Genomic DNA, 115,343 nt, shown 5'->3' with positions numbered 1-115,343 from the left:
TTGCTTCTGTTTTGAAAGACGGCGAACCATCTCTGAAAAACCCATGTTACGAGGATTACCCAAATCGTCCCTCAATTGTTTTTCGATTCGATTGAAACTACTCAAAAAAATATCTGCTCCGCTAGCCATTTGTTACCTCCTCAATTACATACGCTTGTTTGCTATAATAAAGACCTAAACATAGATAACCTGCTAAATAAAGAAAGATACCCGAAAGGATAATGGACAACTGTCCGCTGCGAGTTAAAAACGCGATCATTAGAAACAGACCAATATAAAACAGCACATAAAAAGAAATCAGTCGCGGATTCATTTTTATTTCTAATGGAGTTTCTGCGTGTAAATCAGCCAACGCAATTTCTTTGCTTTTTAGGATGGAAAATCGGACAGACAATCGGTTGTCAGAATTGAGATTCAGCTCGACGATCTCTTGATGATTGATTCTGGCGACTTTCTGACCATCCACTAGCAAATCCAGCGGACTCCCCATCGCGTAAAAGCCGGTATTTCGTATGATTTTACGTTTCATCGTTTTATACGCTCCAATTTTATCAGTATACTTTAATTTTCTTAGAAAGAAAACAGTCTTTTAAATGCACTACTGATTATATTATAACAAAAGACACGTCTCTTGCCTCTTGCTAATATTTAACTTTCAGTCTTTTAATAGATTGAAAATCCAAAAGCGGCAAATCATAAGATAAAAACGAGCGCCTTTTATAGCCCTCTTTTTAAAACCATTCTTTTTATAGTCTCTCGTTTAAAAGAGCTTGATAACAATTTCCCCTTCCCGTTTCCTACTTTCGTTTCTAATGTTTCTAAGAGCAACGGATAAATAGGAATGCTGGAGATAACTATGGGAGACTTTTAGAAAACTTCGCAAAAAATCAAATATCCTCGCAGCCTCTTCAATTATTTCTTCCAATTTTTGAAAGTCAGAAGAAAAAGGGAGGTTTTATTCTCTTCCGAATCTCGCAGCCTATGTACAGCGTCAACAAAAAACGAACCAAACAAAACCTACTGAAAGACGACGAATCGCTCGCAAACAACACACCACACTTACAGAATCAATAGTGATCTGTAAGTGTGGTGTATTGTAAGAAATTGACTGAACTATTACTGGAGCCTTCGAGAACCTATTTCTTCATCCAGTATTCGCAGATGCGGAGAGAAAATAAGATTAAAAAAGGCCAGATACATTGCCGTCTGCATCGACATCCATATTCAATGCTGCTGGTTTCTTAGGCAGTCCAGGCATTGTCATAACAGTACCGGTCAATGCAACAATAAAACCAGCGCCTAGTTTTGGTACAAATTCACGGATCGTAATCGAAAAATCAGCCGGTGCGCCCAAAAGCTGCGGATCATCACTAAAAGAGTACTGTGTTTTTGCCATACAAATCGGCAATTGATCCCAGCCATTTTTTTTGAAGACGTTCAATTGGCGCTGTGCCACACTTGAGAAGACCACATTTGATCCGCCATAAATCTCTTTGACGATCTTGGCAGCCTTATCAGGAAGGCTCTCTTCATTTTGGTAAAGCCTACGATAATTGCCGGGTTGTTCATCAATGGCAGTGACGACTTGCTGCGCCAAAAGTTCCCCCCCTGCGCCACCTTTCTCCCAAACTTGCGTCCGAGCGATTGGTACACCAATTTCCTTGCAGCATTGCTCCAACATTTGGATCTCAGCTTCGGTATCAGTGACAAATTCATTGATTGCAACAACAACTGGCAATTGATAGTTTTGCATGTTTCTCACGTGACGTTTCAAGTTGGCAAAACCCGCGACTAAAGCCGCTACATTTTCTTCTTTTAAATGTTCTTTATCTATCCCGCCGTGCATTTTTAAGGCGCGAATCGTTGCGACCACTACGACAGCGTCTGGTGCTTTAGAGAGATTGGGTGTTTTAATATCCAAAAACTTCTCTGCCCCGAGATCTGCGCCGAACCCCGCTTCAGTAACCGTGTATTCTCCTAAATGGAGAGCTGTTTCAGTGGCAATGACACTATTACAGCCATGGGCGATGTTGGCAAAAGGTCCCCCATGAATCAACGCAGGCGTTCCTTCGATGGTTTGAACCAAATTTGGTTTCAAGGCATCTTTCAACAATAAAGCTAATGCCCCCTGAACCTGCAAATCCTTGACGTAGATAGGTTGTTTATCATACGTATAACCAATCAAAATATTGCTCAAGCGCTCTTTCAAATTATCCAAATTCGTTGCTAGACACAAAATAGCCATAATCTCACTAGCAACGGTGATATCAAAGCCATCTTCTCTAGGTACTCCTTGCAGTGGTCCGCCTAGTCCGACGATCACTTGTCTTAATGCACGATCATTCAAATCCACGACACGTTTCCAAATGATCCGTCGCGGGTCGATCCCTAATTCATTTCCTTGTTGGATATGATTGTCCACCAACGCAGATAATGCATTATTCGCAGCAGTGATTGCGTGCATGTCCCCGGTAAAATGAAGATTGATGTCCTCCATCGGCAAGACTTGCGCTCTGCCTCCGCCAGTCGCACCACCCTTGATCCCCATGACTGGACCTAATGATGGTTCTCGTAAAGCAATCACGGTTTGTTTTCCAATACGGTTTAAGCCATCTGCCAATCCAATCGTGACTGTCGACTTTCCTTCTCCCGCAGGGGTTGGGTTAATCGCTGTGACTAAGATCAACTTGCCGGTGGGGCGTTCCGCGATTTCCTTGATTGCTGGCCAATCGATTTTTGCTTTATACTTCCCATATTGTTCTAGATCTTCTGCTCGTAATCCGATAGTTGCTGCAATATCAATAATCGGTTTAATTGTTGCTTCTTGTGCAATTTCGATATCTTTTTTCATCAGTAACCCTCTATTCCCGAACTATTATTCCTTATTCATTCATATTTGTTTGTCCTATTTCTATTATACCGTTTTTCATGAAGATTGAAACCCTGTTTTTCACTGGAATAAAAAAAGAGCCAGAATTATTTTTCTGACTCTTGTCTTTCAAGAATAGGCACTAGATTAACAAAGTGTGTCTGTAATACTTCAAGATCTTTTTTACGCATTACAAACGTATAGCTTCTTTCATTGGTCACGATTCTCAAATGATGATTCTCTATCCCAATGGCTTGGATTTTCTCGAGAGGAATAACTACTCGTTTCCAAAAGCGGGCATAGGTGATTTTGATGGTCTTCTCCGTCAAATAAAGGCGGCGCTGCAATCCTAACCAGACAAGAAATAGAAAAATCCCCAACACAAGATTGCTTTTCCAATAAGGGCGAGTATTTTCCAGTGCCAAAATCAAGCTGTAAAACAAAACGATCAGTGAACTGGACCAATAGATAATTGCGGTGGCTGGTTCTGGTTGCCAAAAATAGTTACGTTTCATAAATAATTTCCTCACGCGATCAATTTCTAGTATACTTATATCCATCATAACAGAAGGAGTCAACTCATGCTAAAAGTGTATCTCGATGCTTCAACCAAAGGAAACCCTGGACCTAGTGGCGGCGGTCTGTTGATTGTAGGGGAAGACCTGCATGAACAGCATGCCTTTGTACTACCCACGCTCACAAATCACCAAGCAGAATTTGCTGCGATGCATCATGCTCTTGAATTTCTCTTAACGAAAGAATGGCAAGACCAGACGATCATGCTTTATACAGACAGTAAAGTCGTCGCTCAAACAATCGACAAAAATTATACGAACAACCCCGATTTTCGGAAGTATTTAGAGGAAATCCAAGATTTGCTGCCCTATTTCACTTTACTGATTGTCCAATGGATTCCCGAATCTCAAAACAAAGGTGCCGACCATCTGGCCCGTCAAGGGTTAGCTAAGGCTTTAAAATTACAGGATCGGCGATAACAAACGAGAAAAGTTTTGCTTGAAACGCAACCAGTAAGATTGTTTAGCCAGCATTTCATCTGTCAATAAAGTGGACTGCAGCATATCCTCTTCAAAAATCGTTTTTAATTGCGCCGTGACTTCTTGATCATAAACGAATGCATTGACTTCAAAATTCAACGCATAACTGCGAATGTCCTGATTTGTCGTGCCAAACGAGCAGATGGTATCATCCATCATAACAGTTTTGGCATGTAAAAATCCATTCTCATAGATATAGATTTTCGCTCCCCGGCGATGTAAATAGTTGGCATAGTGTTGGGTCGCTCGATAGATAAATGGATGATCCGGCATGCAGGGAATCATGATTCGAACATCTACACCTGAGTGGATGGCGATCTCCAAGGCATTCATCATACTGTCGTCAGGAATCAGATAAGGGGTTTGGATCCAAATCGATTTTTCAGCCGCCAAAATCATCTTGACGAAGCCGCCTTTTAGAATCTGCGTTTCCGTCTCAGGTCCGTCGGCCACGATTTGCATATCGACATGACCTGCCTCTTCTTTAGGCGGTAAAATGAAATAGCGATCTTCATATTCCAGTTGATCTGCTTCATTTCGAATCGAGGCATTCCAATCGCGGATAAAGATTTCCTGTAAGGTAAAACTAGCAGTTCCAACGATTCGCGCATGTGTATCCCGCCAATAACCAAATTTTGCTTTTTTACCTAAATATTGATCCCCTACATTAAACCCGCCGGTCCAGCCAATTTGGCCATCAATCACCACGATTTTGCGATGCAAATGGTAATTCAAACGTGTATTGCGAATTAAATTTTTTGAAGTAATAAAGGGCACGACCTTTCCGCCAGCGTCCATTAATGGCTGAAAGAATTTACGATTTGCTTTGGGAGAACCCCATGGATCGAATATCAGTCGAACTTCTACTCCTTGCTTGGCTTTTTCAATTAGGACATCAAGAAACTGCCCACCAATTTCATCATTAAAAAAAGAATAGTATTCCACATGAATATTGTCTTCAGCATTTTGCATATCTGAAAATAAGGCAGCAAATTTTTCCTTGCCGTCCGTATAAAATTGTACCTGATTGCCTTTTGTCAAAGGGGATTCATCTAAATTTTTAAAATACCGTTCCAATAGATGGTTGTCATCTGAGTATGGATGCTCTGGAAAGGAATAATTGTGGACTTTGATGATTTGATTTAATTCATTGATTCTGCTTTGATGGTGCTCACTGAATTTATAAATGATTTCTCCGTCGATTCCTCGACCACAAAACAAATACAACAAAAACCCAAAACCCGGGATAAAGACTAATGTCATCATCCAGGCAAAAACACTTGCAATTGATCGCGGTTTACGAAAGACAGTAATAAATGCCGCAACTGTATTGACAAACAGCAACGCCAAAAAGACGGTCGAAACCACACTCATATCCATTTTTATCATATTTTCCTCCTACAACAAATAAGTATGATCAAACGTGATCGCCACCTCATACGTGCCGATTTCATGCGTAATCTTTTGATAAATTTTATCTTGCAGTTCACGATCTGTGTAATTTCTTTGCTTTGGGATCACCAAATCAAAAGCAAACTGTTTTTCGTGAATCCGAAAGTCGTGCATCCTTAACTCTGGATCAATCGTCTCAACGATTTGTCTGACTTTTTCCCGCAACTGCCGGTACTGTTTATTTTGGATAGGGACAGGATCAAGATGACAAACCAATTCAACTTGAAGGTTCCTTTGAAAATCATGTTCGATCGCATCAATTACTTCATGGGCTTGTGACAAACTCCAGCTTTCATTGACCTCAATATGAACACTAGCAAAACGATTCTTGGGACCATAGTTATGAACGAGCAGATCATGGTACCCCAATATTGTTGGATAACGATCTAGTCGATCCTCCATCTCACGGATTTCAGCTTCTGTCGGACGTGCACCTAGCAGTTCATTGATAAAGGTACGGATCATCATGATACCACTAAATAAAATGTATAGCGCGATCAGCAAGCCAATATACCCATCCACCCGCCAACCGGTTCCCCATTCAATCAATGCAGAGAGCAAGACCGCAACTGTTGTGAGTACATCATTAAAACTATCTTGTCCGCTAGCTTGTAAGGTTGCAGAGTCAATTTTCTTCGCCAATTGACGGTACATGAGACCTTGCCAAAGCTTTAATCCGATTGACAAGATCAGCACAATAAACAACCATGGTGATAAACGGATCGGTTCAGGAGCAATGATTTTTTCAAAGGCATTTTTTAGAAACTGAAAACCAACAAATGTGATCAGTAAAGAAACCACAAAACCGCTAATGTATTCAAACCGTTCATGGCCGTAGGGATGCTCCCTATCCGCCGGCTTGGCAGCAATCCGAAAACCGATCAATGTCAAAAAGGAGGAGGCGGTGTCAGACAGACTATTGATAGCATCTGCCATGATCGAGACCGATTGTGCCGACAGTCCAATCAGAAACTTTGCGACAAAAAGAAGTGCATTTGAGAGCAATCCCAGATAGCCCGCAAGTTTACCGATCATGGTGCGATCAGTTGCGTTTCCTTTCATTCGCTTTAAAAAGAAGCGCAGCATAACATTCCCTCCAAGCGTAAATTCGTCTTTCTTATTTTACCCCGAATGAAATCAGTAAAACAACTAAAAGCATGTAAAAAACGTATTTTTCTAAAAATGAATGCTTCAGCTATCCCAAAATTTCTCTTTAATAAAATCCAATTTCTGCAAAAACAGAAAAAATACCCGAAGGAATCGCGTTTCGATCCTCTACCGAACGTCTTATAAAAAGACGCGGCAGCTCTCTGACACACAATTCCAGTTCGGATATTTCTTGATGTTATACATTTTTTTATGATTTGCTGTTAAAGAATCAGTTTGCGGCTAACCAATTGGCTACTTCAGTCAATGCAGCGTCGATTCCTTCTGGTTGCTTCCCACCGGCTTGTGCCATATCTGGACGTCCGCCGCCACCGCCGCCGACTTTCGGTGCGATGTGCTTGATCAAATCTCCAGCTTTCAAGCCTTTCTCATTTGCCTGTGGCGTCATTGCAGCCAACAGATTAACTTTGCCATCGTTGGCTGTAGCAAGAACTAAAACATCCGATAATTCTTTTTGTTTCCATTGGTCTGCCAATTGGCGTAACTGATTCATATCTTTGACAGTTACTTTTGCAGCAATAAAACGAATCCCATTCACTTCTTTGACATCTTTGAAAACATCGCCAGCTTGTTGATTGGCTAGTTTGCTCGCCAGTGCTTGATTTTCTTTTTGCAGATCCCGCAGTTGTTGCTGTAATTGTTCTGTTTTGCTGACTACATCTTTGATTTGTGCCGATTTGACGATCCCTGCAATGGCTTTTAGCTGTGCTTCTCCTTCATGTAGCAATGCGTAAGCTTCTTGACTGGTCACTGCTTCAATCCGACGAACGCCAGCACCAATCCCGGATTCAGAAACAATTTTGAAAATACCGATATCTTCTGTATTGGCGACATGTGTGCCACCGCAAAGCTCGATAGACCAATCTGCGACATTGACTACGCGCACATCGTGGCCGTATTTTTCGCCAAAGAGAGCCATCGCCCCCATGCCTTTCGCTGTGTCGATGTCGGTTTCGATAGTTACGACTGGCAAAGCTTCCCAAATTTTCTGATTGACGATTTGTTCCATCTGACTTAATTCGTCTGCAGTCACTTGGCCAAAATGACTAAAGTCAAAACGCAAGTGTCCAGGTGCAACTAATGAGCCTGCTTGGTTTGCATGGCTACCTAGCACTTCTTTCAACGCTTTGTGCAATAAATGAGTGGCTGTGTGGTTTTTGATGATTTTGTTCCGACGGTGCTGATCAACTTGCAAGAAATAAGAAGCCCCTTCCGTCAAGTTACCAGTTACCTTCGCAGTATGCAGAAACTGGCCATTTGGTGCTTTTTTTACATCAGTGATCTCAGCAACGATAACACCAGATTGGTCAACAACAGTACCAGTGTCCGCTACTTGACCACCCATTTCTGCATAGAATGGTGTTTCTTTGAAGATCAGTTTGGCTTCACCAGTGGTTACTGTATCAAGCAATTGTTCCTCTTGAATGATCACTAACAATTCGCTGTTGACTTCAAGGCTTTCGTAGCCAACAAAACGGCTTTCGACTTTGATATCAGTCAAAAGAGCGGATTGAACACCCATAGAAAGCTCAGTCGATCGAGCAGAACGAGCCCGTGCCCGCTGTGCATCCATTTCTTTTTCAAAACCGGCATGATCAACTTTCAACCCTTCATCTTGAGCGACTTCTTCAGTCAATTCAACAGGGAATCCGTAAGTATCATACAACTTAAAGATATCGGCACCTGCTAATGTCTCTTGCCCATCTGCCTTCACTTTAGCAATGACTTGGTTCAAGATCTCTAATCCTTCATTGATCGTTTCATGGAACCGTTCTTCTTCATTACGGATTACTTTTTCGATAAACGCTTGTTGAGCCAATACTTCCGGATAATAACTCTCCATGATTTTTCCTACGATCGGAACAAGTTTATATAAAAAGGCTGAATCGATACCTAATTTCTTGCCATGCATGACGGCGCGGCGTAGCAAACGGCGCAACACGTATCCGCGTCCTTCGTTTGACGGTAGTGCACCATCGCCTATAGCAAAAGAAAGCGCGCGAATGTGGTCGGCGATCACTTTGAAGGAAATATCTGTTGCTTTGCTTTCGCCATATGCAAAATTGCCGCTCAATTCTTGAACCGCTTCGATGATCGGCATAAAGAGATCTGTTTCAAAGTTGGTTGGTGCATTTTGGATGATCGACACCATCCGTTCAAGCCCCATCCCCGTATCAATGTTTTTATGTGGTAATGGTTCATACGTGCCATCTGCTTGATGATTGAACTCTGAAAAGACCAAATTCCAAATTTCCAAATAGCGTTCATTTTCACCGCCAGGATAATTCTCCGGATCATCTTCTGCGACATCGTTGAACTCAGGTCCGCGGTCATAAAAAATCTCTGAATCTGGTCCACAAGGTCCAGCACCGATATCCCAGAAGTTGTCTTCGATCTCTACGATGTGTTCTGGAGTCAACCCGATTTCTTCGCGCCAAATTCGTTTTGCTTCTGTGTCTTTTGGATACACTGTGACATAAAGCTTTTCTGGATCAAAGGCCATCCATTCTGGAGAAGTCAAAAACTCCCACGCCCAATGGATTGCTTCATTTTTGAAGTAATCACCAATCGAAAAATTTCCTAACATTTCAAACATGGTGTGGTGACGTGCTGTCTTACCAACATTTTCGATATCGTTGGTCCGAATCGATTTTTGTGCATTGGTGATTCGCGGATTTTCTGGAACAACGGTACCGTCAAAATATTTTTTCAATGTTGCTACACCTGAGTTGATCCACAACAATGTTGGGTCATTTACAGGGACGAGTGATGCACTAGGCTCGATCGAATGTCCTTTTGATTGAAAGAAATCGAGAAACATTTGACGAACTTCGGCACTTGATAAGTGTTTCATATAGTTTTCCTACTTTCTAATGATAAAATCGCTTGGGATCAAGGAATGCTTTTGTTCTTTGGTGACCTTTCTCTCTGATATCTGTTCATTCGACGAACTCGCTTCTGGGCAGTCAAACAAAAAAACACCACTGCAGAGCAAGGACGTAGCTACGCGGTACCACCTTACTTGCAATGATGTTGATCATTACCTCTCAGACTCGATAACGCAGAGCAGGCGTCAGCATTTCTACTGAATCAGATACCAAAGGGAGCGATCAATTAGGATTCTTGTTTTTCTCTCAGCTTTGAAAAACTTTCTGTAAAGAATGAACAAATCAACCATGTCCTTCGTCTTTAAAAGTATAAGGAAATGTTCACAAAAAGTCAATCCTCAAATCCGTTCTCGATCAATAATAACTGCTTTTCGGTAGCGGTATTTTTCAGGGTCCAACTGCTGGTTTGCTTGCAACATTTTGCGTGACCGATAATAACTAGCATAGGGCAATGTATCCAGTAATGAATTGCCGCACTCTGGCCAATCTTCCATCTTTAGAAATGAACTGTCAGTTAGCTCCCATCCATTGGCATACGGATAAATCAAGCCAAACATGTTCGGCTCAGCCAATGCTTTTTTGGTCAATTTGACACCATCCTCACAGGGTTTTTCATTGCCCCAACGAAATAAACGACGGGTCCCGGCGCCCACTGCATATTCCCACTGTTCTTCATTCATCAAATCATATCCCTGCTGTCCCAGCCAGTGCTGCAATTCATTTTGGGTCATTCGTTGGTGGGTGTATACATGATAATTACCAGACACTGGATGCAGTTCCGCAAAGTACTGATTTTCGGCACTGACTGTTCTTGGCATTTCCCACTGCAAACTTTCTTCAAAACTTCGCGGCTGCTGAAATGCTTGCCGTATCTCGGAACCAAAAGCTTCAAATTGATCAACATGACCATGGAATTCTCCCGTGACTGTATCTAGTTCTCCAATCAAACGAGTACCCGCCGGCAGCGCCATTTTTTGCACCAACATAGGTGGAATGGCTGCTTTGCGTAATGGGCTCATTGATTCATTTACAAAATCTCCCCACTCCTCAGCGTTTGACAATCCGTAGCCTTCGATCAAGCGACGGAGCGGAGGGCTGAGAGGTTCTTGCCACATTTTGGACCAGCAGGTTATCGGCAATCCCTGAATGCCCAAGTCCCAGCCTAGAATTGTTTCATAATTTCCAGGCACAAAGACGAAGGGTTCCTCATCAATCGTTAATTCAAAGGTCTCACACTTGATTCCTGCATAGCTTGTTTTAATAAAATGAACATCTGTAATTTCTTTCAATGGGCTGACAAAGTACATGACTACTTGCTGAAACACTTGGCTTTTGACTTCAGCAGTCAAATTTTTCCAATTCGTCCATTGCAATGCTTCGAAAAAATCCACGAGCTTTCCCCTTTCATCTGCTACAATCAATATAGATTGAGTATACCATGAATTGGGAGGAAAAATGATGCAGCTTTATTTTGGGCGGGAGGACTGGATTCAGCAGGCTGTTTTTGCACTTAGAAGATCTGTCTTTGTCGACGAACAAGGAATCGCTCCTGAATTAGAATTTGATCAAAAAGATCAGTTCTGCCATTATTTTCTACTGGCAGAAGGCCAAGTACCAATTGCCACTATTCGCTATCAATCGTTGGATTCGCAAACGATTCAGCCCGATCGCTTTTGCGTGGTTAAAAACTATCGAAAGCAAGGGATAGGACGGCAGTTGTTAGCGGCCTATGAGAAAAAAGCGATCACCGATGGCTTTTGCTGGTCGGTTTTGTCTTCTGAAATTGCAGCAATCGGCTTTTATCAAAAATGCGGCTATGAGATCCTCTCTCCTCCTTTTGAAGAAGATGGAATCCTCTGTGTAAAAATGGGAAAAAATCTTTGCTAAAACGAAGGAACACCCAATAGCCATTGCTTGGCCGATGGGTGTTCCTTAAATTAGATACTGGAATTTTTTTTATTCTTGCGAGCAGAGCGATTCGACTGACGACGTTCGATCTTTCGTTTCTCTTTGTTTTTCTTATCAACAGCCCACTGAATTTTCTTCTTGTAGCCAGGCTTGATTTTTTTCTTTTTCTTCTTGACCAACCCAATCAATGTTGGGTCTAATTCGTCTCTTGATTTTTCACGTTTTTGTCGACGATTCCGATCATATGTTGCAACGATCTCCCCATTTTTGATTTCTTTTGGTTGGAATTTTACACCTAAATCTTCGATTGCTTGAATGGCTTGTTCGTCACTAGGATCATACAAAGTGATCGCTGTTCCAGCTAACTGATTACGACCAGTACGTCCCACACGATGAATAAAGAAATCCAAATCCGCCGGAATCTCAGCATTGATTACATGCGAAACCCCCTCGATGTCAATCCCGCGAGCAGCTAAATCAGTTGCGACTACATATTGATACTCTAAATTTTGAACCTGACGCATCACACGTTTGCGTTCTCGCGGTGTGATATCGCCATGGATCTTGGCTACTTTCAGCCCTTTTTCTTTCAGATAGTCGGTTAATTCATCCACTCGGGATTTGGTATTGGCAAAAACAATCGCCAAATAAGGATGTCCCGTCGTTAGTAGTTGATAAACCAATTGATTCTTATCTTTTCCTTTAGTTGAGATCAACCAATTTTCAATGGATTCAGAGATGACTGCTTTCGGACGAATTTCTTCGATCAATGGATTTTCGAGATATTTTTTCAAAAATGGACGCAGCTTTTCTGGAATCGTTGCAGAGAAAACTAACATTTGCAGTTTTTCCGGCAATCGACTAGCAATTTGGTCCACTTCTTCCAAAAAGCCCATATCTAATGTCATATCTGCTTCATCAATGACAAAGGCTTGTGCCGTATGCACAGCCAGTGCTTGTTCATTGATCATATCTAGAATTCGTCCCGGTGTCCCGATAACAAGCTGCGGCTGCTGGTTTTGCAAACGGTCCATTTGTCGTTGTTTATCCGTGCCGCCTACAAAGTTGGTCACACGAATCTCTGGTTGCTGAAATTCTGCTAGTTGTTTTGCCGCTTGATAAATCTGCGTGGCTAATTCACGACTCGGTGCAGTGATAACGACTTGCACTTCATCTTTTTGCGGATCGATTTGATCCATCAAAGGAAGCAAAAATGTATGCGTCTTCCCACTTCCAGTTTGGGATTGTCCCACGACACTGCGACCTTTTTGGATCACAGGAATTAATTTTTCTTGAACTTCTGTTGGTGAAGTAAATTTCTTCTCCGCTAACGCTTCGTAAATAAATGGTTGAAATTTAAATGACTCAAAAGACATTCAAACACCTTCTTTCTATTGACATCTTTTGGATTATAGCATATTTCCAGCTCAATTCCTAACCTTGTTTCGCTGGATCGTGCTTACTACATAAGTAGCCGTTCTTTTTTCGTAAAAGAATCGCGGTTGTTTTTTGAATGCTGCCCAAAGGATGTTGCAATAAAATCCAAGTTGGATCAAACCAAAAATCAACACAACCAACAAACTCACTAGGACGAGCATTTGATTAGTAGATTGAATAAAAGGCGTAAACAACACATTGATGCGCGTCGCACTAACATAGATCAGATAGAGCAATCCATAACGCTTAAAAATTGCTCTGAAACTGACACGGGAATGATTTTCCTCCATGACTCGAATGCGAACAAGTTTTTTTCCTAGCGTTTGTCCATTGAGAATATAATTCAAAAGAATAAAGTAAAGAGCTACTTCTAGTAAAAAATACCAATAATCATTCGTAAAGTCATCGATTTCTTTATTCACAGTCACTCTTAACAGAATCATAAGCATCCAAGCGAATAAATTCAATATTCCCCAATCGATCAGCCAAGCAACAAATCGGCGGGTAAACGTCACTCGATTATCTTTGGCATAAGATTCGGCATCCATCTCTTCACGGGTAGGCAACAGGAAGGTGAACAATGGCGTCACCAAAAAGCCAATGGTCCCGCCAAGGGTATTGACAAATAAATCATTGACGTCAAACAACCGATAAGGGCGCGGATAAATAAAGTATAATCCAGTTAACTGAGTCAATTCAAAGAACAGTGATAAGCCAAAGGTTGCCACAATCGTCTTCGGAAAAGACAATTTAAAGTAGTAGCGCATATAGACACCAAAAGGCAGTGTCAAAAAAAGATTGAATAATGGCTCTAAGACTACGTTTTGCTTCAAAGCCGGAAGATACGTAGTGGGATCATTGATTTGTAACACCGTTTGCTGCAAAAAATGCTGCCAGGAAGCACCTAACTGCCACTCCATTTTGGGACCGGTCATTTGAGCGACTTCTTCAATACTCGGCAACGGCAAAATGACCAAGAAATAGGCACAAAGCAGATAAAAAACAAATGAATAAAGTACAATTGCTCGTGAAAAAATAAATCGGCCAAATTTACGGTATTGGCGCACAAAAAATATCGACGAGATTGCAAGTGCCAAGAATGGAAATAACAGTAATGCAACCTTGATTGGCATAAGATAAGCTGACATAACATCCTCCTAAAAATCTATTTCCTTTTAATCTTACACTGTAATTCCCAAAACGTAAATTTTGGAGTATGATAAATAAAAGGAGGTTAAAAAACATGTTGAATCCTTATTTTGCTTTTGGTGTGCCATTTTTTCTTTTATTGCTCTATATCAGCTTTGCGCTTTTTCGCCGTTCTTCTCATATTCCTTATTTAGGGTTTGTACTCTTTATCATTGCTGGATTTATGAGTGTATTCAGTTTCCAAGTGATCCAACAGGCGCTGACAGAAGTAAATAAAACCAATGCTGCTGCGGTAGAGCAGGTCCATGGCTATTCCCTCTACTTATTAGCTATTCCGTTGCTGATCGGTCTCTTGTTAGTGATCCGCAATATTTTTCGGGGTTATGCTAAAATCAAAAAAGTACGTCTCCAATCCAAATGAAAAAGATACAGTTTCACTTTATTCAAATGTTGACTGACAGGCGCTCTGAAAAACAAATGAATCCGTCAAACAAAACAATTATCCGAACGATAGCTGAATGATCAAGCGTACTTACATGCATGCGGACTTAAGTTAAGCGCATCGCATTCTTCATCGACTATCGTTCGGATATTTTTTTGTTTTGTGTTCTTCTGTTTTTCTTTAACCTACATACATTCATTGGGCATTTGCCCCTCTATTCTTACTCCTCGTCTAGAAAATCAGTCTCGGCCTGTGCAAGAAATTGCTCCTTGACTTCATCATCCAGTTGTTCCAAAAGATATTGCCAGTCGCTATTTGACAAAACGACCACATCCAAATCTTTTTCTTCGTCAATCAATTCGAGGTTGCTGTACTTATCACCCAGATCAAGAAATAAATCAGCGAGTGCTGCATCCTCAATGGTTAGGTATTCCGTTTTTTTCATCACCCATCACCTCAAAAATCAAAGAATTCGTAAAACAATATTTCAAACGATTGAATGGTTGTCATTTTTTGTAGCGTCAATAAATCCAAGCGGATAAACTCTTTTTCCACTAGAAAATAGTGATTGTCTTCTAATGCTTCTTCGATGAATGGCAGAATCTGTTCTTCATCTCCTTGCCGTTCCCTGGAAATACTAGAGATCTGATTAAATAAACGTTCATCTTGCAATAAAAAATACTCATCATCGTACCGGTAAATGGCAACTTGATAATTCCGGATGGGTAATGCTGCTCGAATGATAAAAAAACATTCCCCAGAATCAGAAAGTGCAGGTAATAATTCATTCGGTTTCAGCGCTTGTTTGTAATACATATCCATCCCTCCCCTTATTTATAATTATAGATAAATACAGAGGAAACACAAAGGAATCGAACCGAAGATTAAAAATTACTAAACATCCCATTCTCTATAAAATTCAGTTAAAAAGGTTGTCATAAAGTCTTTACGCCGCAGCGCTTCTTGTTTGCCAAAGTGCGTGTGCATTTTTTCAGGCAATAAAAACAACTTTTCATAGAAATGATTGATCACGGTGGTCCCTTTTCGGTAGTCAGCGTGGTTTGTGAACGTTTTCGGCGCTCGCTCTGATTCATGGATCGGATGCTGATGTGCACCGCCAAAGTAACTAGTACGCAAAATACCAATTGCGCCCAATGCATCTAAGCGATCCGCATCTTTCACGATTTGTCCTTCTAAAGAGGAGACTTGTGCCCCTGCCAATAACTCTTTTGAGAAAGAGAGATTCTCAATGATTGTAAATATATGACTGATTTGTTCTGCTGTGGCTCCAGCAGCGAGAAGGCATTGCTGCACTTCTTCTTTGGCTTTCACCACATCTTTCACCACCTTATCATCAATGGTATCGTGCAAAAATGCCGCTGCTTCCACAACGTAATCATCTACTTGCAGTTGATCTTCGGCAATGATCTGTTTAGCCATTGCGGCTACTCTCTTGACATGATCAAAGCCATGCCCTGTGTGATCAGTTCCCAAAATCAATTTGGCATATTCATAAATTGGTGCTATATCAGCCATTTTTTGAAACTCCTGTCTTTTTTATCTTGTTTCTATTGCTAGCATTCTGATTCAATCGTCCGATTCCATCAAAGTATCAGAACCCAAAGTCAATGAAGACTATCGTCTAGCTAACTAGTTTCCCGTGCGGTTTTTTTAAAGATGAGAAGAAGCCTTTCGAGTGAACGAAAGGCTTGCTCATTAGCGGATTTGATAAACAGAAAAATAAACCTTCCGCAGATAATCCAATAAATATTGCGGATTTAACAGTTCTCCTGTCGCATCCAGAATCAATTGATTTGGTTTTTTAGAAGCCCCGTATTGATGAATGTGCGTGGTCAACCATTGGCGGATCTCTGAATAATCATCAGAAGCCAATACAGCATCGACATCGATCTCTTTTTCCATTGCATGAAAAAGCTGTGCCGCATACATGTATCCTAAAGCGTATGATGGGAAATAGCCAAAACTTGACCCTGACCAATGAACGTCTTGCAAGATACCTTCTAAATCATTTTGCGGACGTACGCCTAAGTATTCTTCATATTTATCATTCCAAATAGTTGGCAGATCTTCCACATTCACTTCTTCATTGAAAATCATCTTCTCAATCTCGTAACGGATAATGATATGCAAAACATACGTCAGGCTATCTGCTTCGATCCGAATCAAACTTGCTTGGGTAAATTTTAATGCATTGTAGAAAGTCTCAAAGGAAACATCATCGAAAGTTCCTTCTGCACACTCTTGAAAATAAGGGTATTGTTTCTCCCAAAAATTACGATTGCTACCGATAATGATCTCATTGAATAAGGATTGCGATTCATGGATTCCCATGGATGCTCCTTCGTGGACCGGCGTTCCTTCAAATTTTTCATCAATGTTTTGTTCATACATGCCGTGGCCTGCTTCATGAATCACGCCGAATATTCCCATCGAAAAATCTTCTTCATTCCAACGAGTCGTCAAGCGAACATCATTGTGGTTAATGCCGGTCGCAAAAGGATGCACCGTATTGTCCAACCGTCCGCGAGAAAAATCATACCCTAAGTCTGTAATGACTTTCGAGATGAATTTCCGCTGTTGCGCCTCTGTCATTTTACGAGATAAGATCGTTGTATCTGGTGGAGTACCTTTTTCTAACTGGCGACGAATATCCATGATTCCATCACGAACTTGTGAAAACACATTATCCAAGATTTCAACGGTCATGTTCGGTTCATACTGATTCAAAAGAACATCATAATTTGTCCGTTCCTCTTTTTTCCAATAAGGGATCAGCTCTTTTGTCAAACGGATATTCTCAGCTAATGCTTCCTTGAATAAAGAGAAATCTTTCGCTTTGCGGGCTTGCGTCCAAGCAGTATGAGCTCTAGAAGTAGCAGCAGAAGCTGCGATCGCTAATTCATTAGGAACATTTTTTTGGAGCTCATATTCTTCTTTCACCAGCTGATAAGCTGCTTGACCAACTTCAGATAATTCATCAGGGTGCTGACCAAAATAAGTAATGGCTTCTTGGATCGTTGGTCCGACTTTCTTTTCGAAATACAAGCCATACAAGTAGCTGTCAACTTCACTGCGATATTCGCTGGCCTTTTCAGGCATTCCCGTCTGAGTATCCCAACCAAGGATTCCCATTGCTTGTGACAGCAAATCGAGCTCTTTTAATTCTTTTAGAAATTCTTGTTCTTTCATTCAACCGTCTCCTTTTTACGCGGTGGGCGACTGCCCCAATACTGGAAGAAATCCGTACGCAACGCACCATTATATAGTTTGCGTTTCTTGGTTGCTTTTTCACCATAGTGGGTCTCAAATGTAAGGTCACTGGTCAAAATGTATTTGCTCCAAGTTTTTAATGGCCGAAAGACTTCGCCCATTTCACGGTACAAGCGCTGTACCGTCTCTTCTTCTCCTAAACGTTCCCCATATGGTGGGTTGGCAACGATCACGCCGTATTCTTTGTCTGTTTTAAAATCTTTGACTGCTTGTTGTTTGAAGATGATGGAATCACCTAGACCAATCTCTTCCGCGTTTGCTTTGGCGATTTCGATCATCCGTCCATTGATATCTGAGCCCATAATGTCCAGTTGGCTATCGTAATCGGCTGCTTCGTCTGCCTGAGCTCTTACAGTCTCAAATACTTCAGCTGGAACCCAATCCCATGTCTCACAGACAAAGGAGCGATTGAATCCAGGGGCAATATTATGTCCGATCAGTGCTGCTTCGATGCACAGTGTACCGGAACCGCATACAGGATCAACAAACGGTCGGTCTTTGCGCCAGTTGGTCAACATGACTAATGCTGCAGCCATATTTTCTTTTAAGGGTGCGCCCCCTTTTTCTAGTCGATAGCCACGTTTGAACAAACTCGGTCCTGTCGTATCGAGTGTGATCATGGCATGATCTTTCAACAAAGCAACTTCCAACTGAAAGAAAGCACCACTTTCAGTTAAAGGAACACTTGCAGGGCGATGATAAACTTCCCGTAATCGATTAACGATCGCTTTTTTTGTGATTGCCTGACAATCAGGCACACTGAATAACTTCGATTTGATCGATTTACCTGCCACAGGAAACTCTGCGTCTAGCGGCAGAAAGTCTTCCCAAGGTAATGCTTTGACTTGCTCAAATAATTCATCAAAGGTGTATACATCAAATTCCCCCACCACAATCTTAATGCGGTCAGCTGTGCGTAACCAGAGATTGGCGGTTGCAATGGTCTCCAACGTTCCTTTGAAACGAGCCCGTCCATTTTCTACTTGGCATTCAATGCCTAAATCTCGCAACTCCTTACCAACTAGCGCTTCTAACCCACTAGCAGCGGTTGCGACACAATCAAATACTTTTTCTGTCATAGATTTCTCCTTCTTGATATAAAAAAACCTTCCGTTGCTGGAAGGATTCCCTGATCTGCTGTGATTTTCTATAAGCCATGTTCTGTCCACGTCTTCCTCAGGGAGAAGAAAACGTTGGGTAATTATCTATCTGCAATTACTTGCCTTTTTGCTCCGTTCATTTCCGTGCAAAAAGCGCCCCTACCATTGTTTGGGTTGCTCGCTCGAGGGGTTTACCGCGTTCCACCAAGACGGTTTCCCGTCTTGCTTCGTCACTGTGGCACTTTCAAGGATACTTTGGCATAGCTCGCGCCTTAGCCATTTTTCCTGCCGTTACTCTTTCAAGTACCCTAGCTTATTGTTTCGCTAGGCACGATCACTACAAGCATCTCAGCTTGTGCGAGCATGGACTTTCCTCAGCATAATCAAAGTTATGCCGCAATTACCCGAAAACCACAGCAATCAAATTGATTAGAATTGACGTGTTTTTTCGTTATCGTCTTCAAAATCAGCATTTGTGTAGTTGCTGTTATATGAAGAGGAACGTGTAACTGGTTCTTCTTGATCCAATTTTTTGCCAAAAACTTCTTTTTCCAAATTAGACAAACGTTTCAAAATATCAAAATTTGTCACTGTTTGACTTTTTGGCGCTTCTTGTTGGACCCGTGATGCAATCGCTTGGTTCTTAGAAAGTTGATCGATTTTTGCATTCAAACGATCGTTTTCTTCTTGCAATGCTAAAATCTCTTTGTTGTAGCTCTCGTAGTCTTTGATGATATTGTCTAAAAATTCATCGACTTCCACTGGATCATAGCCGCGCATTTTTGTTTTAAATTCTTGTTGAAGAATATCCTTGGGACTAAAAATTAGATTTGCCATTATTTACACCTCATTGATTTTTCCAAATGATTTTCACTTTCTAGACCATTCTATCAAAAAACTCTCAGAAATCAAAGTAAATTACTATCAAATGTTGCGTTTTGCAGATCATCCATTGTAATTTGATCGATCTCGTAAGGATGATCCTCCCGATATTTCTTCGCATCTTTCAAAAAAAAGCTGGTTTTTCCAGGGAATTCTTCATCATAAAGCAGCAACGCACCATCTGTGTGTTCCAATAGAAACTGGGTATGATTTCTTAATTGGCTTGGTTCTTTGTAGGGTTGATGGCTAGTGGCATTCACATAATCAGCGCTCATTTGCACTCGTTGCAACATTTGCTGGTTCGCTTCATTCCAGTTTTCACCAAATCCTTGAAACGGATAAATGATCCCTAGTTTGATTTCTGGATAGTCTTTTTGCAAAAGCTCCACCACTTCTGCACACCACATTTCTGCTCCTAGATTGCCACTGATCAGCACCCATTCCAGTCCTTGTTCAATGTAAGAAAGCAAAGACATTTTTATTACTTTCTTAATAATTTTGATTTTGGGATCTTTTTCTTGAAATACACCAAGTTCAAAGCTGCGGTAGCCAGTAAAATATAAGGTTTTCATTGTTTAAGCAGTCATCTCTTTTCTTTCCAAACGTCTTTTTGGTATAATGATGCCTAGGAGTGTGAATAACATGGTCATTCGATACCCTAACGGTCAGTCTTCTGCTTATGATGGCGGTAAAAAACAAAAATTGCAAGAAAAAATAGCTCGGCCAAAAACTTTCGCGAACCGCGGAATGCGTTTTGAAGAAGCAATCAATCAAAGCAATGCCTATTATTTGAATCGTCAAGCAGCAGTCATTCATAAAAAACCTACACCTGTTCAGATCGTTAAGGTGGATTATCCCCGCCGCAGTGCAGCTGTGATTAAAGAAGCTTACTTCCGAGAAGCCTCTACCACGGACTATAATGGTGTTTATCGCGGATATTACTTGGATTTTGAAGCCAAAGAGACACAGAATAAAACTTCTTTCCCCTTCAAAAATTTTCATGAGCATCAGATTCAGCATATGGAAAACTGTCTGACGCAGCAAGGAGTCTGCTTTGTCTTGTTATGGTTCTCAAGCTTGCAACGCTGCTTTTTTTTGACGAGCAGCAACTTGATCACAGAGTGGCATCAACAAAAAACAACAGGTAAAAAATCGCTGCCTCTTGCCTATATAGAGAAAAACGGCATTGAGATCATCCCAGGAATCGCTCCGCGTATTCCCTATTTAAAAGCAGTAGATCAATTTTTGTCAATGAAGGAGAATGATTAGTATGGCGAAAGAATCGCAATCGAGAGCTTCTCGACATGATTCTAAGAAAGCGGCGGCTGCATATAAAGGCCCCAAACAAAAAAAGCCGAAAGGAAAACGAACGATTGGCAGTATTTTACTTCGTACCTTTATGGGGCTCTTCTTTTTAGGATGTCTCGGTCTCTTATCAGGGATGGGACTTTTTTGGTGGTACGCTAAAGATGCACCACCATTAGATGAGAAACAGCTCGATTCTGCTGCTTCTTCCAGGTTCTACGCCTCCAATGGAGATCTGATCCTCGATTTTGGTAGCGAGACCCGTGAAAAAATCACTGCGAATGAAATTCCGCAGCAATTGGAAGATGCGATTGTATCTGTAGAGGATCGTCGTTTCTATCAACATATTGGAGTAGACCCTATCCGTATCATTGGATCGGCATTGTCGAACGTGACGACTGGTGGCATGCAAGGTGGGAGCACCCTAACACAGCAATTGATCAAATTATCCTTCTTCTCTACCAGTGCAGAAGATCAGACGTTGCGAAGAAAAGCGCAAGAAGCTTGGATGGCCGTCAGACTGGAACAAACAAAATCCAAACAAGAAATCTTGACCTACTATATCAATAAAGTGTACATGTCTAACGGCGTCTATGGGATGCAGACAGCTGCCATGAAGTTCTATAACAAGACATTGGATCAACTAGATTTGGCTCAAACAGCATTAATCGCTGGATTACCAAACGCCCCTTCTGCTTATGATCCATATGCTCACCCAGACAAAGCTAAACAACGACGAGATCTTGTTCTGTTAACCATGTATGAGAATGAAAAAATCACTAAAGACGAATATGAAGCAGCCAAAGCCGAAGATATTTCAGAAGGATTGCAAAAAAATCCGCAACGAAATAACGAATGGAAATATTATGACAATTACTTTAAAGAAGTGATTGATGAAGTAAAAGCAAAAACCGGCAAAGATGTCTATACGGATGGATTGGACATCTATACGAATCTTGATGTCAATACCCAAAAAAGATTGTATGACATCGTTAATAGTGACGAATACATCAATTTCCCAGATGATAAAATGCAAGTAGCCGCTACTCTGGTAGATGTTAATAGTGGTAAAGTTGTCGCGCAAATCGGTGCTCGTCATGTGGAAGACGATGTTGTCTTAGGTAATAATTTAGCAGTCAACGTCACTCGTGACTTTGGCTCAACCGTTAAACCACTGACAGACTATGGTCCAGCCTTCCAATTTTTACAAAATTCAACAGGCCGCATGATTTTGGACGAACCCTATAATTATGTGGGGACGAACACACCAATCTACAACTGGGATCGACAATATATGGGAAATATCACTTTGCGGACAGCACTGGCTCAATCGAGAAATGTTCCAGCAGCAAAGCTTTTTGAAGAAGTAGGTGCTGACAATATTTCTTCCTTCTTGAAAGGCCTAGGTATTGAATACAAAAACATTGAACAGTCCAATGCAATTTCCAGCAACACGTCAGAAATCGATGGCACCAAGTATGGGATCTCTAGCTTGAAAATGGCTGCTGCTTATGCTGCCTTTTCAAATGGCGGAACCTATTACGAACCGCAATATGTCAATAAGATCGTTTCGCAAGATGGAACAGTTGATGAAGACTCCTTCAAAGTGGAAGGTCAAAAAGCGATGGATGATACGACAGCCTATATGGTCACCGATATTCTGAAAGACGTGATTTCTGTCGGAACAGGAACCAATGCCCAAATCGATGGACTTTACCAAGCTGGGAAAACCGGGACTTCCAATTATGATGACAATCAATTGGCTCAATTGGATACGTCAAACGGTGCTTACCCGGATATCACGTTTGCAGGTTATACCCCATCCTTTTCTTTAGCTGTTTGGACAGGATATAATGATAAAATGACGCCGATCACAGACAGCAGTACTCATGTTGCCTCAGATGTTTATCGGGAATTGATGCAATTTGTCTCAGCCTCTGTTGAGAACCGCGACTGGAAAATGCCCGCAGACTTGACCCGGATCGGCAATGAGCTTTACATCAAAGGGACTTACCAGCAACCAAGTTCTAGCACAAGATCAACGATCAGCTCTTCTTCGCTTCCTGAATCAACACCAGAAAGCAGTTCTGAAATCGTTGAATCTAGCAGTTCAACGGAAGAATCGATTCCACCAGTTGAATCTTCTTCTGAAAGCTCACAATCTACACCGCCACCGTCAGAAAGTGAAAGCACACCATCGTCTTCTTCAGAGTCAAGCTCGACGCCATCATCTTCGTCGACTACTCCAGGGACAAATGAAACAAATCCTGAATAAAAAAATGTTCAGCCGCCTCTCATTGAGGTGGCTGAACTTTTTTTGCGCGCATCCGCAGTTGTCCTTCTTGGCACATTGTCAATAATGGGCAAACTTCACATTTTGGCGCTCTAGCTGTGCAATGGTATCGTCCAAAGAAAATCAGTGTGTGATGTGTTTTGACCCAAAGATCTTCTGGCACTTTTTTCATCAATGTTTGTTCTACTTCTAAGACATTCGCATCTAATCGGCAAATCCGTAAGCGCTTGGTTACTCGTTCGACGTGGGTATCCACAGCGATTGCCGGAATACCAAACGCATCGCCTAAAACAACGTTGGCTGTTTTTCTTCCGACCCCCGGTAATGACACTAATTCCTCGCGGGTTCTAGGTACTTGGCCATTGAATCGTTCGATAAGCTGGGACGCACAAGCCTTGATATTTTTTGCTTTGTTGCGATAAAGACCGATCGTCCGTATTTTCTCAATGATTTCCTCAACAGGGGCTGCTGCCAAGGCCTCAGGTGTCGGATAGGCAGCAAATAGTGTGGGGGTCACTTTATTGACTGACACATCCGTAGCCTGAGCACTTAAAATCACAGCAATCAACAGTTCAAACGGATTTTTGGAAATCAGTTCTCCGTGAGCGTCGGGGAACATTTGGTACATTTGTTCCAATGCGATCATAGTTTTTGCTTTACTGATCATGACAACTCTCCTTTATTCCCCTTCTAACCAATTATGCATAGGAATCTTAGGAACCGGTCCATTCGTTTGTTCCAAATTTTCTTTCTGCATAAACTGTTTTTTACGGCGTTTTTGTTCTTCTTCTACTTGTTCTTTCGAGGTAATATTTTTTCGTTCCCAAGAAAGTAAAATGCGATCAATATAATTCAAACTGTAGGCTTGATTCAAAACCGCCTCACGTAACGCAAATTGAATCAAATCCGGCTGGTATTTATCTTCTTCCAGCCATTGTGATATTCGCTGGTATTCGATTGCTGAAAGCGGACGGCCAAATTCGGACTCAAACATTTGATAAAGCGAACGTACTTTTGAATCATAGCTCTGCTTTTCCTCCTGCTGATTTTTTTGCCGCAAACAAACTTCCAGTCGTTCATAGATTCCAGAAAACTCATAGTAATCCACCATCTTCCCTGCTGAATCTTTCTTGGATTCGATGGCGATGATCTGTTTATTCAATAGCTCATTCAACCATTTATAGATTTCTTTTTGCTCACTTCCCATCCCCTTAGCAATCATCGCTAAATCTGGAAAATCATTGCCTTGTTCGTGGTAACGATACAACTGAAGCCATAATACAAATTCATCATTGGTTAAACCAAGGCTATGATAGTTTTCCAAAAGCAGATTGGAGACAGTTGTTTGCCCCTGGGCTAAATATTCTTGTAAAGAAATCATCTTATTGTCCTCTTTTCCCATCGTTACATAAAAACCATTTTCAATTTTATTTTGGCATCATCAAGAATAAAATCCATTCTCAACAAAAATGGGACTGCGCATATATACGACCGTCCCATTGACTCCTTTATTGTGCCACCACAGCAATGATCTCTACTTCCACCAATACATCCTTTGGTAAACGGGCCACTTCAACTGCTGAACGTGCAGGCAAATGTTCATGAAAAAGTGTGCTGTATGTATTATTGAATGGAACAAAATCATCCATGTTTTTTAAGAAACATGTTGTTTTGACGATTTCATCTGGTGTAATACCGGCGGCAGTTAAAATTGCCTCGATATTTTTGAGAACTTGCTGTGTCTGAACTTCGATAGTTGCTCCCACAACTTCTCCTGTAACAGGATCTAACGGCACTTGTCCGGAAGCAAACAAGAAGCCATTAGCAATCCGTGCTTGTACATAAGGACCAATTGCTTGCGGTGCTTTATCCGTTGAAATAATTTTCATTCCTCTTCTCCTTTACACTCTGGACACAATCCATATACTTCTAAGCGATGGCTTTGGATTTTATATCCGGTCAGTTGGGAAGCGGCCATTTCGACATCTTCCAATCCAGGATAGTAAAAATCAGAAATCTTGCCGCAACGTTGACAAATTGCATGATAATGCGGCTCTGTCGTAAAGTCAAAGCGACTGGATGCATCGCCGTAGTTCATTTCTTTCACAAAACCGATCTCCGTAAACAGTCGCAGATTATTGTAGACTGTCGCTACACTAATACCGGGAAAGTGGACTTCGATCGCTCGGTAAATTTCTTCTGCGGTAGGATGTGATGCGTGGCTAGCCAAAAACTCAAGTATCGCAACCCTTTGTGGAGTGATACGGATATTTTCTTGTTTTAATTGTTTGATTGCCTCATCATATATCGTGTTCACAGGAGTTCCTCCAATTCTCTTATCTGTAATATCATACTATGTAGATGGTAAAAATTCAAACAGCTTTCTCTAAAAATTCTTAATCAACCACAAAACAAACACGAAAAATTCCACAGTCCTTAAGAAAAGGGGAGAAAAAGCAGGCATTCTGCCAATGCCCGCTTTCCTTGTTATTCTTCCACTTGATATAAAGCAGTCGATAGATAACGTTCTCCATTGTCCGGGACGATCGCTAAGACTTTTTTGCCTTTTCCCAGTTCTTTGGCAACTTTGAGTGCTGCATGGATCGCTGCTCCAGAAGAAATACCTACGAGCAAGCCCTCTTTACGGCCGACTTCTCTCGCTGTTGCCATCGCATCTTCACTTGATACGGCAATTGCTTGATCAAAGATCTCTGTATCAAGAACTTTAGGTACAAAGCCGGTTCCAATTCCTTGGATTTTGTGAGGACCAGGTTGTCCGCCTTCTAAGATAGCCGATTCTGCCGGTTCAACGCCATAGATTTTTAAGTCTGGATACACTCGTTTTAATTCTCGACCCGCACCAGTGATCGTGCCGCCTGTACCGATACCAGCGACAAAGGCATCTAATCCTTTTGATTCAAAGGCATTCTCTATTTCTTTCCCAGTTGTTTTCTCGTGAATCTCGGGATTTGCCGGATTTTCAAATTGCAGCGGCATAAAATAGCCCTCTTGTTCAGCCAATTCTTTGGCTTTATTGATTGAACCTGTGATTCCTTCTGAGCCTGGTGTCAAAATCAATTCAGCCCCATAGGCTTGCATCAGCTTGCGCCGTTCGATACTCATGGTCTCAGGCATCACGATGACCACTCGGTACCCTTTCGCTGCACCGATCATCGCCAAGCCGATCCCAGTATTACCGGAAGTTGGTTCCACGATCGTATTGCCTGCTTTCAAAGAGCCGTCTTTTTCGGCTTTTTCGATCATGGCCAAAGCGATCCGGTCCTTCACGCTGCTCCCTGGATTATAAAACTCAAGTTTAACGTAGACATCAGCGGAATCCTCTCCCACCACCTTGTTTAATTTGACGATGGGTGTATGCCCAACTAGCTCGGTAACAGATTGATAAATCTTTGTCATTTGCAATCCCTCCAGTTCATATTCCTATTCTACCCAAAAAACGGCAGACTTGCGAACAAAAAGTTAGCGTTTTCCAAACATTTATGTTTTTTTCACAAAGAAAAAAACTTTTGCTTTGCTTCTTTTAGTTACTAAAAGAGAACAAAAACAAAAGTTTTTGTGAAATTTCATTTGGCGTTTAGCTAATAAATAGCGAAAATCAAACGATCAATTCCTGTCCTACGACGATCAAGTCACTGCTTAATCCATTGGCAGCCATGATTTGATCCACCGTTGTTCCAAAACGTGAAGCAATATCCCAAAGACTGTCGCCAGATGCTACGACATAACTTTGTCCCGTACTTTTTGTCGTTGTTGTCGTCGATGTGGATTGCGTTGTCGTTGTCGTTACAGAAGTCGTTGTGGCACCAGTACTTGGTGTATCAAAACGAGTTAGTTGATACGTTTCAATCAGCCAGTTTAATTTTTGTGCGTAACCTGGATCAGTAGCATAGCGTCCTGTCAGATAGCTGGTCGCATCGTAAAAAGAAGTCGTTTGACTTTTCCAGACCCCACTATAATGTGCTTTACCTGAAGTGAAGCTTGTACTTCTTAAAACGTTGGCGTGATCTTGAAAAGACTCCCAGTAGGAATTATATTGGCGGAATGGTTCATTCATTACGACCCATTGTCCATTGATATACTCATCTGTAGGCAAATAGACAGATTGCCCGTTATATGATCCTTTGACCCCAAAAAGATTGTAGTAAGGCGCATTGGATAATGTAGATGAGCCATAGCCACTTTCCAAAATGGCTTGCGCGATCATCACCGATGCATAAAGATCATTATTGGCCGCAACGTCTTGTGCTGACCAACCAATCTGTTCGATAAAACTAGCGATTCCTTGACTAGTGGCCTGATATTCACTTGCTTGGACCTGTTCCGGAAGTAGCGTGACCACCGCTGGTGACAATGCTAATCCAGCCCCAATAAAAGAAACCACTGCTCGTTTACTTGGTCGTGGCATCACTGCTTTTTGTTGGCGGATATGTCTTTCACTGCGGGTTTGATAATTTTTCATTCTTTTCCTCCATCGTCCCAATACTATTCAACAATATAGACATTATACGGAAAAAATTTTTTCTGTGCAACTTAAGCAACTCAATAGTTTTTTAAAAGTCTTTTCGCAAAAACATCTTGTTCTACCTAAAAACGAAAAGACTTTAAAAAAAACAAGCGAAATCAGCTGCGATTTCGCTTGTTTCTTACGCTTATTTGATCGATTGGAAAGTGGCAACCACATTTTCGACTGTAAAGCCGAACTCTTCCAATACTTTGTTTCCTGGAGCAGAAGCGCCAAAATGATCAATGGCGATGACTTTGCCTTTGCAGCCTAGGTAACGATCCCAACCAAATGGGGAAGCTGCTTCGATGGCAACCCGTTTTTTCACGGCTTTCGGCAAGACACTCTCCTTGTACTCTTCTGACTGTGCTTCAAACAAATCAAAGCTTGGCAGTGATACGACAGACACATCCACCCCAGCTTCTGCTAGTTTGGCTTGCGCTTCTACCGCTAGATTCACTTCTGAACCAGTAGCGATCAAGATGCCTTCTGGTGTCTCACCGGTTTGTTTTGAAAGGACATAGCCACCTTTAGCCACGTTTTCTTCGACACCACTTAGCGTCCCTGCTAACACTGGCAGGTTTTGACGGCTCAACACTAAGACCGTTGGTTTATTCGTCGTTTGCAAGGCGATCTTCCAAGCTGCCCGAGTTTCGTTGCCATCTGCTGGTCGGATCACTTGCACGTTTGGCATGCAGCGTACACTCGCCAATTGTTCAATTGGTTCGTGGGTCGGTCCGTCTTCACCAACAGCCACAGAATCATGGGTCAGAACATAGATGACTGGCGCATGTTGGAGAGCCGACAAGCGAACTGCTGGACGCAAGTAATCAACAAAGACGAAGAATGTCCCGCCATACACGCGTGTACCGCCATGAAGTTGGATCCCGTTCATGGCTGCGGCCATCGCAAACTCCCGCACACCGAACCAAATGTTGCGGCCTTCATATTGACCAGGTTCAAAATCTTTTTCCGCTGCGACCATCGTATTATTGGATCCGGATAGATCGGCCGATCCTCCCCATAGGCTTGGGATAGCTTTTGAAAGGGCTTGGATCATTTCTTTACTGGAAACACGACTCGCTTGTGAGCTGCCTACTTCATAAGTTGGCAGTTCTGCATCCCAATCTGCTGGTAGTTCGCTAGCCACTGCTTGTTCGAACTGTGCAGCTAATTCTGGATAAGCCGCTTTGTAAGCAGCGAATTTCTCGTTCCACTCCGCTTCGGCTTTTTGGCCTTCATCGATCATCGTTTCTTTGAAACGAGCCGCTACTTCTTCTGGCACGGTGAATTCAGGATACTCCCAGCCATAGATTGCTTTAGCGGCTGAAATACCTTCCGCACCTAATGGAGCACCATGGACAGCAGAGGTTCCTTGATTTGGGGCACCGTAACCGATGACTGTTTTGATTTCGATCAATGTTGGTTTCTCTGTTTCAGCTTTAGCTGCTTCAATGGCTTGTGAGATTGCCTCTAAGTCATTGCCGTCTTTGACCAACAAATGTTGCCAACCGTAAGCTTCAAAACGGGCACCAACGTTTTCTGTGAATGCTTTTGAAGTAGGGCCATCTAATGAGATATCATTGGAATCATATAAAACGATCAATTTGTCCAGCTTCATATGACCAGCCATTGAAGCTGCCTCTTGAGACACACCTTCCATCAAGTCGCCGTCGCCACATAATGCATACGTATAGTGGTCGATTACATTGTATTCATCCCGGTTGTATGTCGCCGCTAGATGTTTTTCCGCCATCGCCATCCCGACGGCCATTGCGATTCCTTGTCCTAATGGACCAGTCGTTGCTTCCACACCATCCGTATGCCCAACTTCTGGGTGTCCTGGTGTGCGGCTGCCCCACTGACGGAAATTTTTCAAGTCTTCCGTGGTTACTTGATACCCTGAAACATGCAGTAAGCTGTAAAGCAAAGCAGAACCATGTCCAGCAGACAAGACGAACCGGTCGCGGTCGATCCAGTTTCTAGAAGTGGTCGGATTAACTTTCAAATGCTTGGTCCACAAGGCATACGCCATTGGCGCTGCCCCCATTGGCAGACCGGGATGACCTGAATTTGCTTTTTGTACGGCTTCGATACTCAATGTACGAAGGGTGTTGACACCTAATTGATCGATTTTATCAAACAATGGTAATTCCTCCTAATTTAGGTTTTTTTTACCTTTATTACATCTCATATTATACGGGATTTCTTTCAGGATTTCAATAGGAATGAAAAGGAATTCATCTTTATCTGCCATGCAATCCTTTTTTCTTTTGAATTTCTTTTAATTTGTCTGGAGTGACATCTTGTCCTTCAGGATCGACGATTTTCATTCCTTCAATGTGGTGTCGCATTCCTCCACGAAAAGCTTGTAAATATTCTTCGCGAAGCTTTTGCTGTTCGATCGTTTCATCAGCAGATAGACCTTGCACTTTTTTCTTTTTGGCTAGCTCATTAATGCGGGCTAATTTTTCTTTGGATAACATTTCGACACCTCCTTTTCACTACTTTATCTTATACAAAACCTGACAAAAAAACAATAGCAACAAAAAGCGAACATTTGTTTGAATTGTCGTTTCTCCTATGGTACACTAAGACTATCAAATGAAAGAAGGTGTCAGTTTTGGCAAAACGAACAGAAAATCGACAAATCGAGATTCTTAAGTTTATTCATACACGAGTCACTGAAAAAGGCTATCCGCCGACTGTTCGCGAAATTGGCGAAGCCGTTCAGCTATCCTCTACTTCTACCGTCCACGGACATTTATCCAGGCTTGAAAAAAAAGGCTTGATTTTACGCGACCCAACAAAACCAAGAGCGATTGAATTGACTTCCTCCGGATTAGAAAAAATCGATGTGCAGCCAAACTCGATCCCAATGCTAGGAGTCGTTACGGCTGGTGAACCGATCTTAGCTGTAGAAGACGCCTCCGATTTTTTCCCGATACCGCCTGATTTAGCAAATAGCACCGGCAGTTTGTTCATGTTGACGATTCGCGGTGAAAGTATGATCAACGCTGGAATCTTAGACGGTGATCAAGTCATCGTTCGCAAACAGCAAAGTGCTCAAAACGGGGACATTGTCATTGCAATGACCGATGAAGATGAAGCCACCTGTAAGAGATTTTTCAAAGAACAGGATCACATCCGTTTGCAACCGGAAAATGATTACCTAGAACCTATCATCTTGCCAGATGTAACGATTTTAGGCTTAGTCGTTGGTCTCTACCGTCACTTACTTTAATCTATTCCTTAAATCTTCGAACCTTCGAAGATTTTTTTTATTTCCTCTTTACAAACCGAACAAACATTCGTATAATAGTTTTACAAACATAAGTTCGCATTTTTATAAGGAGTGAAAATAATGAAAGCAGTTCGTCGATTTGGTTTTATTTTGTGGGTGTTGTTAACAGGGATCATTATTGGTTATTTTGGCGTACTCAGTGCAGTTCTGATTTTTTGCCCTTTGATGATGCTGTGGTTCATGCTATGGGATGAAAAGAAATTCCGCCAAGCAGAACGAAAGAGAAACCAAACTTATTACCACGACCATGATTTTTATCATTACGAACAGTAGGTCGATTATTTCGGTGTTGCTGCCAAACAAACAAAAAAGCCAGATCACTTTTGATCTGGCTTTTTTCGATTAATATTCCATCAATGTTTTAATTTCGTATCCAGTGATTTTGTCTCTGCCTTGCAAGTCCATCAACTCGATCAGAAAAGCACAGCCAACTACGATGCCGCCTAATTTTTCCACAAGTTCGATCGTTGCTTTAATCGTGCCGCCGGTTGCAAGTAAATCATCACAAATCAATACCCGTTGGCCAGGTTTAATCGCATCTTCGTGTAACGTCAAAATATCCACGCCATATTCTTTCTGGTATGTTGCTTCAATCGTTTTTCGAGGTAGCTTGCCTTTTTTACGTACTGGCGCAAAACCAACACCCAGTTGATACGCCACGGGACAACCAACAATAAATCCACGAGCTTCAGGTCCAACCACCATGTCGATCCCTTTTTCCTGAGCGTACTCGACGATTTGCTGTGTTGCATAACGATAAGCTTCTCCATCAGCCATCAATGGAGAGATGTCGCGAAAGACAATTCCTTCTTGCGGATAATCCGGAATGCTGGCAATATAGTCTTTTAAATTCATGTTTTTTCCTCCTAAGATATCAACCATTTGCGAATCGTTGATAAATCACTCATTAGTAAGTCTTCTTCTGTTTTGATTTTTGCAAGTCGCTGTTGATACAACACACTCTCATTAAGCGGCTTATTCTCTGGATCAGGGACTTTTTTCAAAACGCCATCTTTTATTGTAACAAATTTCAAATCAAAAAACACTTGAATCATAAAAATTAATAATTTTTCTGGAATCTGCAAGTAGTTAGCTACCATTGGCAGTTTATAGCGAATATCAATCCCATTCTGCTGATTGATCAGTTGAAACAAACGGCCGTATTGTTCTCTAGTCCCGACACCATCCAAATAAGCATCCTCTGTGGATACTAAAATCAAATAGATACGATTGACAGGTATTTCTTGAATGATTTTTCTCAAAAGCTCTTTCTCGCTAGGACAGTCTAGAAAAGCGAGTTGCGTATAATTTCCTGAACCAAAAAAAGCTGTCAAATCGTCTAACGTTTGATAAACATGAACGTTCGGACAAAATCGTTCTATCTCTGAAGGCAATTTATCCGAAAAAGCAATCCCTAATGTTTGGGCATCAAGGATCAACCCTTGCCGATTTTTCTTTGAACGCAAGTCGAACAGCTGTATGCCGTTGACTTCAAAATCTTCCAACATCAGCTGTGGTTTCTTCTTGCCGTTCCATTCATTGACAGATAATTGCCCCACAACGGCCAATCCTTCACTCTCAAATTCTACTAGCTGTGATCCAAAACCAAAACCGATCACATCTAATTGACCATTTTCTCCATCTGTAAGACTGACTTTTAAATGCTGATTCTCTGTACCAATTTGTCGGCCATTATCAGCAGAAATATTCGTAATCAAAAACTTTGGGATTGGGTTGTCTGTACCAAAGGGAGCTAAAATTTTCAGCGACTCGATAAAATTTGTCGTAATTTCTGCTAAAGACAATTCTTCATCAATCGGTAACGGAATCCCGCTAGAAAGGTCGATCCGATTATCGACCACGTATTGATTCATACGTTCTTGGAGCATCGAAAGGTGATCAATGGGCACACTGAGCCCTACTGCCGCATGGTGTCCACCAAAGCTGGTAAACATTTCACGCATTCCAGAGAGCATGTCAAATAGATTTAATGCTGCAACACTGCGCCCAGAGCCTTTAGCAATACCGTTGCTTTTTTTTGTTAAAACAAGGACCGGTCTGCCAGTCTGTTGCATCAATCGTCCAGCAACGATCCCTAAGACACCTTCATGCCAATCATCTCCCACAATTAAATGGACTTGATTTGAATCGGAAAGCATATTCTGAGCTTCTTTCAAAATCGTTTCCACATATTGCTTTCTTTGAAGATTGATCGTATCTAATTGATTGGCTAACGATTGGGCTTCTTCTGGATCAAATGTCGACATAAGTGTTACCGCAGGATTGGCATCTTCCAAGCGTCCAATCGCATTCAAACGAGGTCCGATGGCAAAACCAATATCCGTTTCATTGATTGCCCGTTTCTTCAGACCACTCACTTCGATCAGTGCCGAGAGCCCCGCACGTTCGGTTTGCTGGATCATTTTTAATCCGTTAGTGACCAGAATGCGATTCTCACCAGTGAGCGACACCATGTCGGCGATCGTACCAATTGCCACGAGATCTAATAATTCGACTGGCACTTCTTCTAATAACGCAGTAGCGACTTTGAATGCGACTCCGACCCCCGCCAAATCTGGAAAAGGATAATTTCCTAATGGATGGCGAGGATGAATGATGGCATACGCATCGGGTAATTCTGGTGGCAACTCATGGTGATCTGTAACGATAACATCTACCTGTGCTTCTTTGGCATAAGCCAATGCCTCATGACCAGATACACCATTATCAACAGTTATAATCAATTGCACACCAGCTGCGATTTTATCTTGATAAACGGAAAGATTGGGCCCGTAGCCATCGGTAAAGCGATTGGGCAGATAAAATTCAACATCCGCACCCAATAATTCCAGCGCTTCTTTTAAGACAGTCGTGCTCGTAATACCATCAGCATCGTAGTCTCCATAAATCAGAATACGCTCTTCATTCATGATCGCTGTCTGAATTCTATCGACGGCTTTTTCCATATCATAAAACAAAAATGGATCATGAAGTCCCTGCAAATCCGGTTCTAAAAAACTTTGCAAGTCTGCTGCTGTTCGAATATTCCGCTGCCATAATAATTGACCTATTAATGGTGACAAACCTCTTGCTTGGATCATTTCCTCGAAATCAGCTGATAATTCACTTTTTTGTGGTCTCAGCCAATGAAAGTTCGCGCGTTTCACACAATCACTCCTAACTTGGTAATTATAGCAAATATTTTGGAGAAAAGAAAAGCGTTGACCAAAAAAGCACTAGCAGCTTCTCTTCTTTTCTGTCCTATTTCTAGTACAATAAAAACGACATCCTTCGGTCGTTTATCGAAAGACCATCGAAGGATGTCGTTATTATTTCGCTCATTTGTTGCAAAAGAGTGGTGAGCCAATCTTTGCGCCTCACTTCAGAGATTTACCGTTCTGGTTGGAGTCCCAAAACCCTCTTTTGAAGAACAAGAGTGCAAGCTTACCATTACTCTGGAAACGTATCTTGACGATTTTCTATAATTGGTGGTTCACTAGGCACAACTGCCGCAGTTTTTGCTTCTGCTTCAGCAATTTGTTGTTCCCTCAAGGCGAGGTCTGCTTGCTTGTTTGCATATTCCCGTTCTAATACCTCACGCTGTTCTTGCAATTTTTCTTCATTATTTTGTTGAAAGTCAGCCAATTCTTTCCGTAATCTTTTTAATTCTTTCTTTTGTTGGAACATCGTACTAGTTGACACTAGTAAGATAATCAGTGCCCCCAACAAAGCCGCCCCAATGATAATCAAGATCAGAGGCGCTTTGATGCTAGTAAAGCCAAAATTGATTGGAACAGTCATATTATTGGCGACCGCAAAAAGGACGATCACTAAAACCAACAAAATACCTACGATTACTCGCCATTGATTTTTCATCAAAAACAACTCCTATTTTTTATTGAATAGACTTCCAGCCAAGTAGTCCCCAAAAGCTGGGAATAGTGTGTAGAATTTTGCAGCTACTCCCATCACTTGTGGGCGATTGATCTCTCGTTTTGGATGAATCATCGCTTTAACGATGGTCTTTGCCAGTTTTGTTGGTTCAAGAACAAATGTCCCTAAAGAAGCTAAATAATTGCCACTAGGATCTGCTTGGTCAAAGAAGGCTGTTTCGATAGGCCCCGGATTGACAGTTGTCACATGAATGCCGAAAGGTTTCAACTCCAAACGCAACGCATTTGAAAAACCTAATACAGCAAATTTGGTTGCCGAATACACTGCAGTTTTTGGTGTAGCAATTTTCCCAGCCATCGATGCCACATTGATGATATGACCAGAGCGCTGATCGACCATTTCTAAAGCAATTTGCTGTGTTAAGACCATCATCCCTAATACGTTCACTTCAAACATATTGCGGATCGTTTCTGGTTTCATTTCTGTAAATTCTTGAAAAATACCAAAACCAGCATTGTTGACAAGAATGTCCACTTTTCCGACCTTTTCACGAATCGAAGCAATGACATTTTCGACACTTTCAGGGTCTGCAATATCCAATTGAAAGGCATAAGCTGGTTTGCCACTCAATGTCATACAATGTTCTTTGACTTTGTTGATCAACTGACCTCTACGGGCACAAATCACCACGATCGCACCGCGACGCGCTGCTTCATAACAGATTTGTTCCCCTAAGCCAGCAGATCCGCCAGTTACGACAATTACTTTATTTTCTAACAACATCTTGATCTCCTTTTTCTGCAAATGGGACATCGATGACATCGAAGTCTTTCACGATCACCGTATTAGGAAATACAGCTTTTGCTTCATTTGCCAGATTTGTAATATCTTTCCCAACATAGCGTGCACTAATGTGCGTCAAAAGCAATCGTTTTACCTGCGCTTGTTTGGCTACTTCAGCCGCCTGCACTGTTGTAGAATGAAAATAGGCGCGAGCCATTTTAGCTTCATCTTTATTAAAGGTACTTTCGTGAACCAGTACATCTGCATTTTCAGCCAGTAAGATCGAATTGGCACAAAGGCGAGTATCTCCTAAAATCGTGACGGTACGTCCCTTTTTCGCTTCACCTACATAGTCGCCTCCGTTGATTTGTCGTCCATCTTCCAACGTGACAATTTCGCCTTTTTTCAGTCGACCAAAAACTGGACCCGGTTTGATTCCTAATGCAGTCAAAGCTTCTACCTGAAGCTCTCCTTGGTGACTCGCTTCTTCGACTCGATACCCAAAGCTTTCAATTCCGTGATCCAACCGACGGCAAGAAACGGTAAACTGTTTGTCCTTGAAGAGAATGCCTTCTTTTGTGATCTCATGAAAAACTAACGGGTAGCTCAATTTTGTTTGAGAAATTCTTAACACGGTCCGTACAAATTCTTCAATACCTATGGGCCCATAAATCTCTAACGGTGAAGCGCCCCCTTGAAAGGAGCGACTGCTGATCAATCCAGGCAATCCATAAATATGATCTCCATGTAAGTGAGTAATGAATATCTTTTCGATTTTCCGTGGGCGAATCGTAGAATGCAAAATCTGCATTTGTGTGCCTTCACCACAGTCAAACAACCAAACAGCATTGCGTTCATCAAGTAACCGCAGTGCTGTGCTTGTTACATTCCGATGTTTCGCTGGTACGCCTGCACCGGTACCTAAAAATTCTAATTCCATATACTTCTTTCCTTTCATCTTCCCCCAATTTTAGCGGAAACGAAGGTCAGATGCAATTTATAGTTTATTCCTGTTCTTCTTCAGATTGGGAATGAGACTTTTTCCAATCTTCTTGCGCTTGTGCTTTCGTTTTTTCTTCGACTTTTTTAGCCGTTTCAATTTCTGCTTCTACTTCATCATAGTCAAAGCGAGTAATTTCCCCACCTAATTGATTCATGATCAACTGATTTAGTGGACGATTGTCTTCCTCATCTGCAATCAACAATAAGCCAGTGTCGCCTACCCCAATTTGGGTGCTGACATGTTCAAACAGCAATTGTGCATTTTGGATCTCTTTGGCGTCTCGTGTCGCGCCAATCATACTACCACCGAACCAGCCTAACATGATTCCTAATGGTCCTCCCAGAATTCCTACTAGCATCCCAATCATTCCACCAGTCGATGCTTTGTTATTACCGGTAAAGTCTAGAAAATCTTCGATCTTGAACTGGTGCGCACCGGATTCTGTATGAGTGATCACAGCCATTTGTTCTCCTTTGATTTTTCGTTCCATATGCATGCGTTTTACTTCAGAAAATGCTTGGAATGCTTCCGAGTTTGCGTTGAAATTCATTACAATCACACGTTTTGCCATAATTTTCGCTCCCTTTCTTTTCTTTATTTTACCAGTATCTTGTCTATTTGAAAAAGAAAACAAATAAAAAAACGAAGTCATCTCATAACTCCGCTTTTTTTTAAAGATTCCCTAGTTGTATCAAGAGTTGTTCCTATTGATAGGATTAGGCGCTAACGCTTTAACTGTATCTAAAGCAGCAACTAAGCTTACTCAACTAATCTTATTCAACAAATTCAAACTCAAAATTACCGATGCGCACGATATCGCCATCTTTGGCTCCTCGCGCACGTAACGCTTCGTCTACTCCTAACCCGCGTAATTGACGGGCAAAACGCATGACTGTTTCATCATGATCAAAGTTAGTCATTTGGAAGAGTTTCTCAATCTTTTCACCACTCAAGATCCAAGTAGCATCTGGATCACGATCAATGGTAAATTCTGGTTCATCCGAATGGAACCCATATTGAACAACTTCTTCTTCGATTTCCTCATCATACAATAAGAATTCTGGTGTGACTTCTAATAAGTCTGCAGTTGCACTCAGTAAAGCATCAATTCCCTTACGAGTGACACCTGAAATTGGGAAAATCGGCAAAGGATCTGCGAATTCATCGGTTTGTTCTTTTGCTAATTGCTCTTTGAATTTCACCAGATTTTCTTCTGATTCTGGCATATCCATTTTATTCGCTACGATAATTTGCGGACGTTCAAGCAAGCGTAAGTTATGGGTTGCTAATTCTTGATTGATTGCTTGATAGTCTTCATACGGATCGCGCCCTTCCATCCCACTCATATCGATCACGTGCAAAATCACTCGTGTCCGTTCAATGTGTCGTAAAAACTGTGTACCTAATCCAACACCTTGCGAGGCCCCTTCAATCAATCCAGGAAGATCGGCCACAGCAAAACTACGACCATCTGAAGTCGTTACCATCCCTAGATTAGGGACTAGCGTTGTAAAGTGATAGGCACCAATCTTCGGTCTTGCAGAAGAAATGACAGAAAGTAATGTAGATTTTCCTACGGATGGGAAACCAACCAAGCCGACATCAGCTAGTACTTTCAATTCCAATTCAATTTTTCTTTCTTGGCCAGGTTCGCCATTTTCAGCTAGTTCTGGCGCTGGATTCTTTGGCGAAGCAAAACGGATATTGCCGCGACCGCCACGGCCGCCTTTGGCAATCGTCAACGTCTGTCCTTGCTCCAACAGATCTCCTAGCAAAGCACCTGTGTCTGCATCGCGGACAGTGGTTCCTTGGGGAACTTTGATATACGTATCTTCTGCTCCGCGGCCATGCATCCCTTTACTCATTCCGTTTTCACCTGGTTGTGCTTTAAAATGACGATTGAAACGGAAATCCATTAACGTACGCAAGCCTTCGTCGACAACTAAAATCACATCACCGCCGCGGCCGCCATCCCCACCGGCTGGTCCGCCATCGGGAACGTATTTTTCTCTTCTAAATGCAACCATCCCGTCTCCGCCTTTACCAGCTTTGACATCGATTGTTACCTGATCTAAAAACATGGACATGTTATTTGCCCTCCATTCTCTCTTCTTACCTTCTAATAAACCAATTTGAATACAATTCATGCCATTTGCAGGCCAAAGTTCACCTTTAAGAAAGTCTATTTAATTGTAACGACCGCAAGGCCATTTGTCTATCTTTTCTGCCTCTTTTCCCAAAGAACTAGATAAAAAATTAAGGGTTTTTCTTTGACAGAATCTTGGTTTCGTAGCAGAATTTTAATTGTAAGATCAAAAAAAGAGGAGGAACAATAGATTATGACAGTAAAAGTGGGAATAAATGGATTCGGACGTATCGGTCGCTTGGCCTTCCGTCGAATCAAAGAAGTATCAGATGATATCGAAGTCGTGGCGATCAATGATTTGACGAGCCCAGTCATGCTAGCCCAGTTACTCCAGTTTGATTCAACTCATGGTACCTATCCAGGCACAGTCACTGCCACAGATGATGCGATCGTCGTTGATGGAGAAGAAACAAAAGTCTACGCAGAACCTGATGCCAGCAAAATTCCTTGGGTGAAAGAAAATGGCGTGGATATCGTTTTAGAATGTACAGGCTTTTATACATCTGAAGAAAAAGCACAAGCACACTTAGATGCCGGTGTAAAACGTGTCGTTATCTCTGCACCAGCAGGAAAAATGAAAACGATCGTTTACAATGTCAATAGTGATACACTTACTGCAGAGGACAAAATCATTTCAGCTGGTTCTTGTACAACCAATTGTTTAGCTCCAATGGCTTATTTCCTAAATGAAGAATTTGGGATCGAAGTAGGAACTATGACGACTGTCCATGCCTACACTTCTACTCAAATGCTTTTGGATGGCCCGGTACGGGGAGGCAACCTGCGAGCTGCGCGTTCAGCCGCTGATAATACGATCCCTCATTCAACAGGAGCAGCGAAAGCGATTGGTTTGGTCATTCCAGAACTAAATGGCAAACTTCAAGGACACGCACAACGGGTACCTGTTGTCGATGGATCTTTAACAGAATTGGTATCGATTCTGAAACAAAAAGTAACCGCAGAAGAAGTCAATGAAGCCATCAAGAAACACACGATCGACAATCCTTCTTTTGGCTACGATGACCGTGAAATCGTCTCTGGCGATGTTATCGGTACGACGCAAGGATCAATCTTTGACCCGACACAAACAGAAGTAACTACTGCAGGAGACTTCCAATTGGTCAAAACTGTTGCATGGTATGACAATGAATATGGTTTTACTTGCCAAATGATTCGTTTGTTAGAAAAATTTGCTAATTTATAAGCTACTCATTACAAAAAGAGCGAAGATCCGTAGATCTTCGCTCTTTTTTTGCTATTCTGGCAAGTGATCATACTTTTCAAGGAATGCCGCAATTTTTTCCTGGTAACGTTTTGGATCTTTCGTGTAGCTTTGGGCATGTTCCGCCCCTTTGACTACCCATTTTTCTTTTGGCGCATCTGTAGCAGCATAAACTTCTGCCAACATTGAATAAGGAACGAAAGTATCCGAATCACCATGGATGAAGAACATTGGACGAGTGTTCTTGTGCAGCTGTTTCACGGCATCTGCTTCGCCAAAGAAGTAACCAGCTCTTAGCTTGGTAACCAGACTAGTGACATTGATCAAAGGAAATGCTGGCAAACCAAATAATTGATCCAACTGATAGCTCAATTCCTCATTTACAGAAGCATAACCGCAGTCCTCAATGATCGCTGTTACGTTGGCAGGCAACTTTTCGCCACTGGTCATCATCACGGTAGCAGCTCCCATACTTACACCGTATAAAACAATGGATTCTTCCTTGCCGCTTTCTTTTAAGATTTGATCGATCCATTGGACATAATCTTTCCGTTCTGGCCATCCAAATCCTATATAATCGCCTTGGCTTTCTCCATGACCGCGGGCATCAGGAACCAATACGTTATATCCTAGATCATGGAACATCTTCGCATAAACTCCCATCGTCTCTGCGTTTCCCATATAACCATGGGCGACAATCACTGTTTTGTGCTGTGATTTTTGGGCAGGCAAGTAAATTCCGGACAACATCAATCCATCTGAGGATTCAAGTTGCCACATTTGACGATTTTCCGGAACGGTAAACCACTCCTCCGCTTCAGGATTCACATTGCTTTTGTCCGTTCCAGAGGTATCACCTTTTAAAAAATCTTTTTCTGATGGGACAACTGCGTAATTATAAAAATAATTTCCGGCATAGCCCAAGCCTGCTATCAAAAGCACTCCCACTAAAATGGCGATCTTCCAGCGTAGTTTCATTTTGTTCCTCCTCGACAACTAGTTTACATAATATAATTATTGGTTGATTATTTCAAGAAACGCGCTTGAATCTGCTCTTTATTCAGGCGATATTTGAAATAAAGATGAAATCCGCCCGCCAACATCAACGTGATCCCATACACCCACATCTGATGCCAAAAATAAAATGTATTGATGACCGCAAAGACCCCTAAAACGGCAAAAAAACAGCCATATAAGCGCCAAAGAAAGCCATCAGTCCCTAATTTGGTAAAATATGTCTCCCATTCTTCACTGGTCATGTGTTGTCGTTTCCGCTTTTGCTGGAAAATAGCAATCAGTAAGAAAACCGACAAAAAACCAGCCAGACGAATGGTAACGATAAATAACAATAACGTTTCAATAATAAAAAACACCGTTCTGGTTGCTCCCTCCTAAAAAACATTCTAGTACAAAATACCCCTTTTACTTTTGATTTGTCAATAGGACCAAAACGAAAAACAGTCAAACTAACACTTCAACAAGCGCTACCAAGTGCTGCTATGTAAAGAGCAGAGAAGTAAAGAGTAAAGAAATTTTTGCTAGCAGGCGGCTCCTTTCAACAGTCCTCACCTTCTTACCATCAATCTCATCCACATGTAGAAACGCGCCTTTTTTCCCCACACTGCACGGACGAAAGCTATTAAACAAAAAGAACCGCTCAAAAAGAGCAGTTCTTTAGAAAAACAAAGCGTTTTATTCGTCTTTGCTGTCTTTTAGTTTAAAGCTTGACCATGGTTTCAAGAAATCCAGTAGAAACAGTTCATCTGCAGCAATTTTTCCTACGACATTGACACGGCCATCATTCTTCATTTCTTTCAATGCGATCTGAGTTTCACCTTTGTATTGCCCATAACCGACGTTATCGATCAAAATATCACCGCGAGTCATATCATGGGTATCATGTGCTGGGAATGGCTTATCTTTGTAGTAAATTCGAGTCATCGTCGACCGCAAAATATATTCTGAGCGATCCCCGCGATAACCATGAAGATTATCAAATAAACAGATGCGCTCGTCTTCTGTAATCCCTTCAGCAACATCTACTTTTAAGGTAGGATAATCCGCATTGAAGGCTTCTGCCATTGCAGCTAACTCTTTTTCTGATGCATAGGCATTTCCCACTGAAATATCATCGATTAATCCTGTCAAAACCAAATGTTTGACTTGAGTAGCGATTGGCAGATCACGATGATCTTCCAACGAACAAAGCCCATCTTGTGTTGGCCAAGGACCAAATGTTGCCTCGTGAGAATTCACAAAAGCCATTGTGTTCAAGTTGTAACGACGGAATTTTTCTGAGCAATACACAAAATGGTCATAACCCAAACCTGAATATCGATGAGGGTAAAAATTGTGAGAGCCTAATAAATTATTCGTATTTGGCGAATAACTCATGATATTGTCTACGTAGTTTGTCCCACTGCTCATATTGATCTCAATTTTGATGCCATAAGGATTACGCGTCATACGCGCTTCTTCGGCACCGGTAAAACCGATATCCAAACGGACACCATAAGCACCCATTTCATCAAAGAATGAAAGATCATCATATGAGATCTCTAATTGATCAAAGAGACCAGGATTGATGTCCACCATGACTTCCATTCCTAATTGATTGGCATAATCCACTACCTGCTTGAAATCTGCCAATACTTTTTCTTTATCATCTTCGATTTGCAGCAAACTTGTAAACACACGCTTAAAGCCGTATTTGTGTGCTAAATCAAGATAAGCCTTGTCTTTCTCAAACGTTGATCGTTCTGGATAAACTGAAATACCTAATTTTCCCATCCGTCAAACCTCCTAAAAATTCTATCCGTTTTTTGTTCATGAATCCTCTTTCATTATAGCAAACAACCGATAAGTGGTCTACACCTTTCCTATTGGTTTTAATAGATACCTGCTTTTCACTCCAGCTAAATTTTGATATGATAAAGACAGTCTAGTAATGAAAGGATCTTACTCAAATGAAAAAAATGATACTAACGTTGGCGGCAGCAACTAGCCTCTTTCTATTAACTGCCTGCAATGATACAACAACTACTTCTAGTTCTTCGGATAAAACAACCACATCAGAATCTGTAGACTTAAATTCTCTGGAACTGCCGCAGTTGTCCACTGAAGTAAAAGAAAATGAAGATCTTGTTGCACTTGAGACCACAGAAGGCACGATCAAAATCAAATTATTCCCAGAAATTGCACCAAAAGCTGTCGAAAACTTTATGACTCATGCCAAAAATGGCTACTACGATGGCTTGACTTTCCATCGAATCGTCGAAGATTTTATGATCCAAGGCGGTGACCCTAACGGTGACGGAACTGGTGGAGAAAGCATTTGGGGCAAAGGGTTTGGCGAGGAAATATCCAAACAGCTTTACCATATCCGCGGCGCGTTATCGATGGCAAAATCCAGCGCTCCCAACAGCCAAGGAAGTCAATTCTTTATTGTTCAAAACCATGATGATGTCTCTGATGGACGAGCAATCCAATTTTATCCTCAAAAAATCATTGACGCCTACAAAGATGGTGGTGCTCCGACACTAGATGGTAAGTACACAGTCTTTGGTCAGGTCATTGAAGGAATGGATGTCGTAGACAAAATTGCCAAAGCCGAAACGACCGGTGAGGCGAATAGCAACGGAGAAGACTCTACGCCAAAAGATCCTGTCAAAATCAAATCCATCAAGATTTTACAAGAAGCTAAGTAAGCAAAAAAAGACCAATGCCTTTGAAAATTTCCCTTAAAGGCACTGGTCTTTATTTTATTTTTGTTCTCCAACAATAAAGGTAAATTCACACTCCGCTGCTTTTTTTCCTTCCACAGTTGCCACAGCATTGGCTGTCCCTACAGAACCTTTGATTTTTGTAATCTCAAAAACAAGTTTCAAGGTATCGCCAGGAACAACTTTTTGACGGAATTTTGCTTTGTTGATCCCGCCAATATAAGCAGTTCTTCCCTGAAATTCATCCGATTTCAAAATCAAGATCGAACCTGCTTGTGCCAATGTTTCTAAAATCAACGCTCCTGGCATCACTGGATTTCCTGGAAAATGTCCTTGGAAAAAATCTTCATTGATCGTCACATTTTTCGTGGCAATGATCTTCTTCCCTGATTCAATCTCATCAACGTAATCGATATAAATGATCGGATAGCGATTTGGAATCAAGTCCATGACTTCTGTTTCTGTCAATAGTTTTTTCATGGGGTTCCCTTCCTTGCTTAAAAAAATATTATAGTTTGATTATCAAAGTATCATAGTTCTGATTTTTTCGCAACTAAATATTTATTAAGAAAAAAATAGTTTGACAATCAAACAATTATGAATAATAATTAGAAATCATGATAGTGGGACCCACTATCGATCGTCATTATTGATTATTATGCAAACTATTAAGGAGTGGAATTATGAGTTTCTTAACTGGAAAAAAAGTTGTCGTGATGGGCGTAGCCAACAAACGCAGTATCGCTTGGGGCTGTGCGCAAGCGCTAAAAGAACAGGGCGCTGAAGTCATCTATACGTATCAAAACGAACGCATGAAAAAACCTCTTGAACGACTACTAGAGGAAAATGAGTATACGGTTGAATGTGATGTTGCAAATGATGAGAGTATCGCGAAAGCTTTTGAAACCATCAAAGACTATGCAGGCGAAATCCATGGCGTCGTCCATGCTGTCGCTTACGCCAACAAAGATGATCTTTCAGGTGATATTTTAAATATATCAAGAGATGGCTATGCACTAGCACAAGATATCAGCAGCTATTCATTGATCGCTGTTACTAAATATGCCAAACCCCTCTTGGCAGAAAATGCCGGAATCGTTACCTTAACCTATTTAGGTTCAGAACGTGCTGTACCCAACTATAACATGATGGGGATTGCTAAGGCTGCTCTCGAATCAAGCGTTCGCTATTTAGCTGCAGAATTATCCCCGCAAAAAATCCGGGTCAACGCCATCTCTGCAGGAGCAATCAAAACACTGGCTGTGACAGGTGTAAAAGATTATCAAAAGCTGATCCAATTATCTGAAGATCGCACTCCTGATCATGTTGGTGTGACCATCGAAGAAGTCGGCAACACATGTGCCTTTCTGATTAGTCCATTGTCTAGCGGTATCATCGGAGAAGTGATTTTTGTCGATAAAGGTGTTCACTTATCGTAATTTTATGATCACATGTACTCGTGCTCGTCTCTTGACTAGTCTATGCCAAGAGACGAGTTTTTGCTGTTTCTTTGCTAACTAATGATATCCCCTTATTTGTTCATCTTTTTACAAAAATTTAACAAGTGAATTTTGCATTTCTGTTTCTTCTCCTATAAAATAGACCTATTGATAGATGGAGGGATTTTATGTTACGACTTTTGACAGATGCTACAACGGATTCGACAGGATCCAGCTTGACGGAGCCTGCCGCAAAACAATTGAATGCCTTGCAGAAATGGTGGCAAAACATTGATTGGGAGGCTATTGTTGGTATCTTGATCCAAAAAGTTCTGATGCTGCTTTTTTTGATTATTTTATTTGGTATTTTGCTGAAAATCAGCAATTATGTCATCGAACGAATTTATCGTTCCTACGAGAAAAAAGGAACCTATAATGCCAGTCGAATCAACACGATCCATGCGCTGATCCGCAATATCGTCCACTATACATTAGGTTTCTTCTTTGTATATGCGTTATTGTCAACGATTGGCGTGCCTGTTGGTTCACTCTTAGCGGGGGCTGGGATTGCTGGGGTGGCACTGGGACTAGGTGCTCAAGGCTTTATGAATGATCTGATCACTGGTTTTTTTATCATTACTGAGCAACAAATCAATGTCGGCGATTATATCCGTTTGACGAATTTGTCATTAGAAGGAACAGTTACAGCTGTCGGTATTCGAACGGTTCAGTTAAAATCCGTGGATGGGACTGTCCATTATATCCCGAATCGGAATATCACTACGATCAGCAACACTTCACGAGCCAATATGCAAGTCGTTGTAGATGTGCGTATCTTGCCATCAGAGGGCTTAGATGATATCCGGTCGATCATTGACGAAGTCAATCAAACAGTGGCTGCTGCTCACGAGGAAGAGATCCAAACGAAACCAGCAATTTTTGGTGTTGTCGACCTTGGCAACAATAATTTTGCGATCCGGACAACGATGTATGTTACCAACGGAACTCAGTGGAAACTAAAAGAAGAGTTTTTAGCGGCTTCAATCGATGCACTGACTGCTAAAGGCTACACCATTCCTAGTGCGCCAATCATTGGCGTCAATTGACCGCTTAAACGTTAAAAGCACCCCGATGATTTTTTCGGGGTGCTTTTTTATCCATTATTAGATGACTTGTAATTCGTCTGTAGGACTGGCCTCTTTTGAGATCAGCATATACCGTTTCTCTAATTCATGTGCTAGGTGATTGACAGATTTTAAGATTTCTTTTCGGGTAATGATTCCTACAAAGATATTTTCCTCATTGACGATGGGCAAAAATGCCTGATCCACTAAGAGATGAAGCATGTCTTCTAATTCGCCATCTTCTTTGATACAAGCCACATTGACTTCCATCACGTCTGCGGCCGTCAAGCCTTCTAAGTTGTCCATACTAAACCCAGTCAGGTCCATCATTCTTTCGACCACGTTCGATAAACTGATCAATCCAACAAGATGATCCTCACTATCTAGGACTGGAATCTTGGAATAGCCGACTTTCGATAAAACGAGTAACGCATGGTTTAATGGATGATTGTAAAGAACCGTTGCAACGTTTTCTGCAGGTACTAAAAAACTTTCTTGATTTTCTAATAATATTTTTTCTACTGTTTGACCAATCAATCTGAATGCCTCCATTTCACAGCTACTTTTCTATTTTACTAGAAAAATCAAAAAGATATCGTAAAACTGCTTATTTATAATGAATTTTTTACTTTTGATTTCGCTTTCTTAGCGCTCAAAAATAAAATGCAAATCAGCGATTTCATTAAACGTACGATCATAATATTGAACGATCCACTGCTTTTCAGTACTTTCTATGATGGCAAAACTTTTGATTTGAATAGGTCCCCGCGGTTGAGAAATGCTGCCCGGATTCAAGAATAGTCGATGCCCCACCTTCTCACAAGCAATCTGGTGGGTGTGACCAAATACAGCAATTGATGCATCAGCTTGTTGTGCTTGAAGTCCGAGTGTTGTCACGCCAAAACGAACATCTGCCAAATGACCATGGGTCACATAAATCGTATCGAGAGGCGTTTTGATAATTTTTGCATCCTCGTATTCCGGACTGTAATCACAATTTCCGCCAACCACTTGATAGGTTTGCCAAAGGGGATCGCTTGGTTGCAGTTCCGAATCTCCACAATGGATAAAGGTATCCACTTTCCCAGAAAATTCTGCTAGCAAATCAACGAGAATTTGACGATCGCCATGGTTATCGCTAACGATTAAATATTTCATGCTTGTTCTCCTTCCAACCACTCTTGCCATACATTGCGTAGTTTCGCGATGGCTTGACCACGATGACTCACTTGATTCTTTTCTTCTCCACTCATTTCAGCAGCCGTTTTATCTGAACCAACAGGGATAAACAATGGATCGTAGCCAAAACCGTTCTCCCCCCGAGGAATGCGGCCAATTCTGCCTGGCCAATCGGCAGCGACTACGAGACTTTCTTTGTCAGGAGCTGCAAAGACCAATGTACAATGAAATTGTGCTGTTCGTTGTTCATCTGGGATATCAGTTAGTTCATACAACAATTTGGCATTATTTGCAGCATCGCTTTTTTGTTCACCCGCGAAACGTGCCGAGTAAACACCGGGTCTACCACCTAATGCATCCACTTTTAAGCCCGAATCGTCCGCTAGAACAGGTCGCCCAAGAATTTTTGCAATCGTTTCTGCCTTCAGCCGAGCATTTTCTTCGAAAGTCGTTCCTGTTTCCTCAACATCAGGTAATGCGGGATAATCTTTCAATGTCCGAACGTCATAGCCAGCAGCACCAAAAACTGCGGTGAATTCTCGTGCTTTGCCAGGATTACCAGTGGCAATCACGATCGTCTTCTCAGGAATAACGTATTGGGGCTGTTCTTGGATCAGCAATGCTTCTTTTTGATAGGCAATCAGCTCTTCAATGGCTGTCTTGCCATAAATCAGCATTTCGTTCAATTGCTGACCATCAAATGTCGCTTCTTCCCCAGTTCCTTGAATCTCAATGAAACGGCCTGACTCTGTCATTACGAGATTCATATCTACAGCAGCCGCAGAATCTTCTTCGTAGTCTAAATCAGTGACACAAGTGTTATCAGGTAAAATTCCTACGCTGATGGCAGCAAGATGTTCTTTAATAGGATCTTCCGTTAGCTCATGGTTGGTCAATAATTGATCGATCGCCAATCGCAAAGCCACAAAAGCACCGGTGATACTAGCTGTTCGAGTGCCCCCATCCGCTTGGATGACATCACAATCGACTACAATGCTACGTTCACCTAACTTTTCCAAGTCTACCACTGCCCGTAACGAACGGGCGATTAGTCGCTGGATCTCCATTGTCCGACCAGACAGCTTTCCTTTTGCACTTTCTCGACGATTACGGGTATTCGTTGCTCGCGGCAGCATGCTGTATTCTGCCGTCACCCAGCCTTTCCCTGAGTCCCGTAAAAAAGGCGGCACTCGGTCTTCGATCGTTGCGGAACAAATAACTGTGGTATCACCAAATGAGATCACGACGGATCCTTCTGGATGTTTGAATACATTTGTTTTGATTTCTACTGGACGGATACTTCCCGCTTTTCTGCCATCATGGCGCATTTAATTTCCTCCTAATGTGATATGTTGCGAATGGACCGGTACATTCAACCATTCGTTCGCAATTTCATCAAATAATTTTGTTGAACCTGTCGTATAAAAAAAATATTCCGGTTCTTGGGTCATTTGGCTTGTATTGGCAATAGCAAAGTAGTCCAACAGCATGCTGACTTCACCCACTGTTTCTGCACCGGAATCAATCAGCTGGATCTGGCTCCCCATCTCGTTCTGGATCAAAGACCGCAACAAAGGATAATGAGTACAACCCAAAATCAACGTATCTAATTTCTTATTTTTGAGGGGGCGCAGTGTTTCGGCAACGATTTTTTTGGCAACCGATGATTGCGCTTGATTGCTTTCAACAATAGGCGCGAATTTGGGACAAGCCAAGCTAACTACCACAGAACGAGGTGATTTAAGCTTGATTGCTTCTTCATACGCATTGCTCTTAATAGTACCCGCAGTTCCAATGACACCGATCTGTTGGTTTTTTGTTGCTTTGACAGCAGCTCGAGAGCCAGGCAGTATGACTCCGATTACCGGAATCGATAATTTTTCTTTGATTTCTTCTAATGCGACAGCCGTAGCCGTATTACAAGCAATCACCAACATTTTGATGTTTTGCTGCAATAAAAATTCGGTCATCTGCCATGTATACTCGATGACTTGTTCTGCCGGACGCGGCCCATAGGGACAGCGTGCAGTATCACCAAGATAAATAATATGTTCATTGGGCAATTGCTTAATCGCTTCTTTAACAACGGTCAATCCGCCAACACCAGAATCGATAAAGCCAATGGGTTGTTTATTTGTCATAGTTGTCCATCCTTTTTAATGAAAGAAAGAAATTTGTCTAAGTTCCATTTTGGACTTTTTTTACTGATTTTTCAAGTATTGCTTTATCCAAGAAAGCAATGAACCTATTGCGGTCAAAAAAGATCCGAAAACCTCCGATGCTCTGGCTACTCTCGTCCAAGGAAAGCAACTGCATGACATCAAAGGTCATTCGGATCTAGTAATCACTGTTTCTATGCAGCCTCAAGAAATCAGTAATTATACTGACGTGCTTCCAAGAAGCGAGAAAGCAGCGATAAGGCATAGCAGACGATGAAGTACAGCACAGTCATCGCAAGAAACATTGGCAATACATAATTGGTATTTTGTCCATAAATAATTCGAGCATGGTGAGTCAGTTCTGGAAGTGAAATAATCACTGCCAATGACGTATCTTTGATCAATGAGATCAATTGACTAACGATCGCAGGCAGCATGGCTTTAAAAGCTTGCGGCATCACAATGCTTCGCAACACTTGGACATAACTCAAACCGGTAGACAAACCAGCCTCCATTTGCCCTTTTGGTACGGCATTAAGCCCCGCTCGAAAAATCTCTGAGAGCATGGCAGATTCAAAAATCGTCAATGCCACAACTGCAGACCAGAAAATATTGAAACGAATACCGATCTGCGGCAATGCAAAGTACGTGAAGAAAATAATCAGCAGCAACGGCAGGTTTCGAATCACATCGATCACTACACCTAAAATCTTTGAAAAGAACGGAATGTTAGTGAAACGCAAGACTCCTGCAAGGCCGCCAATCAGAAAACTAAAGATGATCGATAAGACGGAGACTTCGATCGTTACTCGGAGACCGTCGATCAAAAACCGAAGATTGATGGCAGAAAAAGCTTCGAAAAATTCCATTTAGTGTCTCCTTTCTATGAGCGTACAGCCCAACGTCTTTCAAGATAAACCATTAAATAGGATAATGGTAATGTGATAATCAAATAAAAGATTCCGACAATAATATAGGTGTCGAAAGTATTAAAGGTTTCACTGGCAATCAAGTCACCTTGATACATAATGTCAAGACCAGCTACCATTGCTAAAATCGATGAATTTTTGACCAAGTTGATAAACTGATTTCCTAGTGGCGGAACAACGATTTTAAAAGCCTGCGGTAAAATAATGTAGCGCATGGCCTGGCTGTACGTGAATCCAGAGGACAAAGAAGCCTCCATCTGCCCTTTAGGAACTGTCTGGATTCCAGAACGAATCGTTTCTGCAATAAACGCAGACGTATAGATGGTCAAGCCGATCGTTCCCGCTTGAAATCCGTCAAAAGTCACCCAATACATCGGCACCACGACATAAAAGAACATCACGATGATCAACAAAGGAATATTTCGGAAAAACTCGACATACGCTTTAGCGATCCCTTTGACCCATCGATTGGTAGACAGCTGAAATATCGCCATCAATGTACCAATCACTAAACTAAAGAATAAAGCCAGTAAACTGGAGAAAATCGTATATTTGAAACCAGAGAAAAACTGGTCGCCGTAAGTTTGAAACAATTCAAGCATGCAAATTTCCTCCTTTAATCAACTTTCCCAGATGCATCATCAGGGAACCATTTCTGATAAATTTCATCATACGTACCGTCTTCATGCATTTCTTTCAATGCCTGGTTGACGGCTTTCAAGAAAGGCTCTTGTCCTTTATCGATAGCTATTCCGTAAGGTTCATTTGTAAATGTACCGCCAACTAAATGATAGTTGGGATTTTCACTGGCCATCCCCAATAAGATCGCATTATCTGTCGTCATCGCATCGCCTTGTCCTGACTGTAATGCAGTAAAGGCTTCGGCATAATTTTCTAACTCCAAGATTTTTGCTTCCGGCGCTGCCTTGCGGATATTGATCGCTGATGTCGATCCTTTGACGACTAAAACCGTCGTATTGGCATTTAAATCTTCGATTCCCTGAATCGGGCTATCTTTGGCTACTAATAAAGATTGTCCAGCATCGAAATAAACATCAGAAAAATCTACTTGTTTCTTCCGTTCATCCGTGATGGTCATCGTAGCGATGATTGCATCGATATTGCCATTTTTTAATAGCGGAATTCGAGTTTTTGATGTGACTTCGACAAAAATAGCACTTCCGTCACGTCCTAAAATATGCTCAGTGATTGCTTTAGCGATATCGATATCAAATCCGCGGACTTCAGCTGTCGCAATATCCATCAATCCAAATAATCGGGTATCATTCTTGACTCCCCAGATGATTTGGTTGCTTTCTTTGCTGCTCGCTAACACATCACGTTCTGCAGCACTTTGGCCTTTACAAGCAGAAAAGGTCATGAGCGCGAATACAAGGAGCAGCACTGTACTGATTTTTTTGCTCATAGCTACTTTCCTCCTAATGATTGGTTACCTTGCTTAAGAATTGTTTGGCCCGTTCGTCTCTTGGGTTTTCAAAGAAGCCATCGACGTCGCGACGATCTTCTAATACTTGGCCTTCTGCCATGAAAACGATCCGGTCGGCTACTTCACGGGCAAAACTCATCTCATGAGTCACCACGATCATGGACATGCCTTCACTGGCGATTTTTTTCATCACGTCTAAAACATCACCGATCATTTCTGGATCCAGTGCAGAAGTTGGCTCATCGAAAAGCAACATTTCTGGTGTCATGGCTAATCCTCGGGCAATAGCCACCCGCTGTTGTTGTCCGCCAGACAACATGGATGGATAAGAATCTTTTTTGTCCAGCATGCCTACACAGTTCAACAGTTTTTCGGCTAAGGCAATCGCTTCTTGTTCATTTTGTTTTAATACTTTAATGGGAGCCAAAGTGATGTTTTCTAACACGGTTTTATTGGGGTAAAGATTGAAATGCTGGAAGACCATTCCGATGTTTTTTCTAATCTCTGTCAATTTGACATCTTTACTGAAAAGATCTTTGCCATTGATCAGTAAGTGACCAGAAGAAATCGTTTCTAATCCATTGATTGTGCGAAGCATCGTGCTTTTTCCGGATCCTGAAGGACCAATCACAACAACGACTTCACCTTTTTCAAATTCAATATTTATGTTTTTTAATGCATGGAATTTGCCGTAGTACTTTTCCACGTCTTTAAATTCTATCATTGCCATTCATTCACACTCCAAGTCTATATTTAAAAATAAATGAGTAATTGAAAAGATTTGATTCATATTATAGCTCAAAATTTTTCTATTTGTAAAGGTAGTTTTAATTTCCACATCATCCCCAAAGAAAAACCTTCATTATTTTAACCTCATGTTAGGTTTTTGTCCATCGTTTTTTTTTTCGACCCTTAGTAGAACAAGTTGTTTCTTTTGGAAAAACAAGGTAAGATGAACTATATATTGAATTTAGAGGTGGATGAAACGTGAACACAATATTAACCGGAGACCGGCCTACAGGGCAACTTCATTTAGGGCATTATGTCGGCTCATTAAAAAAACGAGTTGAGATGCAAGACGACCCTAACAATCAACTTTATATCATGATCGCTGATATGCAAGCATTGACAGACAATGCCAAAAATCCACAGAAAGTGTCAGAAAATATCTTGCAAGTGGCACTTGACTATTTAGCGATTGGTCTCGATCCGACCCGCTCGACTTTATTTATTCAATCACAAATCCCTCAGTTGTCGGAACTAACCATGTATTACTTGAATTTAGTCAGTGTGGCACGGGTTCGCCGCAATCCGACCGTCAAAGCCGAGATCGAACAAAAGAAATTTGGGGAAGGTGTCCCAACTGGATTCTTCATCTACCCTGTCTCACAAGCAGCAGATATCACTGCTTTCAAAGCCAACTTAGTTCCTGTCGGTGAAGATCAAAAACCAATGCTAGAACAAACACAAGAAATCGTTCATAGCTTTAATTCCATCTATAGTGACGTATTGGTGGAACCTAAAGCAGTTCTTCCGCCTAAAGGAATGGGACGTTTACCTGGTATCGATGGAAATGGTAAAATGAGCAAATCATTGAACAACGGAATCTATTTGGCAGACAATGCGGATATCGTTCAAAAGAAAGTCATGAGCATGTACACTGATCCAAATCATATCCATGTAGCAGATCCTGGCCAAGTCGAAGGCAATATGGTCTTTACTTATTTAGATGTCTTTGGCAAAGATTTAGAAAAAATTGCCGCATTGAAAGAGCACTATCGTCAAGGCGGTCTAGGCGATGTAAAAATCAAACGCTATCTGATCGATGTCTTAGAAGAAGAATTTGCTCCGATCCGTCAGCGACGAGAAGAATTTGCTAAGGACCCGGCTGAAGTCATGAACCTCTTAAAAAAAGGCAGCGAAAAAGCAGAACAAGTCGCAGCACAAACCTTGGCAGAAGTGAAAGAAGCAATGGGGATCAACTACTTTGCATAAATATGAACAACCAACAAACCCACCAGTATGCTTGGTGGGTTTGTTTTTAATTACTATCTTTTATTTAAAGATCCCTAAATAAAAAAGCGAACTGCTCAACTACCATTGACATGTGAGCAAACACCATTCGAGAACATTTTTCTCAATCACGACAGAATCGCTTTCTATCAAAAAGAAGCTACCATCACGAGTAAGAACTTAGACCGGAAAATAGTCCCCAGGATGACTTTGAAGCGAGAAAACGATCGGTGCATATAAGTAAGGAATAAATTTATACCCATTGATCAATGCGCGATACTCTTTTTCATTGACCCACTTTGCTGCAGCAACTTCTTCCCACTGCAAACAAAGTTCAGGGTTAGCGCCGGTCCATTGAACAAAATAGAGTTCATTCCAGCCTTCTTCAAATTTCACTGTTAAACGACTAGGGATTTTCTCTAAAGAAAGTGTCATCCCTAACTCTTCTAATAGTTCCCTTTCTGCCGCTTGATAACAGCTTTCACCAGCTTTGACGGTCCCGCCAGCAGGATAATCCCAATAACTAGGCCAGCCTTTTTTTGTGGATTGTCGTTTTTGAATCAGTAATTCTCCGGCTTCATTAAACAATAAAACGGACACCACAACTCGGTAGCCGTCATTAGGGACTGGCGTATCCCGCAACATCGTCGCAGCTGTTGGCTGCTTTTGTGCATCGTAAATCGTCAGTTGTTCCATCAATCGATCCTTTCTTCCATAAAATAAAACTGGAAAAGCAACTCTTAGAGCTGTGGTAATCCATGAGAATATTTACTCTATCCATTATAAAAAAAATGTAGCATAGCAAGGGAGAACCTCTTCCCCCTGCAAATGCTACAATCTTGCTGATTCCTCAAGATCACTCTTTTTTTATGTCACTGTTTCCTATCACAGCAATGGGACTAACGAATTTCTACTTGTAGTGATTCTTCTAGCACACGTGTGATCTTCGACATTGCTTGATTGATTTCTTCATCTGTCAATGTCGCTTCAGGATTAGCAAAAGTCAATCGATAGGCCATTGATTTTTTATTGCTATCGATGTTCTTTCCTTGGTACACATCAAATAGATGAATGTCCGTCAAGAAACGGCCTGCTGCTTGTTCAATGGTTTGCAGGATTGTTTGGTTCGACGTCTTCTCATCCACCAACAGTGCAATATCCCGGTTAACTGATGGGAATTTCGAAACTGCTTGATAAATGAGCGCTGCATTTTCAGTTGCTAACAAACGATCCAAGTCCAATTCAGCAACATATGTCTCAGTCAGATCATAAGCTTTTGCTGTACTTGGATGGACTTGCCCTAGGTAACCGATCACTTCATCCTGTAAGAGGATAGCAGCGGCTCTGCCTGGATGAAGTTCTTTGATTGCTGTTGTCTTTTCATAAGTAATCTGATCCGTAAGAGAAAGACCTGCAAACAAGTTTTCCAAGATCCCTTTAATATGATAGAAATCGACTTTTTGTTCAGCTTCTTGCCAATCTTTTTCGGTGATGGCGCCAGTGATGGCTAGTCCTAGATGATTGTTTTCTGTTGGTAGCTCCCGAGGGTCATCACTTGTTTTGTAAAAGACGCGCCCCACTTCGTACAACGCAACATTGGCATTTTTGCGGGCCAAGTTATAGGCAATGTCGTCCAGCAGTCCTGAAAGTAGATTCATTCTTAAGACACCACGCTCTTCTGTCATTGGCCAATCCAGACGGGTAACCTGACTCTCTAACCAACAAAATTGACGGGCTTTTTCTTCGGTTGTCAATGCATAGCTGATAGCTTCACTCACACCATTTCCTTCTAGGAGTGTTCGTACTTTGCGAGTCAAGCGTTGTTCTTTGGTTAAGCTCCCCGCAACTGTCTCACCACTTGGAAGTGTCGATGGCAGACGGTCATAGCCATAGATACGGGCGACTTCTTCAATGATGTCAGCTTCGATCTGAATATCCCAACGTCTAGGTGGGACCACAACTTGATAGGTACCTTCATTTTCTTGGTAGCCAAAACCTAAGGCGTCAAAAATCTCATTGGCTTCGCCAATCGTGATTTGTGTTCCTAAGTAGCGATTGATCCGATCTAATGTGATCGTGACTTGAACATCCTTAGGAGTCACTTCAGCGCCTTTGACAGCACCTTGTAGAACTGTACCGCCAGCTAGCTCCGCAATCATAGCAGCGGCTGCATCACAAGCCTCCGCGATCGCAGCCTGATTGATGCCTTTTTCGAAACGGGAAGATGACTCACTGCGCAAATTGAATTTTTTAGACGTCAAACGAATCGCTAGTGGGTCAAACAAGGCGGCTTCTAAAGCAACAGTTGTGGTATCTTGTGTGATTTCTGAATCTAACCCACCCATGACACCAGCTAAAGCGACTGGTTCTTTTCCATTAGTGATCACAATGTTCTTATCATCTAGCGTTCGTGTCTCTCCGTCCAAAGTGACCAACGTTTCTTGCGGTTTGCCACGGCGAACGACGATTTCTTGGCTGCCCAATTTTTGATAATCGAATGCATGAAGGGGTTGTCCAAACAGCAGCAAAATATAGTTGGTAATATCAACGACATTGTTGATTGGTCGAATGCCTTCATTCATCAAACGGTTTTGCAACCATTGCGGACTTGGTGCAATCGTTACGTTTTCAATGATCCGAATTTGATAGGCTGGCGCATCCTTTTGATTTTCTACGCTGACTTTGATCTTGTCTGCGGCTTTCACAGCACTTTCATTCAGTTGAATGGTCTCAAATTTTGGTGTTTGTCGATAAATGGCTCCTACCTCGTAAGCGACCCCCCGCATACTTAAGGCATCGGCCCGGTTTGGAGTGATCGACAACTCGATGATGGCATCATCCATATCGAGATAGGGAAAGACTTCCTTCCCCACTTCGGCATCGGTAGGCAAGTAATAAATACCCTCCGCATATTCTTTAGGGATCACACTATCAGAATAGCCTAATTCCTGCAGCGAACAGATCATCCCATTGGATTGTTGTCCGCGCATCTTGCCTTTCTTGATTTTGACATTGCCCGCGATCCGTGAACCTGGGAGTGCCACAATCACTTTGATGCCGCTTTTGATATTCGGCGCACCGCAAACGATTTGTGATAATTCAGATTCACCGATATCTACTTGGCAGATCGATAAGTGATCTGAATCTGGATGTGGCACACATTCTTTGACTTCCCCAACAACGATTTTCTTCAATCCCGCTGCTGGCACTTCGATTCCTTCGACTTCGATCCCTGTGACTGACATTTTATCTGCCAGCTCGTTTGGTGAGATCTCAGAAAGGTCAAGATAGTCATTTAACCATTTGTAAGATACTAACATATTTATTCCCCCTTGAACTGACTGATGAAACGTACATCATTTTGATAGAAATTCCGAATGTCGTTGACGCCATAGCGCAACATCGCAACCCGGTCAGGTCCTAAACCAAATGCAAAACCTGAGTATTCTTTGGGATCGATCCCGGACATTTCCAATACATTCGGATGTACCATTCCAGCGCCTAAAATCTCGATCCAACCGGTGTGTTTGCAGACATTACAGCCGGCTCCCCCACATTTGAAACAGCTGACATCTACTTCTACTGAAGGCTCTGTAAATGGGAAGTAGCTTGGACGCAAACGAATGCTGCGATCAGCCCCGAACATTTTTTGCATCATGACTTCTAGTGTCCCTTTAAGATCACCCATCGTCACATTCTTATCGATTACCAGTCCTTCGATCTGATGGAACTGATGACTGTGAGTCGCGTCGTCGGTGTCTCTCCGGAATACTTTTCCTGGTGAAATCATTCGCAATGGCCCTTTGCTGAAATCATGTTTTTCCATGGTACGAGCTTGCACCGGTGAGGTGTGTGTCCGAATCAAGACTTCATCTGAAATATAAAAAGTATCTTGCATGTCTCTTGCTGGATGGTCTTTTGGCAAGTTCATTCGTTCAAAATTGTAGTGATCTTTTTCGACTTCGAATCCTTCAACCACTTGATAGCCCATCCCCACAAAAATATCTTCGATTTCTTCCATGATTTGCGTCAAGACATGACGGGTCCCTTGTGGCATCTGCTTGCCAGGCAACGTCACATCAATCGATTCTTCAGCCAATGCCTTTTCTAGTGCGGCTGCTTCTAATGAAGTTTTTGCTTCCTCAATCGCTTGTGTAATCGCATCCCGGATCTCATTGGCATAGCTGCCGACTTTTGGACGCTCTTCTGCTGACAACTCTTTCATTCCCCGCAAAACTTCCGTGATGGGTCCCTTTTTACCAAGGACATCCACACGAATTTGATTCAATTCATTGATTGAACGGCTTTCTTTGATCTTTGAAAGCGTTATTTCTTTCAATGACTCTAGTTTCTCTTGTAAAGACATGTTTTTCCTCCTTATTCTTTGTGAATAGCTGATAAGTCAAGACGAAAAAAAGACCCCGTTCCTAAAAAAGGAACGACGTCTCGTGTTACCATCCTCATTCGTGGACAAAGTCCACGCACTCACTTCTACTAACGACAGTAGGACTGCCGACTGATTCTTGTTCAGTAAGCTCCAGAAATGAAATTCATTTTTCGAATACAGAACTTGCTTTCAGTCTATGACAAGTCTCCCTTTCCTGTTTCAGCCAAACTACTAGTTTCCATCAACGCTTTTTAACTATTCGATTGACCTTAGTGTACCTAATTATTTGCCAGAAATCAACTGCATTCTTCTTCTCTGACCCAAGTTTCTGCCCAGCGCTTCACACTCATCATACTTTTTTCAAGTGCGACCCCTCTTGGTGTTAAACAGTAAAGATTGTCTTCTTTGCAGACGATTTCTTCACGTTCTAATTCTTTCAAGCGCTCCACCAATACCCGATCGCTCACTTGGGGGATTTTTTTGGCAAGATCCACAAACCGTTGTTTGCCATCTTCAAGAAGCACATCAATGATCAAGCCATTCCACTTTTTCCCTAGAATCGAAAAAGCTTTTTCAAATTTAGGACAAAGGGCGTAATCTGTTTCCACTTTTATCATTTTCTATCACCTCTTTGCATCATTATAGCACATCGCTTACGAATTGTAAGGAATCCCGTTCGAGGGCCTACCATTCGATTATTTTCTTAGCGGCTAGTAAAACCAGATATGTCTCAGTCACAGGTTTCTGCAAAGCTTGTTCTAACGCTTGGCAATACAGTTTTAGCTGTCCATAATACCGATCCCGCATGCGCTTTTCAATCTGTGCTTCACTGCCAAATACAGCATCCGTCTTAAAATCATACAAAATGATTCGATCTGGCAACTCCACATAGCCATCAATAATCCCGTGGATCAATAATTCGGCATCTGGTTCATCAAATCCTTCAAAAATAGTGGCAGCTTCTTTTAGCATTGAAAATGGCTGCTCCCGTTTTACCTGTGTTGCATACTTGATCAAAGTTTGCCCCACGGCTGTTTGATAGAACCACACGATGCTCCCTTGATCAATTTTGTCGGCAACATCTTTCGTAAAGAGCTGACGTTCAACCAATTCATCGATAAAAGCTGCTAAGGATGCTTCCGTCGGTACTTCAGTCAGCGGCAGCATTTGCATAACTAGATGCGTAGCACTCCCGATCGAAGCAGCTTGCGGTTTTTGTTCTTGTAAAAAACGCGGTTTAGCTAATTCAGTCTCAACATAACGAAAGCGCTGAGGTGCCAATTTTTGATCCGCGGAATGCCATTCCAGTAAAGTAATATCTTGATCGTCCGGATCATTATATAGACGTTTTAACTCTGAGACCGACTGATAGCTGGTGGTTTGAGTCGCTTTGCTGTAAGGATACTGATAGTCTAAACGGTTCAGCAATCTTTCTGGGGCTGTAGTACTTGGTGTCGGAGCCACAACTGCCTCTGTTGGCGGCTGCACCTGCAATTGCTGATCAATCTGATCCTGATTCCACCAATGGATCTGGAATCTTGCAGGGTGATGGATCGTCATTTTTCGTTCACTGGCATCAGTAAAAACCTGCTCCATCTCTGGATGACGAATCAATGTCAAACCGACCCAATCCATTAGACTGCCTCTTGCAACTAAACGTAAAGCCGGGTCAAGGACTGTCTGACTTTGTGTCAACCCCGCTTGCCAAGCTTTAAAGGCTGCCTGCCGATCCTTATAAGAACCAACTAAATACAGTTTCTGCTCGGCCCGTGTCAATGCTACGTATAGTTTACGCATTTCTTCAGAGAGGGCTTTTTTCAAACGAACTTGTTTGATGGCTTGAAAAGGAATCGTTTCATATTTGATATTTTCCGAAGCATCGATATATTGGATACCTGCGCCAAGTTGTTCTTCAAAAATATAACGCTGTTGAAAGTCTTGGTAATTGAAAAATTTCGTTGTATCCAATAAGAAAACAACGGGAAACTCCAACCCTTTACTAGCATGGACAGTCATGACCCGCACAGCATTTTCAGCTGGCGTCGCCAACGGTTCTGCCAAATCTTTATCTTTTTCTTGCATTTTTTCAATAAACCGGATGAATTGATACAATCCTCGGAAACTGCTTTTCTCATATTTCTCTGCTCGGTGGATCAATGCAATCAAATTGGCATAGCGCTGTTGCCCTGCTGGCAAGCCAACCACGTAATCCAAGTAAGCCGTTGTATCATAAATATCCCATAATAAATCAGGGATCGGCAGTCTGCGAGCTGCTTCCCGCCAACGATTCAATTCGCTTAAAAAATCATCCACTCGTTTGCTTAAAGCGGAAACAGTCCCCTTTTGGTTGTCTTGATAAGTCAAGACCGCTTTGTAAAACTCACTGGTACGATCCGCTAGCCGAATCTCTGCTAGTTCGTCTTCCGTTAGCCCTACCATAGGTGAACGGAGAACAGCCACTAATGGAATGTCCTGATAAGGATTATCAATGATTTGCAACAATGCGATCATTGTTTGGATCTCTGTTGCTTGAAAATAGTTCTGGGCATCATTGACTTCCAGAGGAATCCCGAATTTTTTGAAAACATCTAAGATGACCAAATTATTTTTGCGGGTAGGAGTCAGTAAAACGATATCCTGATAAGTGACTGGACGTTCTTCCCGTCTTTTTTTATCATAGATCATAAATTGGGATTGGATCAGTTCTTGAATTTTGATTGCGGTGACGTGAAGTTCTCCTTCCGTTTTGTCTTCAATCAAATTCGTAGTACTTTCAGCTTCTTTTTCATAGAGCAAAAGTTCCGGAATGAATGCGTCGCTTTCAGGAAAACTCGGAAATCCCGGAACTAAAGCCGCTGCGTCATCATAAGGGATCTGTCCAACTTGTTCGTCCATCAATTGTTGAAAAACCAAGTTCGTAAAATCAAGCACTTCGCGGCGCGAACGGAAATTTTCTGCTAAAACGATTCTTCGTCCCCCGTTTTGATGTTCAAATGCCAAATATTTTTCTATAAACAAAGTGGGGTCTGCTAAGCGAAATGAATAGATCGATTGTTTGACATCCCCTACCATGAACATGTTTCCATGGTCTCCTGAAACTTGCCGAACCCAATACAGAATCGCTTCTTGCAGTCGATTGATATCCTGATACTCATCCACGAGCACTTCTTCAAATTTATCGCGGTAATAAACAGAAGCATCGCTGCCTGTGCCATCACCCAATAAGATTTTCAACGTGAAATGTTCTAAATCATTGAAATCCAACAACCCTTTTGCTAGCTTGCGGGCTTGAAAAGCAGTCAAAAACTCTTTGGTCATCTCTGCCATAGTCGCAACGATCGGTTCAGATAGTTGCAGCATTTGCAGCATGTCTGCTGGTGGATAAGGAAAATATCCCTTGAGTTGTTCTAATAGTTTTTTGGCATCATCCCGCAACGGTTTGATTTCCTGTGAAAGTTCTTTTTGTTCTTCTTTCCGATAGCTTGGGTAGCGATCAAAGGTCAAATGAGTCAAGCGATCATATAAGACGGATAGATCGTCTGTTGCCAGAACTCGTTGAATTTCTTGGACTTGAGAAATCTCTGCTTGAACGAGTGCTGCTGCTTTTTCCATTAATGGTGACTGATCTGCAAATTGTTTGGCCGCTGCCAGCAAATGCTCTGCCGTTGCGGCAATTTCTACCAACGTCGGTTTGATTTGAGCCTGATAGAGGTGATTCTCCCCTAAATTGTCCGCGGCTTCATAATTTACCGCTAAACCGTCCAGCCACTTTTCTGGATCAGGGTTGGCGCGGGCAAAATCATAGAGTGACAAAATCAAATCACCAACCGTCTCATCGGAACGATCACTGGCGAAGTTTTCGGTTAATCGAAAGAAGGCTTCATCATTTGCTTCGTAGTGTGCATCTCGTAATTGTGTCCAGATTTCCTCTTTCAGCAGCAAAATCTCCGTTTCATCTGTCAGCATCCGAAATCCAGGATCCAAATCGATCAGATAATAAAAACGCCGAATGACCGTTAAACAAAAGGCATGTAGTGTTGAGATATTTGCGGTAGGTAATAATTGCAACTGCCGAACGAAATGTTGTCTTTTTTGCTCTTGGCTTTCTTGATTAATGGCCGTTTGCAGAGCTACTTGGATCCGTTCTTTCATTTCTCTTGCTGCTGCTTCGGTAAAGGTCACGATCAGCAATTCGTCGATCTGACTTCCTGCTTTTAATTTCTCGATCACACGTCGCACAAGGACGGTGGTCTTTCCTGATCCAGCTGAGGCAGAAACAAGGAGATTGTCTCCTTTATCAAAGATCGCTTGCCACTGAGTATCAGTAAATGTTTCATTTTGTGGTTTTAGAGGGATCTTAGTCATTCTCTTCCTCCTTTAATCGCTGTAAAACCTCTTCTTTCGATAAATTCTCTAGACGATGATAATTATTTTCTTGCAGCATCACATCGAAATCGCAAATACTGCGAAATGGGCAAAACTCACAGGCGCGCTTTTTGTCTTTCAGCTTATAAGACGGATTCAAGGCAATTTCGCCACTGAGAAGTTTCTCCGCACCTTGCTGCATATTTTTGCGGTTGTGCTGCCTCAACAAGCGAATCTCTTCTTCGGTGTAAAACTTGTTTTTGGCTTGTGGTGTCTTTTGGTACGTCCCGCTTTTGTCTTTGCGAATCGGAAAAACTGCCGAATTGCTGCTGTCTGACAATTCATGATCCAAAAGTGGAAACAATGAGGGTTCATCCAGAAACAACCCATCATATTTGAATTGCTTCAACCGTTCCTCTTCAGAGGATTTTTGACCATCTAAGACTGGATCATGGACATGTAAATAATAAGCCCCAGCCGGGCGCACATTTTCTGTACCAACTAGCTGCACAGCATCATTCAGCGCAACGTCTAAATAAGTGATCAACTGCATTGCTAAGCCATAGTAAGCTTCTGTCAAATCAAATTCACGACTGCTTGATTTGTAATCTACGACTGAAAGCCACTGCTCTTCTTCGGTTTTTGCTGCATCTACCCGATCGATTTTTCCTCGCACATGCAGTTTGCCCCCACTGCTTAAAGGCAGCTCGATGCCATTGATCCCTTGAGCGCCAGCGATCTGTCCAAACAGTACTTCGGTTTTTTGCGGTGAGAAGTGCATTTTTTGTCCTTGCTTCGTTAATGCCCAAGCTACTCGCTGAATCGTCTTACCTAGTTGATAACGAATAAAATTCATTCTGGCCGAACTGGACAATAATGTATAGCGGACTTCTCCAAAAATCTCTTGCAACACTTTTTCAACAAATTGGAGCCGTTGATCCATGGTCAACTGCGTCAATGAGATGTTCTCACTGATCAATACTTTGACAAAGCGATCGAGTGCATCATGGAAAAATTCACCAGTCATCGCTGAGTTAAGTCCATAGATTTCCCGCTCTTTCAAGCGTAGTCCATAACTGACAAAATATTTGTATTCACACTGGTAGAATGTCTCCAGTTGCGAGATCGAACTGTAGATGGATGGCCCATATAAAGCAACGGCTTTATCTTGAGACAACGGGACTGGAATGTTTTGATGGGTCTGGCTTTCAAATACTCTAAGGGCTAATTGCTTTTCAGACGAATGCAATAAAGCCTGTTTGAATCGTTGCCACTGTGCCGGCAAATTCTGTCGTTCTTTTCTTGCCTGCTGACTTAGATTATTCAACTGATAGATTAATCCCCGATACGTGCCGACGTAGGCTTCTGGATCACTGGTTAAAGATAAGATGCCCCGGTCTTGTAAAGAAACATCTAACCATTCAAGCAGACGAGCCAGATATGGGGACAATTTGATATTTTGCTGGGTATCAAAATTGCATGCATAAGACAAATAGAGTTTATCCGTGGAAGACAATAAGATCGCATAAAAAAGAAACGGCTCTTTGGCGCTACTTTCGATAATCGTATCGCGTAGATATTTTTCTCCCGCAAACAATTGATTGAGATGTTGTCTTTCTTCGTTAGTCAACAATGTTTTATTTTCGATCCTTCTTGGCAACACCGTCTCATTCAATCCTGGTACGAAAGTGATTTTTGCTTGCCGAGGTCGTACTAGATCAAAACGATTAATATTGACTTGATCGATTGCTGTCGGAATTTTCCCGAAAGTCAGATTCTCCAAACCCGTCATCAATACTTCTTCAAAGAGAGACTGTTCGAAAGGATCATCGCCATAAATAGCCACAAATTCATCTAAAAGATCGATCAAAGCTTGCCATGTTTGTTCATGGTTGCGAGCTTGCTCTAGTTTCCCTTGTGAGATTGCTTGATCTCGCCAATGAATCAATTGCTGTTCAACACCTGCTGAAAGTAAAAATTGGTATAAAACACCTGCAGCTTCCCGGTTCGTCTTTGTCTCTTGAATGTTTTTCAAGGAGCCAAAAATATCTTGACGGAAATAGCGGCGCAATTGATTCGTATAATCTGTCAATTCAGCGATGCCAGATGCGTTTTCTCCTGTCAATGTATAGTCCACTAAGAGCCAGTCTCTCTCACGGGTCCAATCTTTTCCTTGGAAGTTATGAGCCAGTGCTTGGTTTTCTGTAATGTCTACTAATTGTCGAAATGCATCCCGGGCAGCTAGCCAGTCTTCTTGTTGTTGGAATGCTTGTGGCAAATAAAGTTCCGTACGCAACAGTCGAAAAATGTCATTTAAACGAAAGCCATAATCTGCACAAGCAAAGAAGGCATTCAAGAATTCAACGAGCGGATGCTGAGCCATGAGTTGCTCTTCGTCAATATAAAACGGAATCTCATATTCTTTAAAAATCGTTGGAATATATTGATGGTAGATCTCTGGTTGCAGTGTCAAGACTTGAATGTCTCGATAACGCAGTTTTGCTCCTTTTTGCTCGCTGATCAATGCGCGGATTTTCGCAGCTATCTGCCGAACTTCTTCTTCAGGATTGCCAACTTTCCACATTTCTAGATACGGTGAAACTGGTTGCTGCTGCTGATAATGGAGCTGATTCTGGGTTTTACGCCAAAAGGATTCCACTTCATTGTATGCGGCAGCTTTCTCTAGTGTCACTTGCTGTGCTTCAGAAGGTGAAAGCTTTTGATCCAAATAAATGGCGACATTTTCCGTTCTAGCGTCAAGAAATAATTGATGGTAACTGCGGCCCGATTCATAGAACAAATCTAATGGTGAAGGTAATTCTTGGGGATATCCATGATCTAAAAGCAAATCGACAACGACGTGCCCTTGTTTCATCAATTCTTTTAATACACTCTGTTCTTGAGTTGAAAATGCTGAAAACCCACTGATGATAAATAATGATTCCGAAAGATCAGGCCGATCGTTCATTAATTCATTGGGTTTAGACCCTTGCTGCAGAAAACGTGTTAGTAGTGCCAGCGGTTGTTCCACTTGCAGTTCCCGGGTCACCATTTCTAATTCGAAACGCTGAAAGATCAATGCGAGTTCGGAAAACTTTAACGCATCCTCTCCGTTGCTCCTATTCATCGTTCCACCGAGATGCAGATCTTCGGTTGCGATATTACTTGTCTGCATTTCTTGATAAAGAGACAACAGTTGTTGAATAAACCCAGGTTTATTGATTTCTCCTCGAAAAAGAATCAACTCCTCTTCCAAATCGAGAAGTATTTTGCGAAGGATCATGGTTGCACCGGTATCTGTAATGGCCGTTTTTGACAACCAGCCAGTTTGTTGAAGATAGAACCAGGCCAGACGGTGAAAACTATAGACTTGAGCTCGAATCGAGGCAAAATCTCCAGTGCCTTGTTTTAGCGCCTGCAGAATCTCTCTTTCTCGTTCAAACTTATTGTAGTTAGGGACAAGAAAAAAGACTTCTGTTTGTGGCTTTTCCAACCAAGCGTTAGCTGCGTCCAAAATCGCTTGTTCGTGATCGCAGCGTCCATCGCCTAGTATAAATCGTAAACTCATACGAAGACTCCTTTACTTTTATCGTCGCTTCTATCGTAAGTAAAGATCAACTCCTGCATCTACCAAACCTGCTCATGAAAAATAACAGTTTTGATGCTCTCTATTGATCCGTTGACAATTTTTCTTTCATTGTCTTCATAACAAATAGTATAACAAATTTTCTTTTAAAAAAAAGCTCTGAGCGAGTCGGACTTCCGCTTACTCAGAGTGTTGATTCGGAATGCTTCCGAAATCTTTAAGGGGCCAAAAAATAAATTTGACATCTCCTAATACGGCTGACTGATCAATCAAACCAATGGTCCGGCTGTCTTTAGAGATTCGGCGATTGTCCCCTAACACCAACAATTTTCCTTCTGGAATTTGTTCAACACCGAAATCAGCCATCGTAAAGTCAGAAGTCAGTGGATAACCATCGGTTAATTTTGAACGAAAAGCAGAAAGATAAGGCTCTTCATATGCTGCCCCATTGATGAATAAAGTGTCTTCACGGTATTCCACCACATCACCAGGTAATCCGATCACACGCTTAATGTAGTTTTTTCCCACCTCATCAGGGGCTTCAAATGTGATGATATCAAACCGGCTGATTTGGGTGTTTTTCATAGCGATCACACGCTCCCCATCATGCAATGTTGGATCCATAGAATCTCCTTTAACGATCACAGGGGTGAAGACGTATTGTCGCAACGAAAACAGTAACAGCCCAAACAGAGCAACGAACAAAACGGTTTTGAGGACCTCTTTTATTTGTACCAACAGCATCGTCCTCCTTTGTATGTAAACCTATTCAATTAAAACAATAAAGTTGATACTCAATTCTACCATATTCCCTTTATTTAAGGGTAAGACCCTGTTCTTCTTAAACAAAAAATAGCAAAACGTTCGGTCAAAAACCTAGCTTGCTTCCTGTATTCGGCGTACTCGAATTTTGCCAAAAAAATCAACTGGATAGTCCATTCAAGTGAAAAATTGACCGGGTCTCTTTGCTTTTGCAGTCAAAGGGGCCCGGCCAATTGATTCTCTCAATTTATATGATCGCTTAAAGAAATTTAATGCCCTTTTGGCTCTTGATCAACTAGAATATCGATCGGTGTTCCTTCATTTAGATGCTCCGTCAAAAACAGGACCAATTCTTCCATTGGACGCTCGAATTTCAACAGTGGTCCTCGCATCCCTCTTCGGAAGAAATTCATTTTGATCCATTGGTCCTTGCTCTCCTGATACAGTACCACCCGATCCACTTCCTGATACAAGATCCCGCGAATATTTAGTGGATGAATAATGAATCGATCTTCAGCTAACCCTCTGCTATCAAAAACAAAACTTAAGAAAAGCAATCCAGATACGACCCCTCGCAAGCGGTTCTCAAAGGTTTCTTCCATAAAAAACATTGCTATAATGACCACCAATGAAAAGAAAGCAATTGCTGCTTTTCCGCCTTTACGGCTGGCTGCAACAATTTGTATGTCTTTGCGGACGACAGCGAGAAACAAATACAAGACGACCGTGAACAGACACATTAAAAGCGTTAATACACTCATAGTTTTCTCCATTCTTTGTTGTTTCATCTATCTTACCAAATAATTTGCTGCTTCAAAAGCAGAATTATCCTACAACGCGTTTCTATTTTCTATTTTGAAAGAAATCCGCTACAATAGTAAAAAAAGGAGGAACTGAACTTATGAATACTTTTTTCGAGAAAATCCAACGATACGATTTATTACGAGCGATTTTATTTTTGATTGCTGGATTGATTATTTTGATTGCTCCTCGCAGTGTCTTTAATACGATTGTCTATTTAGTTGCCGGATATGTTGCCTGCCTTGGGGTGATCAATCTCTATTCCAGTTACAAAGAAAAACGGCAAACCGGCTATGTGAATATGCAGATGACAACGGGGATCCTGCTTTTGATTGCCGCCGCAGCTATTCTCGTTTTTGCAAAGGGACTATTATCGATCGTACCATTCTTTTTGGGAATCATGATCACGATCAGTGGCTGTACGCGTTTGATGGCAAGCTTTAATCAAAAACGCAATGGCTTACCATTTATCACTGGTTTGCTTTTCAGTTTATTCGTGATTGTGGCAGGTATCATTCTTGTTTTCAATCCGTTTCAAACGTGGCTTTTGTTCTTCCAAATTTTTGGCGGAGTCTTGATTTTTATGGGGATCTCGGATTTAATCAATCATTTTCAAAGAAAACGTAGTTATTAAGATGAGAATGCGCTAAAAGAACAATTCTTTTGACATCTTCATGTAGACTTTTTGTTGCTTTGCTTTTACAATAGACTGTATCAACGAGTAATGATCAGTAAAAACGGAGCAAAAAACGCAGGAGGTACGACATGAAAAAAATCAAACAAGAAACAAAACATCCCAATGACGTCCCTGTGATTTTTTTGTATGATGATTTGGGAAATATCCAAAAAAAAATTTCAATCAACGAATGGCGGGATTTAAAAGCAAATTCCCAAAAAATCGAAGAATTTGAAATCAAGTTATACCGGGAAGCGATCACTTATTATACGCAAGAAGCGTATATGCAGGCAGCAGATCTATTGAAGTTTTTGATCAGCCAGACGGACTACACCCATTATGAATATGTGGAACGCTTAGCCAATATCTATCGAATCCAAGAAGATTTGATGCAAGAAAAACAATTGTTGCTAGCGGCTCGCTCTTCTATCCGGAATCTCGAGTTTTCAGAAGGCATCATCAAACGAATCGATCAGCGCTTAGCAAAAATCGACCAATTTCCTCGCTCTTCTGCAGCGTACAATCAATGACATTGTTTAATAAAAAAGCGAACGCTTATGCTGGATGGCCATTAAATCAGCATAAGCGTTTTTTTGATTATTTTTTTGATGTATGGGCGACTGTCTCACTCATTGGTGCAAGCATGCGCAAGCTGTTGAATAAAACGAGTAATGTACTGCCTTCATGAGCAAAGACGCCTAACCCAATATTCATTTTGCCTAGCAAATTCAATACGATCAGTAATGCCACAATAAACATAGAGAAGAAAATATTTTGCCAAATAATCCGATCTAGTTTTTTTGCGGTCTTTAGTGCGTAGGTAAAGCGTGTTAGATCATTTTTCATGATCACCGCATCCCCCACTTCAATTGCAACATCCGATCCCTCTCCCATAGCAAAACCGATATCGGCCTGTACCAATGCAGGCGCATCATTGATACCATCTCCAACCATGACTGTCTGACCGTATTCACTTTGCAACTGCTGGATAATCTGAGCCTTATTTTCTGGCAGAACATTTGCAGCAACTTGATCTACTCCAAGCTGATCACCAATCGCTTGTCCAGCTGCTTGACTGTCTCCTGTGATCATGACTGTTCGAATACCAGATTGCTGCAGTTCATCTATGACCGCTTTAGATTGAGGATTCGGTAAGTCCATCAATGCGATCAGTCCAACTGGCTGATCATCCACCGAAAAAACAACCACCGTTTTGCCTGATTGTTCCAAGGTTTCTCGTTGCTCAGCAAATGATGAATGCGCAAACGTCGCCGCTGGCTTGCCAATTCGATAGGTTTTTCCCTCAACTACAGCCGTCAGACCGGAACCAATTTGGTTGTTAACGGAAAGTTCTAATGGTTGTGCCTTTTCTTGTTTCTCAAAATGCTCTACGATGGCAGCCGCTAATGGGTGATTCGCTTGCTTTTCCATGGCCAAGATCAGCGATACCCACTCTTGACGGTGCGCTTCAGTTGTTTCTTCAGCAAAGAAAACATCGGTCACTTGTGGTTGACCAATCGTTAATGTGCCAGTTTTGTCAAAGGCGGCTACTTTTGTTTGTCCCATATTTGCAAGATAAGAACTGCCTTTAAATAAGATGCCCCGTTTTGCTAAGTTTGAGATAGCAGACAAGCTAGCAGGTACTGCACTAGCGGCTAATGCACAGGGCGAAGCAGAGATCATCATCACTAGTCCCCGGTAAAAACTGGTTGACCAATCCCAACCAAAAAGAAAGGGTGCTGTCAAAATAAATAAGGGTACCAAAATCAAGACCGTTGTCACATAAAGCGGCTCGATTTTTTTGATGCGGGTTTCTGTTTTTGATTGATTGTTTTGTGCCGATTCCACAACAGAGAGTATTTTAGCAAAAACTGTCTCACTGCTGTCTTTTGTCACTTCCATCATAAAAGTGCCGTTACCGTTGATCGTACTTCCGAAAACTTCATCCCCAACAGTTTTTTCACGGGGAACACTTTCACCGTTGATGGAGGCTTCGTTGATGCTGCTGATTCCCGAGAGGATTTTACCGTCTGTTGCGATTTGGTCCCCTGGTAAAACTTGCAGCCTATCCCCTTTTTTGACTTGCTCTGCTGCAATTTTCTCAATGCTGCCATCTGCCTTAACCAGACGGGCTTCTGTCGGATTCAACTTCAAGAGATTCGTGATTTCTTTGCGGCTTTGGCCCTCTGCATACTCTTCCAAAAAGTGAGCCCCGGCAAAAATCAGAATCAGCAAGGCAGCTTCATTGAAGTTGCCGATCAATACTGAACCAAAGGCAGCCAATGTCATTAATAAATGAACATTCGGTTTAAAGTGTCTGCTTTTGCGGGTATCTTTGATGGTGTCTTCGATCCCTTCCCAAATAATATGATACCCTGCTAAAAGAATAGCGGCAGTGTATAATAAATCTTTAACGACCAATTGCGGTACCAATAAAGCAGCAATAAAAAGAATAACTCCTACTAAATAATTGCGTAACGGGGCGTTGCCATGGGAATGGCTTGCCTCTGCTGCATGGGTGTGTGGTGTTGAATGATTGCAAGAGTGGGTAGACATAAGAAAAGCCTCCTTCAAAGTTAGTGCATCATTTGCTTACAAATGAATATATGTTCATATCTACATTTTTATTATATATGAACGTACATTCATGTGTCAAGCATCAATTACTACTTTTGTCAGCGATCCCATCATTGCACACCGATCCTTCGTTCTTGTCGCTCTTCAGGTGACAGGATCATTGTTTTTGTTTGCAAAAAAAGCCACAAAAAAAAGACAGGCCCTCTGTGCCTGTCTCTCACTTCATCCTATTTTTGGTCGAATTTATCTTTGACATCTTGTGCCATTGACTCAGATTTGTCTTTAAGATCTGCAATGATTTCTTTAGAATGCCCTGCTGCTTGATCAACAAAGCCTTCTGCTTTTTTTGTCGGATCATCCGTGATATCGCCTGCTGCCTCTTTGGCTTTACCAGCCACCTTGTCTGGAGTTCCAACCCCAATGGCAGAGGTCACAGAATTTTTCAAGTCCATTAGTACTTCTTTAGAAGCACCGACAACTTGATCCAATGTTCCTTCTGCTTGCATTTTTTCGTTGCCAACGACATTTCCCGCAACTTCTTTTGCTTTGCCTTTAACAGAATCTTTGTTGACAGTCATCTTCTGCATTTTATTATAAACTGCCAGACCAAAAGCCGCGCCAATCAAACCTACTACGAATCCAGATTTTTTCATATGTGTCTCCTCCAATTCTTTTATAGTTATTATTTTAACAGAAATCTGCTGAAATGCCTGTTTTCAAGCTTGCAGTCCTCGTTCTTTTACAGGTGCCATTTCCTCTAGAAGAACGTATTTCTGCTTAACTCCCTTTCTCTAAGCTACTTCAAACAAAAAGTTGCCTTTTTTAAACGTTAAGAAATGATATGTTTTCGCACGCTTTCTCTTTAAGTGCCATCAAAAATCCTTGTTTATTCGTGTGCTTCTTATTTATTCATTCTTTGTGTTCATTCCTTTTGTCTCGCCGTTTCAGATCTCTTTATTCTGTCTTTTTTTCTGTATCTTTTTTTCTGTGTCTTTTTTCTGTAAAAACTTTCTGCCATTCAATCGTGTAGTGATTCCTCTTCACCAGTTGTTTTATTCCGTGATTTGCGTTGCTAGGTGTTTTCCAGAATTGCCTTTCCTAGATAAATCGGGTAACATAGAAAAGAAGAATATTCGAGAATTTATTTTTCTCAGAAAGGATCGAATAATGAATGAAACACATGTAGGATTGTTAGTCAACAGTCGTGTTTTTCAAGAAACTCCGATGATGCTGACTGGAATCCAATTATTAGAAGACCATAAAATCATCAACTGTATTATTAAAGACCGTTACCTTTCTAGTTACGTTTTACGCTTACCTCTCAACAAGTACCAGCTAGAAGTCGAAGGCAAATGGAACAAACGTGAACAGTTAGTGATCAAACATATGAAAATCAAAAATATCGATGAATACATCAAAATTGTGGGAACCCCAGAATAAACGAACGGATCAATCCGCCAGCTTGGCGTTTGATCCGTTTTTGATTTTTCCTCTAAAATAAGTAGTCAGCTCGCCATCCGGGTAAACGTATCGATCAACTGTTGCTGCTCTTCTTTGATTCCGATCGCCATCGGTTTAATCAAAACCTTGATAGTTTTAGAAGGCGTCTGGATCAACACTTTTTTGTTCATGACACCAGTAATTTTCAATGTGGTGATCTCATGGATCAGCACGGTTTCCATGGCTTTTTGTTCAAAGTTCAAATCCAATTGAATCAAACTAATTTTTTCTTCATCAACGATTACGATATAATACTTTGGCAAAGGAATCGCCATTACTTTAGCTTCTTCAGCATAGCCAGCCAGTTTCCCATTGAATCTCGTCCGATATGCTTCTAGATCTTCTTTTTTTACGATCCACTTCATTGAAACCGCTCCCTTTCCAGTATAGGTTAAGAATACCCGATTTTGTAAGAGAACAACACAATTATGCTTGTAGCAGTATCTACAAGGAGAATCTTGCCAGATATCGATATAAAAACCAGTGTCATTGATCATTCTTTGAGACAGATCAATGACACTGGCAATGAATGCAATAAAGCGCTGAATCAGCAGATTGCACTAATGAATGAGCTTTTTAGCTGGATAATAACGGTGAAAAAGTCGTCGAAATATTGGCGCAAGTAGTCCATAAAAGAAGCCATTTCCAACAGCATGCAGCGTATCAAAACTTATTCCTTGCAGATAATAGCCCCAAAAGCTTGGTAAGCCTAGCAGATACACGCTGAGTAAGGAAACCACAAACCCATAAAGGAACCCTGCTAAAATACTAAAAATCACTTGCAAGATCAAGGAACGTTTAACGATGGGAACATGTCTTAATCCGCTCATCATGAGGATCACAACTGTATAACTTACTGCCTGAGCAATCGTCCAAATTCCCATCCCCATGTAAAAATTCGTAATCAAAAGGGATAGCAATGCGACGATCAGTCCTCTGACACAGCCTAAATAAAGAGCCACCAATAAGAAAATAGCGGTCATTGGTTGTACATTTGGCAGTGGTTGAAACAATGTACGCCCCACCACTGATGCTGCTACTAGCAAAGCAAGATAAGCAATCTCTTGCACGGAAAAAGACATTTTTGTCGGTTTAAAATTTCTCATAGGTAAAAACGACTCGATCCTTTTCGGTAAGAGATGTATCTTTTGCGCCGGTATTGACCATCTCGTCATTGATCGTATAGGTCCAATAATAACCAGCCGCTTCATCTTGCGCCAATCCTTCAATACTGGAGATCATGCCTTTGTCTTCCACTAAATCAAAATTTTCCTTCATTATCTCCATTAAAGAGGTTCCTTCTTTGAATGACACCGTTTTGGCTGGTATTTGTTCAGGCTGCGCATCTGTCTTGTTCACAAATGAGATCTCAGCCGTTTGTTGCTTAACCACCGAGCTAGCTGTAGCTTGATTGCTGCCAGTCGTTGTTGTCTGGGTAGTAGCTTCAGAACAGCCGCTCAACCCAATCCCTGCCAGCCACAGCAAACTAAAAATAACGATTCGTTTCATTTTCTTCACTCCTTCTTTCCTATTTTACTAAAAGTCACACAGAAAGCGAACTAATTTTTAGTCGAAAGTTGATTGTCAATTTGTCTTTTACTCGCTATACTATGTTCAATTATCAACAAAATAATCTGAAGATCGGAGTTTTGTCAATGACACGCAAATCAGCTTCTTGTACAACCATGCTGGTAGGCAAAAACGCATCACTCGATGGCTCGACCCTCATTGCTCGCAATGAAGATGCCGGGGCAGTGTCCCTACCACAAAAATTTGTCGTAATCCAACCTGAACAACAGCCTGCTACGTTCCATGCTGTTTTAAGCGGGTGCAGTATTCCTTTACCGAAAGATCCCCTAAGGTATACTTCTACGCCTGAGGCAGATGAATCTCAAGGAGTCTGGGCTGCTTCAGGAATCAACAGCGCCAATGTCGCCATGACCGCCACAGAAACGATCACTACCAATGCGAGAGTTTTAGCTATCGATCCTTTGGTAAAAGAAGGCATTGGAGAAGCAGATTTTGTCAGTATCGTGCTTCCCTATATCCGTTCTGCTCGAGAAGGAGTCTTACGCTTAGGCGAGTTACTAGAAACTTATGGTACCTATGAGTCTAATGGTTTGGCTTTTGCCGATCGAGAAGAAATCTGGTATATGGAAACGATTGGCGGACATCATTGGGCAGCGATCCGAATTCCTGATGATGCTTATGTGATCGCCCCGAATCGAATGAATATCGCTACCTTCGATTTTGATTCTCAAGATACTTTATTTTCCGACGATTTACCTGATATGATTGTCAGCAATCACTTAAATCCAGACTTTGAAGGAATCAATTTACGTCATATTTTCGGCAGTGCAACAGAAAAAGATACTCGTTATAACAACCCTAGAGCTTGGTATATCCAAAAACAGTTCAGCGAAACCGCGTCGGATCCGCTTGACCAAGATCTACCTTTCATCTGTCTTCCGAAAAAGAAAATCAGCGTGATGGATGTAAAGTGGGCGTTGAGCAGTCATTTTCAAAATACCCCTTATGATCCGTACGGGAATGGAACGGCTAGTGAGAGAACTCGCTTTCGTTCGATTGCTCTCAATCGCAATCAGCAAGTGCATATTCTCCAAGTGCGCAGTCACGTACCAGATGAAATTGCAGGCGTTCACTGGTTAGCTTTTGGTCCCAATACCTTCAATGGAGTGGTCCCTTTTTACAGCAATGTGAATGAGACCCCGAAAGGTTATTGTGATACCACCACTACTTACGATCCGGGAAATAGCTATTGGTTGACTAAAACATTAGCACTGATCGGGGATCAAGACTATGATCTATACAGCGATCTAGCAGAACGGTTTGAACAAACAATCATGGCAAATTGTTTAGCGATTCAACAGAAGACCGATCAGACAATCCCATTAACAAATCAGTTATTGGAAGAAGCCAACCGTGAAATGGCCCAGCTTTACTTATCACATGCCACTCAATTACTAGGAGAAATGGTGGAAAGAGGCAATACCAAAATGAAACTGCGTTTTTCTTTGACAGATTGATTCTCCTTTAACCGATTATTTACATGAAATTGACTAGAACTCAATATCTTGCCTGTATACTATAGCTACCAATTAATTTTCTTTTTGCTTTGCAGCACGGCTTTTTCTCTACTGTCGTGCTGCCCCCTTCTGAAAATAATTGGAATCTACCTTGGAGGTATCGAAATGAATAAAGAAGAATTTCGCACAGTCACCAATGAGGTCGTACAAGGAATCGTCATCGTCAAGAATGACAATCAAAATGTCTGGATCATTCAAGACAAAGAAGGCTATTTCCACGTAGTAAGCAAAACGGCGTAAATCACTCACTGAATCCTATCAAAAAGAACCCGTGCTGCGAAAAGTTATCTTTTCGTTTACCACAGGTTCTTTTTAACTAGCAGTGTCTTTACTATGAAGAAGCATATCAGCGGTAATAGTTCCCATTGACCCAAGCCATGCTAGTATTTTTGCATCAAGTTTTCAGTACCCTCTTGCCCATCACCATACACTGTCGATTGAATCGATGCAGTCGTATCAGCATGCTCTTTCCAATGCCCGAAAAAATACGTTCCGCATACTAAACTTGTTAGGAGTCCGATCCAGCCGTTGCTGAGCCATTCAACCAAAATCAGCAGTAAATAGATCAACTGCTGCGATTTTCTTGAAAGTTTCCGTAACAAGTACAGCCATTCTAGTAAAAAAACGACTAGCAGCACGGTCACAAAAGTTTTTCCTACAAACCACAATTCCCACAAGCTCATGGTCTTCCCACCTTTGGATTGTCCTAGCAGCTCTAACGAAATGCTGCAACTGACTCATTTAGTTCTTAGGAAGATCTTAGACGAGAAACCTTAAACTAACCTAAAAGTCGGCAATATTTTTCGGGGATGATTTCCATTGATCCAAAACAACTATTAATAACAGATCTTAGCCAATCATGACCGTTTCATCCGGGAATTTGTATCCGGCTTCTCGGCGGTTGGCTTTTGTCATCAATGAAAAAGCAACCGTCATGATGCCTACACGACCAATAAACATCAATAAGATGATCAATAATTTACCAAATACAGAAAGATACGGAGTCAATCCCATTGTTAATCCAACTGTTCCAAAAGCCGAAAAAACTTCAAAAGCAATGTATTCCAGTCCAAACTGAGAATTCCCCGGCATCGATTCTGTGATGGATAATAAGAAGATGGCAATAAAGCAAAGACTCAGTGTTAAGAAAAAGAGCGTGAACGCCCGCGAAACAGCCGCCTCTTTGATCGTTCTGCCAAAAACTTCAGCTCGTTTGCGCCCTTTCAACAAACTGCGAATCTTAATGATCAACACTGAGACCGTCGTGGTTTTCAGCCCTCCGGCAGTCGATCCAGAAGTACCGCCGATATACATGAGAATCATCGTCAACATTAACCCAGCCTGACTCATCTGGCCATAATCGATACTATAAAATCCAGCCGTTCGAGGGGTCACAGCAAGAAAAAATAACTGGAAAAAGCGACTAACAATGGAATCTCCTGATACGATACTGGAGTGATATTCGGTCACATAAAAACCAACCGTCCCTAAAATCAGCAAAACAATCATTGCCAACAAGGCAATACGGCTGTGCAACGAGCGTCTTTTTGAAGTAGCTAACAAGTCAAACCAGACCAGAAAGCCTAAGCCGCCGGCAATGATCAAAAGACTAATGACACCTAAAACAAAAGGATCCGACTGAAAAGAGACCAGACTATTCCCAAAAAGATCAAATCCAGCATTACAAAAGGAAGAAATGGCGTGAAAAATACTAAACCATAGGCCTTGCTGCCAACCAAAGCGTGGCACAAAAGACAGAGCCAACAGGCAGATCCCTAAAAATTGAATCAAAAATGCGATGCGGATAATGTACCAAGCCAATTGAAATTCGCCAGACATTCGGTCAAGATTGAGGGATTCTCTTAGAATCATCCGAGTGCTTAAATTGACCCTTTTTTTTGCTAAGATATAAAAGAAAACTGGGATCGACATAAAACCGATCCCCCCAATTTCGATCAAGATCAAAAGAATCGCTTGTCCGCCCATATTATACTGTTCAGAAATGGAAAAAGTCGAAAGTCCTGTCACACAAATCGCGGAAGTTGCGGTAAACAATGCATCTAAGAAAGGCACACCTTGCCCATCATTTGTTACAACTGGTAACATAAGCAACCCAGTTCCCATCAAGATCAACATCATAAAGACCAGTGTAACCAGCTGCGGTGCACTGATTTTTTTGGACATTCTTTTTTTCATCTTTCTTTCCTACCTTTATGCCAAGCAGATTTTCGACTGACGCGGCATTCACTTTGTTTTATTTTTTACCTTGATCATCCGAGTAACATTGGCGCGTTCATTTTCCTCAAGACGCATTTTGATCCCATAGATCGTCTCTTCCAATTCTGGTATCGTCAAATATTCTAGCGCATTGACCCGGCGGCGTGTTCGTTCTATCTCATCCGCCAGCAATTGACAGGTCTTTTCGATCTCTGTCAAAGACAATAGTTTAGGCAAGACATCGGTGAAACGTCCCATTGCCAGATCCAAAGGAACATTCGAGTTCACAAACCCATACTCGATCGGTGCCTGCATCACCACATCATCATAGTCGAATTGCATCACAGGCACTTCCACACTCATGATATTCTTGGTTGAGACATCAAGAGAAACTTCTGTTGCTGGCAAGATGAACATTTCTTCAATGTACTTTTCATTGATCGTGGCATTGGCTAGGCGAAAAGCCTTCATGGCACGATGTAATTGTGTTTCTACTTCTTTACGCAAAAGGTTGTTTTGTTTGATCAGTTCGATGAACTGACGCATCAACTCATCTTGTTTGTCTTTTAACAGTTTATGACCTCTTTTGGCAGTCGTCAACTGTTTGCTGAGGCGGCTTAGTTCCATGCGAGTTGGATTAACGGTTTGTCTGCTCATCTGCATCCTCTCCTTGTGGTAAAAACGCCTCTAGTAACGCATCGCTGATCCGTTTCAATTCTACTTTCGGCAGCATCGCCAACAGTTCCCACCCAAGATCCAACGTTTCTTCAATGGACCGATTTGTTTGATAACCTTGATCCAGGTATTCATTCTCAAAGCGTTCCGCAAACTTGGCATAGATTTTATCGACATCAGATAGTGCTGACTCCCCTAAAACGACTGCGAGTTCTTTGGCTTGCTTCCCTTGCGCATAAGCAGAGAAGAGTTGATTCATCGTTGATGCATGATCTTTACGAGTTTTGCCTTCACCTGTTCCCTTGTCCTTCAGCCGAGAAAGAGAAGGCAAGACATCAATCGGCGGCTGGATGCCGTTTTTGTATAACTCTCTTGAAAGAATGATTTGACCTTCTGTGATATAACCAGTCAAGTCAGGAATAGGATGGGTCTTGTCATCTTCTGGCATCGTCAATATAGGGATTTGGGTCACCGACCCTTTCACTCCCCGTAAGCGGCCAGCTCGCTCGTATAATGTGGAAAGATTCGTATAGAGGTAACCAGGATAGCCTCGGCGCCCAGGTACCTCACGACGGGCAGCTGATATTTCCCGCAACGCTTCACAGTAGTTGGTCATATCCGTCATGATAACTAAGACATGCATCCCTTTTTCATAAGCTAAATATTCGGCAGCTGTGAGAGCCATTCGCGGCGTAGCAATTCGCTCAATTGCCGGATCATTTGCCAAATTCATAAAGACAACAGACCGATCAATCGCTCCGGTTTGGCGAAAATCTTCCATGAAATATTCTGCTTCTTCAAACGTAATCCCGATACCTGCAAAAACAACCGCAAAGTCGTCCTCTGTGTCGAGCACTTGCGCTTGACGAGCGATTTGAGAAGCTAATTCTTTATGCGGCAGACCAGAACCAGAAAAAATCGGTAATTTTTGACCGCGAACAAGCGTATTCAAGTGATCGATAGAAGAGATGCCAGTTTGAATAAATTCATCTGGGTAATCTCGAGCCATCGGGTTGATTACTTCCCCATTAATGTCCATTCGTTTCTCAGCAATGATTTCTGAACCACCATCTTTGACTCGTCCTAACCCATCAAAAACCCGGCCAATCATTTCTTCAGAAACACCTAGCTCTAACGGATGTCCGAGGAAGCGCACACTGGATTCTCGTAAATTGATTCCGCCAGTACCTTCAAAGATTTGCACCAGTGCTTTATCTTCTTGAATTTCTAAGACTTGACCTTGACGAATTTCACCATTTTGCAGACGTACTTCGATCAGCTCTTCATATTTCACTCCTGAGACACGATCGACCGCCATCAAAGGACCGACAACTTCCCCGATCGTTTTATATTCTTTGATCATCCGTACGATCTCCTTTCTGCAAGATTTCTTTCATCGTATCTTTTATCTCGCTTTCCAATTTGCGGATTCCTTCTAAATCATCTTCCGGAAGATATTTCATGCGAGCGATTTTATCTCGCAGACGTTCTGTTCCCTGATAGATTTCTGTCAAATAGGCGCCTAATTCTAAAGCTTTTTGACCTTCGTCATGAAACAGTAAGATGGTCTGCAGCATTTCAAATTGTTTTTCTCGAGAAGTGAAAGTATCAACAGCATCAAAGGCATTTTGTTGTAAAAAATCTTCTCGCAATGACTTCGTGATCTCTAACAGTAGTTGATCTTTATCCGATAAGGCATCAATCCCAACTAGACGCACAATTTCAGAAAGTTCAGCTTCTTTTTGCAGCATCCGCATAGCCGTAGTCACATTTTTCGACCACTCCACTTGCAACTGACGATCCAGATAAGCGCCCATTTCATTCTCATACAGGGAATAGCTTTTTAGCCAATCGATAGAGGGAAAGTGCCTTTTTTGAGCTAACGTGGCATCCAGCCCCCAGAAAACTTTCACCACTCGCAGGGTGTTTTGCGTGACAGGTTCGGAGATGTCCCCTCCAGATGGAGATACTGCACTAATGGCAGTGATGCTCCCTTCTTGTTCCGAGCCTAAACAAATCACTTTACCGGATCGTTCGTAATACTCGGCTAAGCGACTGCCCAAATAGGCAGGATAGCCTTCATCACCTGGCATCTCTTCCAAGCGACCGGACATTTCTCGCAACGCCTCCGCCCAACGAGATGTGGAATCGGCCATAATCGCTACAGAATACCCCATGTCTCTGAAATACTCCGCAATCGTGATTCCGGTATAGATAGAAGCTTCCCGAGCGGCAACCGGCATATTGGAAGTGTTCGCAATCAGTACAGTACGAGCCATCAAGGATTCGCCACTTCGTGGATCAATCAGTTCCGGAAATTCATTCATGACATCCGTCATTTCATTGCCCCGTTCTCCGCAGCCTACATAGACCACTAAGTCCACATCTGCCCATTTAGCAATTTGATGTTGGACCACTGTTTTTCCTGCACCGAAGGGGCCAGGGACCGCAGAGGCTCCCCCTTTTGCGATTGGAAAGAAAGTGTCGATCACTCGCTGCCCAGTGATCATTGGCTCTACCGGATTTAATTTCTGTTTGACTGGACGACTGTGCCGTACGGGCCATTTTTGCAACATCGAAAAGGAGCGTTCTCCTTTTGGTGTCTCAAGAATATAAACCGTTTCATCAATCGTAAAATCACCAGCAAAAACTTCTTTGACCCGTCCTGTAACGCCATTAGGCACCATAATTTTGTGGAGGAGCAATGGCGTCTCTTGGACGACCCCGATAACCATTCCTGGAGTAACTTCCGTTCCCACCGCAATGGTCGGTTCAAAGGTCCATTTTTTCTCATGATCCAATGCAGGCAGCTGGACCCCTCGTTTCAAAAAGTTACTTTGGGTCAGCTCCATAAATGTTTCTAATGGTCGTTGAATCCCGTCGAACATTTGAGACATAATTCCCGGTGCTAACTCAACAGACAGCGGTTCTCCTGTTGTTCGGACGGGTTCTCCTGGTCCGATACCTGACGTTTCTTCATAAACTTGGATCGAAGCGATCGTTCCTCTCATCTCGATGATTTCTCCAACAACCCCCAGATCACCGACATAACAAATATCTTCTAAACTTGCATGGCCCATATCTTTTGCTAAAACTAACGGACCTGACACTTTAATTATTGTTCCTGTTTCCACAACATCAGCTCCATTCTATAGTATGTTTTGCCCAACGGCTTTTTCGACATTTTCCTGGATCATTTTCAGCCCTACCCCTTGGGATCCATCGTAATCTGGGATCAAGATGATCGCTGGTGAAACTTGCTGTTGGTATTTGGCAATTTCTTCTGGAATCAATGCCGCACATTTTTCTGTTACGTAAATCACCGCATACTCTTCTTTCACTAAGCACTGAAAGGCACGAGTCACTTCCGCTTTTGCGATTGCGTAACACACTTGAAAGCCAAACAGCTGAAAAGGTAACACGGATTCTTTGCTGCCGATCACACCAATCTTAGCTGCCATAGTACCTCATCCTCTCTCTCAGTTCTTCTTCTGTGAAGCCACTGCGCTTTCCTACCAAAATCAGCCGCAAGTTCTGAATCTCCAATGTTTTGGCATTTAAAAACGCGAGTAATGGCATTGGTCCCAACGCTTCAGCAGCTACGAACTGCTGAGTAACTAAGTCATCTTTCACCAGTGCCAATGCAGCAAAATCGATCGTGGTCTCTTGTAATAGCGGCAGTAGCGCTTCTTGATAGCCAGTTTGTTTCAAAAAGGCGAGATAGTCAGTGAAGGAGGTTTCCGCAAAAGCGAGATAATCTTCTTTGGGAATACTTCCCACACTGACTAAAACAGCCGCCATAAAACTTTTTGATCTTTTTTGCAGCAAACAACGTGCAGCAATCGTGATATTCGTAAGGTCGATTCCTGTGATCACCGCATGTGTCAGTGCTGGAATATTTATTTTTTCGGCTAGGCGTCGTTGCTCATGTAAAAAGCGGCGATCGTAAATAATATCGATCCCTTGCAAAACAGCAGAACCTTCTAAGTATTCCCTTACTGCTTGAATCGTTTCAATGACTTTAGACGGTATACTTTCCGAAGATCCTGTTTGGATGGCATTTCTTAGTTCATCGATCGTATAGAATCCATCTTCGATCAGTAAATTGCTATAATCTCTCCCTGTTACATCTTCTTTGGTCAATACCTTCAAATTATGAAAGGTATACGGCAGCATGATCAAACGAAGCACATCAGGATCTGGGACGTTTTCTGCTAATTCTTGTATGGTTGTCAGCATTTCTCGATCCAGATACCCCTCAAATTTTTCGGAAAAATCAGCGCCCAGATAACGTTGATAATTCGTTTGCTGCAAGATTGCCATTACTTGATCCATAGACTCTGCTGCAATCAGCTGCTGCCAATCTTGCATTTGAAGCAAGGTTGTTTCTTTGATCCGAATCAGTGGATTCAATTGATGATAGCTCGCCATAGCTTACCCTCCTTTTTGGATCACTTTCAGCCAATGTTCTCTCGTTTCATTTTTGTATTCTTCTAGTAAAGCTTGGTAGGTGAAATTGTAGAAAACACCATTGTCTTCTACTATAAACCCTGCTTGCTCCAATGGTTTGCCCATCCTTGCAAGATAAGGCAACCTTTGATTGACAGCAGTCAACCAATCTTTTGTCAAACTTGCTGACTGTTGCTGTCCACAACGAAAGATTACTTCTCCCGAAACGGGTAATTGCATTAATGTATTTTCCGCCAGATGTTGGACTGTATCAGGCGCCAATCCATTCATTTTTTGATAAGCTGCCGCGAATAATGTCTCCAGTTCTTTATGAGCTTGTTTAATCCCTTCTTGTTTGGCTGCTTTTATTCGCCGATTCATGTCTTGCTGATAGTTTTTTTCGATTTGTTTTTTTGCTTCTGCTGAATGGCGCTTGATTTCTAGTTCTTTTTGGGACCAGGCAGCTGCAAAATCGGCATCGATCCTCGTTTTAGTGTCCGTTTCGATTACTTGCCGTTTTTCTTTTGCTTCCCGATCTAGTTCAGCAATCATTTTGTCGATGGCATCCATTGCATCCATTGCCTCCATTGCTTGTCGCCTCCTTTAAATGGACCCTAATAGTAGGAAAGAAATAACAAAGCCTAAGATCGCGTACATTTCCACCATGACTGAGAACATAACTCCTTTGAAAAAGTGTTCCGGTTTTTTAGCTAAGATTTGAATCCCTGATGCGGCCACTCTTCCTTGTGCGATCCCAGAGAACAATCCGGTAAAAGCTACCGGCAATGAAGCCATCAAATAGGCCATTCCGGTCACCGTCGACATCTCTGCTGCCAAACTGCCGTAGATCATAAAGGCAATCACAAAACCATACAAACCTTGGGTTCCTGGCAGTAACTGTAGAATCAGTGCCTGCCCAAATTTCTCAGGTTGATTCGTTGTCAACGCCGCAGCTGCTTCCCCTGTCATCCCTACACCCTTTGCTGAACCAATTCCAGAAAAAATCGTTGCGATTCCCATTCCTATAATCGCAAATACCATTCCACCGTTGTTATTAATCAAGTAATCAATCATCTTTCTTTCCTCCGTTTTCTTTTTCAAAATCGACATATTTTTCACTCGGCTTAAAGGTGTCGAACGCCCGGCCGCCACCTGTAAAGAATTTGCCAAAAAATTCTACATATTGTAAACGCGCTGCATGCACGTAAGCACTTAGTAATGACAAAAAGATATTTAGCGCCTGTAAGATCACTAACAGGATGATCCCAACAGAAAATCGTGCTACCGGCGGCATATAGCCCACTAATAAATTAAAGGCAGCGGCGATACTGCCGCCAGAGATCCCTAACGCCATCAAACGACTATAGCTGACAAAATCGCCAATATAGCTTGTTACCCCATAGAGATCATAGATCCCCATGAAAAAACCGCCAACTTTGGACTTTCCTTTAATGATCGGCACAATCACGATCAGCAGCCCGCTAAGTCCTGCTATAATCAATCCTAATGTGACGAGTGCTGGGGCGGTAAAGAGCCAATTTCCGGCAGCAGCAACCAAAAGTCCCGCCAGCAAGCCTTGCCAAGAAAAGCCTTGATTGACAGCTGCTAAAAAATCTTTCTTGCGAATATTTTCCTTCGCGGCCAAATAAAGACCTGTAAACAATTGGATCCCTCCAAAAATCATGGATAATCCAAAAATAGCCATAAAGTCTTTCGCTGGCGATAACAAATGAAATGGCAAAGTCGCTCCGAAAAACGAGCCATAGATCAATCCCCAAATCATCGTAGGAACGGATAATGTTTGAAACAGCATCATAAACCGTTTCGTCCCTTTAGGTAAACGGAAAAAGTGCAGGCCAATAGTGGTCACCAGTGCCATCAATCCGCCATAGCCCAAATCAGCAACCATCATCCCAAAGAAGACATAATAAAAAGGTGTCATCCAAGGCGTTGGGTCGATCTCATCATATTTAGGCAAACTATACATTTCCGTCAACATTTCAAATGGTTTGATAAACGAAGCATTTTGCAGTTTGACTGGAACTTGATTCGCAGTCAATTCTTCTAAGGTAGGTTCATTGAATGAGCAATAGACTTCGCCGTTAAAAGAATCTGCCAGCTCTTTTTCAAGAGTCAGTTGATCTTGTTGCGCGACCCAGCCTCTCAAAACAGTATGATGTTTGCCAGTGACCAATCGTTTTCGTACCATTTTTCGTTGTTCTTTTGTCAAAAAATATTCTTCTGCTTGCTGCAAACAAGCAATCTTAGTTTTATACGTGCCAATCTGATTTGCCAGCTGTTTTCGCTGATCCGCTAGCTCTCGCAGTTTTGCCTGGGCCTCGTGCAACAGCACTTTTGGTTTTTTCAGACTGTCCGTATTTTCTTTTTTTACACTATATCGCTGAAAAACATTCTCAACTTCTGCAGAAAGCTTCTTCGGGTAAAGACAACTGAAATTTGTCTTTTTTGTATCCGAATAAATCATTTCCAGGTAAACAGCATCAAGTTGTTTGAGGGTCGCTGATATGGCTTCCCAATGAGAACTTTCAACACTGCCACAAAAGAAAGTGGCAAATGCCAACTCTTTTTCTTCGAGAGAAACATCCAGGTTTTGCCATTCCATTCCCCAGGTTTCTGATTGAGAAGCGGCTTGCATCGCTTCATGATTTTTTTGCCATTGCAACTGCAACTCTTCAATTTGTTCGACAAGCGTCAAGACAGTTTGCTCTTGAAAGGAGTCTTCAAATGCAGGCAGTTGTAAAGATTGGCGTTGCCACTCTCGTATTTTGCCGCTTCCGCCTTGTCGCCGAATGAACAAGATTGCTTCTTGGATCCTGCGAAGCGTCTCTGCGTAGCTAGTCGCTGTCTCTTGTTGATAATCAGCAAAAAATTCTTTGAGCCATGGTTGATTTTCTGCATTTTCAAAGACATCTTCAATCTCAACCATCTGTAAGCTTTGCAGTTTTTTCAATAACCGCTCTTGATGGTTTTCGGGGGCGATCAAGGTCAGCTTACTTAGTTTCGTGACTGCCATAAGTTTGGATCACTCCTTCAACGATCTGATCGACCACTTGTTCTTGACAGCGACGAACATTTTCTTGGAGATCTGCAATAAACTGTTGTTTCTCTGCTTCGATCTGTTCCGTCGTTTTTTGCAACGTTTGTTGTAATTGTTGTTCAAGTGCGGACTGTTCACGCAGACATGCTGCTCTCAATTCAAGTACACGCTGTTGTAGTTCCTCCTGCTTCTCTTCTTCGTAATCAGACAGCGCTCGTTGCAATTGCTGCATCTGCTGTTGATTATAGGCTTCTGCCTCTTGCAGGCGTTTCAGTGCCTCTTCCATCAAAATATCCCTCCTATTGTCAAAGTAAACAAGACAATTGAAAAATAGACACAAAAAAGGCATACCTCGTAAAGAAGTATGCCTTCAAAAAAAAGATCGGCACGCCTTCAAGAATGTTCTCCTCACCCCTTGGAGAACGTGATCCTTGAAGCATCGAAATGCTCAACCTTTGTCTGTCTTCTATTCAATTCACTAAACAGTATAGCAAAAAAAGACGGACGATTCAAGTCAGTAAAGATTTCACTGAACCAATAATGACTTTAGCCTCTCTCACATTTATCCTTCTAATTTAAAAGCAGAGTAGTTCCGTTTTTGCCAGAATTATGTTACATCTATAGGGAAAGGATTGATTTTCTTTATGATTAGAACATTAGTTATTGCCAGTCATCCGTCCTATGACGACTCTTTATCTCAACGTTTTTTTAGCGAAAGTGCCAAGATGCCTAATGTCAGTGTTCATATGCTTGACAAAGTTGAGGGGGATTTTGATTTAGAGATTGAGTTAGAACGATTGCAAACGATCGATCGTCTGATTTTCCAGTTCCCCCTTTATTGGTACCAAGTTCCTGCAAAAATGAAATGTTGGATCGATACGGTTTGGGAGGCAGCCAAACCCTACTTATTAAATAAAGAAATCGGCTTTGCGCTTTCTACAGGCGTTGCAGCCAAAGAATTTCAACTAGGTGGAAAAGAAGGAGCCAGTTTTTCTGAAATTTTGCGACCTCTAACTTTAATGGCACAAAAATACCAAATGACCATCTTACCGGTTCTCGTTCTCGACCAGTTGATGTATAAAACAGAAAAAGAGAAACGGCGATTTGTGATCGACTACCAGCAGCTGCTGACAATGGAAGCCCCCTTTTCATTTGCTGCCAAACAACAGTGGTTTATTCAAAGACTAGAAGCACTGACAGCTGAAAATCCAAAACTCGCTCCTCTTCTCGATCAACTTATCCAAAATCAGGAAACCTTACTTGAATTAGATGAAGCTCTTGCTGAAATGGAGGCTTACGAATGAATGAGGCATGGATCCACTCCTTGATTGAAGAACAAACCGCGGAGACACTCAATTATCATGAGAAAGCCTTCTTGCAAGAATTAGAAGTGCTTTTGACACAACAACAAACGCGAATTCAACTGAAGCAAGGCGAGTTGGACAGTAAATTATGGAATCCCCAAGACTGGTAAGACCATTTTTGACAACATGAAACGCCCAACAATTGATTGCTAAGCCCAGTAAACGACGTGGCTGAATGAAACAGAAACTTGAAAAAACTAAGTGTTCTGCTAGCACGTCTCTGATTCCTATTTCAACTAACATCTACTAAATGGTGAAATCCCCCTAAGAGGTCGCTAGTCAGCTAACTCTTAGGGGGATTTCTATCTCAGGTGGGTGTATTGTTTGGAGTCAGTTCTTTTTGGTTGCTTCAATATACGCTTGTTGTAGTTTAGCAGTCACAGCTCCTAGCTGTCCAGTTCCCACTGGATGACCATCGATACCAACAATTGGCACGATTTCCCAGACAGAATTGGTAATAAAACACTCATCAAATTCTGCTAATCGATCAATCGCAACGGCTTCTTCCTTAATTGGTAGCTTCAATTCCTGACACAAGCTCAAAACTTTCATTTTTGTGATCCCAGGTAAAACCAGATTGCCATCCGGATGCGTATACACCGTTCCTTTGGAAACAAACCATAAATTTGAAGCGGAGGCTTCCGTAAAAAAGCCCTCTCGATGCAGTAATGCTTCATCATAACCATTGGACCGAGCCTCCTCTAAAGAGAGCAGATTCCCCAAAAGGCTTAATGATTTGATGTCACAATGAAGCCAACGCTGGTCAGGGATTAATGTGGCTTGAAGACCATTACGCTGCATGTCCACTGGACGATGGAATGGAATAACATTTGCAGTAAGGACACTTTTTATCGTCCCTTGAGGAGGAAAAACATGATTTCGCGGACTTAAAACCCCTCTTGTCACTTGCAAATACACTTCTCCGTCAGTGATTCCCTCAATGTCGATCAATGAACGTAATCTGTCTTTGAGAATGGTGGTTTCATAAGGCAATGTCATTTTTATTTTAGCGGCACTGTTCTCTAGTCGCTGCAAGTGCTCTTCGGCCATGAACATTTTTCCTTGATAAATGCGAATAACTTCGTAGATTCCGTCTCCATACTGGTAGCCGCGGTCTTCGATATCGATTTGAACCTCTTGTCGATCAACGATCTCTTCATTCCATAAGACTTTCATGATAGCCTTCCCTCACTTTGCGATTTTATCAAAATTTTTTTTGGTAGATATAGGATAGGTCTTTACTATACCATTTTTCACCAATTTTTTTAAAGCCATTTTTTTCGTAAAAGCGCTGGTTTCTAAGGGAATATGCTGGTGTTTCTAGTATCCAGTAATCGACGGGAAATCGTTTTTCAAATAATTGCCAAGCAAGAGTCCCAACCCCTTTACCAATAAAATCAGGGTCGAGACAAAAGTAGCAAATCTGGTGTTTACTAGGATTTGCCACAATCAAACCAATAATGCCATTTTCTTGCAGCAGGTAAAGACTGAGATCTGGATCTTGCTTCACTCGTTTCAATAATTCTCCATTATGATAGCCAGATGGACCGTCTCGTTTGTCTGCCCCCAAATGGCAGGCGGTATCTGCATCAAAAGAGGTCCGTATTATTTTTGCTAGTACAAAATCTTCTTTGTCCCCTGCATATTCAACGATTTTCATTTTCTTTTCCTTCTTGCTTTACATGTTTTTGCTGTTGATAATAGCGGGTCAAAGTTCCTGCCATGGCCATCACGATCGAATAGACCGGCAGCGCAACGATCATTCCTACAAATCCTAATAAATTCCCGGCGATCAATAATAAGAAGACGGCAATGATAGGATGGATATGCAGCACTTTATTCATGACGATTGGTGAAACAACATACGACTCGCCAAATTGAATGATCGTAATGCCAATAACTAACAAGACTGCTGTTTTCATATCTTGACTCAGAGCAAACAAGAATGCTGGTGCCGCGCCGATAAAAGGACCAAAATACGGAATGATATCTAGAACACCACAGATTAAGCCTAGTAACAAGGCATTTTGCAAGCCTAAAAATGTAAAGATTAGATAGCTGAAGACGCCAACATACAAACAGACAAGTAGCTTTCCGCTAATATATGCTGAAGCAGCTTGATGAAAATCTTGACACAACTGCAGAATAAGAGAGCGAAATTTTTTTGGTGCTTTCGAGACCAAAAGATCAGGAACCTTATGTCCATCTTTAAACATATAAACCAATAGCAACGGAATCGTGAACAAAACAATCGCTGAATGAGAGACGATTGCTACCAAACTTGTCAGACTATTCGTAGCCCCAGTGATAAACTGAGCAGCGAGATTACTGATTTGGTTGATATCCAATGAATCTAACAGTGGACCAAATAATTCCTCAAAAGAAGAATGATCGATATTGTCAATGATTCTGTTGATGATGTAAGGAATCTGATTGATAAAACGTGCCATTTCGTTAATCAGTGCCGGACCGATCACCTGAATGATTAAATAAGCAGCAAAGAGGATCAGAAGCAATGTGACATAAAGAGCGAGATGTTGATTGCTGCTCCTTTTTTTGATCAAATTGAAAAAAGGCAAAAAGATATAAAAAATAAATACAGAAATCAAAACGGGTAAAAAGACACTAGCAAAAATGGCTTCTAGCGGGCGGAAGACAAACAGAATATTTGAATAGATCCATATGCCTAGTCCCACCAAACAAATAAACACAAGTACTGCAAATAATTTCGACTTTTTTAATAGCTCCAAAGAAAAACCTCCTGTTTTTTTGTTAAACAATCATTCCTAGTTTAGCATATTCACTATGTCTTAACCGATTTTTTTGTCACAAAAACAAAATTTCAATAAAATTATTTCATTAATGTTATTAAATTTGACGTTTTCTAAGTTCCCGCTAGAAAAATGAAACAAGAGGTTTGCTAGAGACAAGTCCTTGCTACGATCAAAAAAACTAGTGGCATCAGTCTGATAAACCTTCGATCACAACAGTCAAGATCAGCCATTATAAGACGACATCCAGAGGACGGCTTCTTTAGTGATCGAGTGTGTCTTCTTGGTTAAGACTTATGCCACTAGTTTTTCCTACTTCTTTTCCTATTATTTGTTAGGAAGATAGACCTTCACTAACTTTGTTAGCGGCATATAAAAAGGCGACCGCATGACTTTTCTCCACTGTTTGGAACCCGCAAGCTTCGTAGAAAGCCCGCGTTTTTTTCGTATCGTCAGTTAATAAAATTTTTTGACGAATTTTCGGGTAGTCTCCTACTATTTTTTTTAGTAACGTTTGCCCGATTCCCTGCCGCTGGAATTCTTTCAATACGAGTAAATCTTGGATATACAAAATCGTTTGCTGATCCGTTATTCCTCGCACCAAACCAACTAAGCGCTCTTGCTGCCAAGCAGTGATCACGTGGGATTGCTGAAGTGCTGCCCACAAGACTTCTGGTTCGCGAATATACAAGGACCAGCCAGCATCTTGATACAACGAAAGGACTTGTTGTGGGTCCTCTGGAAGGTGTTTGCTATAGTGAATCGTTGATGAATTGTTTTCTTTCTTTTGAATTGCTGTTCCTTGGCCGTTCTCTGAGACAGCTAGCCATTGGTTATACGTGAGGCTAGTAAAGTGTTCTTTTCTTTGTTCATTTAACAGAGGAACCTCGACTGTTTGAGTTAACTGATAGACAAAACCGCATTTCTGTTGGACGCGCCAAGATTGTTCATTACCATCATAATAGCCTGCCCAAACCGTTAGCTTCGGTTCCCTGGCAAACTGATCAGCAAGGATCGCAGTCAACGCCTCCACTGTATAGCCTTGTCCCCAGTAAGCTTTCCCGATCCAGTAGCCTACTTCAACTGCAGGCGGGAGCATAAATTCTTTGCTGATTGGCATAATACCAATACTGCCAATCGGCGTGCCATCTTTCAGACAAATAGCATAAGTCGTTTCATTCGTGTTAAAAACATCCGTAATAATTGTTTCGCTTTCTGCCACAGATTGATGCGGCGACCAGCCGGCTCTTGGGCCGATAGCAGGATCTTTTGCCAACTCAAACAACTCTTTGGCATCAGAATTCTGCCAATGTCTTAAAATTAAACGCGTTGTTTCTATCATCTCTTTCCCCTCTTTCGGACCTTTGCTGTGAGCATCCTATATATTTATTGCATTTCTAGCGCTATTTCTACCATTATTGGAAACACTTGCGTATTGTTGCAAAATAGCTTGATTTTTACTGAAAGTTATCTTTGCTAGCTTATTTCCTGCGATCAATTACGGTTGCGCACCGTCGCCTTTCGCAAATGCTTGCCTTTCCTGTGCTTGTTTTCTTAATTTCTTTTGCGCTTTCTTCGATCCGCGGTCGATATCTCGGTTAAATTTCCGTTCTGCAAATGAATGGAACAGACTCTCCAAGTCATACCCTGCTGGATATAATTCTTCTCTAGACATCAGAAGCTTGACTCTTCTAGTGGGAACGATAACCAATGATTCATCCAGCAAAATCTGTGCTTGATTGCTTTCTAAATAAGCATAAAACAAGCCCGTTTGATTTGTCTCTGTGTAAGAGATGCGATCGCCTTTTTTTAAAGTAGCCACGGATACTTGCTGTCGTTCTTTCTGGATGCCTTTAAATACTGCTTTTTCCGTTGGATACTGTTTCGTTTCTAAGTATCGTTGTGCTTTAGCAACGATTTCTTTAGAGACTGACATCTTTTCTGCGATCCAAAAGGCATTACTGGTACCCACAGCATCAGAAAGCAGCCGATATTTAGGTGTCAATGTTTCTGGATCAAAAGCCATTGCAGCCGTATGGAAATCTTGATGATCAATAGCAAACTGTTTGATTTCCCCATAGTGGGTAGTAGCGATCAAAAGCGCACCTGAATGATAGATGGCTTCCATGATCGCAATCGCTAAAGCAGCTCCTTCATTTGGCTCTGTTCCGCTGCCGATCTCATCCAGCAATACAATGCTTTGCCGTGAAGCATGCTTGACGATTTGGGCAATGTTGTTCATATGTCCCGAAAAGGTACTTAATGCGTTCGCTAAACTTTGTTGATCCCCAATATCCATCCACAGATTTTTCAAAAATGGAACCTGACTTCCCCCAGCATGTGAAGGAAAGAGACCATAGTGCGCCATCACACAAACCAGTGCCACAGTTTTTAACACCACTGTCTTCCCACCGGCATTGGGACCTGTGATCACCAGACAGCGAGCATCGTAACCAAGTTGTAATGACAGAGGAACTGCTCCTGCTCCTAACAATGGGTGTCGAACTTCCTGTAAGTCGATTACTTCTGCTTCATTGATTTCTAGCGGAACACCATGAATTTCACGACAGTATTTTGCTCGAGCAAAGATGATGTCCAATTCAACCAATACATCCAGACAGGTAAAAATCTCTGTTAAGTTTTCTGCAAGCAGTCCAGTCAATCCAGCTAAAATTTGATACTCCTCGGCAGTCTCCTCTGCTTTGGCCATTATCAAGCGATCGTTCAAGCGAATCGCTGCTTCTGGTTCAATGAAAACTGTTGCCCGTTTATTGGAGCGTTCAATAATCTGCCCTTTGATCTGATGTTGAAATTCGGAGCGCACAGGTAGTGTGTAGCGATCATTTTTTTGAATGATTCGTGCATCTTGTAATAGTCGTGGATCTTGCAAAAACTTTGAAAAGACTTTTTTCAATTCTGCTTCATGCTTGGCTATTTGTCCCCGGATTTTCCTAAGTTCACGACTTGCATCGGTGTCAATCCGGCCATTTCGGATTTTGTCAAAAATTGTTTGTGCGGTGTCTGAAAAATCCGTTAATCCTTGCGCATAGCCAGTAAGCCGCGGTGTCTGCCACTGGTTTTTTTCAAACATCTGACGGATCAATCGAAAAGACCGTAAAAAGTCTCCATAATCGATTAATTCTCTCGGCTCTAAAATCAAGCCTTTTTCGATTTTTGTCGTATGATGCAAAATATCAGACAGGCCCATGAATGGCACTTGTTGCCCAGAACCTAAGAGGGCCATTGCTTCTTGTGTCTCCGCTAGTCTTTTTCTAGCGGAATGAATAGAAGAGGCCGGTTGTTGTTCGGCAAATCGTTGCTTGCCATAATCACTAAGGATTCGTTGACTAACAGTTGTTTTAATTGTGTCAAATTCAGTTTCTTGTGGGATATTCATATGAGGTCCTTTCTTGTGCCCGTGAAACGTCTCTCCTCCACGTTCAAAAAAAGTGTACAAAAAAGGTGACAGTTCCCCATCACCTGTTTTTATCAATAACGATTTTGATCGGTATCTGCAGGCACAACAAATAAACTTAGTATTGTTTATTTGTTTAAATTTGCTGGTTAGATACCTAAGACACTCATCAAGAGACCTCTTTCTTTTTTTGAACGATTTTCTTTATTTTAGTATATCTATGATCGAATTGTCAACATCATCTATTCTGCCGGTTCATTATGTGTTTGCATATCCAATTCAGAATGTAATCGCTGGATCGCTAGCTGTCGTTCCTCATCAGAGATTGCTTGGTAAGAAATCCCTGCTTCTCCTTGCAAGCCATCTCCCGTAAAGCCTGTCCCCTGTATTTGATAGAGATCAACTGTTGTTAGGGCAGTCTGGTAACTCGTTATTAATCGTGAGATCTGCTGAAAAGTGAGATCCGTTTGGCCGTTTTCTCCAACGATCGACATGAGCTCTTGGTACTGGAACAAACTTGACAGAGACAGCAATTCTTTAGCGAGGAGCTCAGTCACTTGTCGTTGTCGTCTCTGCCGGCCATAATCCCCTTCTGGATCATCTTTACGCATCCGAGTATACTGAAGTGCTGCCCAACCATCTAATTGAAGCTCCCCCTCTGGGTAATGAATTTTCTCAGCCGTAAACTCAAAATCGTTGTAAACTGTGATTCCGCCAATCGCATCTACAAGATCTGCCATGCCATCCATATTGATCGAGAAATAATGATGAATTGGGATCTGTAAAAATTGTTCGATCGAAGCGATCATCATTTCGGCGCCCCCAAATGAGTGGGCATGATTGATTTTATCTTTGAAACCTTTACCAACAATCTCTACATAAGCATCACGAGGAATACTTGTAATGGATGTCCGCTTATTTTTTGGATTCAATGTCACGATCATGATCGTGTTCGCACGATAGTCTGTTTTTCGCTTTGAATCATTTGCGATACCCAAAAGGAGCAGACTTAGGGGTTCTACCTCTTCAATTACTGTTGCTTCTCGCCCTTTAATCGGTGCGTGCATGGTTTGAACCGTTTGTTCTGCACGAAGAACGATGCGCAGCGCATAGACTGTTCCAACGGTCACAAGCAGTGTTAAACTAACCAAAAGCGTCAGCCAAACTTTCTTTCCATTCGTCATGGTCTTCTCCTTTGCTTGAATTTATCGGATAAATTGTTACTTTTACTCGTAAGAATCCTTTCAGTCCATTCATAAGTCATCAATGTGATCCCACTTGCTAAACAGATACTTGCGAGGGTATCGCTTGGGTAATGAACGCCTAAATAAAAGCGGGAAAATATTACTAAAAGAATGAAAGAGCCGCCGAGGATAGCCAACAGACCTTTTTTCTTAAACAAAAATCGAGTGAAAAGCAAACAGGTAGTCACCAGTGTAACAGCTAGCAGGGTATGGCCACTGGGAAAGCTGTGTGAATCGCGAACCATCCCAGCTTCTAGGACTGGGCGTGGCCGCTGAATCAGCCATTTCATCACTTGACCGATACCACTCACTACAATCAGATTTCCTATTCCCCAGATTGCCCAAACTCGTTGCTGCTTTTTCCATAAATAGATGCCCAAAAGCAGAAATAAACCAGTTATTGGTAGGATCGTAGCAGTCGAAGCGATGGCCAACATGATTTGGTCTCCTAAAGCAGTGCGCATCTGAGGCAAATTCCAAAAGAGTCGGTCTATCCTTTGAAACCAGTGTGGCTGATGCAAGACTAGGATCGTCAATAAAAAAAACAATGCAATAAAGCTAAGACTGACCGTCATCCGACGAGTTCGATTGAACATTTTAGTAAACTCCTTTAATTTATTGGGAAAGTTTTTTTCGGGGCATACGCCTTCTCCAGCCCAAAAATAATGCCTAAAGAGAGACCAACTGCAATCAGCGAGGTCCCACCTTGACTCAGAAATGGTAGTGGAATACCCGTCAAAGGCAGTAATCCAATCGCCGCCCCGATATTTTCAAAAATTTGAAAAACCAAACCAAAAACAAACGTGATCGATAGATAGACCGAGGCTTTATTATTTGTCCGCAATGCTGCAAAAATGATCTGATAAATCAAATAAAAATAGAGAAAAATTACTAATGAACTGCCTAAAAATCCAAATGATTCTCCGATGACTGTAAAGATCATATCGGATTCACGCACAGGAACGTAGACAGGAATGTGCGTGTCACTTGCCCCGAGGAGACCACCTGAACCAATTGCCCACATACTTTGTACTTGTTGGTAAGCAATCGAGTCTTGATAAGCAAAAGGATCTGCCCAAGCTTTGACTCGATCCAGTTGATAGGGTTTAAAATGCAATCGAAACAACATCGTATTCCCCCAATCAGTAAAGACTAATAGCAATAACAGTCCGCCAACCACAGCCAATACCGTAAAAATTGCTGTCAACAGTTTCCAATGGACACCGGAAATAACAAATAGTGCGCCGAGCATTACGATGAAAACCAAACTAGTACCAAAGTCCCGTTGCATATACATCAATAGAAAAGTCGGCAAACTATAAAGCACTATTTTTAGAATGTAGAAACAGTCAGATTTGATTGTTCGCTGAATCTGTCTTTTTTCATATAAGAGTGTGAGATACACCATAAACAATACAAAAGCCAATTTCATAATCTCAGAAGGCTGCAATGTGAAACTGCCGATCCGGATCCAACGTTTTGTATGGGTCAACTCAAACATGACGGGATCATAAAACCAGTACAATAATGTCATCAATCCTAGAGAAAGAACATAAAAGATGCCAGAGAACCGCAATAAAAAAGTCGTCGAAAGTAAACTGCCCGCAAACAATGCGATTGCGGCAATGATGCAAAAAAAGAGTTGCCGCACAACAACCGGTCCCGGATCAATGCCATCCAGCACACTGGCACCATATTGAACCGCAATACTCAATAAAAAAAGTAAGAAAACCGGCAGAATCAGTGCATAATTCACTTCATGTCGTTTGAAGTACTTCATTTGCTTCCCTCCCTCTTTCCAATTTGAGGCAAATACCAAAAGCAAACGAAAGAATAAAGTAACTGGAGCCACCATAACTAATAAATGGTAAAGGAACCCCTGTCATAGGCATTAACCCTAAGATACTTGCGATGTTGATACTTGTTTGCAATAACAACAATGTGGCAGTTCCTAATAGAATCAAGCCTATTTGTGAATCAATAGCTGTTGCCGAACGAATAAACAGGCGCAACACAATTAGAAATAATAATCCAATTACAAAAATCCCTACCAAAAGGCCAAGCTCCTCTACCAATACCGAAAAAATGAAGTCTGTCTCCGCAACGGGTAAGAACCCTTTTTTCGTGATGCTATTGCCTAAACCCAACCCGCTTAATCCGCCATTGAATAATGCATAATAGGAATGAATCATTTGGAAACCTTGACCATATGGGTCAGAAAATGGATCTCCAACAAGTTGGATCCGGTTGTATACATGCATGAAGAATTGTGGTAACCAGCCGTGTTGTCCTAAAAAGAGGACCGCACCTCCTAAAAGAAATAAACTGGAAATCAGTGCAGTAAATAGCAGGAATGTGACTTTGACTGGCACTTGAACAGTCGTGATCATAACAAAAGCCAAAAATAGTAAAATCATTACTCCTGCAACTTTAGGCTGCATTAGAACCAGCCCACAACATAGAAATAAGAGAAAGAGCGGCTTTTTTAATTCATTGAAAGATCGTTTGACCTTAAAATAGTTTGCCAAATAAAGAATCATACCGACATTTGTTATTTCTGAAGGTTGAAACTGAATGCCAAAAATCGAAATCCAGCGCTGAGCACCGTTAACTGATACCCCGAAAAATGGCAGGTAGGCCAACAGTAACATGACAATGCCAAAGGCCAATAGTCCCACCGCTAACTTTTTGCTTAACAAAATTTCGACGCGGGTTTTTTGAATCAAAAGAATCATTCCCCAACTCAACAGCAGAAAAATCAGCTGTCGCTGGAACAACGCGGCCGGTGCACCCCCAGCAGTCATCAACCGGTAAGAACTTGCACTATAAATCATTAAAAGACCGATGATACTCAACAGCAAATAAGCTGTGATAAGTAACCAATCGATCTTTCTCTTTTTACTCATATCGTCCACTCCTTCCCTTGGAGCAGGTGATTTCAGACGTTATTTATTTTATCCATTTACGTTTTGAAACATACTCAAGAAAAGAAAAAAAGCCAAACTTCTCTCAAGACGTTCGACTTCGCAAGCAATCTCATCGTCCGAGTTTTGGCACTATACAACGTAAAGAAGAAGCAAATTAGTAGTATTTATTTCTTCTTAGCTATTTTATGAAGAGCCTTAATCCGACAATTCCTGTTTTACACATTGGCGTCTTTCGACGTTTCTGCGCAATAGCTTATGTTTGTATAGGAGCCTCACCTAACAAGGTTATCCGTTATTTTTATTCATCCTGAATGTTACCTTTTGTTCCTCATGATGACAACTGAATTCCGCAATTTTGTGTTTTTCTTTAATTATTCTTAAACATCTTTAAGCAATTGACTAATTCCCCTGTTTTCTCACAGCTCATTGAATCGCTGCCTTTTTTAGTTAGAGATTTCTCGTTATTTTCAGGACAAAAAAACTGCAACAGCCATTTGCCATCGATCCATCGAGACCCAATCAACTGGCAACTATTTGACTGAAGTTCAGCCATCAGCTGCAATGATCATGGATCAAAAATGAATCAAATTGGTAAACGGCGTTGCAGTCATTCCTTGTACCTATTTAAAGGATCAGTCCGCATTTGATTATTGGCGAATCAAATAATCAAATGCGCCTAACGCTGCTGTTGCTCCTGAACCCATCGAAATAATAATTTGCTTGTAGGCACTGTCTGTACAATCTCCGGCAGCAAAAACTCCAGCAAGATCTGTAGTTCCATGTTTGTCGACAATGATTTCATTGCGTTCATTCAAAGCCACTCGATCTTTCAGCCATTCTGTATTCGGCATCAAGCCAATCAAAATAAAGACGCCTTCCACAGCTAAAGTGGCTTCACGATTTGTCTGCCGATCCACATAAGTCAGCTGCTCCACATGATCGGAACCCGCAATTTCCTTGGTAGCAGCATTGGTGATGACCGTCACGTTTTCCAATGTTGCTAGTCGTTTTTGTAAAACAAGGTCTGCTTTTAATTCCGGCAAGAATTCCAATACATAGACATGTTTTGCCATACCTGCCAAATCAATCGCTGCTTCAATACCAGAATTACCGCCACCAATAACTGCCACTTCTTTACCAGCAAACAACGGACCATCGCAGTGAGGGCAATAAGCGACCCCTTTATTTTTAAACTCTTGCTCTCCCGGAACGTTAATGTTCCGCCACCGTGCACCAGTGGCAAGGATCGCTGTCTTTGTTTTCAAAACAGCACCATTCTCTAATTCTACTTCCACGAATTCATTTTTGCGGATATCTTTGGCACGTTGTCCTTTCATGACATCTACATTATACTCATTGACATGTTCTTCCACTTGACGCATTAATTTTGGTCCTTCTGTGTAAGGTGTACCGATCATGTTTTCGATTCCTAATGTTTCCATCACTTGACCACCGAAAGTTTCCACCACCATGCCTGTATTGATCCCTTTACGGGCAGCGTAGACAGCAGCACTTGCCCCCGCTGGACCGCCCCCTACGACCAACACGTCAAACAGGTCTTTATCTACAAACGAGTCTTTGCTAGTCGGACCAGCAGCTTGTTCAAGTAATTGTTCGATCGTCTGACGACCGCTAGCGAATTCTTCCCCGTTCAAAAAGACGGTTGGTACGGCCATAATTTTTTTGGCATCTACTTCCGCTTTGAACATACCACCTTCGATCATCGTATGACTGATATTCGGATTCAAGACAGCCATGATATTCAACGCCTGTACGACATCCGGACAATTATGGCACGTCAGACTAACATATGTCTCAAAATGCAAAGGCTGAGAGATTTGTTTGATACGGTCTTGAATCGCTTGTTCGACCTTTGGCGCCCGGCCACTAACTTGCAATAAAGCTAAAATAAATGAAGTAAATTCATGCCCGAGTGGAAGACCTGCAAAAGCAATGCCACTGTCGATACCTGGTTGCATAATTGTAAAGCTGGGTGTCCGATCTGCAGTTACTTCTTCGATCGTAATACGTTCGGACATTTCTGCGATTTCTTCTAAGAAATCACGAACCTTTTGTGAGGCGTCATCTGTACCAAGACTAGCTGCGAAAACAATTTCAGATTCCAGCATTGCCAGATACTGTTTCAGTTGTTCCTTAATTCCATTATCTAAAGCCATGTCAACCTCCTATATTTTTCCAACCAGATCAAGACTTGGTGTTAAGGTGTCTTCTCCTTCTTTCCATTTAGCTGGGCAAACTTCACCTGGATGTGTCCGCACGTATTGGGCAGCACGAATTTTGTCGATCAATCCACTAGCATCGCGTCCAATTCCATCCGCATTGATTTCAACCGTTTGAACAACGCCATCAGGATCGATAATAAAAGTACCTCGTTGTGAAAGGCCACTTTCTTCATCCAGTACATCAAAAATACGAGAGATCGTGTGAGAAGGGTCAGCAACCATAATGTATTCGATCTTGCTGATTGCATCAGAGTGATCATGCCATGCTTTGTGGGTATAGTGAGTATCTGTCGAAACAGAATAAACTTCAGTTCCTAGTTCTTTCAATGCTGCATATTGACCTTGTAGATCTTCTAATTCCGTTGGACATACAAATGAAAAATCTGCTGGGTAAAAGCAAACCACATTCCATTTTCCTTTGAAATCTTCAGATGAAACGTCGATAAATTTTCCGTTGTGATAAGCTTGTGCTTCAAATGATTCAATTTCTTTTCCAATTAATGACATAGCGATTCCTCCAATTAGAATTATTATTTGAGAATAATCTCTCTTAATTATTAGTCTAAAGCCAGTGGAATTGCAATAGTCTCTTTGCATTTTTTTAAACAAAATGAATTTCTCCTCATAAATGAGCGTTTCACTTTCATTTTAAAATGATTTCTGGGAAAATAAATAGATTCACTTTTCTAACAATTATATCCTCAAGGTTATTCATTCTCATTTACAATGATATTTTCTCAATAACTTTAAGTCACTTTTCACTTTGTCAAATTCATCAAAGTGAAAAGTTTTTATTTGTCCAAACCGATAAGAAAAACACCTGAAGGACTCCTCTTCTGCTCTAGCAGAACCTCGGATCTTTCAGATGTTTATCAAAAACTATTTCAAGAAATTCCTTAGCGCTTATTTTTCTGATGAGGCAAAAAGAAATCTTGAAAAACCCCACCCAAGATGAAGATTACCCATGAATAGGCCCAGCTTCCTGTTGAAAATGACCAGAGGAAGTAAACCACAAGGATCACTGGCCAATAGACCGTATTAAAAAAGCGAACTTTTCCTGCGGATTCTCCATAAATGTGTTGCGCTGCCCGTGGTCCGGGTTCATCTTCATTAGAAATAAAGTAAACGCCATCGGCCATTTTGGCAAATCCTGTGCGGATGATACTGACATAGACGATAAAGAATACTCCTAATGCAACTGCCGCAAAAAACAGTCCTAAAGCTAAACCACTGGGAATGTAAAGAATAGCTTCCATCAAGAAAAAGGGCGTCACCGACAGAATACATGCAGAAATCCCTAGCACCAGACCAAATCGAAAACTCTTTTCATAATCTTCCAATTGCTTCCGCGCCTCTTGTTTTACTTCTTGATCAAATGGACGATCGTTTAATTTTCGTTTTGATGCAGAATAGTTCAAGCCGGAGGTAATAATAAAGCCCACGCCCAATGCAACAAACATGAACATGACTAATAGTCCTAAGCCACTATTGATTTCATTGGCAAAAAAGAGAAATATTCCAAGAGAAGCGATACATAACGCAATACCTAAAGAAAGTGAGAAGGCAAAACGGCGAATCTTCCCCCAAAAATCAAAGGCTTCATCGATTGTAATAGCATCTAACCAGGCTTCTTCTGCAGTATCTTCTGACTGCGCTACTTGCAGTTCTTGAAGCAACTCATCAATTGATCCAAATTCACTGATCACAGCCCCGATTGCTTCATGCTCGCTTTTTCCTTGTTCAATCAATTCATGGTAATGGTCTTCCATGATCGCAGCCAAATCCTCTTTGGCTTTCTTTGTTTCTGGCGTGGTGGGTACATTCAAAAACAAACTATCTAAATAATCCCGGATGGTTTTCATTTTGCTCCTCCTTGTAAAAAGCGCTCAACAACAATTTTTGTTTGCTGCCACTCTTGTTTTTTTACTTCTAAAAATTCTCTTCCTGCCTCACTGATTTGATAATAGGTGCGTTTCTTTCCATGAGTCACTTCTCCAGGATACGAACGGATCAATCCCTGTTTTTCCAAACGTGTGAATGCAGAATACAATGTTGTTTCCTTAATGATATAGAGCGAATCTGTTTTTTCACGTATCTGTTTTGAAATGTCGTATCCATAGGAATCATCTTTGGAAAGAATCGATAAGATGATTGCATCATTGTATCCCCGAATTCCATCGCTGGATATCACTCGATCCCCTCCTTAAAATTACTTTACCTGTCGTAATAATTATAAATCAATTACTACGACAGGTAAAGTAAATCTGTGATTCTTTTTTTAAATCAGTCTTGAGACCGAGAAACACCCGCTAACGGTTGAACATCAATTACCGGTAAAAACACTTCATCAAATTTTATGAAACTCCCACCTTCTGTTAAAACTTTGATCTGCTGTCCTTCTCGAAGCTGCCAACTGTCGCTGCTTTCGAAATAATACAGACCAAAATCTGATGAATAACGTGATTCCGCGTTTTTCTTCGTCTGAAAACATGCATACCCATCCTCATAGACTTTCATGACCGTCCCTTCGACCCATTCCTTTTGAGGTGGGAAAAAAATCATCTTTACGCAGATTATCCAAAGCGCAAGTAAACCCGCACCGACCAAATAGTTTTTGTGCCCCGGTTTGGAGGGCCAATAATAGGAAATGAAAACCAGCAACAAAATAGCTAATCCGCTGCCCATTAAGACTGTCCCCCACTTTGGCGCGAGCCCCACCTCTGTTTGTAATGTAATTTTTTCTGCCAAAGTCAATAGCTCAAAGTCTGCGATCGGGATCAGGTTTACCCGAAGAAACAATCCCCCTATTAACAGTACTAAACCTAAGGCAGCCGCCAGCAAATATTTGTGCATTTCGGAATCCGCTCCTTCCCTTTGAACCTAGCATACCTGAAAAAAACTAAATTTGGTTTAAATTGAATAAATTGTTTTCAATACAAAAACAGTTGCGAACATCCAACATTCGCAACTGTTTCTCATTTAAGCCATCCTTATCCGATAACAAGCCTTTAATCTTTTGCAACAGCCGGTTCAACATCAGACAACATAATGTCCAATGATTCGATCCCAGATCCTGCTAAATACCAAACTTGCGGATTTAATTCGATCACTTTCCCGTTTTTTCCAGCAGTTGTTTGCTGAACCAATTCATTTTCAGTCAACGTACTCTGGCTTGTATCCCCACCGATTGCTTTTGTACGATCAATAACAAAAATAATATCGGGATTTTTTTCCAGTAAATATTCATAAGAAATATTCTGCCCATGAGTCGATGCTTCTAATGTATCATCGACTGGCGTAAACCCAAATGTATCATAAACAATGCTATATCTTGATCCCAAACCAAAGGCAGAAAGACTACCTTCATTCATCATGACAACTAATGCTTTTTCCTTGCTGGCTTCTGCAGTTTCAGAAAGATTCGCGATTCTTGTTTGCAGAGCAGTCAACTGTTTCTTGGCTTCCTCTTCTTTTCCGAAGATTTGGGCAATAGTTTGAATGTTGTTATCGATCGATGACCAAGTGTTTTCGTTGTCTACACTTAGAAAAATCGTTGGTGCAATTGCTTCCAGATCTTTTTGAAAGTCTCTTTGGCGGCCAGAGATAATGATCAAATCAGGTTGGATCTGATTGATTTTTTCTAAGTCAGGTTCTTTGATACCACCTGCAGAATCAACCGCAGCATAACTCTTTAAATAGTCAGGCATATTGCTCGTAGCAGCTCCTACAACACGATCTCCTACGCCTAAAGCATCCATTGTATCAAGTGCACTGTTATCGAAAACAACGACTTTTTTGGGTGAAAATGGCACAGTCACTTTGCCATTACTATCTGTCACTTCGATTTCGGCAGGCGCCGCTGCAGCCGTTGAGGCACTTGTTGACTCTCCTTTTTCTTGAGAGCCGCATCCTGCTAACCCCGTGATCATTACCAATACAGCCAAACTAAATACTATTTTTTTCATATACTCCTCCTATGGTCTCTTAATTAAAATAATAACAAAAGCGCTGTCCATCCACTTCGACTATCTTAACTTCTAAGTCATAAAGTTCGTTTAAAACAGGCTCTTGGATCACTTCTGCAACTGTGCCTGTTTTGAACAAACTTCCTTCTTTCATCGCTACGATATGGTCTGCATATCTGGCAGCAAAGTTGATGTCATGCAATACGATCAATACGGTTTTCCCATGATCTTTGACTAATTTCTCCAATAAGTGCATCAACTGATTGGCATGTTTCAAATCCAAATTATTCAGCGGTTCATCCAAAAGGATATACTCGGTATCTTGAGCAAGAATCATCGCCAAATAGACCCGTTGAAGCTGCCCACCAGATAATGCATGGATCGAGCGTTGCCGAAATGATTCTAAAGATAAAAGTGTTAATGATTCTGAAATGATTTGTTCATCTTCTGGCGTTGATCGTCCCCGATTATAGGGAAACCGACCAAAAGACACCAGTTCTTCTACGGTCATATCAACCGTAAAACCGTTACTCTGTTGCAAAAAAGCGAGATTCTTAGCTAATTCTTTCGAACGCCATTGTCGAATCTCCTTTTCTTTGAAATAAACTTCTCCAGTAGTCTGCTCCAACATGCGGCTGATAATCGAAAGCAATGTACTTTTTCCGGCACCATTTGGACCAATAAAGGCAATCAATTGATTTTCCGGCAACTGCAAGGACAAATCAGTCAACACGCGCTTGTCTTGATAACTCTTTTCGATTCCTTTTGTTTCAATCATTGTCCTTTCCTTTCTTTGACTAGTTTTCCTAAAAAGAAGATTCCGCCTAAAAATTGAATCACTGTATTGATCGTTGTGTTCCATTGAAAGACTTGCTCAACAAAAAATTGGCCGCCGACTAGTAATAAAAACCCTAAAAGTGCTGATCCCACAAACAATGTGCCATGTTTATATGTTGGAAATAACTGATAGGCAATCGTTGCCACGACAAATCCTAAAAAGACGGATGGTCCTACTAAAGCAGTAGCAGTCCCCGATAATAAAGACAGCAAGAAAAGACAACTCTTCTGGATCATTGAAACCGATAGGCCTAAACTTTTTGCATTTCGAACACCCAAGACCATAACATTCAATTCTGGAATCAATAGCGATAATCCAATCAGCCCAATTAAAATAATTCCAGCAGCCAGTAATAAATGCTGACTATTGACATTGCTAAAACTTGCAAATAGACGCCCTTGCAACAAATCATATTCATTGGGATCCATGATGACTTGAAGAAATGAACTGATACTAGTGAACATAGTACCGCTGATCATTCCCGCCATCAGTAATAGAAACAATTGATTATTGGCTTTTTTATAAAAGGTCTGAATGATGACACTGCTTAATGTCCCGGTAGCTAAAATCGAAAACAAAAAAACGAAAGGTGTTTCCTGACTCAACATGCGGATTCCTCCTAAGAAGAAAAATAGTATCGTCTGGATCAGCACATATAATTGATCCAATCCTAAGATACCGGGAGTCAGATACCGATTTTGTGTCAGTGTTTGTAAAGTGATCGTGCTAAACGAGACAGCTATTGCTACTAAGCCAAAGGCTACTATTCGCTTTCCCCGTAATTGCAGTGCGAAGGACCAATTGCCATATGTATTGTAGGTAAGGTATGCGCCAACAGCTATCCCGATGAGTATGAACAAGAACATATAACGCCGGATAATTCTCATACCATTTTTCTCCTCATCAATAAGACTAGAAAGCTAATACCGCCAATCGTTCCTGCTACAACGCTGACCGGCAATTCATATGGGGCTATTAAAATCCTTGCTAGCAAATCACACAAGAGCAAAAAGGCACTGCCGGAAAAACTGATCAGAAAAAGGTTGTTTCGAACATGGTCTCCTGCAAATAAAGCAACGATATTAGGGATGATCACACCAAGGAATGGAACACTGCCTACTAAAAGCAAGACCACACTACTGGCAAAAGCAACCAGTGCAAATACGAGCAAGCGTAAAACGTGGTAGTTGATGCCAAGATTTTTTGCAGCTGTCTCTCCTAACCCGGCAATCGTTATTTCATAAGCAAGGAAATACAAAAGAGCAAAAACTGGTAGTGTCAGATAAATCAATTCATAATTGCCCTCGATCACGGTAGCAAAGTTCCCCTGTAACCAGGAAGAAACATTTTGCACAAGTTGAAAGCGGTACGCAAGAAAGGAACTGACTGCGCCAATCACATTCCCGAACATCACACCCGTTAAAGGCAAAACCATCGGATCTTTCTTAGGGATCAAGCGACTTAGCCATAAAAATAGCAAAACCCCCGCATAAGAAAATAAGAAAGCAGCGGTTGTTCGCAGGAGTCCAGATGCATTGGGCAGCCATAACATGACGATCAAGATCCCTAGGCGGGCACTGTCAGTCAAACCGATCACGTCTGCTGCAACAAATTTATTTTGCATCAGATGCTGAATGATTTTTCCACATAAGCTCATGACAGCCCCTGCAAGCAAGAGACTAATCGTACGAGGAACGCGTACTTTCAGCAATATCATCCAATGACTCTCTTCTCCTGCCATTAAACCAGCTAGAGACATGTCATGTGCGCCCACAAATAAAGACCCAGTGATCAACAAGAGAAGCAAAATGGCCAGACTCATTTTTCTCATATACTAACCCTTTCTAATGAGAACGATTCTCATTCTCTCTAGTTAGTTTAAGCGATTCCGCTTTTAATGACAAGGCTTTTTGCAAAAAAAAAAGATAAACCTACTCTTAACGTAGGTTTATCGAATAAAAAAACTTTTAATATATAACACATTTAATTCACATGAGATTTCAAGAGACCTTCGATGGCCAATTGATTCAAAAAGTGCAGCGGAAAAGATATCGTTGGATTGAAAAAGTAATCCATCGTAGCCAATTGATCAAGAGTCATGTAAGATGTGATCAACGTAGAGACCGTATTGATGATCTCCAAACTGCCGCGATCGCTTGTAATGATCTGCCCTCCCATGATTACTCGTGTTTCCTTGTCAAATACCAGTTTCAATGTCACTTCAAAATTATTTTCTACTTCGAAAAACGTACGTGCATGGAACGTACGTGTGACAGAATCGACGTCAAAGCCATAATAAGGTGCTTCCGTTTCATTGATTCCAGAGCTGCTCACAAAATATCCAAAGAGCTTGCTGACCACTGTGCGCTGCATTTTGGGAAAAGGGATTTTTTTTGCAGACAAAATATTTGTTGCCGCGACGATACCGGTTCTATACGCATTGGTCACCAGCGGTACATAGAGTGAACTGTCTGAATGATTGAATGGGATCGAGACTAAGTCGCCAACAGCATAAATGCTTGGATCGGAAGTTTGCAAGAATTCATTGGTGTCGATCGTCCCATCTGGGTTCAACTTCAGAAAGTCAGCGACCAGGTCAACATTCGGTCTTGGATTGACTGCATAGACAACGATATCCGCTGGCAAAAAAGTCCCATTGGCAAGTTCAATTCCCGCCAGCTCTCCGTTCGTAGTTTGTTTTGCTGCGACCACGCTGCTGTTCAGATAGATTTGTAAATTTTCTGGAAAACGTTCGATCAAAATCTGAGAAATCTCTTGGTCGAAGTAGCGGAAAAGCAAAGTATCCATCCGATCAATCAAGAAGACCTCTTTATCCTGTCCACTTAGTGATTCCGCTAATTCAAAACCTATCAGACCGGCACCCACAATGGCCACTTTCTTGGCTTCCTGTACTTTGCTTAGAGCTGCTCGAGACTGGGCAATCGTTTTGTACGTGGTAATGTGCTCTTTGACTTCTTCCGTAAAAGCATTCCGAAAATTACTAGACCCCATAGCTAAAATCAAATAATCATATGAGATCGTGTCTTTTTCGACACAACTAGCCGTTGATGTTTCAAAAGAAACGTTTTTTTCTGCCGCTGCAATCTTTACGACGCGGCTATTGAGCATCACATTGATCCCTTCTGACAGTAATTCACTGGCAGTAGCAGTACGGGAATCTTCTAGACGCTCAATATATCCCTCTAATACTAAGTTCAAACTGCTAGCGATATAGCCCAATACATTGGATTTTTCAATGATGATCACTTCAATTTTATCATCCATCTGTTTTAAATGGCGGGCTGCTGCTATACCAGCATGAGAGCCTCCAATAATGACAATCCTCATAACTTCTCCAACTCACTTTCAAGATTTTCCCTTCGAATTTCATCAATCACTTGATGCAGCCGTTGCTCTTCAAAACGATCGATCACACCTGTCAAGACCAGGAGCTTTTTGTAGTGATAGTTTTCGGCAATCTGCGGTTGATCCACAATCAGCAGATCATAATCGGTTGCTTGTGCAGTTTCCACCTGCATGTAAGGATACCCAGAAAGCTGTTTGGCCAAAAACCGCCGCAAAACATCCGTACGTAATTGATTTTGAGACAGCAGAACACCGATTTTCAGCTCTTTTTGTTGTTTCTCTTGCAACCATTCAATAACAAACGACAAATCATGGATGAGCTTTCTCTGTTTCTCCTCAGAAAAAGGCCCAGTGGCTTGTGCCAATGTTTCAACTGCTTGATTCGCTACTTCCGTGATGGTTCCCCGCAAAAAATGCGGAGGAAAATCGGCAAATGAAGTCAACGCGCCCTTCAAGTAGCGTGCTCTAAGAATGATGATTGCTAAAAAACGACTGATTTCTGGATAATGAACTTGTATATCAAGAGATTCATCCGCAAAAGTTTTCATCAATACTTGACTCTCAGCGGCTAAATCAAGCATAAATTCCGAATCAGTGTCCTGCTGGTGATCCATGACTACTAATCCTTCCATCATCAAAAACAAATAGAGGTAAACAGCTTCGTAGTCACTCCACGAAATGGCAAAACGGCTGAGATAACGTCCTAAAATATTTCGTAGCACTTGAAAAGTGGGATCATTTTCTACTTGTTTTAAGAGGCCTTTCGATGACTCATGTTGCTGGGAACTCCTAAAATCGAAACGGGCTTCCATCAAACCAAACCATAAGACCAATTTCCAATTATTCCGTGGATCAATTGATAAGCCAAGTTGCTGTTCAATCACCCGAATCAAGTTTCGAATAGCTGGACTCTTAAAGGTTTCATTGATTTTTGCTAACGGATAACTCTGCGAAAAAAACGAATAAAAGAAAAAGCGGATTTGGCACTCATCGCCGATCAGTTTCTTATTTTTCAATTGAAGACTAAATTCCTCCAACAAGTGATTGATCGATTTGAAATGACGAAAAAGCGAGGCCTCGCTAAGCGTCAAATCCAACATGAGTTTCGTTGTCGATCCTTCGCGATGGAAAAAGAGATATTCAATAATTTGAAAATCCACCGCTTCTGATAAATACGCATAAAAAAAATGCTGAATAGAAAAATCAAGCGGTAATGTTAAATGCAAACGATCATTCTCTTTTGTTTCTAACAATGCCTCTGCATGGAAAACAGAAAGATTGTCACTCAAATGCTGAATCTCCTTTTGGAGCGTCGGTGAAGAAATGGATAACTTATTTGCAAGAGTTTTATAGGAAATTTCTGAACCATGCTGAAAGAAGATGGTCAGTATCTGAAAATGGACTTGCTGATTTTTTTCTAATAGTTGCATCAAATTCATCGATTCTGCTCCTTTTTCAGTCTAGTTCTAATTTCCCAATAAACGCTTCGTTTGTCAACCATATTGAGCGATAGGATTTCACAGTATATGTCAAAACCAAGAATATTTCTTTGCTTCTCTAAAAGAGTCCATGGTAAAATTTGAAAGAAAGGAGCACGCATGTTAAAAAAAATATTCTTCTTTTTCCAAAGCGATTTATTATTTACGATTTCTTTCTTTTTGGCGCTTGTTGCGAGTTCATTTGGACGTTTTGATGTCCACTTTATTGATTTTCAAGTGATTTTGACCTTGTTTGGTCTCATGCTGACTATTAATGGGCTTGAAAAAGCCGGTTTGTTGAATTTCATTGGTCAACGTTTGCTCTCTAAGAGTCATTCTCTCCGAGCACTGATTCGAACGATTGTTTTATTAAGTTTTTTCAGCTCGATGGTACTAACGAACGATGTGGCGATCCTGACTTTACTACCTATGTATCTTCTGATCACCAAAGGCATTCAGGAACAAAAAAGCGTTCTTCTCGGCGCAGTTTACCTGATTGTAGCCGCTAATTTAGGCAGCAGTTTATTTCCCTTTGGGAATCCGCAAAATCTCTTCTTGTTTTCTTTTTATAATTTACCTTTGACTACTTTTTTGCAAACGACAGGTATGATGGTTGTCCTATCATTAACTCTGTTAGTAGGATCCATTCAATTATTGCCAGCATCCCCTCTCATCATCAAAAAAACCACGCATTTTTTTGAGAAAAAATACACGGTACTTTATCTTGGTTTAATGGCACTGATGATTTTGGGAATCTTTCATGTCGTTCCTTTCGTCCTCTCGGCATCGATCGTAGCATTCGTGGTCTATTTTTTTCAAAAAGAGCTCTTTCGTTCAGTGGATTACCGTCTCTTAGTCACATTCGCTTGTTTCTTTGTGATTATCGGAAATATCAACGAACAAGACAAGTTGATTGAAATGATCCAACCCTTCTTCCAAAAAGAACAACAAGCCTTTTTAGGCAGCATCACCCTTTCTCAGGTGATTTCCAATGTCCCAGCAGCGATTCTGATTGCTCCTTTTACAACCTACAAGAAAGCTGTTTTGTTGGGGGTAAATGTGGGTGGCTTGGGCACATTGATTGCTTCGCTAGCGAATTTGATTGGTTACAAATTGATCAAGCAAGCTCTCCCTCAAGAACAAAAAAGATTCCAACACAAGTTCTATATGGTGAATATTCTTTACTTATTCATAATCGGTTCAATCGGCTATCTCTATTTAGGGATAGGCTAATAGGCACTAGTAGGCAAGCAGCTGTCCCTGAATATACAGGACAACTGCTTGCCTTCAAACGATTAGGAGCTCATAATCGATCTCCGTCTTACTAATTGCTTTTTTCTTTTCTCCAAAAAGGGAACGGCTTAGCTGCAGCAATTCTGACTGCGGAATATCCTGTTGAAAATAGCGGTAAAAAAATTCCCGATCAATGATTTCTTCATAAGCATAAGAAAAAAGATGAGTAGAAAAACTGATTTGTTCTTCCAGAAGCCATTTCTTATAGACAGAAAGTAGCTTTTCATCTTTGTGATCGTTCTGTTCCAGTGGTTGAAAGATATTTTCTTTGGTCCGAACGATCCGCAAAATCAATAAGCGACGACTTTTTTCTACCAGAGAAATCAGCTGACCTTTCTCGGTCAACGCTGGATTCATTGCAGTAAATATCAAGGGATAGGTGGTCTTATCAGCAAGAAACTCTGCTTGTGTTTGCAGTCGAAAGTCTACTTTTTGTTGAGGATCTTTTACATAACGTCTAGCTGCCTTCAACATTTCCACTGAAAAATCAATGGCCAGATAACGCTCCGTATCAGGTAAAATCGCTGGAATATAGCGGCCACTTCCCGCAGCTAAATCAACAAAAGAGCTTATTGGCAAAATTCCGTTTGTCTTTAAAAATGTTGCTAGATCCTCAGCAATCGTTAATTGTGATTCTTGCTGGATCTCTGCATATTCTGCCGCAAAATCATCCCAAAATTCTTGTTCCTCACTCATGGAATCCTCCGGAGATGACTACCTTCCCTGGACTGCCTTTTTCTACTAATGCGGTTGCTTCAATCAAATTTTCGATCGTCAGGCCTGTTTCAAAACAGGTGGTGATCGTAGAATGGATTTTTTGTTCATTGACTAGATCAACAATTTTTTTTAAGATCGCTCCTTGACTAGCCAAATCCACTTGATAATCGGTTTTTGCAAACATATATTCCCAGTAAAAGTCCACTCCGATATTTTTAAATGGGTTAAGATCTAATGGACCGCGCGTATTAACGATCATTCCGATTTTACCAAATGGGCGGATCAATTGAGCAAATTGATCGATGTAATCGGAAATGTCATAAAAGACAGCAATATAGTCAAAGGTGGTTTCAACCTGATCTTGTAGCGGGTAATGGTAATCGAGTGGGTGCGCTACCCCATTTTTATCTAGCCATTCATGATTTGTGGGGCTGGCAGTGCCATATACTTCAAGCCCGGACCAATGTGCCAGTTGGGCGGCAATCGATCCCACTCCACCACTTGCATTAATGATCAATAGTTTTCCTTGATTGGCTTTTTCTTTAGGAATCAACCCAAATTTCTCAAATAGAAGTTCCCAGGCAGTGATACTTGTTAAAGGCAAAGCTGCCCATTCCGCTAAATTTTCTAAAGAGACTTTCGCTACTAAGCGTGCATCCACCGCTTGATATTTCTGGTTCGCCCCGTCTCGCTGTGTTGTTCCACTGTACATCACCGGGTCGCCCACTTGAAATTCTGTGACCTGATCGCCAACTTTTTCAATGATTCCGCAAGCATCATATCCTTGGATCACGAAATGACCAGATTTGGTCGTCGTTTGGCGACGCTTCGCATCAATGGGATTGACCGATACGGCTTCAACTTTTATCAATAGATCATTTGCTCCTATTGAAGGCATGTCCAAATCTTTCGTTTGAAAAACATTGCTGTTATCTAAAGGCATTCCCTCATAAAATCCGATCGCACGATTCAACATTACATCATTCTCCTCTCCTAAAAAAAGCTAAAATAACCTTAATGATTATTTTAGCTCTTATGCTTGTTTAATGCGAATAACTAGGTACTACTAATGGAACTAAAAATTCGTAAGAAGTGAAGAAATCTAACAAGGAACGTTTTCTTCGATCTGAATCAATAAACAAATGGGTCCGATCATCAGCCATCCGAATCGTCAAGCGTTGTTTTTTATCTAAGAAGATCTCATAGTCTTCATACTCTGCTTTGACAAAATCATAGTCTTGATTTTCCATCGTAGTAATAAAGATTTGGTCCAAAATGTCTGTTGTGATCGGAAACTCAGTCTCTAAATCCACTGCAAGTTCTTGCGTATTATCAATGAGACTTGGTGAAACCATAAATGAAGATGCGCGAAAATGAGTTAAGAGTAAATTGATATCGTAATTAAACAGTGACAATTGATTGACCGTAAATATTTTATCTGTATACCATTGCCGCAATAGATATAAGATTTGATGGTCGTTGACCCGCACTTCTCGTGTGTCAGAATAAATCGTGAGTAGCGGCAAGTACTGTGATTCATATTGAGAATTGATCGGATTCAATTTAAAATATAAATCCATTGCTTTTTCTTCATTCAATTGAAACTTTACCAAGAAGTGCTTTGTTTTCCAAACATCGTAGTTGTCGGTTGGCATCAATCCAATCGATCGCAAGGGTTTCAAGAATTCATAAGCATAGTATTCCAGTAACGTCTTTTTAGCGATAATTGAAATATCCTGGTTGCCAATGATCAATGTTTGGTAGTGATGACATAATTCATTAAAATCAGCTTCCATAATGGCTTTGCGTAAGCGCAAATCTGCTAATTCATTTTCTGCTTGTTCAATCAAGCTTTCAATTCTTTGATGATCGCTTTCTTTCGTTTCATAGTATTCATCATAAGGTTCTCCAGGTTCTTCAGGTATTTCAAGCTCTGCAGACTCTGTAGAGTCAATGATTAGCCTTTCGCTATGGCCTTCTTCAGCAGATTGTTGGTACAAGTCTTCCTGATCAATTGCCGTTGCTTCAAGCTCATCCGATTCTATTTCAACTGTTTTTAGTTCATCAGCGGCGGTTGCCAACTCATTTGTTTCCATTATTTCCAGTTCGCTCTTTGACGTAGCTGTTTCGCGAATCCCATCTTCTGTTTGTTCTTTCATTAGGGGCGTTTTTTCTTCCTCATTATTCATCTGCGATCGACTCCTCTCCTAGATAGCTCATTAAGAAAGCTTGCAATCGTTCGTTCATCTCTTGCAACGAACCAAAATAGTGATCGATTTGACGAAATTCTTTTTCGACGATTGCCTTTTTTAAGCGCAAGGCGTGATATTGCTGCATTAATCGTTCTTTTTCAAGAAGCACGTCTTGTTCGTTTTGGGAATAGCGAGACCATTCTTTTTGTTTCGCTTCTACTTTTTTTCGTTCTTGGACTAATGCTTCTAATTCCTCATCGATTTTTCCGCGATTAAAAAATCCTTTTGATTCTGACAACTCGTTTTCACTACGCTTAATGCGATCGATCTCCTCTTGCAGTTTTTGAATCTCGGATTGAGCCGCAATGGCTTTGGCGTCTAAATTATCCATCTGTTGTTCAATGGCTGTCAGCATATCACGATTGCCGCGTTGAAATTTACGCCACTCATCATCAATAGCAGGAATCACAAAGATTTCTGGAACACTGGCATCAATGCCAATTGTCGGACGTTCATGGTAGTATTCACCTATTTTATAATAATGAACCGTAGGTGAAATTCGATCGGCATGTATCATGAATGGAAAAGTAGCGACAAAACTGTCATGGATTTTCCGCGCCAGCAACTCATCGATTTCATGATTTTGATTGGATGTTTCTTTCAATTCTTTGTGCAGGCGGCCATTGTAGATTCGATAAATCTCCGGAATGTCTTCCTTTTCAATCGCTGTTTCGAACGCTTGCAGGTCTTGAAGCATCTGACCAATATTTTTTGAAGCGACTTCTTTGATTTCTGTAAATGGAACTGCCGACGACGTTTCGTTACGTTCATTGTCTACTGGATCCTGTTCTTTTTTAAGCTCCTCAGTCATACTATCCCTCCTAAAAACTCTTCATAAACAGTGTATCATTTTTTCGCAAAAAAAGTTATTTTAAGTCACCTAAATTTTTTGCAACATGTTTTTGGCAGACTCATCGCTGATCCCGTTACTTTTAAACACAAAAAAAACCTTATATCAAATATTTGATATAAGGTTAACTTGCGTGGCGACGTCCTACTCTCACAAAGGGAAACCCTTCACTACAATCGGCGCTAAGAAGCTTAACTTCTGTGTTCGGCATGGTTACAGGTGTATCCTTCTCGCTATCGCCACCACACTATTCAATTGAGTAAGTATTGCTCACTCAAAACTGGATCGAAGAATCAAAACTCTTCCGAGTTTCCTTGCTTTTTTCACAATCGTGGT

Annotated in this window: 112 protein-coding genes, 2 rRNA genes, 1 other RNA gene, 1 pseudogene, 1 riboswitch and 1 other annotated feature (2 of these 118 running past the window's edge); of the genes and pseudogenes, 20 read left to right on the top strand and 96 right to left on the bottom strand. The window is 41.5% G+C overall.

Annotated features, from left to right (window positions below):
• From IGJ45_RS08320 to IGJ45_RS08305, 4 genes are all read right to left on the bottom strand, one after another.
• Positions 1-129, bottom strand: partial view of a CBS domain-containing protein gene (locus IGJ45_RS08320; protein ID WP_003126617.1) — the beginning only. 579 nt of this gene lie to the left of the window's left edge; only the first 129 of its 708 coding nucleotides appear in the window; its start codon is at positions 127-129; its stop codon lies beyond the left edge, outside the window.
• Entirely contained in the window at positions 122-529 is a 408-nt protein-coding gene (locus tag IGJ45_RS08315; protein WP_195957257.1) for a hypothetical protein, read from the bottom strand. Before IGJ45_RS08315 ends, IGJ45_RS08320 begins: the two co-directional genes overlap by 8 nt.
• A gap of 651 nt (positions 530-1,180) precedes the next feature.
• Positions 1,181-2,851, bottom strand: coding sequence for a formate--tetrahydrofolate ligase (locus IGJ45_RS08310; RefSeq protein ID WP_409531426.1), 1,671 nt, complete (start codon positions 2,849-2,851; stop codon positions 1,181-1,183).
• Positions 2,852-2,976: 125 nt separating this feature from the next.
• On the bottom strand, positions 2,977-3,384 hold the full coding sequence (locus IGJ45_RS08305) for an EbsA family protein (protein ID WP_005473184.1): 408 nt from the start codon (positions 3,382-3,384) through the stop codon (positions 2,977-2,979).
• 66 nt (positions 3,385-3,450) lie between these two features.
• Between IGJ45_RS08305 and IGJ45_RS08300 the strand changes: the two genes are divergently transcribed.
• Positions 3,451-3,864 carry a ribonuclease HI family protein gene (locus IGJ45_RS08300; RefSeq protein WP_347083377.1) on the top strand — a complete coding sequence of 138 codons (414 nt, stop codon included), beginning with the start codon at positions 3,451-3,453 and terminating at the stop codon, positions 3,862-3,864.
• Here IGJ45_RS08300 and cls read toward each other — a convergent pair.
• The 4 genes from cls to IGJ45_RS08280 form a co-directional block, all read right to left on the bottom strand.
• Complete coding sequence (gene cls / locus IGJ45_RS08295) at positions 3,847-5,313, bottom strand: cardiolipin synthase (RefSeq protein WP_113849711.1); 1,467 nt, start codon at positions 5,311-5,313, stop codon at positions 3,847-3,849. The genes IGJ45_RS08300 and cls overlap by 18 nt on opposite strands.
• Before the next feature lie 9 nt (positions 5,314-5,322).
• The gene (locus IGJ45_RS08290) at positions 5,323-6,462 is read right to left on the bottom strand and encodes a cation diffusion facilitator family transporter (RefSeq protein WP_003126624.1); all 1,140 of its coding nucleotides are present in this window, start codon (positions 6,460-6,462) and stop codon (positions 5,323-5,325) included.
• 292 nt (positions 6,463-6,754) lie between these two features.
• A complete protein-coding gene (gene alaS / locus IGJ45_RS08285; protein WP_103300884.1) occupies positions 6,755-9,397 on the bottom strand; it encodes an alanine--tRNA ligase in 2,643 nt (880 codons plus the stop codon).
• Positions 9,398-9,769: 372 nt separating this feature from the next.
• A complete protein-coding gene (locus IGJ45_RS08280) occupies positions 9,770-10,822 on the bottom strand; it encodes a DUF7278 family profilin-like fold-containing protein (protein ID WP_279282293.1) in 1,053 nt (350 codons plus the stop codon).
• Positions 10,823-10,889: 67 nt separating this feature from the next.
• On the opposite strand from IGJ45_RS08280, the gene IGJ45_RS08275 reads away from it, so the two are divergent.
• The gene (locus IGJ45_RS08275) at positions 10,890-11,318 is read left to right on the top strand and encodes a GNAT family N-acetyltransferase (protein WP_409531427.1); all 429 of its coding nucleotides are present in this window, start codon (positions 10,890-10,892) and stop codon (positions 11,316-11,318) included.
• Between the two features lie 50 nt (positions 11,319-11,368).
• Here the strand turns inward: IGJ45_RS08275 and IGJ45_RS08270 are convergent, their stop codons facing one another.
• Both IGJ45_RS08270 and IGJ45_RS08265 read right to left on the bottom strand, forming a co-directional pair.
• Positions 11,369-12,715 carry a DEAD/DEAH box helicase gene (locus IGJ45_RS08270; protein ID WP_060814311.1) on the bottom strand — a complete coding sequence of 449 codons (1,347 nt, stop codon included), beginning with the start codon at positions 12,713-12,715 and terminating at the stop codon, positions 11,369-11,371.
• Positions 12,716-12,766: 51 nt separating this feature from the next.
• Positions 12,767-13,924, bottom strand: a complete 1,158-nt coding sequence (locus IGJ45_RS08265; protein WP_257602304.1) for a VanZ family protein — start codon at positions 13,922-13,924, stop codon at positions 12,767-12,769.
• A 95-nt stretch (positions 13,925-14,019) separates the two neighbouring features.
• Between IGJ45_RS08265 and IGJ45_RS08260 the strand changes: the two genes are divergently transcribed.
• Entirely contained in the window at positions 14,020-14,346 is a 327-nt protein-coding gene (locus IGJ45_RS08260; protein WP_144335718.1) for a hypothetical protein, read from the top strand.
• 241 nt (positions 14,347-14,587) lie between these two features.
• Here IGJ45_RS08260 and IGJ45_RS08255 read toward each other — a convergent pair whose 3' ends face one another.
• The 8 genes from IGJ45_RS08255 to IGJ45_RS08220 all read right to left on the bottom strand — a co-directional run bounded on the left by IGJ45_RS08255 (position 14,588) and on the right by IGJ45_RS08220 (position 20,212).
• The gene (locus tag IGJ45_RS08255; protein ID WP_060814313.1) at positions 14,588-14,812 is read right to left on the bottom strand and encodes a hypothetical protein; all 225 of its coding nucleotides are present in this window, start codon (positions 14,810-14,812) and stop codon (positions 14,588-14,590) included.
• Between the two features lie 11 nt (positions 14,813-14,823).
• Positions 14,824-15,189, bottom strand: coding sequence for a hypothetical protein (locus IGJ45_RS08250; RefSeq protein WP_050801524.1), 366 nt, complete (start codon positions 15,187-15,189; stop codon positions 14,824-14,826).
• A gap of 72 nt (positions 15,190-15,261) precedes the next feature.
• Positions 15,262-15,903, bottom strand: coding sequence for an HD domain-containing protein (locus tag IGJ45_RS08245; RefSeq protein WP_029486827.1), 642 nt, complete (start codon positions 15,901-15,903; stop codon positions 15,262-15,264).
• Positions 15,904-16,083: 180 nt separating this feature from the next.
• Positions 16,084-17,577: a carboxypeptidase M32 gene (locus IGJ45_RS08240; RefSeq protein WP_103300887.1), complete on the bottom strand. Its 1,494-nt coding sequence runs from the start codon at positions 17,575-17,577 to the stop codon at positions 16,084-16,086.
• The gene (locus tag IGJ45_RS08235; RefSeq protein WP_257602301.1) at positions 17,574-18,737 is read right to left on the bottom strand and encodes a THUMP domain-containing class I SAM-dependent RNA methyltransferase; all 1,164 of its coding nucleotides are present in this window, start codon (positions 18,735-18,737) and stop codon (positions 17,574-17,576) included. The genes IGJ45_RS08240 and IGJ45_RS08235 overlap by 4 nt, the downstream gene beginning before the upstream one ends.
• Before the next feature lie 66 nt (positions 18,738-18,803).
• Positions 18,804-19,170: RNase P RNA component class B (gene rnpB, locus IGJ45_RS08230), an RNA gene on the bottom strand.
• Between the two features lie 17 nt (positions 19,171-19,187).
• Positions 19,188-19,595, bottom strand: a complete 408-nt coding sequence (gene gpsB, locus IGJ45_RS08225; RefSeq protein WP_029486829.1) for a cell division regulator GpsB — start codon at positions 19,593-19,595, stop codon at positions 19,188-19,190.
• A 71-nt stretch (positions 19,596-19,666) separates the two neighbouring features.
• Positions 19,667-20,212 (bottom strand): DUF1273 domain-containing protein, encoded by a 546-nt coding sequence (locus IGJ45_RS08220; protein WP_060814316.1) that lies wholly within the window; start codon positions 20,210-20,212, stop codon positions 19,667-19,669.
• 70 nt (positions 20,213-20,282) lie between these two features.
• On the opposite strand from IGJ45_RS08220, the gene recU reads away from it, so the two are divergent.
• Complete coding sequence (gene recU / locus IGJ45_RS08215) at positions 20,283-20,909, top strand: Holliday junction resolvase RecU (protein WP_005473207.1); 627 nt, start codon at positions 20,283-20,285, stop codon at positions 20,907-20,909.
• A gap of 1 nt (position 20,910) precedes the next feature.
• Positions 20,911-23,220, top strand: coding sequence for a PBP1A family penicillin-binding protein (locus IGJ45_RS08210; RefSeq protein WP_029486830.1), 2,310 nt, complete (start codon positions 20,911-20,913; stop codon positions 23,218-23,220).
• A 19-nt stretch (positions 23,221-23,239) separates the two neighbouring features.
• Here IGJ45_RS08210 and nth read toward each other — a convergent pair whose 3' ends face one another.
• The 8 genes from nth to IGJ45_RS08170 all read right to left on the bottom strand — a co-directional run bounded on the left by nth (position 23,240) and on the right by IGJ45_RS08170 (position 30,246).
• The gene (nth, locus tag IGJ45_RS08205) at positions 23,240-23,905 is read right to left on the bottom strand and encodes an endonuclease III (RefSeq protein ID WP_003126643.1); all 666 of its coding nucleotides are present in this window, start codon (positions 23,903-23,905) and stop codon (positions 23,240-23,242) included.
• Positions 23,906-23,917: 12 nt separating this feature from the next.
• Positions 23,918-24,619, bottom strand: a complete 702-nt coding sequence (locus tag IGJ45_RS08200; protein ID WP_003126644.1) for a DnaD domain protein — start codon at positions 24,617-24,619, stop codon at positions 23,918-23,920.
• A gap of 127 nt (positions 24,620-24,746) precedes the next feature.
• Positions 24,747-25,127: a RidA family protein gene (locus IGJ45_RS08195; protein ID WP_003126645.1), complete on the bottom strand. Its 381-nt coding sequence runs from the start codon at positions 25,125-25,127 to the stop codon at positions 24,747-24,749.
• The gene (locus tag IGJ45_RS08190) at positions 25,124-25,555 is read right to left on the bottom strand and encodes a Fur family transcriptional regulator (RefSeq protein WP_060814318.1); all 432 of its coding nucleotides are present in this window, start codon (positions 25,553-25,555) and stop codon (positions 25,124-25,126) included. Before IGJ45_RS08190 ends, IGJ45_RS08195 begins: the two co-directional genes overlap by 4 nt.
• Positions 25,556-25,725: 170 nt before the next feature.
• The gene (gene cysK / locus IGJ45_RS08185; protein WP_003126647.1) at positions 25,726-26,655 is read right to left on the bottom strand and encodes a cysteine synthase A; all 930 of its coding nucleotides are present in this window, start codon (positions 26,653-26,655) and stop codon (positions 25,726-25,728) included.
• A gap of 199 nt (positions 26,656-26,854) precedes the next feature.
• Positions 26,855-27,718, bottom strand: coding sequence for a glucosaminidase domain-containing protein (locus IGJ45_RS08180; RefSeq protein ID WP_409531428.1), 864 nt, complete (start codon positions 27,716-27,718; stop codon positions 26,855-26,857).
• A gap of 190 nt (positions 27,719-27,908) precedes the next feature.
• Complete coding sequence (tkt, locus tag IGJ45_RS08175) at positions 27,909-29,906, bottom strand: transketolase (RefSeq protein WP_409531429.1); 1,998 nt, start codon at positions 29,904-29,906, stop codon at positions 27,909-27,911.
• Between the two features lie 100 nt (positions 29,907-30,006).
• Entirely contained in the window at positions 30,007-30,246 is a 240-nt protein-coding gene (locus IGJ45_RS08170) for a DUF896 family protein (protein ID WP_003126651.1), read from the bottom strand.
• 128 nt (positions 30,247-30,374) lie between these two features.
• On the opposite strand from IGJ45_RS08170, the gene lexA reads away from it, so the two are divergent.
• Together lexA and IGJ45_RS08160 are read left to right on the top strand one after the other, a co-directional pair.
• Positions 30,375-31,004: a transcriptional repressor LexA gene (gene lexA, locus IGJ45_RS08165; RefSeq protein WP_086269194.1), complete on the top strand. Its 630-nt coding sequence runs from the start codon at positions 30,375-30,377 to the stop codon at positions 31,002-31,004.
• A 120-nt stretch (positions 31,005-31,124) separates the two neighbouring features.
• Entirely contained in the window at positions 31,125-31,337 is a 213-nt protein-coding gene (locus IGJ45_RS08160; protein WP_003126653.1) for a hypothetical protein, read from the top strand.
• A gap of 69 nt (positions 31,338-31,406) precedes the next feature.
• Here IGJ45_RS08160 and IGJ45_RS08155 read toward each other — a convergent pair whose 3' ends face one another.
• The 7 genes from IGJ45_RS08155 to obgE all read right to left on the bottom strand — a co-directional run bounded on the left by IGJ45_RS08155 (position 31,407) and on the right by obgE (position 38,831).
• Positions 31,407-31,919, bottom strand: a complete 513-nt coding sequence (locus IGJ45_RS08155) for an adenine phosphoribosyltransferase (protein WP_003126654.1) — start codon at positions 31,917-31,919, stop codon at positions 31,407-31,409.
• 11 nt (positions 31,920-31,930) lie between these two features.
• Complete coding sequence (recJ, locus tag IGJ45_RS08150; protein WP_409531431.1) at positions 31,931-34,231, bottom strand: single-stranded-DNA-specific exonuclease RecJ; 2,301 nt, start codon at positions 34,229-34,231, stop codon at positions 31,931-31,933.
• 283 nt (positions 34,232-34,514) lie between these two features.
• Complete coding sequence (locus tag IGJ45_RS08145; RefSeq protein WP_208774447.1) at positions 34,515-34,940, bottom strand: LapA family protein; 426 nt, start codon at positions 34,938-34,940, stop codon at positions 34,515-34,517.
• 12 nt (positions 34,941-34,952) lie between these two features.
• Entirely contained in the window at positions 34,953-35,741 is a 789-nt protein-coding gene (locus IGJ45_RS08140) for an SDR family NAD(P)-dependent oxidoreductase (protein WP_409531432.1), read from the bottom strand.
• Positions 35,725-36,681, bottom strand: a complete 957-nt coding sequence (rnz, locus tag IGJ45_RS08135; RefSeq protein WP_060814323.1) for a ribonuclease Z — start codon at positions 36,679-36,681, stop codon at positions 35,725-35,727. The genes IGJ45_RS08140 and rnz overlap by 17 nt, the downstream gene beginning before the upstream one ends.
• Positions 36,682-36,745: 64 nt before the next feature.
• Positions 36,746-37,315, bottom strand: coding sequence for a DUF456 domain-containing protein (locus IGJ45_RS08130; RefSeq protein ID WP_003126659.1), 570 nt, complete (start codon positions 37,313-37,315; stop codon positions 36,746-36,748).
• Between the two features lie 202 nt (positions 37,316-37,517).
• Positions 37,518-38,831, bottom strand: a complete 1,314-nt coding sequence (gene obgE, locus IGJ45_RS08125) for a GTPase ObgE (RefSeq protein ID WP_003126661.1) — start codon at positions 38,829-38,831, stop codon at positions 37,518-37,520.
• A gap of 252 nt (positions 38,832-39,083) precedes the next feature.
• On the opposite strand from obgE, the gene gap reads away from it, so the two are divergent.
• Positions 39,084-40,094, top strand: coding sequence for a type I glyceraldehyde-3-phosphate dehydrogenase (gene gap / locus IGJ45_RS08120; RefSeq protein WP_003126662.1), 1,011 nt, complete (start codon positions 39,084-39,086; stop codon positions 40,092-40,094).
• 51 nt (positions 40,095-40,145) lie between these two features.
• On the opposite strand, the gene IGJ45_RS08115 is transcribed toward gap, so the two are convergent.
• From IGJ45_RS08115 to IGJ45_RS08105, 3 genes are all read right to left on the bottom strand, one after another.
• Positions 40,146-41,090 carry an alpha/beta hydrolase gene (locus IGJ45_RS08115; protein WP_311828800.1) on the bottom strand — a complete coding sequence of 315 codons (945 nt, stop codon included), beginning with the start codon at positions 41,088-41,090 and terminating at the stop codon, positions 40,146-40,148.
• Between the two features lie 47 nt (positions 41,091-41,137).
• Positions 41,138-41,485 carry a hypothetical protein gene (locus IGJ45_RS08110; protein WP_103301116.1) on the bottom strand — a complete coding sequence of 116 codons (348 nt, stop codon included), beginning with the start codon at positions 41,483-41,485 and terminating at the stop codon, positions 41,138-41,140.
• 319 nt (positions 41,486-41,804) lie between these two features.
• Positions 41,805-42,902, bottom strand: a complete 1,098-nt coding sequence (locus tag IGJ45_RS08105) for a DUF871 domain-containing protein (protein WP_029486837.1) — start codon at positions 42,900-42,902, stop codon at positions 41,805-41,807.
• Between the two features lie 176 nt (positions 42,903-43,078).
• Here IGJ45_RS08105 and IGJ45_RS08100 point away from each other — a divergent pair, with 176 nt between their 5' ends.
• The gene (locus IGJ45_RS08100; protein ID WP_156248294.1) at positions 43,079-43,819 is read left to right on the top strand and encodes a peptidylprolyl isomerase; all 741 of its coding nucleotides are present in this window, start codon (positions 43,079-43,081) and stop codon (positions 43,817-43,819) included.
• Positions 43,820-43,873: 54 nt separating this feature from the next.
• Here IGJ45_RS08100 and fabZ read toward each other — a convergent pair whose 3' ends face one another.
• Entirely contained in the window at positions 43,874-44,314 is a 441-nt protein-coding gene (gene fabZ, locus IGJ45_RS08095; protein ID WP_003126667.1) for a 3-hydroxyacyl-ACP dehydratase FabZ, read from the bottom strand.
• 203 nt (positions 44,315-44,517) lie between these two features.
• On the opposite strand from fabZ, the gene fabI reads away from it, so the two are divergent.
• Both fabI and IGJ45_RS08085 read left to right on the top strand, forming a co-directional pair.
• Positions 44,518-45,273, top strand: coding sequence for an enoyl-ACP reductase FabI (gene fabI / locus IGJ45_RS08090; RefSeq protein WP_003126668.1), 756 nt, complete (start codon positions 44,518-44,520; stop codon positions 45,271-45,273).
• Between the two features lie 188 nt (positions 45,274-45,461).
• Entirely contained in the window at positions 45,462-46,379 is a 918-nt protein-coding gene (locus IGJ45_RS08085) for a mechanosensitive ion channel family protein (protein WP_003126669.1), read from the top strand.
• A 57-nt stretch (positions 46,380-46,436) separates the two neighbouring features.
• On the opposite strand, the gene cbpB is transcribed toward IGJ45_RS08085, so the two are convergent.
• The 8 genes from cbpB to IGJ45_RS08045 form a co-directional block, all read right to left on the bottom strand.
• The gene (cbpB, locus tag IGJ45_RS08080) at positions 46,437-46,934 is read right to left on the bottom strand and encodes a cyclic-di-AMP-binding protein CbpB (protein ID WP_003126670.1); all 498 of its coding nucleotides are present in this window, start codon (positions 46,932-46,934) and stop codon (positions 46,437-46,439) included.
• 108 nt (positions 46,935-47,042) lie between these two features.
• Positions 47,043-47,555 (bottom strand): metallophosphoesterase, encoded by a 513-nt coding sequence (locus IGJ45_RS08075; RefSeq protein ID WP_060814328.1) that lies wholly within the window; start codon positions 47,553-47,555, stop codon positions 47,043-47,045.
• A complete protein-coding gene (gene rph / locus IGJ45_RS08070; RefSeq protein ID WP_003126673.1) occupies positions 47,552-48,904 on the bottom strand; it encodes a ribonuclease PH in 1,353 nt (450 codons plus the stop codon). Before rph ends, IGJ45_RS08075 begins: the two co-directional genes overlap by 4 nt.
• The gene (gene racE, locus IGJ45_RS08065) at positions 48,905-49,717 is read right to left on the bottom strand and encodes a glutamate racemase (RefSeq protein ID WP_003126674.1); all 813 of its coding nucleotides are present in this window, start codon (positions 49,715-49,717) and stop codon (positions 48,905-48,907) included.
• Between the two features lie 230 nt (positions 49,718-49,947).
• Positions 49,948-50,604: an amino acid ABC transporter permease gene (locus IGJ45_RS08060; protein WP_003126675.1), complete on the bottom strand. Its 657-nt coding sequence runs from the start codon at positions 50,602-50,604 to the stop codon at positions 49,948-49,950.
• Between the two features lie 14 nt (positions 50,605-50,618).
• Positions 50,619-51,266: an amino acid ABC transporter permease gene (locus IGJ45_RS08055; RefSeq protein ID WP_003126676.1), complete on the bottom strand. Its 648-nt coding sequence runs from the start codon at positions 51,264-51,266 to the stop codon at positions 50,619-50,621.
• A 14-nt stretch (positions 51,267-51,280) separates the two neighbouring features.
• The gene (locus IGJ45_RS08050) at positions 51,281-52,090 is read right to left on the bottom strand and encodes a transporter substrate-binding domain-containing protein (protein WP_003126678.1); all 810 of its coding nucleotides are present in this window, start codon (positions 52,088-52,090) and stop codon (positions 51,281-51,283) included.
• A 13-nt stretch (positions 52,091-52,103) separates the two neighbouring features.
• A complete protein-coding gene (locus tag IGJ45_RS08045; protein ID WP_409531436.1) occupies positions 52,104-52,841 on the bottom strand; it encodes an amino acid ABC transporter ATP-binding protein in 738 nt (245 codons plus the stop codon).
• Between the two features lie 257 nt (positions 52,842-53,098).
• On the opposite strand from IGJ45_RS08045, the gene trpS reads away from it, so the two are divergent.
• Positions 53,099-54,106, top strand: a complete 1,008-nt coding sequence (trpS, locus tag IGJ45_RS08040; RefSeq protein ID WP_005473228.1) for a tryptophan--tRNA ligase — start codon at positions 53,099-53,101, stop codon at positions 54,104-54,106.
• A gap of 198 nt (positions 54,107-54,304) precedes the next feature.
• On the opposite strand, the gene IGJ45_RS08035 is transcribed toward trpS, so the two are convergent.
• The 8 genes from IGJ45_RS08035 to IGJ45_RS08000 form a co-directional block, all read right to left on the bottom strand.
• Positions 54,305-54,820 carry an NUDIX hydrolase gene (locus IGJ45_RS08035; protein ID WP_195971408.1) on the bottom strand — a complete coding sequence of 172 codons (516 nt, stop codon included), beginning with the start codon at positions 54,818-54,820 and terminating at the stop codon, positions 54,305-54,307.
• A 203-nt stretch (positions 54,821-55,023) separates the two neighbouring features.
• Positions 55,024-57,444: a phenylalanine--tRNA ligase subunit beta gene (gene pheT, locus IGJ45_RS08030; RefSeq protein ID WP_409531437.1), complete on the bottom strand. Its 2,421-nt coding sequence runs from the start codon at positions 57,442-57,444 to the stop codon at positions 55,024-55,026.
• 2 nt (positions 57,445-57,446) lie between these two features.
• Positions 57,447-58,490, bottom strand: a complete 1,044-nt coding sequence (gene pheS / locus IGJ45_RS08025) for a phenylalanine--tRNA ligase subunit alpha (protein WP_409531438.1) — start codon at positions 58,488-58,490, stop codon at positions 57,447-57,449.
• 317 nt (positions 58,491-58,807) lie between these two features.
• Complete coding sequence (locus tag IGJ45_RS08020; protein WP_003126685.1) at positions 58,808-59,128, bottom strand: winged helix-turn-helix transcriptional regulator; 321 nt, start codon at positions 59,126-59,128, stop codon at positions 58,808-58,810.
• Positions 59,129-59,195: 67 nt separating this feature from the next.
• Positions 59,196-62,876: a helicase-exonuclease AddAB subunit AddA gene (gene addA / locus IGJ45_RS08015; RefSeq protein WP_409531439.1), complete on the bottom strand. Its 3,681-nt coding sequence runs from the start codon at positions 62,874-62,876 to the stop codon at positions 59,196-59,198.
• Positions 62,869-66,444: a PD-(D/E)XK nuclease family protein gene (locus IGJ45_RS08010; protein ID WP_409531440.1), complete on the bottom strand. Its 3,576-nt coding sequence runs from the start codon at positions 66,442-66,444 to the stop codon at positions 62,869-62,871. Before IGJ45_RS08010 ends, addA begins: the two co-directional genes overlap by 8 nt.
• A 198-nt stretch (positions 66,445-66,642) precedes the next feature.
• Positions 66,643-67,200 carry a signal peptidase I gene (gene lepB / locus IGJ45_RS08005; RefSeq protein WP_003126688.1) on the bottom strand — a complete coding sequence of 186 codons (558 nt, stop codon included), beginning with the start codon at positions 67,198-67,200 and terminating at the stop codon, positions 66,643-66,645.
• A gap of 293 nt (positions 67,201-67,493) precedes the next feature.
• Complete coding sequence (locus tag IGJ45_RS08000) at positions 67,494-67,985, bottom strand: hypothetical protein (RefSeq protein WP_003126690.1); 492 nt, start codon at positions 67,983-67,985, stop codon at positions 67,494-67,496.
• A gap of 140 nt (positions 67,986-68,125) precedes the next feature.
• Here IGJ45_RS08000 and IGJ45_RS07995 point away from each other — a divergent pair, with 140 nt between their 5' ends.
• Both IGJ45_RS07995 and IGJ45_RS07990 read left to right on the top strand, forming a co-directional pair.
• Entirely contained in the window at positions 68,126-68,659 is a 534-nt protein-coding gene (locus tag IGJ45_RS07995) for an HdeD family acid-resistance protein (RefSeq protein WP_005473241.1), read from the top strand.
• 131 nt (positions 68,660-68,790) lie between these two features.
• Positions 68,791-69,231, top strand: coding sequence for a hypothetical protein (locus tag IGJ45_RS07990; RefSeq protein WP_005473243.1), 441 nt, complete (start codon positions 68,791-68,793; stop codon positions 69,229-69,231).
• Positions 69,232-69,298: 67 nt separating this feature from the next.
• Here the strand turns inward: IGJ45_RS07990 and IGJ45_RS07985 are convergent, their stop codons facing one another.
• Both IGJ45_RS07985 and IGJ45_RS07980 read right to left on the bottom strand, forming a co-directional pair.
• A complete protein-coding gene (locus tag IGJ45_RS07985; protein ID WP_409531441.1) occupies positions 69,299-71,257 on the bottom strand; it encodes a heavy metal translocating P-type ATPase in 1,959 nt (652 codons plus the stop codon).
• Between the two features lie 248 nt (positions 71,258-71,505).
• Positions 71,506-71,931: a CsbD family protein gene (locus IGJ45_RS07980; protein ID WP_071870114.1), complete on the bottom strand. Its 426-nt coding sequence runs from the start codon at positions 71,929-71,931 to the stop codon at positions 71,506-71,508.
• 514 nt (positions 71,932-72,445) lie between these two features.
• Between IGJ45_RS07980 and IGJ45_RS07975 the strand changes: the two genes are divergently transcribed.
• The gene (locus IGJ45_RS07975) at positions 72,446-72,718 is read left to right on the top strand and encodes a hypothetical protein (protein ID WP_003126697.1); all 273 of its coding nucleotides are present in this window, start codon (positions 72,446-72,448) and stop codon (positions 72,716-72,718) included.
• Positions 72,719-72,783: 65 nt separating this feature from the next.
• On the opposite strand, the gene IGJ45_RS07970 is transcribed toward IGJ45_RS07975, so the two are convergent.
• The 3 genes from IGJ45_RS07970 to IGJ45_RS07960 all read right to left on the bottom strand — a co-directional run bounded on the left by IGJ45_RS07970 (position 72,784) and on the right by IGJ45_RS07960 (position 74,287).
• Positions 72,784-73,143 carry a hypothetical protein gene (locus IGJ45_RS07970; protein WP_005473249.1) on the bottom strand — a complete coding sequence of 120 codons (360 nt, stop codon included), beginning with the start codon at positions 73,141-73,143 and terminating at the stop codon, positions 72,784-72,786.
• A 195-nt stretch (positions 73,144-73,338) separates the two neighbouring features.
• Positions 73,339-73,884, bottom strand: coding sequence for an ECF transporter S component (locus IGJ45_RS07965; protein WP_003126700.1), 546 nt, complete (start codon positions 73,882-73,884; stop codon positions 73,339-73,341).
• On the bottom strand, positions 73,871-74,287 hold the full coding sequence (locus tag IGJ45_RS07960) for a DUF4430 domain-containing protein (protein WP_438768666.1): 417 nt from the start codon (positions 74,285-74,287) through the stop codon (positions 73,871-73,873). The genes IGJ45_RS07965 and IGJ45_RS07960 overlap by 14 nt, the downstream gene beginning before the upstream one ends.
• Positions 74,288-74,433: 146 nt before the next feature.
• Between IGJ45_RS07960 and IGJ45_RS07955 the strand changes: the two genes are divergently transcribed.
• Both IGJ45_RS07955 and IGJ45_RS07950 read left to right on the top strand, forming a co-directional pair.
• On the top strand, positions 74,434-75,825 hold the full coding sequence (locus IGJ45_RS07955; RefSeq protein ID WP_409531714.1) for a C69 family dipeptidase: 1,392 nt from the start codon (positions 74,434-74,436) through the stop codon (positions 75,823-75,825).
• A gap of 165 nt (positions 75,826-75,990) precedes the next feature.
• Positions 75,991-76,125, top strand: a complete 135-nt coding sequence (locus tag IGJ45_RS07950; protein WP_005473255.1) for a hypothetical protein — start codon at positions 75,991-75,993, stop codon at positions 76,123-76,125.
• Positions 76,126-76,265: 140 nt separating this feature from the next.
• On the opposite strand, the gene IGJ45_RS07945 is transcribed toward IGJ45_RS07950, so the two are convergent.
• The 11 genes from IGJ45_RS07945 to IGJ45_RS07895 all read right to left on the bottom strand — a co-directional run bounded on the left by IGJ45_RS07945 (position 76,266) and on the right by IGJ45_RS07895 (position 86,570).
• The gene (locus IGJ45_RS07945; protein ID WP_003126704.1) at positions 76,266-76,568 is read right to left on the bottom strand and encodes a hypothetical protein; all 303 of its coding nucleotides are present in this window, start codon (positions 76,566-76,568) and stop codon (positions 76,266-76,268) included.
• A gap of 166 nt (positions 76,569-76,734) precedes the next feature.
• Complete coding sequence (locus IGJ45_RS07940) at positions 76,735-78,081, bottom strand: TrkH family potassium uptake protein (RefSeq protein WP_003126705.1); 1,347 nt, start codon at positions 78,079-78,081, stop codon at positions 76,735-76,737.
• Positions 78,082-78,129: 48 nt separating this feature from the next.
• Entirely contained in the window at positions 78,130-78,759 is a 630-nt protein-coding gene (locus IGJ45_RS07935) for a V-type ATP synthase subunit D (RefSeq protein ID WP_005473260.1), read from the bottom strand.
• Positions 78,740-80,140 (bottom strand): V-type ATP synthase subunit B, encoded by a 1,401-nt coding sequence (locus IGJ45_RS07930; protein WP_005473263.1) that lies wholly within the window; start codon positions 80,138-80,140, stop codon positions 78,740-78,742. The genes IGJ45_RS07935 and IGJ45_RS07930 overlap by 20 nt, the downstream gene beginning before the upstream one ends.
• Entirely contained in the window at positions 80,124-81,911 is a 1,788-nt protein-coding gene (locus tag IGJ45_RS07925) for a V-type ATP synthase subunit A (protein WP_113849732.1), read from the bottom strand. Before IGJ45_RS07925 ends, IGJ45_RS07930 begins: the two co-directional genes overlap by 17 nt.
• 15 nt (positions 81,912-81,926) lie before the next feature.
• Positions 81,927-82,238: a V-type ATP synthase subunit F gene (locus tag IGJ45_RS07920; RefSeq protein ID WP_060814344.1), complete on the bottom strand. Its 312-nt coding sequence runs from the start codon at positions 82,236-82,238 to the stop codon at positions 81,927-81,929.
• On the bottom strand, positions 82,228-83,208 hold the full coding sequence (locus tag IGJ45_RS07915; protein ID WP_156248304.1) for a V-type ATPase subunit: 981 nt from the start codon (positions 83,206-83,208) through the stop codon (positions 82,228-82,230). Before IGJ45_RS07915 ends, IGJ45_RS07920 begins: the two co-directional genes overlap by 11 nt.
• A gap of 3 nt (positions 83,209-83,211) precedes the next feature.
• The gene (locus IGJ45_RS07910; RefSeq protein WP_249974616.1) at positions 83,212-83,814 is read right to left on the bottom strand and encodes a V-type ATP synthase subunit E family protein; all 603 of its coding nucleotides are present in this window, start codon (positions 83,812-83,814) and stop codon (positions 83,212-83,214) included.
• A gap of 15 nt (positions 83,815-83,829) precedes the next feature.
• Positions 83,830-84,300, bottom strand: a complete 471-nt coding sequence (locus IGJ45_RS07905; RefSeq protein ID WP_003126713.1) for a V-type ATP synthase subunit K — start codon at positions 84,298-84,300, stop codon at positions 83,830-83,832.
• On the bottom strand, positions 84,293-86,260 hold the full coding sequence (locus IGJ45_RS07900; protein WP_409531443.1) for a V-type ATP synthase subunit I: 1,968 nt from the start codon (positions 86,258-86,260) through the stop codon (positions 84,293-84,295). The genes IGJ45_RS07905 and IGJ45_RS07900 overlap by 8 nt, the downstream gene beginning before the upstream one ends.
• Positions 86,238-86,570 (bottom strand): hypothetical protein, encoded by a 333-nt coding sequence (locus IGJ45_RS07895; protein ID WP_029486849.1) that lies wholly within the window; start codon positions 86,568-86,570, stop codon positions 86,238-86,240. The genes IGJ45_RS07900 and IGJ45_RS07895 overlap by 23 nt, the downstream gene beginning before the upstream one ends.
• A 116-nt stretch (positions 86,571-86,686) precedes the next feature.
• Positions 86,687-86,738 (bottom strand) — a sequence feature (sodium ion sensor (DUF1646 type); this cis-regulatory element may regulate processes involved in with the transportation of sodium ions).
• 178 nt (positions 86,739-86,916) lie between these two features.
• Between IGJ45_RS07895 and IGJ45_RS07890 the strand changes: the two genes are divergently transcribed.
• Together IGJ45_RS07890 and IGJ45_RS07885 are read left to right on the top strand one after the other, a co-directional pair.
• Positions 86,917-87,588, top strand: a complete 672-nt coding sequence (locus IGJ45_RS07890; protein ID WP_096710971.1) for an NAD(P)H-dependent oxidoreductase — start codon at positions 86,917-86,919, stop codon at positions 87,586-87,588.
• Complete coding sequence (locus IGJ45_RS07885; protein ID WP_003126717.1) at positions 87,585-87,758, top strand: hypothetical protein; 174 nt, start codon at positions 87,585-87,587, stop codon at positions 87,756-87,758. The genes IGJ45_RS07890 and IGJ45_RS07885 overlap by 4 nt, the downstream gene beginning before the upstream one ends.
• 220 nt (positions 87,759-87,978) lie before the next feature.
• Here IGJ45_RS07885 and dat read toward each other — a convergent pair whose 3' ends face one another.
• The 21 genes and pseudogenes from dat to IGJ45_RS07780 all read right to left on the bottom strand — a co-directional run bounded on the left by dat (position 87,979) and on the right by IGJ45_RS07780 (position 109,856).
• Entirely contained in the window at positions 87,979-88,824 is an 846-nt protein-coding gene (gene dat, locus IGJ45_RS07880; RefSeq protein ID WP_096710970.1) for a D-amino-acid transaminase, read from the bottom strand.
• Positions 88,825-88,852: 28 nt separating this feature from the next.
• Positions 88,853-89,308: a GNAT family N-acetyltransferase gene (locus IGJ45_RS07875; protein WP_003126721.1), complete on the bottom strand. Its 456-nt coding sequence runs from the start codon at positions 89,306-89,308 to the stop codon at positions 88,853-88,855.
• The gene (locus tag IGJ45_RS07870) at positions 89,295-90,398 is read right to left on the bottom strand and encodes an AI-2E family transporter (protein ID WP_003126723.1); all 1,104 of its coding nucleotides are present in this window, start codon (positions 90,396-90,398) and stop codon (positions 89,295-89,297) included. Before IGJ45_RS07870 ends, IGJ45_RS07875 begins: the two co-directional genes overlap by 14 nt.
• Before the next feature lie 355 nt (positions 90,399-90,753).
• A complete protein-coding gene (locus IGJ45_RS07865; protein ID WP_060814369.1) occupies positions 90,754-91,182 on the bottom strand; it encodes a GNAT family N-acetyltransferase in 429 nt (142 codons plus the stop codon).
• Between the two features lie 159 nt (positions 91,183-91,341).
• A pseudogene (locus IGJ45_RS07860) lies at positions 91,342-91,761 on the bottom strand (GNAT family N-acetyltransferase); the annotation flags it as partial.
• A 156-nt stretch (positions 91,762-91,917) separates the two neighbouring features.
• Entirely contained in the window at positions 91,918-93,816 is a 1,899-nt protein-coding gene (locus IGJ45_RS07855) for an endonuclease MutS2 (RefSeq protein WP_409531444.1), read from the bottom strand.
• 260 nt (positions 93,817-94,076) lie between these two features.
• Positions 94,077-95,018, bottom strand: a complete 942-nt coding sequence (locus IGJ45_RS07850) for an LCP family glycopolymer transferase (protein ID WP_096710966.1) — start codon at positions 95,016-95,018, stop codon at positions 94,077-94,079.
• Positions 95,015-95,674, bottom strand: a complete 660-nt coding sequence (locus IGJ45_RS07845; protein ID WP_103301097.1) for a phosphatase PAP2 family protein — start codon at positions 95,672-95,674, stop codon at positions 95,015-95,017. The genes IGJ45_RS07850 and IGJ45_RS07845 overlap by 4 nt, the downstream gene beginning before the upstream one ends.
• 14 nt (positions 95,675-95,688) lie before the next feature.
• Positions 95,689-96,858 carry an FtsW/RodA/SpoVE family cell cycle protein gene (locus tag IGJ45_RS07840; RefSeq protein WP_208774491.1) on the bottom strand — a complete coding sequence of 390 codons (1,170 nt, stop codon included), beginning with the start codon at positions 96,856-96,858 and terminating at the stop codon, positions 95,689-95,691.
• Positions 96,836-97,984, bottom strand: a complete 1,149-nt coding sequence (locus IGJ45_RS07835; protein ID WP_103301095.1) for an FtsW/RodA/SpoVE family cell cycle protein — start codon at positions 97,982-97,984, stop codon at positions 96,836-96,838. Before IGJ45_RS07835 ends, IGJ45_RS07840 begins: the two co-directional genes overlap by 23 nt.
• Before the next feature lie 122 nt (positions 97,985-98,106).
• Positions 98,107-98,296: riboswitch (M-box (ykoK) riboswitch) on the bottom strand.
• 356 nt (positions 98,297-98,652) lie between these two features.
• Positions 98,653-100,182, bottom strand: coding sequence for an alkyl hydroperoxide reductase subunit F (gene ahpF, locus IGJ45_RS07830; RefSeq protein ID WP_409531445.1), 1,530 nt, complete (start codon positions 100,180-100,182; stop codon positions 98,653-98,655).
• A 9-nt stretch (positions 100,183-100,191) separates the two neighbouring features.
• On the bottom strand, positions 100,192-100,755 hold the full coding sequence (ahpC, locus tag IGJ45_RS07825; RefSeq protein ID WP_003126733.1) for an alkyl hydroperoxide reductase subunit C: 564 nt from the start codon (positions 100,753-100,755) through the stop codon (positions 100,192-100,194).
• Between the two features lie 389 nt (positions 100,756-101,144).
• On the bottom strand, positions 101,145-102,110 hold the full coding sequence (locus IGJ45_RS07820; RefSeq protein WP_308052803.1) for a permease prefix domain 1-containing protein: 966 nt from the start codon (positions 102,108-102,110) through the stop codon (positions 101,145-101,147).
• A complete protein-coding gene (locus IGJ45_RS07815; RefSeq protein ID WP_003126735.1) occupies positions 102,107-102,439 on the bottom strand; it encodes a PadR family transcriptional regulator in 333 nt (110 codons plus the stop codon). The genes IGJ45_RS07820 and IGJ45_RS07815 overlap by 4 nt, the downstream gene beginning before the upstream one ends.
• Before the next feature lie 92 nt (positions 102,440-102,531).
• A complete protein-coding gene (locus tag IGJ45_RS07810) occupies positions 102,532-103,101 on the bottom strand; it encodes a hypothetical protein (RefSeq protein WP_113849741.1) in 570 nt (189 codons plus the stop codon).
• A gap of 155 nt (positions 103,102-103,256) precedes the next feature.
• Complete coding sequence (locus IGJ45_RS07805) at positions 103,257-104,213, bottom strand: siderophore ABC transporter substrate-binding protein (RefSeq protein ID WP_003126737.1); 957 nt, start codon at positions 104,211-104,213, stop codon at positions 103,257-103,259.
• A 19-nt stretch (positions 104,214-104,232) separates the two neighbouring features.
• Positions 104,233-104,991, bottom strand: coding sequence for an iron ABC transporter ATP-binding protein (locus tag IGJ45_RS07800; protein WP_103301090.1), 759 nt, complete (start codon positions 104,989-104,991; stop codon positions 104,233-104,235).
• Positions 104,988-105,938 (bottom strand): iron chelate uptake ABC transporter family permease subunit, encoded by a 951-nt coding sequence (locus IGJ45_RS07795; protein WP_003126739.1) that lies wholly within the window; start codon positions 105,936-105,938, stop codon positions 104,988-104,990. Before IGJ45_RS07795 ends, IGJ45_RS07800 begins: the two co-directional genes overlap by 4 nt.
• On the bottom strand, positions 105,935-106,882 hold the full coding sequence (locus IGJ45_RS07790; protein ID WP_060814359.1) for an ABC transporter permease: 948 nt from the start codon (positions 106,880-106,882) through the stop codon (positions 105,935-105,937). Before IGJ45_RS07790 ends, IGJ45_RS07795 begins: the two co-directional genes overlap by 4 nt.
• A gap of 152 nt (positions 106,883-107,034) precedes the next feature.
• Positions 107,035-108,399 carry an FAD-dependent oxidoreductase gene (locus IGJ45_RS07785; RefSeq protein WP_003126742.1) on the bottom strand — a complete coding sequence of 455 codons (1,365 nt, stop codon included), beginning with the start codon at positions 108,397-108,399 and terminating at the stop codon, positions 107,035-107,037.
• Positions 108,396-109,856, bottom strand: a complete 1,461-nt coding sequence (locus IGJ45_RS07780) for a helix-turn-helix domain-containing protein (protein WP_195971393.1) — start codon at positions 109,854-109,856, stop codon at positions 108,396-108,398. The genes IGJ45_RS07785 and IGJ45_RS07780 overlap by 4 nt, the downstream gene beginning before the upstream one ends.
• Positions 109,857-110,015: 159 nt before the next feature.
• Between IGJ45_RS07780 and IGJ45_RS07775 the strand changes: the two genes are divergently transcribed.
• On the top strand, positions 110,016-111,128 hold the full coding sequence (locus tag IGJ45_RS07775) for an SLC13 family permease (protein ID WP_060814362.1): 1,113 nt from the start codon (positions 110,016-110,018) through the stop codon (positions 111,126-111,128).
• A gap of 54 nt (positions 111,129-111,182) precedes the next feature.
• On the opposite strand, the gene IGJ45_RS07770 is transcribed toward IGJ45_RS07775, so the two are convergent.
• From IGJ45_RS07770 to IGJ45_RS07745, 6 genes are all read right to left on the bottom strand, one after another.
• Entirely contained in the window at positions 111,183-111,884 is a 702-nt protein-coding gene (locus IGJ45_RS07770; protein ID WP_257602875.1) for a class I SAM-dependent methyltransferase, read from the bottom strand.
• A complete protein-coding gene (locus IGJ45_RS07765) occupies positions 111,877-112,881 on the bottom strand; it encodes a zinc-binding alcohol dehydrogenase family protein (protein ID WP_003126746.1) in 1,005 nt (334 codons plus the stop codon). Before IGJ45_RS07765 ends, IGJ45_RS07770 begins: the two co-directional genes overlap by 8 nt.
• Before the next feature lie 67 nt (positions 112,882-112,948).
• Positions 112,949-114,094, bottom strand: coding sequence for a hypothetical protein (locus IGJ45_RS07760; RefSeq protein WP_244323411.1), 1,146 nt, complete (start codon positions 114,092-114,094; stop codon positions 112,949-112,951).
• Positions 114,087-114,968, bottom strand: a complete 882-nt coding sequence (locus IGJ45_RS07755; RefSeq protein WP_003126748.1) for a hypothetical protein — start codon at positions 114,966-114,968, stop codon at positions 114,087-114,089. The genes IGJ45_RS07760 and IGJ45_RS07755 overlap by 8 nt, the downstream gene beginning before the upstream one ends.
• A gap of 170 nt (positions 114,969-115,138) precedes the next feature.
• Positions 115,139-115,254, bottom strand: a 5S ribosomal RNA gene (gene rrf, locus IGJ45_RS07750).
• Between the two features lie 84 nt (positions 115,255-115,338).
• Positions 115,339-115,343, bottom strand: a 23S ribosomal RNA gene (locus IGJ45_RS07745); it runs 2,910 nt beyond the window's last position.

This window comes from Enterococcus sp. DIV0574, from assembly GCF_051711125.1.
GTDB classification, from domain to species: domain Bacteria; phylum Bacillota; class Bacilli; order Lactobacillales; family Enterococcaceae; genus Enterococcus_D; species Enterococcus_D gallinarum.
This window is presented reverse-complemented; position numbering and strand designations above follow the sequence as displayed.

Coding starts and splice junctions, on each gene's coding strand:
- IGJ45_RS08000 (WP_003126690.1), bottom strand. CDS start 67,985: ATGAGTGTATTAACGCTTTTAATGTGTCTGTTCACGGTCGTCTTGTAT.
- IGJ45_RS07755 (WP_003126748.1), bottom strand. CDS start 114,968: ATGACTGAGGAGCTTAAAAAAGAACAGGATCCAGTAGACAATGAACGT.
- IGJ45_RS08300 (WP_347083377.1), top strand. CDS start 3,451: ATGCTAAAAGTGTATCTCGATGCTTCAACCAAAGGAAACCCTGGACCT.
- IGJ45_RS08200 (WP_003126644.1), bottom strand. CDS start 24,619: ATGATTTCTTTACAAGAATATTTAGCCCAGGGGCAAACAACTGTCTCC.
- IGJ45_RS08115 (WP_311828800.1), bottom strand. CDS start 41,090: ATGAAACTACGCTGGAAGATCGCCATTTTAGTGGGAGTGCTTTTGATA.
- obgE (WP_003126661.1), bottom strand. CDS start 38,831: ATGTCCATGTTTTTAGATCAGGTAACAATCGATGTCAAAGCTGGTAAA.
- IGJ45_RS07955 (WP_409531714.1), top strand. CDS start 74,434: ATGACACGCAAATCAGCTTCTTGTACAACCATGCTGGTAGGCAAAAAC.
- IGJ45_RS07995 (WP_005473241.1), top strand. CDS start 68,126: ATGAATACTTTTTTCGAGAAAATCCAACGATACGATTTATTACGAGCG.
- IGJ45_RS07920 (WP_060814344.1), bottom strand. CDS start 82,238: ATGGCAGCTAAGATTGGTGTGATCGGCAGCAAAGAATCCGTGTTACCT.
- IGJ45_RS07770 (WP_257602875.1), bottom strand. CDS start 111,884: ATGAGTGAGGAACAAGAATTTTGGGATGATTTTGCGGCAGAATATGCA.
- IGJ45_RS08290 (WP_003126624.1), bottom strand. CDS start 6,462: ATGCTGCGCTTCTTTTTAAAGCGAATGAAAGGAAACGCAACTGATCGC.
- IGJ45_RS07780 (WP_195971393.1), bottom strand. CDS start 109,856: ATGAATTTGATGCAACTATTAGAAAAAAATCAGCAAGTCCATTTTCAG.
- IGJ45_RS07940 (WP_003126705.1), bottom strand. CDS start 78,081: ATGAAAAAAAGAATGTCCAAAAAAATCAGTGCACCGCAGCTGGTTACA.
- IGJ45_RS08265 (WP_257602304.1), bottom strand. CDS start 13,924: ATGTCAGCTTATCTTATGCCAATCAAGGTTGCATTACTGTTATTTCCA.
- IGJ45_RS08180 (WP_409531428.1), bottom strand. CDS start 27,718: ATGAAAAATTATCAAACCCGCAGTGAAAGACATATCCGCCAACAAAAA.
- IGJ45_RS08235 (WP_257602301.1), bottom strand. CDS start 18,737: ATGACAGAAAAAGTATTTGATTGTGTCGCAACCGCTGCTAGTGGGTTA.
- ahpC (WP_003126733.1), bottom strand. CDS start 100,755: ATGTCATTAATTGGAAAAGAAATTGAATCATTTGAAGCACAAGCTTAT.
- IGJ45_RS07835 (WP_103301095.1), bottom strand. CDS start 97,984: ATGAGTAAAAAGAGAAAGATCGATTGGTTACTTATCACAGCTTATTTG.
- rph (WP_003126673.1), bottom strand. CDS start 48,904: ATGCGCCATGATGGCAGAAAAGCGGGAAGTATCCGTCCAGTAGAAATC.
- IGJ45_RS07845 (WP_103301097.1), bottom strand. CDS start 95,674: ATGTTCAATCGAACTCGTCGGATGACGGTCAGTCTTAGCTTTATTGCA.
- gpsB (WP_029486829.1), bottom strand. CDS start 19,595: ATGGCAAATCTAATTTTTAGTCCCAAGGATATTCTTCAACAAGAATTT.
- IGJ45_RS07875 (WP_003126721.1), bottom strand. CDS start 89,308: ATGAAAATCGTTGAATATGCAGGGGACAAAGAAGATTTTGTACTAGCA.
- IGJ45_RS07810 (WP_113849741.1), bottom strand. CDS start 103,101: ATGCACAAATATTTGCTGGCGGCTGCCTTAGGTTTAGTACTGTTAATA.
- IGJ45_RS08220 (WP_060814316.1), bottom strand. CDS start 20,212: ATGAAAACCTTATATTTTACTGGCTACCGCAGCTTTGAACTTGGTGTA.
- IGJ45_RS07905 (WP_003126713.1), bottom strand. CDS start 84,300: ATGATTGATTACTTGATTAATAACAACGGTGGAATGGTATTTGCGATT.
- IGJ45_RS08260 (WP_144335718.1), top strand. CDS start 14,020: ATGTTGAATCCTTATTTTGCTTTTGGTGTGCCATTTTTTCTTTTATTG.
- IGJ45_RS08270 (WP_060814311.1), bottom strand. CDS start 12,715: ATGTCTTTTGAGTCATTTAAATTTCAACCATTTATTTACGAAGCGTTA.
- IGJ45_RS08170 (WP_003126651.1), bottom strand. CDS start 30,246: ATGTTATCCAAAGAAAAATTAGCCCGCATTAATGAGCTAGCCAAAAAG.
- IGJ45_RS08050 (WP_003126678.1), bottom strand. CDS start 52,090: ATGAGCAAAAAAATCAGTACAGTGCTGCTCCTTGTATTCGCGCTCATG.
- IGJ45_RS08045 (WP_409531436.1), bottom strand. CDS start 52,841: ATGGCAATGATAGAATTTAAAGACGTGGAAAAGTACTACGGCAAATTC.
- IGJ45_RS08075 (WP_060814328.1), bottom strand. CDS start 47,555: ATGAAATATTTAATCGTTAGCGATAACCATGGCGATCGTCAAATTCTC.
- IGJ45_RS07970 (WP_005473249.1), bottom strand. CDS start 73,143: ATGAAGTGGATCGTAAAAAAAGAAGATCTAGAAGCATATCGGACGAGA.
- IGJ45_RS08210 (WP_029486830.1), top strand. CDS start 20,911: ATGGCGAAAGAATCGCAATCGAGAGCTTCTCGACATGATTCTAAGAAA.
- IGJ45_RS07840 (WP_208774491.1), bottom strand. CDS start 96,858: ATGAAGTACTTCAAACGACATGAAGTGAATTATGCACTGATTCTGCCG.
- racE (WP_003126674.1), bottom strand. CDS start 49,717: ATGACAAATAAACAACCCATTGGCTTTATCGATTCTGGTGTTGGCGGA.
- IGJ45_RS07965 (WP_003126700.1), bottom strand. CDS start 73,884: ATGAGAAATTTTAAACCGACAAAAATGTCTTTTTCCGTGCAAGAGATT.
- recU (WP_005473207.1), top strand. CDS start 20,283: ATGGTCATTCGATACCCTAACGGTCAGTCTTCTGCTTATGATGGCGGT.
- IGJ45_RS07990 (WP_005473243.1), top strand. CDS start 68,791: ATGAAAAAAATCAAACAAGAAACAAAACATCCCAATGACGTCCCTGTG.
- IGJ45_RS07895 (WP_029486849.1), bottom strand. CDS start 86,570: ATGGAAGAGGCACTGAAACGCCTGCAAGAGGCAGAAGCCTATAATCAA.
- IGJ45_RS08100 (WP_156248294.1), top strand. CDS start 43,079: ATGAAAAAAATGATACTAACGTTGGCGGCAGCAACTAGCCTCTTTCTA.
- IGJ45_RS08245 (WP_029486827.1), bottom strand. CDS start 15,903: ATGGCTGATATAGCACCAATTTATGAATATGCCAAATTGATTTTGGGA.
- rnz (WP_060814323.1), bottom strand. CDS start 36,681: ATGGAATTAGAATTTTTAGGTACCGGTGCAGGCGTACCAGCGAAACAT.
- IGJ45_RS07820 (WP_308052803.1), bottom strand. CDS start 102,110: ATGAAAACCATCCGGGATTATTTAGATAGTTTGTTTTTGAATGTACCC.
- IGJ45_RS07900 (WP_409531443.1), bottom strand. CDS start 86,260: ATGGCAGTCACGAAACTAAGTAAGCTGACCTTGATCGCCCCCGAAAAC.
- IGJ45_RS08130 (WP_003126659.1), bottom strand. CDS start 37,315: ATGGCAAAACGTGTGATTGTAATGAATTTCAACGCAAACTCGGAAGCA.
- IGJ45_RS07800 (WP_103301090.1), bottom strand. CDS start 104,991: ATGATTGAAACAAAAGGAATCGAAAAGAGTTATCAAGACAAGCGCGTG.
- IGJ45_RS07785 (WP_003126742.1), bottom strand. CDS start 108,399: ATGAGGATTGTCATTATTGGAGGCTCTCATGCTGGTATAGCAGCAGCC.
- IGJ45_RS08105 (WP_029486837.1), bottom strand. CDS start 42,902: ATGGGAAAATTAGGTATTTCAGTTTATCCAGAACGATCAACGTTTGAG.
- IGJ45_RS07945 (WP_003126704.1), bottom strand. CDS start 76,568: ATGAGCTTGTGGGAATTGTGGTTTGTAGGAAAAACTTTTGTGACCGTG.
- IGJ45_RS07935 (WP_005473260.1), bottom strand. CDS start 78,759: ATGAGCAGACAAACCGTTAATCCAACTCGCATGGAACTAAGCCGCCTC.
- fabI (WP_003126668.1), top strand. CDS start 44,518: ATGAGTTTCTTAACTGGAAAAAAAGTTGTCGTGATGGGCGTAGCCAAC.
- IGJ45_RS08035 (WP_195971408.1), bottom strand. CDS start 54,820: ATGGAACAACTGACGATTTACGATGCACAAAAGCAGCCAACAGCTGCG.
- IGJ45_RS07850 (WP_096710966.1), bottom strand. CDS start 95,018: ATGACGAATGGAAAGAAAGTTTGGCTGACGCTTTTGGTTAGTTTAACA.
- IGJ45_RS07910 (WP_249974616.1), bottom strand. CDS start 83,814: ATGGAGGCAATGGATGCAATGGATGCCATCGACAAAATGATTGCTGAA.
- IGJ45_RS07975 (WP_003126697.1), top strand. CDS start 72,446: ATGAATGAAACACATGTAGGATTGTTAGTCAACAGTCGTGTTTTTCAA.
- IGJ45_RS08240 (WP_103300887.1), bottom strand. CDS start 17,577: ATGAAAGAACAAGAATTTCTAAAAGAATTAAAAGAGCTCGATTTGCTG.
- IGJ45_RS08255 (WP_060814313.1), bottom strand. CDS start 14,812: ATGAAAAAAACGGAATACCTAACCATTGAGGATGCAGCACTCGCTGAT.
- IGJ45_RS07805 (WP_003126737.1), bottom strand. CDS start 104,213: ATGAAAAAAATAGTATTTAGTTTGGCTGTATTGGTAATGATCACGGGG.
- IGJ45_RS07775 (WP_060814362.1), top strand. CDS start 110,016: ATGTTAAAAAAAATATTCTTCTTTTTCCAAAGCGATTTATTATTTACG.
- nth (WP_003126643.1), bottom strand. CDS start 23,905: ATGATCAGTAAAGCAAAAACTATGATCGCATTGGAACAAATGTACCAA.
- IGJ45_RS08055 (WP_003126676.1), bottom strand. CDS start 51,266: ATGCTTGAATTGTTTCAAACTTACGGCGACCAGTTTTTCTCTGGTTTC.
- addA (WP_409531439.1), bottom strand. CDS start 62,876: ATGACTAAGATCCCTCTAAAACCACAAAATGAAACATTTACTGATACT.
- IGJ45_RS07985 (WP_409531441.1), bottom strand. CDS start 71,257: ATGTCTACCCACTCTTGCAATCATTCAACACCACACACCCATGCAGCA.
- IGJ45_RS08010 (WP_409531440.1), bottom strand. CDS start 66,444: ATGAGTTTACGATTTATACTAGGCGATGGACGCTGCGATCACGAACAA.
- IGJ45_RS07760 (WP_244323411.1), bottom strand. CDS start 114,094: ATGAATAATGAGGAAGAAAAAACGCCCCTAATGAAAGAACAAACAGAA.
- IGJ45_RS08160 (WP_003126653.1), top strand. CDS start 31,125: ATGAAAGCAGTTCGTCGATTTGGTTTTATTTTGTGGGTGTTGTTAACA.
- IGJ45_RS08085 (WP_003126669.1), top strand. CDS start 45,462: ATGTTACGACTTTTGACAGATGCTACAACGGATTCGACAGGATCCAGC.
- ahpF (WP_409531445.1), bottom strand. CDS start 100,182: ATGGCTTTAGATAATGGAATTAAGGAACAACTGAAACAGTATCTGGCA.
- pheT (WP_409531437.1), bottom strand. CDS start 57,444: ATGTTAGTATCTTACAAATGGTTAAATGACTATCTTGACCTTTCTGAG.
- IGJ45_RS07855 (WP_409531444.1), bottom strand. CDS start 93,816: ATGAATATCCCACAAGAAACTGAATTTGACACAATTAAAACAACTGTT.
- IGJ45_RS08195 (WP_003126645.1), bottom strand. CDS start 25,127: ATGAAAATTATTTCAACGGATAAAGCACCGCAAGCAATTGGTCCTTAT.
- fabZ (WP_003126667.1), bottom strand. CDS start 44,314: ATGAAAAAACTATTGACAGAAACAGAAGTCATGGACTTGATTCCAAAT.
- IGJ45_RS08275 (WP_409531427.1), top strand. CDS start 10,890: ATGCAGCTTTATTTTGGGCGGGAGGACTGGATTCAGCAGGCTGTTTTT.
- IGJ45_RS07885 (WP_003126717.1), top strand. CDS start 87,585: ATGAATGAGGCATGGATCCACTCCTTGATTGAAGAACAAACCGCGGAG.
- IGJ45_RS07915 (WP_156248304.1), bottom strand. CDS start 83,208: ATGGCGAGCTATCATCAATTGAATCCACTGATTCGGATCAAAGAAACA.
- IGJ45_RS08250 (WP_050801524.1), bottom strand. CDS start 15,189: ATGGATATGTATTACAAACAAGCGCTGAAACCGAATGAATTATTACCT.
- dat (WP_096710970.1), bottom strand. CDS start 88,824: ATGAAAGTCTTATGGAATGAAGAGATCGTTGATCGACAAGAGGTTCAA.
- IGJ45_RS07930 (WP_005473263.1), bottom strand. CDS start 80,140: ATGATCAAAGAATATAAAACGATCGGGGAAGTTGTCGGTCCTTTGATG.
- IGJ45_RS08305 (WP_005473184.1), bottom strand. CDS start 3,384: ATGAAACGTAACTATTTTTGGCAACCAGAACCAGCCACCGCAATTATC.
- IGJ45_RS08140 (WP_409531432.1), bottom strand. CDS start 35,741: ATGTTGTTAGAAAATAAAGTAATTGTCGTAACTGGCGGATCTGCTGGC.
- IGJ45_RS08020 (WP_003126685.1), bottom strand. CDS start 59,128: ATGATAAAAGTGGAAACAGATTACGCCCTTTGTCCTAAATTTGAAAAA.
- IGJ45_RS08310 (WP_409531426.1), bottom strand. CDS start 2,851: ATGAAAAAAGATATCGAAATTGCACAAGAAGCAACAATTAAACCGATT.
- IGJ45_RS08155 (WP_003126654.1), bottom strand. CDS start 31,919: ATGAATTTAAAAGACTATATTGCCAGCATTCCGGATTATCCGCAAGAA.
- IGJ45_RS07960 (WP_438768666.1), bottom strand. CDS start 74,287: ATGAAACGAATCGTTATTTTTAGTTTGCTGTGGCTGGCAGGGATTGGG.
- cls (WP_113849711.1), bottom strand. CDS start 5,313: ATGATAAAAATGGATATGAGTGTGGTTTCGACCGTCTTTTTGGCGTTG.
- IGJ45_RS07795 (WP_003126739.1), bottom strand. CDS start 105,938: ATGAGAATTATCCGGCGTTATATGTTCTTGTTCATACTCATCGGGATA.
- gap (WP_003126662.1), top strand. CDS start 39,084: ATGACAGTAAAAGTGGGAATAAATGGATTCGGACGTATCGGTCGCTTG.
- IGJ45_RS08060 (WP_003126675.1), bottom strand. CDS start 50,604: ATGGAATTTTTCGAAGCTTTTTCTGCCATCAATCTTCGGTTTTTGATC.
- IGJ45_RS07790 (WP_060814359.1), bottom strand. CDS start 106,882: ATGAGAAAAATGAGTCTGGCCATTTTGCTTCTCTTGTTGATCACTGGG.
- IGJ45_RS07980 (WP_071870114.1), bottom strand. CDS start 71,931: ATGAAAAAATCTGGATTCGTAGTAGGTTTGATTGGCGCGGCTTTTGGT.
- alaS (WP_103300884.1), bottom strand. CDS start 9,397: ATGAAACACTTATCAAGTGCCGAAGTTCGTCAAATGTTTCTCGATTTC.
- pheS (WP_409531438.1), bottom strand. CDS start 58,490: ATGTCTTTACAAGAGAAACTAGAGTCATTGAAAGAAATAACGCTTTCA.
- IGJ45_RS08145 (WP_208774447.1), bottom strand. CDS start 34,940: ATGAAAAATCAATGGCGAGTAATCGTAGGTATTTTGTTGGTTTTAGTG.
- IGJ45_RS07950 (WP_005473255.1), top strand. CDS start 75,991: ATGAATAAAGAAGAATTTCGCACAGTCACCAATGAGGTCGTACAAGGA.
- IGJ45_RS07765 (WP_003126746.1), bottom strand. CDS start 112,881: ATGTTGAATCGTGCGATCGGATTTTATGAGGGAATGCCTTTAGATAAC.
- cysK (WP_003126647.1), bottom strand. CDS start 26,655: ATGACAAAGATTTATCAATCTGTTACCGAGCTAGTTGGGCATACACCC.
- IGJ45_RS08315 (WP_195957257.1), bottom strand. CDS start 529: ATGAAACGTAAAATCATACGAAATACCGGCTTTTACGCGATGGGGAGT.